Source organism: Lachnoanaerobaculum sp. Marseille-Q4761 (assembly GCF_017565785.1).
Taxonomy (GTDB): domain Bacteria; phylum Bacillota; class Clostridia; order Lachnospirales; family Lachnospiraceae; genus Lachnoanaerobaculum.
In genome coordinates this window covers 1,493,522-1,590,460 of sequence record NZ_JAGEKB010000001.1, presented here as the reverse complement: position 1 = coordinate 1,590,460, position 96,939 = coordinate 1,493,522, and the positions used below count along the sequence as shown (strand labels likewise).

Sequence of the window (96,939 nt, the reverse complement as noted above, 5' to 3'; positions counted from 1 at the left end):
TACCTTCTCTAATTCTTCTGCAAGTTCAAAATCAGGTTTGCATAAGATATTTTCATCATCCTTTATTTTTACAAAGTCAAAATCTTTATCTAAAGGTACTGATATATCCTGCTTTTTCCTGCTTATGGTCTTTCCAAGCAACACCCCTATAAAAAGCATTACTCCTGCTCCTGATACTATTCTCATTTTTTTATTTAATATTTTCATTGCTACCTCCCGGCACTTATATTTTTACTTAAACCCACTGTTTTGATCTTTTTGTCTTTTACTTTTGCTCATTTTGAACAAAAGTCATCTAATGACTGTTAAGAATAGCCTTTGCGATACTTCCCGACTTCATCATCATTACCCCAAGTATCATTCCGTATGCCAGCACCTTTAAAATACTTACATGAATATCCGTAAAGTTTACGGATTTTACAAGTACCGCATAGATCCCGAAAAAGATTAAAATAAACAGTCCTTGAAGTCCAAGTGCAAACAAGCTTTTTATATAGTTTGTTCCTATACTGCTCCATTCCTTATTTCCCATTGTGGCAAAAGGGATAGCGGCTACGGAACAGTAAATATAAATTTCAATCATTCTTCCGTATAAGATTACTGTAATTAAAACAGAAAGTATTGTTAAAGAGATTTTAACAAGTCCTGTCTCAAGTGAAATTCCGATGAGTGTTCCAACACTTTTTTCCTTTAGGGCATCAACCATAGCATCAAAATCTCCCGGTGCAATATTCGCACTGCTTCCCACAACTCCGGCTGCCTTTCCTACCATTTCCTGTGCAACATCAAAGACCGCCATGGAAAACTCAAAAGCATGAGATACAAGCCATACAGCTACCCACATCTTTATGATGTATTTGAAAAACTCAAATGTATCCGTATCATGCATGGAGTTTTTTTGCATTACCACTTGAATTAATTCAATACAACAGATTGCTGTAAGGATTATTACTGCTATGGGTAAAACGACATTCTCATTGATCGATTTTATGAAGGCAAATACCTCCGAGTTCCATGAACTCGGAGTTTTGCCAACCTCCCCGGCAACTGTTCCCACTTTCTCATTAATATCTAAAAGCATTGCCGATAGATTATCCTTAATTACATCAATCATGATATTCTTGAAAAACTCATCTATTTTTCCAAATAAATCCAACATCTTAATTAAGTACATTGGCAAGTAGCGGAATCAGTTTTAGCCCTATTAAAACTATTCCTCCCCCTGCCATAAGCTGCTTTATTCCCTGTGATTTCGCTCCGGGGTTGTCATTTCCATAACCTTCAAGCAGGTTTATGACTCCCCATGCTCCAAGTCCTGCCCCTATTGCTGTTACCAAAATCTTTAATACATCTACCGCTTGTGTAAAAAATGCCATTATTCTTCCTCCTCATTTACTGTCTTATCTGCCTTGTTAAGATGTTTTACAATAAAGTTTCTATAACTTTTATCTTCCTTTTTAACCTCTTTAAAATATCCGAAAACATGGATAAAATCGCCTTTTTCAAAGTCCTTCGTAAGCTCGGCTTTTTCACCGTAAACATTACAATTTATGTATTCTTTCTTTTTCTCTCCTACCTTTCCCATCTTTCTAAAGAGGGTAAAATTAGCAGCTTTAACTTCGCCGTCCTTACCCTTAATAACTTTTATCTCCACTTCATTAATCAGATTTCCGTTGATGTTAAGCATTTCTTTTTGCATATAATTTCTCCGTTTCCTATTTGATTTAATCAAAAAAGACCACAACTTCTTTTTAATTTGTTATAGTTTTGTCTATATTTTTTATATTTAATTTTATTGCTTTCATTCCGACTCCTGCTCATTTTTATCTAAAGTCAGCATCTCTTCTTTTATTCCCGACATAATATACTCCACACAAGGTAGGGCAATCGCATTTCCAAGTGCCTTATATCTTGCACTGTCAATTATAACCTTCCCATCCGCCCCATACTTTGTATAATTGTCAGGTAACCCCATCAATCTTTCACATTCCACCGGTGTCAAATATCTGATACAGCCTTCTTCTTCTTTTCCCTCTACCCAACAAGCAAACATTATAGGGTTTGATGCTAATAAAGTTGGAAAAGGTTCATTTGATTTTCCGAAACTGCTCCTAAAGGCGGTTTCATTTTTTCTTTTTGCTCCTTCCCGCATTTGTCTGTCTTGAAAGGGTCTGATGTTTGGTATCTGCCTCCCTGCCTTATCAAGATTTCTTCGATTGGACTTGGTATCCTTATCTTTGACATTTCCGATCGTTTCAGAATATTTGAGCAAGTCTTTGGGCTTATATAATATTTTGTGGGAACGAAATCCTCCAAAATCGAATACAATAAATATTCTCTTTCTTCTTTGAAGGAGCTTAGGCTCTCCGAAATATTGGGCGTCCAATACTCTCCAACAAAGCTCAAATTCTCTCCCTCGCACCATTCCCGCATTTGCCCATTTAAGTTTAGGCATTGGAACTTGGGTGCTACTGAAAGATTCGAGGATGGCTCTAAAATCCATCCTATCTCCTGATACAAAAGCTCCGCAGACATTTTCCCAAATAACGAAAGTTGGATACTTACCATTTGTTACATACCTCATTTCCTTTATAAATCTTATTGCATGATGAAAAAGAGAAGATTTTTCTCCGGTAAGTCCTGTCAGATCTCCGGCTGTTGAAAAATTCTGACAAGGAGAACCGAAGGTTATTATATCCACCGGTTTTATATCCCTTGCCTTTAATTTTGTTATATCCCCCAGTTGTTCAACCTTAGGAAAATGTCTTTTTGATATGGATATGGCGTTTTTATCAATTTCACTTGACCATATCGTCTTTATTCCCACATTTCTTGCCGCTAAGGGAAATACCCCTATTCCATCAAACAAACTTCCAAGTGTTATTTCTACTACTTACACCACCTCTTTTCTATTCTCACAAAGTCTTTTATAAACTCCATATTTTTATGCCTTTCACTTCTGCTCATTTTGAACTGAAGTCGGAGGGCTTCTTACCTTTGCTTTCACTTAACCATTTCTCCTTTTCTTCAACAAAAAAAGACTAAGATTTGATTTATCTTAATCCTTTACTTTGGCTGCTATATGCTTTATGAAATTCATTCTTCGTTTTTATATATTTAAGCTTTTGATTTAATATGCTTATTCTTATTTTTATCTGCCCTAACCTCTTCCCTGCTTTTTTAATTCTCATTTCTATCTTTTCCCATTCATCCATTTCTTAATATTCCTTCCAAAATCTATCCGTTAATAACTTTTGCTCATTTTGAACTAAAGTTATTCCGAGTTTACCTATCAACCTCCACTACTTTTACCCTCATTTCTTCTTTTAAGTTGACCTTATCTCTTCTTCTTAAATATTTTTCTATATCAAAGACATTTTTCTTGTTGTAGTCTGAAAGCAGCTTATAATTTTTATGCTTTGTAATATCGAATTTATCTGAATAAAAAGGTCTTGCTCCCCTTATCTCCAGTATGCACTTCCCACCGTCCATCACTTTAAGTTCATCCCTGCTCATCAGTTCCTTTCCAAGTTTTTGATAGTTCAGTCCGAAAGATTTTTGATTTGACCTTGTTTCCGATGTGTTATACAGGTCTATGGTTTCTTTTCCTAAGTTCTCGGATAACTCCTTTATCGTCGTTCCTTCTTTTCCGCCTAAAAATAACTCGCTATCACAATTACCTGAAATCGTATCGGCATTATCTTTATATATAGCTTTAAGTTGTGATTTTGCCTGGAGTATAATACTTGCGGATATTTCTCTTGAACGAATGGTTGCAATTAACTTTTCAAACTTTGGAATCTGACCGATGTTACTGAACTCATCCAATAAACACCTTACATGAACGGGAAGTCTGCCGCCATAGACATCATCTGCCTTATCACAAAGTAGATTAAATAGCTGAGTATACATCATTGCCACTACAAAGTTAAATGTGTCATCGGTATCGGATATGATAATAAATAAGGCTGTTTTTTTATCTCCAATGGTATCAAGCCCCATCTCATCATACTCCATAAGGTTTTTAAGCTCCTCAATATCAAATGGAGCAAGCCTTGCACCACAGCTTATAAGAATCGATTTGGCAGTTTTTCCGGCTGCAAGCTTGTATTTACGGTATTGCTTTACCGCAAAGTGATTCGGCTTTTCTTTTTCCAGTGCATCAAAGATATAGTCAACTGCATTTTTAAAGTTTTCATCTTCTTCTCTTACCTCACTGGCATCAATAAAAGCAAGCAGTGTTTCAAAGTTTTGCTCTTCCTCCGGTGCTTCATAATAAAGATATCCAATCAGTGCGGTGTAATAAAGGCGTTCTGCTTTCACCCAAAAATCCTCACTGGATTTTTCTCCTTCGCCTTTCGTATTAGCTATAATGGTTTGTACAAGCTTTAGAATATCTTTCTCACTTCTTAGGTATGCAAATGGATTGTAGTGCATGGATTTTTTGAAATTTATAGTATTTAGCACTTTAATATCATATCCGTTTTTCTCAAGCATATTTCCACACTCTATGAGAACGGTACCCTTAGGATCTGTTACAACATAGGATGAGTGCATTTGCATAAGATTGGGTTTTAGAAAAAATCTGGTCTTTCCGCTTCCTGAGCCTCCCACCACCAGTATATTTTTGTTCCTTGCATATTTAGGGTTTTTAGGTCTACCATTCATGGTAAGTCTTTCCGTATCAGTTAAAAGTATGTTATTTTCAAACTTTTCATCTACATACGGCTCTATATCTTTTGAGTTCCCCCATCGGGCTGAACCATATTCTTTGCCTTGCCTAAACTTCTTGGCATTTTTCCCTTTGGTGTAGACAATTACTTTGATTAGGGCTGCTACTATTATTCCCACCATTATATCTATTAAATGAATACTTGGAATAAAACTTATTTTGCCAATTTCTAAAATCGCCTTAAAAATCTTATCCAAAATATCTCCACCTATATAACTTCTAACATGTGCTGATAGGATGTTTCCCGGATAAAATAAAAAGAGATAAGGTAAGTTTTGAATTACAAACTTTTTCTTATCTCTTATATGAAATATATTTTTTATATCTTTTAGTATCTCTTTTACAATCTTCGTATTGATTCCTCCTTCCTGACTTACTCATCTTTATACCTAATTACAGGAACTTGCTTTGTTTTTTCACCTATCTTTTTCTTTTCTAATGAAAAAATCATATTCCCTGTTCTTTCAAAATATCCCATATCTTTATGATAGCTCATACCGCATTTACAATGTAACAGTCCTATAAACTGTTGTTTCATCTTACGATTACATCTTGGACATAAATTTTTCTTCACTGTAGGCAACTTTCCTTTCTTTATCATTATTTCAATATTATATCACTTTTTTATTAATTCCACCGAATCTTCCACCCTTTTGTTTTCATTATTGCAAATGATCCTACTTTTCATGGGAGAAGATAAACTGAAAAACTTTGTTGTACTTTCTTTTATATATTCCTCTTTTGGCTAAAAGACATATTTCTATAAACTTTGCTCATTAAGTTTCTCCTTGATTTTATCTTTCTTTGGTGCGTTTTTCACCTTTTCTTTAAATTGATTTAGTTTACCCATTACCGATTCTCTTTTCTTATTCTTTCCGGCAAATTTTTCTACTGCTTCTTTAAACGCCTGCTCCATGACCTTTTCATCCTTTGCCTGAAAGAAGATGATATTATTTCCTGTGGTAAGATCTTTTTTTATACTGAATTTTACTCCGTTTTTATTTAGCTCTCTTTTTAAGCCTTTAAAATCAAGGTCATTTAGTTCTAAGGTTTCAACCTTCCCTTTCTTCACCAAATCTTTTACTGTTGTCGGTTTCTTTTCTTCTATAAATTCCTTTAGACTTTTACCTTTCTTGGCTGCCATATTTAACATTTTCTTCATAAGGTCTATTACCATTTTAGCTGTCCTTATGTTTCCTCTTTCTACCATGGCAATAACCTGTCTGCTTACTTCTTCATTGATCAATAGTTTACCTCCTTTCTATCCGTTTATTAAAAGTGTATTTGCTTTTCTTACTTTCTCCTTCATCTTTACAATTCTTTTATTCTCTCCTGAAAAAACAATCGGTACTGCCATCTCAAGTATCCTTGAATAAACCCTTTGTTCTTTCAGATTACTTGGAGCTGTAAGTTTAGTCGCACTAAGATTGGTTGTTAAAATGATTGGTTTATTTGCCCTATATCTGCTGTCAATAACATTAAATATATGCTCTGTAGCAAATGGTGTATCTCTTTCCATTCCAAAATCATCAATTATCAGCAGTCTATATTCATTTAAGTTTGCAATGTACTTATTTTTATTAATTTCAAGGTTCATCATATCATTCAAGATAACGGCAAAGTTGGTCATCTTCACTGAAATTTCCCTTTCAATGAGAGCATTGGCTATTGCTGATGCCAAAAAGGTTTTCCCGGTTCCTACCGGTCCTGTAAACATTAGTCCGATATTTTCTTTTTCCATTTCTTCAAATTTTTCTACATAATTTTGCCCTGTTCTTTTATGCTCCAAACTGCCGTCATCCTTTCTAAATGTCTGCTCTGATAAAAGCCTGTCATCAAAGGCTTCTTCTCTTAGCTCAGCAATTCTGCTCATCCTTTCAAAATCTTTCCACCTATCACTTCCCTTATTCAATTTCTCCTCCCTACAGGTATGGTTTTTAACCATTTTTCTTGAAACTTCCGGTACAATACTTATCTGCTGTTTCGGTGTATTATATAAACCACAATAAATGAGTTCGTCTTTATCACCTATATAATCTCCGATTTCTTCGTTTAAGAGATCTTGCTTAATTCTCTCGGATACTCCGATAAAAGCATTTTCTGCTTTTTCCATGACTTTCTCCGTTTCTTAAAATATTTTCATCTTCAATAATTTGATTTTTTTACTGTTTATTATCTCTACTGTCTTTATACTTTTAAGTTGTATTTAAAAACTCCTGCCATATTTGCCGGTCTTTACTGTAATCCGTTGTACATGATTCTATAGCTGTTTCCGATATTGTCATTCCTAAAATATTAACGGGTGCATTGTAAAGCAGTGAAATAAGATAGGCTCTTAAGTTTTTTATATTTTGTCTGTTTTTCCATAAAACTGATAAAACATACTTTATATGCTCTTTTTTTAGCGATAAAAGCCGTTCCCTTACTGTTTTATAGTTCACACTGCCTTGATTTACTTTTATATCCTTCTTATTTTGAATTGCCTCTGTAATCAGATTTAGGATAAGGTCAATCCTTTCTTTTTCTTCCTCCTCTATCAAGACCGGATATTCTATTTTTTGTTTAATTACTTTCCTTATCAACTCCGCCTCCATATCTTTATCCTGATTACAAAGACTTCCTCTTACCAAGTTTTCTTTTGAGGGGGATATGGGGGAGGTATTATTATAATCAGTATCATTATATTCAGTATTATTAATATTAGTCTTATTACATTGTGATTTTAACAATTCTTGTTTTGTGATTTTCACATTTCCTGAATTGTGATTTTCATAATTCTTGAGTTGTGAATTTAATAATTCCTGATTTATGATTTCTTCTTCACCTGTAAAATCTTCATCTTTTTCAATACCTTCTTCATCAGATAATTGAATAATAAAGTTCTTCACATAGAGTATATTGGGTCTGCCAAGTCCCAGTCTTTTCTTTTCAATAAGTCCTATGCCCTTTTTATCATCCAATTCCTGTAGTATTTTAGTTGCCTTTTGGGTGGCACAACACATGGTTTCTGCAATCTCCTCAATAGTGAATATAATATATACTTTATTTTCTTCATCAATCCAGCCATTTTTCATGGATAAACTCATTCGATCAAGTAAAATTCCATACAGCACTTTAGCATCACTGCTCAGAACCCTAAATGCTTCATCAGTAAATAACAATTTCGGAATACGAAAAAATGAGAAAGCTTCAGCTTCTTTTCCGTAATAGTAGTTAAATTTTACCCCCATGCTCTCTACCTCCTTATATGTTTTAAGCATTAAAATAAGTGTAGCTATTTAAGCTGGTTGTTCCCCGGCAACTACACTTTTATGATGTTAAAAAGAGATAGCCACTTTTTGCTATCTCCAAATGAATGTTTTTATTTATTTTTTTTCTTTGTTAGCCTCTGTCTTGTTTATAGGTTCTTTCACCACATCTTCAATAAGTCTTGATAAATCCATAGCATTTTTCGATGTAATAACAGGTTTTCCCGTTTCTTTCTCAATTTCCTTTCTTGCATTTCCTGCTACACTACCACCTTTTTTTGCCACCTTCTTATTTTCTTCCAAGCCTTTGGGATTAGTCGCTTTCGTAAGCTCTGTTGTTGTCGCTTCTGCAAGCATATTTAAAACGATTTCAAGAGTTGTCATATTGTCTCTTAAGTTTTCTTTTTTAAGTCCTTTAAGATTTTTATATCTTCTTGTTGTCATCCCCGACCAAGCCTTAGTAATCTCATCTGTAAGGATTGCATACTCTATTCCCTTTTGAATTCCTGCATCATCCCATGCATCTGTAAGTTCTTTTCTGACTTGAATAGCTTGCAGTCTTTGATTTATCCATTCCCTTTTATACCCTTTCTTTAAGTAGGTCTCCAAGGCTCTGTCTATTGTAAGTTCCGGATCAATGATTTCATCAATTCGCTCTTTTCCAACTTCTGCAAGCCATAACTTGAACGGTTCTGCTTTAGGTGATGGAATTGACTGGATAATACGGAAAATACCTTGCATATCCGCTACATCCGTTAAACGCATCTTGCCGTCTGCCGCTTTCATTTTCAACTGCTTACAAATTGTAAGCAGTTCGTTTCCCTCTTCTTTCAGTCTCTTTTTTAACACCGCCCAATAAGTGCTTGAGCCTCTTGCACTTTCTTGCTCTGTAAGCACTCCTACGATATCCACAACACTAAAATACCATTCTTCTTTTTCCTCATCCCAAACGGAGCGTATTTGTTTATTTTCATATAGCTTTATTTCATCCATTGACTTAACCCTTTATATTTATAATTTATTTCCTGTCAATATCTTATGTCCTTATTATACTCCTATGTATGATTTTATAAAACCTGTTTATTTTCTCTAAAATACATTGCTAAAGCCCTTTCTACAATTTTCTCCACCTCTTCCTTACTTTCATCCCTAAAGAACTTTTTATAAGCACTTTGAGATAACTTGATATTCTGATATTCCTTAGGCTTTGAGTTTTCCAGGTTCAGTAAATATGTATTGACCATCTCCTTATTAAGAGCTTCCTTCCTATCCATCAGATGAAGTGCTTTAGCATCACTTGGCTTTAAACACAACCCCCATTCTTTACATTCCTTATATAAATAATCTTGCAGCTCTGTAATAAGATAGGATATGTCAACTGCCATCATAAGTCCGATTTCATCATTATCTACGGCTTGTTTCCAATTATCCGTTAAATAATTTAATCTTAAATATCTTGCAATAGATGCCCCGGATAAATTGTATTCCTTACCTATGTTTTTTCTGCTGTCCACCTTATCTTCAGCTCTTTTATTCTTTTTTATGACAATACCGTCATTAAGCCTGTTCAGTTCTTTTTGCAAGTCATTTCTCTTTCCTTGACTTGTTATTTTTTCATATCTAAGTTTCAACACAACAGCTTTTTCTGTCGGCAACAGGTCTGAAAAGGAACGCTGCATTAAATTAGTTTCGATTACATAGGTATAAGCTTGCTCCTGAGTCAAATTTTCTTTTATGATACAAGGAACTGTTTTCAGATTGGCAAGTTTTGCTGCATTTACCCTGTTATGTCCTGAAAGTATTTCATATCCTCCTATTTCTTTTTTTATAACAATAACCGGATTTAATATCCCATTTTCTTTGATACTTTCAACCATATCCTCCAACCTTTTTCCTGTATAAAGGCTAAATGGATGGTCATGATAATTTTCAAGCAGGTTTATTTCTATATTCTGTATATCTTTCTGATCCGAAGTGCCTATATCATCCAGTAAAAAGTCTACGGCATCTGCTATTTCCCTTTTTATAAATTTCTTACTCATGGCAAATCTCCTTCGCAAGGTTGTCATACGCCACATCTACACTGCTGCCTTTTGCATACTTTTTTATACTTTGACCGCTGTATATAGCTTCTCCCACTTTTACTGTTTTGGGAATTTTAGTTTGAAATACCCTTATTCTTCCTTGAAACATTTCTTCTACCTGCTCTGTAAGTGTTTTATACAGATTTGTTCTGTTATCACACATGGTTAACAGAATTCCCCGCACTTTAAGTTTAGAATTAACTCTCTTTTTTATTTTTTGAACTGTTTTTAAAAGTTCATTAATTCCGACAACTGCAAACATTTGAGTATCTGCTGTTATGAGGACACTGTCTGCCGCACAAAGAGCATTTATGGTTAAAATGCCAAGTGCAGGTGAAGTGTCTATAAGGATATAGTCATAATGCTCTCTAACCGGTTCAATGATTTCCGGTAAAATCCTTTCACTACCTGTTTCCGACCTCATTTGTGTTTCTGTGGCTGACAGGTAAACGCTTGAGGGTATAAGGTCTATTTCATCATAAGATATGACATAGTCCTTTACTAAATAGCTTTCTTCTTCCTCCAGTTCAGCCATTAGTAAATGCCCTATGGTTTTTATATTTTCCGGATTTTCTGCCTCAAAGCACCTTGTAAGATTGGCTTGAGGATCAAGGTCTATGACTAATACTTTTTTGCCGAGTTCTTTTAGAGAGTAAGCAAGATTTAATGTTGTAGTTGTCTTGCCGACTCCACCTTTCCGATTGGCAACGGTGATAATTTCTGCCATAAGTACCTCCTTCAATTAATCGTATTTAACTTTTATGGAATAAAAATAGAGATACAGTGTTGAAAGCTCCTATTTATCAAGCTTTTTTCTCTGTATCCCTATTATATCTCAAGCCCATGATGTATGTGATAAACTACTACTATCCATTTGGATACCCCCTTTGATATATTTATTGGTTGGCGAACCTTTTATATTATATCAAATTTGGGGGTTTTTCACATAACGCTAAAGCTATTTCAACCACCCGCATAGCAGGTGGTTTATTTGTTATCTTGCGAGAACAGGGCCTTGCCCTAACAAACAAGCACTCCATATGAAAACTGTTTCATATGGAGTGTAACATAATATTATTGGTTTTTCTATGGATTTATTTGTTTATGTTTGCAAATGTCTCTAAAGCTTTCTTCGCTCATATTCGCTCTTTTTGCCGCATCTGAAACACTTAGAATTCCATCATTTACCAAAGAAATAAGAACATTTATAGTCCCTTCTTTAATCCCCTCTTGTCTACCTTTTTCTATCCCTTTTTCTATCCCTCTTGCCTCTACTCTATCCAGTACTTCACACATAGTCACTTGCTCCTTTCCCTTTAACTCGTTTATTGTCTCTTCAAATCTATAGTCCCTTGTCATTGCCGTCATCAGCAATAACAGTTACTACACGCCTCCCATCAAACAATAATACATTTATAATATCTGCAAATACATCATTATACCTTTCAAGTATCTTTTGTGTGATATCCTTTTCTTTGTTGCCCTTGATACGACCTCCATTTAATATAACTTATATGATTTAGTAGAATTTACTTTAATAAGATATAAAATTTGAAAATAAACATATTCTTAAATCGTCCCCTTATCGGGGGTATCATCTATAAACATAATCTATATCTTTAGTTTAGTTGACAGCTTTTCAGAGTTTCCGTCCCCTTATCGGGGTTATCATCTGTAAACAGAGGATATTCAAAACTCTATAGTTGCTGCTTTTAAGTTTCCGTCCCCTTATCGGGGTTATCATCTGTAAACAGGTTCTTTATCTTTCTCTTGAACTTCTAATTCGTGACCATAGTTTCCGTCCCCTTATCGGGGTTATCATCTGTAAACTGCATACCCGGCAGAGTATTTTATCGCATGCGCTTCCAGTTTCCGTCCCCTTATCGGGGTTATCATCTGTAAACAAAAGAGGATTACACAACAGAGACCACAGCGTTTATGTTTCCGTCCCCTTATCGGGGTTATCATCTGTAAACCAAATATAATGATAAATATAGCAGAGCGTTCTGTTATGTTGTTTCCGTCCCCTTATCGGGGTTATCATCTGTAAACACACACTGCCACACTGCTCCTAAGCACTCTTAGGTACAGTTTCCGTCCCCTTATCGGGGTTATCATCTGTAAACCCTATTGTAGTGTTCCATCAGTATGGTACATCTAAGGTTTCCGTCCCCTTATCGGGGTTATCATCTGTAAACTACAGTCGCTTGGTCGACTATCGGCGTATTTGTCAGGTTTCCGTCCCCTTATCGGGGTTATCATCTGTAAACAAAATAGATGTATACGAAATCGTATTTTAGCCCCATATATGTTTCCGTCCCCTTATCGGGGTTATCATCTGTAAACACTCTTCCTGCTCCAAGCTTTAAAAGTTCAGAAATAACGTTTCCGTCCCCTTATCGGGGTTATCATCTGTAAACCTTACTTAAATCAACTGGAAGTAAACGAAGACTTAGGTTTCCGTCCCCTTATCGGGGTTATCATCTGTAAACGGTAATAACAAATTTAATTCCATGGAAGGAGAAAGTTTCCGTCCCCTTATCGGGGTTATCATCTGTAAACAATTTAAGATACATTGTCGCATATTATTATATGTATCAGTTTCCGTCCCCTTATCGGGGTTATCATCTGTAAACGTATTTTATCAGCATGAACAGAGTGGTATGAGTATATGGTTTCCGTCCCCTTATCGGGGTTATCATCTGTAAACGAAAGAAAGAATTTCTTAGAATATTTCTATATACCAAGTTTCCGTCCCCTTATCGGGGTTATCATCTGTAAACTCTTCATCGGTATTCTCTTTTAACTCCAAGAATAATGGTTTCCGTCCCCTTATCGGGGTTATCATCTGTAAACTTTCAAATTGATATCGTTAATACCCAGTGCTGATAAGTTTCCGTCCCCTTATCGGGGTTATCATCTGTAAACGGATGACGATTACTCTTCATCATCCCAATCTTTCCAGTTTCCGTCCCCTTATCGGGGTTATCATCTGTAAACAATATATTAAACGAAAGGGTATGAAATATGTCAGTTGATATAGTTTCCGTCCCCTTATCGGGGTTATCATCTGTAAACGTACCATTAATGATTTTATCTATATCAACTGACATATGTTTCCGTCCCCTTATCGGGGTTATCATCTGTAAACCATGTATCAATTAAGTGATAAGGATGTTGAGGGACTTAGTTTCCGTCCCCTTATCGGGGTTATCATCTGTAAACCCTACCCCCTCTTAGCCCTTATAATACAAGGCTTTCAAGGTGCTTTAGCGTGCCTAAAATTTAACAATCGTTTTTTGGCTAAATTTTCGTAATATTTGTTACTCGAGGTGCTCTAAACCCTTTATTTACAAGGGCCGTCTCAAAATGATAGATTTTAGAATATAAATACATACAAATTTATAAATATAATAAGTAATATAACTCTAAAATCGCAATCATTTTCAAGACCTTTTTATTCTATCATATAATTATAATTTATCCAAGTACATACAAAACCTGTATGCTGATATATTTTGTTTCTACATGGATATACGATCTCGAATCTCTGCCATCTTTGCATCATTAAGTCTTGATTTGCCATGTATTTTGGTAAAGGCAATATAGCCGCACATTCTGTCTATCATGGTCATTTCTTCTTTGCCACATCTTGGACAGATCTCAGGTCTTTTCGTCCCTGTATTATTCCATTGAAAGCCACAATTATCGCAATAAGCCAGTGCAATATTGATGCCCTCATATAATCCAAGTTCCATTGCATTAGTAACATAAGCCTCCAATGCCTCTATATTATATGGTACATCAACACGCACATATTGAATTTTACCTCCATTGAACAAATCCCAAAATCTTGCTTCATAGTTTTGTTTCTCTATCTGAGTTATATCTTCCGACACATGGCAATGAAATGAATTTGAAAAATAATCTCTATCGCTGACATTTTCCAGCACTCCAAATTTATCTCTAAATGACTTTACCTGTTTACCACATAGGCTCTCTGCAGGTGTGCCATAGACGGAATATTGAATATGGTCTTCTGATTGATACTCTGCAACCTTATTATTGATATACCTTGCAACCTCCAAAGCAAATTTACCATCTTCTATAATTGACTTTCCATTGTACAAATACTGTAATTCGTTCAGTGCTGTAATGCCGTAAGAAGCTGTGGCACTCTTTAATAAAGGCTCTATTTTATCATCTCTATTCAGATATCCGCCATATAATCCTCCTTGCATAAATGCCAGTGGATTTGTATAGGCTTTCTTTTCTGCCAAAAATTTATATGTACTCTTGTGAATCTCTCTTATCTGCTCCAGATAGTAATCAAGTACTTTATAAAAGTCATCATTATCTTCTCTGCTTTTTGATAAAATCATCGGAAGATTCAGTGATACAACACCTATGTTAAATCTACCTATAAATACCGGTGTATCGTAATCATCTGCAGGACTTTCACCTCCCCTTTCAAACCACTTAGTTAAAAAGGCTCTACAACACATAGGACTTATCACTTTTTTATATTTTTTATATACTTCAGAAACAATTCCTTTCTCTCCGGTTAAACTAAGGTACTCAGGGTACATCACTTTACTTGAACATTCTATTGCAGCTTGATACAGATGGTATAATTCCTTCCCTCTTCCATGAAGATTTTTGTCATACAAAAAAACTAATTTAGGAAATAATACAGGCTTTTTGAATCCTTCCTTTCCATGACCTTCTTTTCTAACCTTCAACGCAGCCATTGTTGCCATTTGTGAATACTTATCCCTGCTGATTCCAAAGGATATTGTGATAAACGGATAATCGCCCCTTGGTGAAATCAATGAATTAAACTTTGCCTCTAATAAGAAAAATCCCTTTTCAAATTCTTTTTCCAGCTTATTATTTGCAATACTATCCGCTCTTTCGCTGTCTATTCCCAATTCTATAAGCTCTTTAATATAATGCTCATAACTTTTCTTTGCATATTTTGACAGTATTTCATCTATTTGTGCAACTGTAAATCCACCGTAAATCTGTGCAACGGCATTCATTGATACGCTTGCAATTACATCAAATGCTTCTTGCAAAGTTGCCGGCTCATCATACCACATTTCACCCATCTCAAAGCCACCATCCAGTACCTTTGCCATATCAAATAAACAGCAATTGATGGTATCTCTTCTAAAGCCCATATCATGAATATAGATATATCCGTCTTTTAATGCATCTCTTTGCTCTTTAGTAAGATGATAATTACTATATGTGATTTTTTCTACCGCATCTACTATAAGTGCACGCTTACTTGATACCAGACTGCTATCCATACTGCCATTACTTCTGTCACCATCATATGTTATTTTACTCATCTGAGTACAAATCTGTTCATATATACTCGCATTTATCTCTTTGGTAGCAAAAAGAAATACATCTGCTATTTCCGGATATTCTGACAAAGCAGTCTTTATACAACTATGCCATTCCCTACTTTCAAATCTCTGTCTTCCAAGCTTCTTGCTTAACAAACGCAATTCTTTGTAAAAATCATTATTTATTTTCTCTACTGCCTCTTCATCAATAGGTGCTAATGCCATCGTCGCATCTATTTTTATCAATTCTTTTATCCAAACAGATGAGCTGTCATATTCAAGTTCTTTTCCGTCACGCCTCAGCAATATAAATTTATCTTCCATAATTAGCTCTCTATCCACCATCCTTACATAAGCTTGTATTCTTACTAAATATGTTTTATATACATATATACCACAATAAACTATATTATTATAAATTCATCAAATAAAGTCTCATCCTCTTTACCATAAGTTATCACTTCGCTATCTTCATATAGTTTATATACTCTTATACTGTCTTCCCTTCCTACATATCTGTCAAGCTCCGATACAAGCTTATCATATTGTTTTTTATTAAGGCACGCCTCAAAAGCGGATTTTTGTACTCTTATACCATAAGATGATAATAGCTTAGACAGCTTAACTCTCGGCCTATCCTCTGTTATATCATATATTATAAGCACTCTGTACTTCATTTGTGTGCTTATTTCTTCACTTTTCTTTTCCATACTCATAAGCTAATCACTTTATTTTTAAAGGCTGATATTTTTCAAAGCTTCCATTATCAATACAGCCTGCCAAAGATTTTATCTGCCACCATATCGCACGCCTGAAGCTAACCGGTGAATCCAAATACTCAAGATAATTGATTTCTTTTCTCATTTTATCCTCTATTTTCCTTACACATAATTTTATAGCATTATCAGACAAATATACCGCTCCTGTTTCTTCATCACGGCTGAACTCATCTATACTTATTTCATTCCCCTGAATCAAACTAAGTATAGTGGAATCTATCAGCAATGCTCTCCATTCCTCAAGCATATCACTTACAAGTGCCGGATGGTTTCTCTTTATCTTATGTATAAATCCTATATATGGACTTAAATCCCTGCTTTCAACTTCTGCAAATATTTCATAAAATACTATGGTATACCCGAAGCTTATCATGGAATTAAAAGCATCAAGAGGCGGCTGCCTGCTTCTACCATCAAAGGCAAACTCTTCTCTTATTATTTTAGATAATGCCTTAAAATACTCTCTAGCAGCCATCCCCTCATAACCCAGTACTTCATCCACAGATTTACATTGGGATATTTCATTCTCATATATACTTATCTTGGAGAGTTCTTCTTTAATATCCTTATCGGAATGCTTTTCATATCTTTTTAAGATAATACGCTGATTATGTATCTTAGCTGCCTGTATTTTCTTTGCAAATTCCAGGCAATCACTGTTTGAATCACTAAGATACACCTGTTTTTTTAGCCTCTCGGCATAAAAATGTGATGTGCTTGCCAATCTTCCAAAATACTTTCCCTTTGTAGAGAGAAATGTCACCTTTATACCCTTTTCAAGGCAAAACTTCTTTACAGGAACTGTCATGGAACTATTACCGAAAATCATAATAGACTCAAGTGTCTCCTTAGGAAAACTCTTCTTAGTTCCATCTCTGCATTCTATAATTATTTTACCGGCTGATGTGGTAATCTTTGAGCCTTGTTCTGTGATATAAAGGCATGCCATACTTCCCTCCTAGGATAAATCTATCGGTTCTTCTTCAAATTTTCTTAGACTGCAAGCTCCAAACAGATGTTTTGTATGTTCAAACTTCGTACAGTTTATTACTCTCGGTGATACTTCCATATCTTTATCATGTTTAGCATTGGGAAACATTACACTAAGGATATTTGATGTAAAGTCTACTGCTTTGGTCCTTTCAAAGCTTGAATATATTATAGTTTTACTTTCAAATCCTGCACCACCGCCTAAAAAACAAGTGTATCTGTCTTTACTAATAGGTGCCTTTTTAAATTGTTTTGAAACCTTATTCCAATAATTTTCATAGAAGCTTCCTATAGACTCTATAATATCAGGTTTTGTATAATCACAAAAACTGCTGTCAATAGTAATGCTGAATCTTATGGTTGTATCAGGCTTTATACACTCCCTATAAAGAGGCAGCGCAATTTCTGTTCCATCCGTACTTATATCGACTTTTTGGCATACACATATATCTTCATCGGAGATATATTCACTGTCCGATACCATAAAACCCCTTAATGTATCATTTATTTTATTATCCAATTTATTTTTTCCATCCGAATTCGGAAATAAATCTTTATGGAATATCTTTACATCAATATCTGTCAAAGTGTTTTTGTACGCTTTTTCAAATTCTTTTCTTCTTGGATTCTTCCCAAGCTCCCAGGCTGTTTCGTCAAGCTTTCCCTTTATCCCACAATTTGAATTCTGTATAATATACGCACCTGCCAGTATGGTTCTTAGCATTCCCTTTAGGCTGCTTCCGGGTACATATACCCTTCCATTGCCATCTCTTACAAATCTTACTATACCTCTACCCTTTACATCCCCATCACCTGTACTCTTAGTATCACCAAGGCTAAGCTCTTTGATATTCCAAGTCTTATAGATTTTTTCATCTATATTATTGTCTTTAAAAAACACTGCCAAATCCTTGCTTGTATCAAGCATATATTCTTGATATTGCTTTAGCAAATTTCTTTTTAGAAAATATTCAAACATAAGCTTAGTGTCTATAATTACCACTTTATCTTTTTTAAATAAAGCTTCTTTTTTATTTATGGTTTCACCACTGCCAATAAATACCGGTCCGACAGTTTTTAGCTCTATATTATATTTTTTAAGAAAATCTCCCATCACCTTACCCCCATAAAGAATGGTTTTCCATATCTATATACAGGATGTGTACCGTTATTTTTATCTGACACATCATAAATATCCCCTTCAAAGGCATTCTTATATACCGAACCCGCCTCAATCATATACAGGTCTTTCTTTTTTCTAAATGTATCGGCATATTTTGATGAAGCTATAAACCCGCTTCTTTTCACAACAGTATATGATGCACCTTCAAGGCTTTGTTCCAACTCATCCTCATTTGGCAGGCATAATGATAAAGACATAATATCCTTATAGTTGTCTACATTTTCAAATTTTTTTACTATCTCTTTGACCGGAATATCTACACTTAACTTAAATTTCCCATATCCTGATGATACTTTTCCTCCAATACCTGTATAGGAAATACTCTGCATCAGCTTACTTATCATTTCAAAGTCTTCATCAGCTTCATATCCCACAAAAAAATATAGTCCACTATCCTTTTTATATTTAAAAATCTCTACAGCATATAAATTATTTACTTCATCTTCACTTGCCGTTTCCATAGATACTTTTTCCATCAAAGCAGACTCTCCGAGGTTTTCACCGAATAAATCTGCTTCCGCTTTTATATCAAGCTTCCCATTTATAAAGTCATCAAATCTTGACACCGGTATGTATCTTAGCTTCTTTAAAGCCTTTTTTATTATGGAATCACCATCAGCATCATTGTTTAAACGAATTATAGGCTTTGGCAGATAATAATCACATCCTATATATGGAAATGCATTTGATATTTTCAGCTTGCAATTTTGACAAAGTTCCAGTAATCTGTCCGACTTACCATACTTTAATGCCTCTATAAATAAAGCTGAAAATATTGTATCTGCATTTAGTACATTTTGACCTTTTTCAAGTCCGCCACTGCCAAAATGCACTGCTGTAGTAAAATCCAACTTTAATATTTTATAGTTCATACTACACTTCCTTTAATATACTTTTGCATCTTTCCACGATCTCATCTACTTTTTCATCATCATTTGTTATAAGTACATTTACATCGAGATCCTTTATATCAACTCTACCATAGCCTCTTGAGCCTGCTGCACCAAGATAATCATATTTTAAAAGCTTAAATGCCGTCTTCAAAGTCTTGAAGTCTTCTTCTATCTCACTTTCATCCTCGATATTATAAATTAAGCTTATACGATATTCTATGCCCTTAATAGCTCTTTCTATCTGTCTTGGATTAGCCACTCCGGTAAGTCTTGATATTGTATTTTCAAACTTTACCTCTGTTGCATCTATATCCTCAGAGTCCAGCCTTTTCTTGCTTTCCTCACTCATAAAGATATCAGAGAAATAAATTCTGCCTGTCTTCGGATCTTTCTTGTCTGCATGTCCAAAAAGTCTTCTCACCAATTCAGGATCACTATTATGTTCCTTAGGCAATTCACCATTACTAAGTTGCTTTGATAAAAGAGACCTTAATTTCCCCTTTAAACTGCTGCCGGGTATCATGGGTAAATCATCATCTATATCCTTTACAACAACAGAATCCACTGCACCGATTGCTGCAAACTGTGATCCTCCGCCTATATGCAATCCTGTTAATGACTCAATAATTCCACTAATTTCAAGTTTTCCAAACATATCTATCCCCTCCTATTCATCCTTTCCACCAAGATATTTTCTATATGCTACTAAAGCCTCCATATACAGACAGAATAAAATCAATTTATCTTTATCTGCTTTTATCTTATCTATCTGTTCAATAATCTGTGCTTCTTCTACAAACTTCTTTACAGACGGTTCTCTTCCCGCTTCATAAATAGTATGCATCTTAAAATATTGTATTTTAGCAACCCAATCAGAGCTTAATGTATTACTCTTTAGTCTCTTTGCTTTTGTATACATATCACTTACCATTGCCAACAGCTTTCTGATTTTTGATGTTGTCAGTATCTTGCTTTTCCCGGCTATAAGATTATTTATTACATCTTCTGCCTGCTTTACATAATTTTCATTAGTAAGTTCTATCGGACTCCTCTTTTTTTCTGTATCACTTCTCTCCCTATTATAGCCAAAATTATTATAACTACCCATCTATCTGCCCTCCTCTTTTCTTATCAAATAGCTATAGATATAGATTGCTGTTATTGCCTGTTTAGTATCATTATCATTAAGCATCCAATCATACAGTTTTTCTTTAAAGTTTTGATATATTTCTTTTCCTTCTTCACTTATATTACCCTTTGGTTCCATTCTGGCGAGTGTATATGCCATTCTTGCCAGATTAATCTTCTTATCCCTATTCCTAAAAAGCTCCAAAAGGCTATACAAAAGGCTCTTTCCCTTATCTTCCGACTTAGAAAAGAATTCGCTGATAATAGTAAATTTCTCTCCCATTACATTTTCAATAAATTCATCCCAATGATATGAATTATACTTATCAAACAATGTAATCGCATTCTTACCCTCAAGTTTCTTTGAACAATCCTCAAGTTCACCGGTCTTTTCCGCCATATATGATATAGGATATTTTGGCATATACATTCCAAGGCCTGCTGAAATAGTAAGTGTTCCTTGTGTATATTCCTTTAAGTTATTATATAAATCAATACCAAACTCCAGAATATCTTTCCACGCTCCCACTACAAATACATCATCTCCGCCTGAATATATAACAGCTATTTTTCTATTTTCATCTTCATTACCTTCGCTGTCAAAATACGGTATTTTGTATTCAGCATTTTTCAATATATTATTAATATCATATTTGAAAAACTGGGTAAGCTTTCTTGAGAATGCGGCTGACTTTGACAGAGTCTGCTTTTTACTGTCAAATCCACCTACAAAAGCCTTTCCAAGATTGTCAATATCACCTCTTAATACTCCAAGCCTTTTAATGCCTATACTGTCCTTTACCAGGTCTTCTAAAGTATCGGCATCATGATAGTCTCCGACATATATTGTTTTTATATAGTTATTTCCCTTATATAAGCTATTCTTTGAGTAGGCACGAATCAGAATATTTTTATTTGTCCTAAGGTATTCTTCACCATCTCTCCTGCTTACATTTTCCACACTCAAATATCCGCCTTTATATATAGGCAATATCCCCTTCTTTGCATCATTTACTACAGTAAATATTTCTCTCTTTAATATATTTCCCGACAATTTTGCAAAGCCTTCACAGATACTGCATACACCGTCACTGTTTAGATTGTAAGAGCTGTGGCAAATCCTGCACTCCCTCTCTCCATCAGCCTTTTTTCCCTTATTCAATATTTTTATCTGACTTGCATTATATCTTCTAAGTTTATTTTCAGATACTGCTGCAGAGGCTTCTCTAAAACAATTACTATATGCTCCTTCAGGCTGATTCTCCAAATCATTACAAGAACACTGTGCATATCCGGTTCCCACATATAAATCAATTCCAAATGTATCCTGCATCCAATTCTTTACATCAGCATCAAAATCTTTGATTAAAGTTTTTGTTTTTTCTGTATTTGCCAATATAAAATAAGCATGTCCGCCACCTGCATACAATAGATTCGCTCCGGATAATTCAAGCTTATTCAAAAGTTCATCTATTATATTTTCCATCAGTATTTCCAGATAAAAAGACCTTGCTCTAAGATTCTTTAACACATCTTCCTTACCGTATTGACCATATATGAATGATTGAATACCTGAGAAATCCATACTGTAAAGCAACATACTCTTTTCACTGTAAAATCCCTTAGGATTACTGCATATCTGCTCCTGTTCTTCAAGCTTGCCGTTTTCTGTGAGATATTCAAATATGACACTTCCAATCGCTATACTTTGTTTGATGTGTTCATATACCGATATGTCCGTATTTTCATCCTTTGATACCGGCATATATGATGTAGTCTGTTCCAATAATTCAAGAAAAGAATTTATAAAGTCCATATCCGCACTTGATGCCTCAAGCTTTTTTGACAGTTTTTCCTTTATAGTTTTATAAAATTCTTCGTTCGGTTTAGCTACAATGTCTTTTGGAATATTAACTTTTTCATTTTCATATAGAATACTTGCATCATACTTTTTTGATTCATTATTCTTATTTAGTATGTTGAATATACTATATAGATTCTCTCCCTCTAAAAAAGCAAATTCCAAATCATGAGTATTTCTCCTGTCGAAGTTTGCTGATATCTTATCTGCCAATTTCCTTATATATATGTTAGCAGTATTTATATCTTCACTTTTATTGAAAACTATTTTGTTTGCATAATATAAAAGGCTATCATATATAAATTTGGTTTTTATATCATTATTCAAATGCTATTCCCCCCATTCCTATTCCTGTTTTTATTCCGACACCTGAATATGTTCCGAAAGTAAGGAGCATATTGGCGAGATTTACAAGTTGAACCGGACCTTTAACCACTATCGTTATATCACCTATAAATGCCGGTACTTTTGTGCCATCCAAATGGAATGATGTGCTTCTTAACTTATACATACTTATTTCTACATGCTTTTCAAAAGTTTCAAGTATGTCTTTGCCAAAAACTTCCATCTGAGTAGATGCTTTATCAAATTTCATCATCAAACTCTGAAAAATCAGCCTTACACTTGGAAAAATCGCATATTTCCCATCTTGTTTAAATGATGTGGGAGTTAAGAAAGTTATCTTTAGTCTCCTCTGACCATCTTTTAAATAACACTCTTTCACCAAGTCCTTATAGCTGATATTTTTCTCTGTAACAGAACTCACCTTATATTCTCTATCTTTATGCTTGATATCAATAATCTTCTTGTTTTTAAGTATATCCGCTATCTTCTCCTTGGCTTCCGCATTTAGTGTATTCAATGTCCAAATCAATTTATTGTTATTTAAAGTTATATATTGACTATATGGATGCAAGGTACTGACATGCAATTCCTCCACATATTCAACATCTATATTTTCCATTATAAACCCTTGAAATAGTGAGCCAAGTAAGTCATTCCTACTTTTATCAAATTCTCCTTCAAGCTCTATTCTAAGTGAACTTAACATGAAGTAGTTTCCTCTCTATGCTCACTGATTCTTCTCTTCAACTCTTTATTCATATCATCATATGAATCCCAGTATTCCGGTTTTATCCCAAAGTTTGTATAATTAAATAATTTCTTTATCTTATCCATTATCTGAACCGGAGTAAATCCTGTCCTATTCTTTATATCATTACTATCCAAAGCAACAATATCATGCGCAGCAAGATTTCTTACCTTTTCCTCTACGGTTCTAATGTTAGATGCTATATCAAAAAGGACCTCATCATCTATCAAATTCTTTATTAAGTATAGTAATGCCTCAGAATATATAATTCCAAACCTAAACTCTTCAACTTTATCTTTATCGCTATGTTTGATTTTGTATTCTTTATTTACTATATCCTTAATACTTGTATCTTTACCCTGTATGTTTTTTGCTATTTTTCCAGTATCCCATACCCTTACTTTATATCCGTTGAGTGTACAATATTTGTTTATGTCAAGTTTTCCTCTTCCCTTTAGCACCACTTCAAATAATTCGACCACTATAGGAGTTATTCCTCTGACAAAGTCTATATACTCTTCTCTTTTTACTTTGATGTTCAGCCAAAGCGCATATTCAAAAAGTTTTCTTGCATCCCCCGCCTTAACCGGTGTAATATCAAATCCCTCTTTTTTATATTCATTATCAACCTTTTTCATATTAAGGTTATAGCGATTTACTGCACGTAATAACTCGTCTATATAATTTTTTGTGCTGTTTTTTTCCATATCTCTAGCTACCGATAATGCGGCTCTGTAGTCATATTCATCAATATGTTTTTTTATTATTTCTTCTTTTCTAAGCCTTGATAGGGATGGGCATTTGCTCTCAACACACCTGTTATTGCCTTCCTTTTCCAATTCCATGTTCATTTCCCACATCAGTTCCAACTCAAGAACTTTTCCATGTGTATGCTCATTCATCTTTTTTATAGGCGTACTGACCTGAATAAATTTACAATTATACTCATTCAAATCCTGTAAGATGACCAAGGCGTTTTTCATGGCAGGTGTACCTGAAGAAATATTAATAAAGAAATTATCATCATCATTTAACTCGTTGATAATATTATTTATTTCTTCCTCGAATTTAAATAAAAACGGATCATATTCTTGCACATTATCACGTTCTTTATCTGCAATTATCACAGACTCGATTTCCTTATTCTTTTGTTCTGCAAGTTTATTTATGAAAAACCTATATCTATCATCTTTTTCATGTTTTTCATAAATTTCCTTTGTCATATATAAATAGACTTTATCAATATCATAATGTCTACATATATGTAACATAGATCCATCATAGAAATTATTTTCCGATATCGGATCCGTTCCTCCAAGTGGTGAAAAAAGTATATTCATCTTTGCCCTCCAAATGATTTATAAATATATTCTTTTATGTTAAATATAATGTATTTTTACTGTTTATTCAATATTATATTAAATTATTTTAAACTTTTTATTAAGCTGTTTTCTATTTTATGTACTTATTCTGGTATAAATTCACTTCTATTCTCATATCAGCTTTCAAAGAAGAATTCATATGCTCTATTTGCTATTGCTCTTGTTTCAAGAAAATCTACAGCACCACCTACACCTGCTCCCACAAAAGGTACAGCCTTACCCAGGTTGATTACTCCTTTTGATCCGAACTTTGTTACAAATCTGAATCCTATAAGTTGATTTATTTTTGTAAGAAACTTTCCGGGAATAGTTTTGATAATATTGGTTGCTACCTTTGTTCCTACTTTTATCCCCGCCTGCTTTGCCAGCTGTGTAAGCGGCATACCTACAAGACAAGCCAGCACAAGAGTCTCTGTTTGATCGCTACTTGGCTCATATCCTGCCATATATGCAGCACAGGCAATCATTCTCATTTGCATATAGAGTACAGTGCTTACATTTACAGGCAATGTAAACGGAAGTGTTGCAATACCTCCTATACCTGTAATAATACCACTTGAAGTACATTTTAAAACCTGATTATTCAGCATGGACTTACAGGCTGCTTCCTTGCTTGGAAACTTAGTTATATAATCCTGTGCCATACTAACCACACTTGTATTTCCGATTCCAATACCCCTTATTGCCTGTTTGTACACTGTATCCAACCACTTTACTCCCTGTTCCTGTTTTACAATCTGATTATCCATTTAAATCTCCTTTACTATTCTTCCTATATTATACACATCATAAAGTCCAATAAAAACGGCACCATATTATAAAAGAGGTCACTCCTCCTTTTTCTTGGTTGATACTATCCCCTATAGGATACTTATTATATGGTCCCGGGCATACCTATTTGGTAATTGCCTTTATGACCATCCTGACTGCCGGGTTTATCAGGACCTTTTTCGCTGCCATTATGATAATACTTTCCATAATAAAATCCTCCATATCAAATATAATGCTACATGTTTTACTTTGTGTTGTGCTGCTTTATAGGTTACCTTGACCTTGGTGTCTGTCGCTCCTCAGGCAGTCAGTGTCTTGACTGCTATCTCCAGAAGCATGCTCACCAGAGCCTTTTTTGCAGCTGCAATAACGATTTTTTTCATATTGTAATCCTCCTATATACTCATACATTTTTGTTTCCTTTTGCTCTAAGCTTTTGCCTTAGCTCTTTGCTATGTTTATATTATAGCTCTAATGGTTTTTGTTTGATATTAGTAGTTTTTATCTATGTTGCAACCACTTTTATTTGCCTGTTACAAGCTATACTCTTGTTTTTATTGTAATTTTGCAACTACATTTTATTATCGTTTTAGCTTCCCCCCTTTACTTTTCTTAATTATATAAAGTGGCTTTCGCCACTACAGCTGCTGCTTCTTCGCCGCCTCGGCCTCAGTGACCAGCTTGGCGAGTTCCAAGAGCGCAAGCCCCAAGTGCGCAGCCACTTTTGGCCAGCCCTCCAGCCCGTCCCTCCTTGCCAGTTCGTTCAGTGTCTTCTTGCTTGTTTCCATCACTATATTCTTTTCCATGGTTTTTCTCCTTTTTCTTGGTTGATATTATCCTTTATAGGATACTTATTATATGGTCCCCGGCATACCTATTTGGTAATCGCCTTTATGACCATCCTGACTGCCGGGTTTATCAGGACCTTTTTCGCTGCCATTATGATAATACTTTCCATAATGAAATCCTCCCCTATACTAAAACTATTTGGCTAACCGTTTCACTTTACTTTTCAGTTTTTCTTCAGCTCTTTGTTATGTACCCATTATATCTCTAATAGTTTTTATTTGTAATTAGTAGTATCTTTGTGTCGCGCGACCACTTTTAATGTCTCAACTACAGTCATACAGATGTTTTAGTTTTGAAATTACAACCACATTTTATTGTCAAAGTGAAATTATATTGAAAGATCCGGTAAATCTTAGTTTTATCTTTTATCTGGAATATTTTATAAAATGGTAGACTTGTACTTATAATCATAGGAACATACGAGGAAGATAAAAATCTGTGCTCCAGCAAAAATAGGAGGTATTATCCTCCTATTTTTTTGACTTGGTTTTTATTTGCTTATCTTTATGATTTTATTTTAGATATGATATTAAATTATATGCTGTCCCCTTGTCGGGGTTATCTTATGTAAACTCTAGCCCATAATCCTGGACTATCTGGTTTATCTCTCTGGTTTCCGTCTCCTTGTCGGGGTTATCTTATGTAAACTGTTTATATCACAGTATTTAAGAAAGTTCCCAAAGGATCACGTTTCCGTCCCCTTGTCGAGGTTATCTTATGTAAACGATTCTACTAATTCTTATTATCAAATTCCAATGTATAAGTTTCCGTCCCCTTATCGGGGTTATCTTATGTAAACGCAAGAATGGATCAAGGGTTTTATGCACAGGTAGACCGTTTCCGTCCCCTTATCGGGGTTATCTTATGTAAACACATACCCGACAGCTAAAGAGCTTTATGCTCTTGAAAAGTTTCCGTCCCCTTATCGGAGTTATCTTATGTAAACTATCCATAGTACGAGTCCATAATAAATGAGGTTCTAAATAAATGTTTCCATCCCCTTATCGGGGTTATCTTATGTAAACTGAAGTAGGCGACGAGATGTATAATGGCAGACTTAAAGTTTCCGTCCCCTTATCGGGGTTATCTTATGTAAACGATGGTCACCAAACAACAAGTGCTGGCAAAGGCAGCTTAGTTTCCGTCCCCTTATCGGGGTTATCTTATGTAAACTTCCACTCGGAGACCCGAGATTACTAGCAGTAATAGTTTCCGTCCCCTTATCGGGGTTATCTTATGTAAACATCATTAAGAGTACAGTAAGCCATTTTCTGACCACCACCGTTTCCGTCCCCTTATCGGGGTTATCTTATGTAAACAAGGAGAAATTGACTTACATACATCAAAATTATTAAAGTTTCCGTCCCCTTATCGGGGTTATCTTATGTAAACATGTATTACAGGTAATACCTTATTTTGATTTACCCAATATGGTTTCCGTCCCCTTATCGGGGTTATCTTATGTAAACCTACAGATATAAACACCATGGAGGATTTAAAGAAAGCCTAGTTTCCGTCCCCTTATCGGGGTTATCTTATGTAAACCCTACCCCCTCTCAGCCCTTATAACACAAGGCTTTCAAGTGGCTTTAGCGTGCCTAAAATTTAACAAGCTATTTTTCTTTAAATTTTAGTGACATTTGTTACTACAAGTGCTACAAACCCTTTATTTATAAGGTCCGTCTCAAAATCACTTTTTTTAATAAAAAAATATTCTTAAGTTTAAATATCACACACTAAAATTGCCAAAATATTACATCTTATGTAAATAAGACTTTTTTTATTCTATCACATATTTTACTACAATACTACTGATATGAATATAAAACTAAAAAAGCTACAACACTATTCAGGTGCTGTAACTAAATTTACTTCGTTTTCTTTACCTTATTCCATTGTTGCATTTCTAACTTGTCTGCCCCTTTGCTTTTCTTAATTATATAAAGTGGCTTTCGCCACTACAGCTTCTGCTTCTTCGCCGCCTCGGCCTCAGTGACCAACTTGGCGAGTTCCAGGAACGCAAGCCCCAAGTGCGCAGCCACCTTCGGCCAGCCCTCCAGCCCGTCCCTCCTTGCCAGTTCGTTCAGTGTCTTCTTGCTTGTTTCCATCACTATATTCTTTTCCATAGTTTTTCTCCTTTTTCTTGGTTGATACTATCCCCTATAGGATACTTTATTATATGGTCCCCTGCGTATCTATTTGGTAATCGCCTTTATGACCATCCTGACTGCCAGGTTTATCAGGACCTTTTTCGCTGCCACTATGATAATACTTTCCATAATGAAATCCTCCATATCAAATATAGTTCTACAAGTTTTACTTTGTGTCGTGCTGCTTTATAGGTCTCCTTGACCTTGGTGTCTGTCGCTCCTCAGGCAGTCAGCGTCTTGACTGCTATCTCCAGAAGCATGCTCACCAGAGCCTTTTTTGCAGCTGCAATAACGATTTTTTTCATAGTGTAATCCTCCTATATACTCATACATCTTTGTTTCCTTTTGCTCTAAGCTTTTGTCTTAGCTCTTTGCTATGTTTATATTATAGCTCTAATGAATATTATTAAAATTAGTAATGTATTTCTATACTGCACCCACTTTTATCGGCTTATTATAAGTGATATAATAGTTTAAACTATAGTTTTACAACCACTTTTTATTATTAAGGAGAAAAACATATGGGTGAATCAAGAAAAGTTGATATTTATCTTCCACCGGAAATAATTCAAATGATTTATAATGACATAGAGCTTTTTGAACTGTTTAAACCGGACAAAGGCGATAGTATAATGGTAAATAATAAGAACGCCTTTATGAATCAACTACTCAGCGGTTATTTTGATAACTACAAAAATGAGATAAATGCTTATGCATCAGATATTTCTAATATATTAGGTCAATATAATATAAAGAATGATACTATCCGAGATATAGTTTCCTCTTTTTTTAATGATATAGTATTCTCACAAAAAGAAGATATCTATAAAAGTAAAAAAGAAATTAAAACCTCTAATGAGAAATTTCCATTTAGAACCACTGATAAAAATGGAACTATCGTAATATTAGATGAAATTGAATCAGAACTTCAAAATATTGACACCAGCCTATCAGGATATATATGCAAAATGTTAATATCTTATTTTAAAAAACCTCTATACGAACGTGAGCAGATTATATTTAGTTCAAATTATAAAAACATATTACAATGTTGCCAAAAAAACGGGATAAAATTTCTCTATTCATCAGATAACAAATGGTACACGGTAATACCGTATAAGATCTTCCGTGGTAAAGAACAGATGTTTAACTATATATTCTGTTATGGATTAGATGAAAATCAAAATACAAAAACTTACTCATTTAGGCTAAATCGAATAACCAATTTAAAGGTATCAAATATTCTTATTAATATACCTGAAGATATTGAAAAAAATTTCCTGGCAACACAAAGACTTGGTGCTTCGTATGCTATAAATAGTGATTTGGAAGAAAGCTGTGTTATTCTAAACACTAAAGGTCTATCTTCTTTTAAGCATATTTATTTTGGTAGACCACAAGTAGATAGTAAGGAACAAACTCCGGAGGGTAATTTTAAATATTATTTCAAATGCTCAACCGAACAACTATATAGATACTTTAGAAGGTTTAACCCGGGAGAAGCTATCGTAGAATATCCTATTGAGCTTCGTAACAAGATAATAAGATTCCACCAGAAATCTCTGGAAGTATATCAAGATAGTAAATTATAAAATATCCAAGTGGGACCATCGGAAAACAAATAATTTTAAATTCTACATCATAAAATAGGTTACTATCCTGACAAATCAGAGCGTTTTGGCTTTATGACTTTGTCAGGATGTTTTTTCTTTAATTGATAAACTAAAGTTGAATTTTTATGATCTATTTTAAAAAAGTCATTAAAACAAATTAACTGTAATCATAGTTAAATTATAATATGGCTCTTTGTCAAATGTTGGGATGGGTTGAACAACCCACTTTTTCAAATAAACCTTTTACATTCTATCACATATTTGTGTACTTTACTGATTATATCCCGCTAACACAGAAAAAAGCTACAACACAATTCAAGTGCCGTAACTAAATTTACTTTGTTTTTATTACCCCATTATGTTGTTTAATTTCTAATTCTCTTTCTTTATTTACATTTTTTAATTATATAAAGTGGCTTTCGCCACTACAGCTGCTGCTTCTTCGCTGCATCGGTCTCAATGACCAACTTGGCGAGTTCCAGGAGCGCCAGCCCCAAGTGCACAGCCACCTTTGGCCAGTCCTCCAGCCCGTCCCTCCTTGCCAGTTCGTTCAGGGTCTTCTTGCTTGTTTCCATCACTATATTCTTTTCCATAGTTTTTCTCCTTTTTCTTGGTTGATATTATCCTTTATAGGATACTTATTATATGGTCCCCAGCGTACCTATTTGGTAATCGCCTTTATGACCATCCTGACTGCCATGTTTATCAGGACCTTTTTCGCTGCCGCTATAATGATAACTTCCATAATGAAATCCTCCTATATACTAAAACAATTTGGCTAACCGGTTAACTTTACTTCTCAGTTTTTCTCCGGCTCTTTGTTATGTGCCTATTATATATCTGATAGTTTTTATTTGTAATTAGTAGTATTTTTGTATCACACGACCACTTTTAATGGCTTAACTACAGTTATACAGATGTTTTAGTTTTAGAATTATAACCACATTTTATTGTCAAAGTAAAATTATATGGAAAGATCCGATAAATCTTAGTTTTATATTTTATAGAATAGTAGACTTATAGAGAGAATCATAATAATGTCTGTGGAATAAAAACTGTACCCCGACGAAGGTAGACGATATTATCCTCCTATTTTGTAGACTTGAATTTTTTTATTAGTTTATCGTTATAGTTTTATTTTAGAGATGATATTAAATCATATGAGCTTAATATATTTTCGTTCATTTACAATTGTTGCAATATCATAATAATAAAAATAATATGCCGTCCCCTTATCGAGGGGTGTCAGCTTTCAACAAAGCTGAGCTAGCAAGTGTAAAAGAGATTAGTGTCACAGAAGTTTCCGTCCCCTTATCGGGGTTATCATCTTTCAACTAAGATAGGTGTTCCTGCAAGATATCTTGAGAAGTGTATGTTTCCGTCCCCTTATCGGGGTTATCATCTTTCAACAATGAGTCTTCTCTACACTCCCAGATAGAGAAGACGGAAGGTTTCCGTCCCCTTATCGGGGTTATCATCTTTCAACTATCTGTCATTAATAGTATACTTTCGGTACTTACTAATTTTGTTTCCGTCCCCTTATCGGGGTTATCATCTTTCAACGGTAATGTACTTACTGCTAAGATACAATCAGCACAAGGTTTCCGTCCCCTTATCGGGGTTATCATCTTTCAACACTTCAGTACAAAAGAAGATAATACGAAGGATTCAATCTTTCGTTTCCGTCCCCTTATCGGGGTTATCATCTTTCAACATAAAAAATATTTGTCTGAAAGGAGACATTATATGTTTCCGTCCCCTTATCGGGGTTATCATCTTTCAACGGAATACACAGGATATGCATTAATAAAAGCATTAAAGTTGTTTCCGTCCCCTTATCGGGGTTATCATCTTTCAACGGTGCAGTTGTGCCCTTTATCGAAAAGATAACAGAGTTGTTTCCGTCCCCTTATCGGGGTTATCATCTTTCAACTGAAATTTACTCTCCAATTCTGTGGTACTAGGTGACTACATTCAGTTTCCGTCCCCTTATCGGGGTTATCATCTTTCAACGAGCCAGGTCTTACAATAAGTATGCTTACATATGATAACGTTTCCGTCCCCTTATCGGGGTTATCATCTTTCAACGAAATGAGATTCTTTTATCTATTAAAAGAGGTGAGATTAAGTTTCCGTCCCCTTATCGGGGTTATCATCTTTCAACAAGATAATATAGATAGAGAATAATTAAATATATTCTCGTTTGTTTCCGTCCCCTTATCGGGGTTATCATCTTTCAACCCTACCCCCTTTTAGCCCTTATTTTATAAGGCTTTCAAGGGGCTTTAGCGTGCCTAAAATTTAACAATCGATTTTCCCTTAAAATCTCGTAACATATATTACTTGAAGTGCTTCAAAGCCTTTATTTACAAGGGCCGTCTCAAAATTGTAAATTTTAGAATATATATGCACATTTAAAACTAAATGAATGCATAATTAATCACATAACCAATATTGAGCTTTAAGACTATTTTATTCTACCACATACTTCTCTTTTATCCAAGTCTATAAAATTACCATTTATTTTCTTCCCTTTGCAAATAAAATAAAGTCTTTATACACCTTCAGTATTGTATCTGTGCAAACATTTAGACTTGTGTTCGCATCCACTGCGGTTTGAACATACATATCCCTCAAATTTCTGAGTATAACCATCCTTTTCTTTATTTTATGTTTTTTATATGGTATCTAAAGTAAGTTTCTTGCCTTTACTTTTATAAAAAGTATATCTTTTAGACTCTTTCCACGTGTAAGCCTGATAAAAGCAAGATTCCTTTCACATAAGTCTACAATGTAATCAATTTATATACTTCTTAAAATCTGCAACGCTTAAGTTTGCTCTTGCCGCTGCTTCATCAATACTTAATATTTTATCACTTACCAAAGAAACGAGTATATCTATAGCACCTTCTTTTCTACCTTTTTCAATTCCTTTTTCCATACCTTTTATTATACCCTTTTCTATTCCTTTGGCTTCAATTCTATCCAGTACTTCACACATAGTCACTTGCTCCTTTCCTTTCAAATCACTTATTGTTTGCTCAAATCTGTTATCTCCTGTCATTGCAGACATAAGTGATAACAATTCTTCCACATGACAAATAGCAGTTTTATCAGCAATGTAATCTCTAGTTAACAACCCCCATTTCAAATGGGGGTTTAATTTTAACCCCTCCGGGGTATTTCTCAGGTTCCGCCAAGGGCGGGATTTCGCAGTACCATTTTTATCGGTAGCCTCCTAAAGAAGGCTCTTCTACTTTCTTCCGTCCGCTACCTTATCATTTTCTTCTTGTTCCTTAATATATTTCAAGATTGTTTCTTCATTTACATTTCCTACTGTCGATACATAATATCCTCTTGCCCAAAAATGACGATCGCCCCATTTATTTCTATACTCAGGATGTCTATCAAATAGCATTAATGCACTTTTACCTTTTAAATATGACATGAATTCCGATACACTTATTTTAGGTGGAATTGCTATATACATATGAATATGATCTATACATACTCTTCCATCTATCAACTTTACCTGTTTCATCTCACACAACTTTTTTATTATTTCCACCAAATCTTTTTTTGTTTCTCCATACATGATTTTTCTTCTGTATTTTGGTATAAAAACAATATGGTAAGTGCAATTCCAACGTGTATGTGTTATACTTTGATTATCCACTTGGATACCTCCTATGCTTTGATATGGCCTGCGAAACCAATATCATTATAGCATAGGAGTTTTTAATACTCTAAGTAACGCTTCGGCTTTGCCGGTTCCCCCATCTCAGATGGGGGATTAATAGCTTTTTTCATTTATTCTCATCTGATAAAGATAATCTGCTAATATTCTAAAATCACTTTTAAATAAAGATATCTTCTCTCTTTCTAAATATGCTATCTCGTAAAGATTTATCTTAAAGTCATTCACATATGGCTTTATTCTCTCATCTATATTCAGACATTCAAAAAGTGTTTTAGGGCAATTCCATCTTGTTTCATATCCAAGGTATAGCACCAAAGTAATAACCGGATACTTTATTTCATTCCTATTCTCTCTTCTACTCTGCTTAACATACTCAGATCCATCATATCCAAAAACTCTAAAAGGCATCAGCTTATCCGGTTGTGTTTGATTTTCCATACCGAACAATGCTATATTTATTTTGCTGTTCTGCCAATATTTTGCAACATCTCTATCCTGTGACCTGATTCTATTGTCTATCTTCAGCATACTTGATGTAGGCGTATCCAAAAGGCTCCTTTCATCAACAACTTCTATTCCTTCAAATAAAAGTACATTTAGAATATCTGCAAATACATCATTATATTTTTCTAGCATCTTTTGAGTAATATCTTTTGGCTTCATATCTCCCCCTTATTATAGCAAAAATACTTTTTACAATCTATTATCTATGGAATAAAACATTTGATTCAATTAGAACTAAAAGAATTTTCAGAAAACAAAAATAATATAATATACAAATACTACTATATAAATATCTTTAATACAATGGTTAATATAACAACTTTTTTTATATAATTTGCCTTGTAACATCAATATATCGGTAAATCATCTATATGAAAACTTAAAAAGGCCACCCGCTAAACGCAAGGCGACCTCCTTAACTTTTATCATATATTTACTTTATTCTTCATCTGTTTGAGCATCTGCATCTTTGGCTTCAGCATTCTCTTCGTCTTCTAAAACTTCCTCTGTTTCTTCAGCAGTTTCCATCTCAAAAGCCTTATCTTCAGACTCCAAAGCCTCCTTTGCATCAGCTATAAGCTCTTCCTTGATATCTAAAAGAGCCGGATCGTCCTCGCTTAAGATAATTTCATCTGTATCTTCGACAATCTCATCCGTATTCAAAGTTACGCTTCTGTATCTCTTCATACCTGTACCTGCAGGTATAAGTTTACCGATAAGTACATTTTCCTTAAGTCCGATAAGATGATCCACCTTACCGTTTATAGCAGCTTCAGTAAGTACCTTGGTGGTCTCCTGGAATGATGCCGCTGAAAGGAATGAATCCGTTGCAAGTGATGCCTTTGTGATACCCAGCATTACCTGCTTGCCGTCTGCAGGAGTCTTGCCCTCTGCAACAAGCTTTTCATTCATATCATTGTACTCCAGAACATCCATAGAATTTCCCGGAAGTACATCTGCATCATTGTTCTCTTCTATTCTGACCTTCTTAAGCATCTGACGAACGATAACCTCGATATGCTTATCATTGATCTCAACACCTTGAAGTCTGTATACTCTTTGAACCTCACGAAGCATATAGTCCTGAACGGCACGAACTCCCTTTATCTTTAAGATATCATGAGGATTTACACTACCCTCTGTAAGTTCATCACCTGCCTCAAGCACATCACCGTTTGATACCTTTATCCTTGAACCGTAAGGTATCAGATATGTCTTTGACTCGCCGGTTTCATTGTTCGTAACAATAATCTCACGCTTTTTCTTGGTATCCTTAAGCTCTACAACACCGCCAAACTCTGTGATGATTGCAAGACCTTTCGGCTTTCTTGCCTCGAAAAGCTCCTCGACTCTTGGAAGACCTTGTGTGATATCTCCACCCGCAACACCTCCGGTATGGAATGTACGCATGGTAAGCTGTGTTCCGGGCTCACCGATAGACTGTGCGGCAATGATACCTACCGCTTCACCTACCTGTACCGCCTGTCCTGTAGCCATGTTTGCACCATAGCATTTTGCACATATACCGGTATATGATTTACATGAAAGTATTGTTCTTATCTTTACGCTGTCTCTTCCGAGCTTGTCAAGCACCTTCATTACAGCTGCAGCTCTCTTTGGAGTACACATATGGTTTGCCTTAACCACAACTTCACCTGTATCCGGATCTGTTATAGTCTCCGCAATATATCTTCCTGTGATTCTCTCCTCAAGACTCTCTATAACTTCCTTTCCGTCTGAGAAAGCTTTGATTTCCATATATGGAATCTCTTTGCCCTCACAGCAGTCTGTTTCACGAACTATCAAGTCCTGTGAAACATCTACAAGTCTTCTTGTTAGATATCCTGAATCGGCTGTACGAAGAGCTGTATCTGAAAGTCCCTTTCTCGCACCGTGAGCTGAGATAAAGTACTCCAAAACATCCAGACCTTCTCTAAAGTTTGACTTGATAGGAAGCTCGATAGTATGTCCTGTTGTATCCGCCATAAGACCACGCATACCTGCCAGCTGCTTTATCTGCTTATCCGAACCTCTCGCTCCGGAGTCAGCCATCATAAAGATATTGTTATAGGCATCAAGTCCGTCAAGCAGGTCTTTTGTAAGCTGCTTATCTGTAGTATCCCAGGTCTTTATAACTTCCTTATATCTTTCCTCTTCGGTGATAAATCCACGGGCAAAGTTTTTAGCTATTCTGTCTACTGTAGCCTGAGCATTCTTTATAAGCTCAGGTTTGCTCTCAGGTACTGTCATATCTGAAATGGAAACGGTCATGGATGCAATAGTTGAATACTTATATCCTATAGCCTTTATATCATCCAGCACTTCCGCCGTTCTTGAAAGTCCATGTACATTTATAACCTTCTCTAAGATCTGCTTACACTGCTTTTTCTTTACAAGGAAATCTATCTCAGGTTTTAACTCATTTCCCGGGATACTTCTGTCCACAAATCCGAGGTCCTGAGGTATTATCTCATTGAATAAAAGTCTTCCGACCGTAGATTCAACAGTTTCAGATAATACTTCACCATTCTCAAGTTTTTTGCTTATTCTTACCTTTATCTTTGAATGTAATGTAACAATCTTGTTATCATATGCAAGTATCGCCTCATTTACACTCTTAAAGAACTTTCCTTCTCCCTTTGCTCCCGGTCTTTCCTGTGTAAGATAATAAATTCCGAGTACCATATCCTGTGAAGGTACGGCAACAGGTCCACCGTCTGAAGGTTTTAACAGGTTATTTGGTGAGAGTAAGAGGAATCTGCACTCCGCCTGCGCTTCCACTGAAAGCGGCAAATGCACAGCCATCTGATCACCGTCAAAGTCGGCATTGAATGCTGTACATACAAGCGGGTGAAGCTTGATAGCCTTACCCTCTACAAGCACAGGCTCAAATGCCTGAATACCCAGTCTGTGAAGTGTCGGCGCTCTGTTAAGCATTACGGGATGTTCTTTAATAACTTCCTCTAAGATATCCCACACCTCCGTCTGCATTCTTTCCACCATCTTCTTGGCGGATTTTATATTATGAGCTGTACCCTTTTCTACCAATTCCTTCATTACAAAAGGTTTAAAAAGCTCTATAGCCATCTCCTTTGGCAGACCGCATTGATAGATTTTAAGCTCAGGTCCTACTACGATAACCGATCTTCCCGAATAGTCAACACGCTTTCCAAGCAGGTTTTGACGGAAACGTCCCTGCTTACCCTTTAGCATATCTGAAAGTGACTTTAAGGCTCTGTTTCCCGGACCTGTTACAGGTCTTCCTCTTCTACCGTTATCAATAAGAGCGTCCACAGCCTCCTGTAACATTCTCTTTTCATTTCTGATAATGATATCCGGCGCTCCAAGCTCTAAAAGTCTTGCCAAACGGTTATTTCTGTTTATTATTCTTCTGTAAAGATCATTCAAATCACTGGTAGCAAATCTACCACCGTCAAGCTGTACCATAGGTCTGATATCAGGCGGTATAACAGGTACATTGGTGAGTATCATCCACTCCGGCTTGTTTCCGGAATTTCTGAATGCCTCTACCACATCTAGCCTTTTTATTATCTTTGCTCTCTTTTGTCCTGTAGCATCTACCAATGCCTCTTTTAATTCTACCGACTCTTTTTCAAGGTCGATATTGCTTAATATTTCTAAAATGCTCTCTGCTCCCATTCCGGCTCTAAATGAACCGTAGCCATAGGTTTCGATTGCATCTCTATACTCTCTTTCTGAAAGTACCTGCTTATAGTTGAGGGCTGTTTCGCCTCCGTCCAATACTATATATGATGCAAAGTATAATACTTTCTCCAAGATACGAGGTGCTATATCCATGATAAGTCCCATTCTTGAAGGAATTCCCTTAAAATACCAGATATGAGATACCGGAGCTGCAAGCTTTATATGCCCCATACGCTCTCTACGCACACTGGACTTGGTTACTTCTACGCCACATCTGTCACAAACTGTACCTTTATAGCGTATTTTTTTATATTTTCCACAGTGACATTCCCAGTCCTTGCTAGGTCCGAATATTCTTTCACAGAACAGACCGTCTCTCTCAGGCTTTAATGTCCTATAGTTTATAGTCTCAGGCTTTGTAACCTCACCATGAGACCATTGCAGTATTTTTTCAGGAGAAGCCAAACCAATCTTAATTGCATCAAAAGAAATTGGCTGATAAGCATCATTGTTTTCAGGCATAAAATTTGCTCCCTTCTATATAAAACGATAAATCGACTTCATTGATTTTATAGCAGATACATTCAAGTATCTGCTATAAAAGTATTCACTTTATTTTCAGATTATTCATCAAAACTATCTGTATCATCAAATGAATCTTCGCTATAGGAGGAATCCTCCCCCGAATCTATATCTCCATCATAGTCAGCATCTTCTTGAGGCTCGTCAGGGTATTCGGAAACCGATACAAACTCCCCATCCTTTACTTCCTGCTCACTATATCCGGCTGATTTGAACTCTTCTTTTCCATGATGTCTGCTCTCACCCTCTATAATAGAGTGTATGCTGAGGTCTGAATATTCGGTATTTTCTTTGAGTTCTACTTCTCTTCCGTCTTCGCCAAGTACACTTATATCAAGTCCAAGTGATTGAAGCTCTTTTAAAAGCACCTTAAATGACTCCGGAATACCTGCATCAGGTATATTCTCACCCTTAATAACCGCCTCATAAGTCTTTACACGACCTGTTACATCATCCGATTTCACTGTCAGGATCTCCTGAAGTGTATATGAAGCACCATATGCCTCAAGCGCCCAAACCTCCATCTCTCCGAATCTCTGACCGCCAAACTGTGCTTTACCGCCAAGAGGCTGCTGAGTAACGAGTGAGTACGGACCTGTTGATCTTGCATGTATCTTATCATCTACCATGTGGTGAAGTTTCAAATAATGCATGTGACCTATGGTAACGGGACTGTCAAAGTATTCTCCGGTTCTACCGTCACGAAGTCTTACTTTACCGTCTCTTGAAAGCGGAACACCTTCCCAAAGCTTTCTGTTTTCCGGATGTGAACCCAGGTATTCTATAACTCCGGGATCAAGCACATCTTTATATTTGTCCTCGAAATCGCTCCATTCACTATTTACATAGTCATTTGCAACCTCGAGCATATCCATAATATCATTCTCGTTTGCACCGTCAAATACAGGAGTAGCCACATTAAATCCAAGTGCCTTTGCTGCAAGTGAAAGGTGAATCTCAAGTACCTGTCCGATATTCATACGGGAAGGCACACCCAATGGGTTAAGCACGATATCAAGCGGTCTTCCGTTTGGAAGGAAAGGCATATCCTCTACCGGCAATACTCTGGAAACAACACCCTTGTTACCATGACGGCCCGCCATCTTATCACCGACTGAAATCTTTCTCTTTTGTGCTATATAAATTCTTACATTCTGTGTAACACCGGGAGCCAATTCATCTCCCGCTTCTCTTGTAAATACCTTGGCATCCACTACCACACCGTAAGCACCATGAGGCACCTTAAGCGAAGTATCTCTTACCTCTCTTGCCTTTTCTCCAAAGATTGCACGAAGAAGTCTCTCTTCCGCTGTAAGCTCGGTCTCTCCCTTTGGAGTAACCTTTCCTACAAGTATATCACCGGCTCTTACCTCCGCACCGATTCTTATAATACCTCTCTCATCCAGGTCTTTAAGTGCATCATCGCCCACTCCCGGAACATCTCTTGTGATTTCTTCCGGTCCAAGCTTAGTTTCTCTTGCGGCACATTCGTACTCCTCGATATGGATAGAGGTATATACATCATATTCTACAAGTCTTTCACTAAGAAGTACGGCATCCTCGTAGTTGTATCCCTCCCATGTCATAAATCCGATAAGCGGATTCTTACCGAGAGCTATTTCCCCATTGTATGTAGAGGCACCGTCTGCAATAACCTCACCGGCATTTACATGATTGCCCTTAAATACTATAGGCTTTTGATTATATGAGTTTGACTGGTTACTTCTGGCAAATTTGATAAGCTTGTAAGTATCCAGTACCGCATCATCATCTCTTTTAATAATTATTTTATCTGATGAACACTCCATTACAGTTCCCGAGTTTTTTGCCACCACGCATACACCTGAATCTACCGCAGCCTTTGTCTCCATACCTGTACCTACAACCGGTGCATCGGTAATCATAAGCGGTACAGCCTGTCTTTGCATGTTTGAACCCATAAGCGCACGGTTCGCATCATCATTCTCAAGGAAAGGAATCATACTTGTAGCCACAGAGAATACCATTCTCGGAGATACGTCCATCAAATCTATATTTTTCTTTTTAAACTCGGAAGTCTCATCACGGTAACGTCCCGAAACATTATTGTTTACAAAATGTCCTTCGACATCAAGCGGTTCATTAGCCTGTGCTACCGTAAAATTATCCTCTTCATCAGCGGTAAGATATACTACTTCCTCTGTAACTCTTGGATTTTCAGGATCTTGTGACTTATCTACCACACGATAAGGTGCCTCTACAAATCCATACTCATTTACTCTTGCAAAGCTTGCAAGTGAGTTTATAAGTCCGATATTCGGTCCTTCAGGAGTCTCTATAGGGCACATTCTTCCATAGTGAGTATAGTGAACATCTCGAACCTCAAATCCGGCTCTCTCTCTTGAAAGACCGCCCGGTCCCAAAGCTGAGAGTCTTCTCTTATGTGTAAGTTCTGAAAGAGGATTGTTTTGATCCATAAACTGGCTCAGCTGTGAACTTCCAAAGAATTCCTTAACTGCCGCTGTTACTGGTTTTATATTTATAAGGGATTGAGGTGTAATTGAATCGATATCCTGAGTAGTCATTCTCTCTCTTACAACTCTTTCCATTCTTGTAAGACCAATACGATACTGATTCTGTAACAGCTCTCCCACCGCTCTTATTCTTCTGTTTCCTAAGTGGTCGATATCATCTCTGTTTCCGATATGCTCTTCTATATGCATATTGTAGTTTACCGTGGCAAAGATATCTTCCTTGGTGATATGCTTCGGAATAAGCTCATTGATATTTTTTTCAATAGCCTTTATAAGCTCTTCACCCTCATTTTCCTCCATAAGCTGCTGAAGCTTCGGGTAGTACACCTGCTCCGTAACACCTATGGACTTCGGATCTGTGAGCTCAGGCACATAGCTTTCAATATCCACCATCATATTTGAAAGGACTTTTACTTCACGCTCCACTCCCTTTATCCATACTGCCGGAATTGCGGCATTTTGAATAGTAGTGGCAATCTGCGCATCAACTACTGTATCAGCCTGCGCCAATACCTCGCCTGTATTCTCATCCACTACATCTCTCGCAAGAGTATGTCCCTTTATTCTGTTTTTGAAATGGAGTTTCTTATTGAATTTGTATCTTCCTACCTTTGCCAGGTCATATCTTCTGGCATCAAAGAACATAGCCCTCAGTAAGCTCTCGGCACTGTCTACCGACAGAGGCTCACCCGGTCTTATCTTCTTATATAATTCAAGCAAACCGTCCTGATAATTTTCAGATGGATCCTTGGCAAAACTCGCCATTATCTTTGGCTCTTCGCCAAACATATCTATGATTTGAGTATTTGTTCCAAGACCGAAAGCACGCAAAAGCACTGTGATAGGAACTTTTCTGGTTCTATCCACTCTTGCATAAAAGATATCATTAGAATCTGTTTCATATTCAAGCCATGCACCTCTGTTAGGTATGACCTGAGACATAAATAACTCTTTACCTATTTTGTCATGATCTATTGTATAGTAAATACCCGGGGAACGAACCAACTGGCTGACTATAACTCTCTCCGCACCGTTTATTACGAATGAGCCGGTATCTGTCATCAGTGGTAAATCTCCTAAAAAGATTTCGTGCTCGTTTATTTCGTCCTTATCCTTGTTTACAAGTCTTATTTTCACCTTTAACGGAGCTGCGTATGTTGTATCTCTATCCTTACACTCTTCTATGGAATATTTAACTTCATCTCTTGCCAACTTGAAATTGACAAAATCGAGGCTAAAATGTCCTGCAAAATCTTCTATCGGAAATATATCTCTAAAAACTTCTTTTAAACCTGCATCTAGAAACCATTGATAAGAATCTTTTTGAATCTCTATCAAATTAGGCATTTCTAGAACTTCTTTTTGTGTTTGGAAGCTCATTCTCATGTTCTTCCCAGAAGTTACCGGATGCATCTTGCTTCTATCCATTGACGTTTCACCCCTGTATAATTTTATTGTATGAATTTGGATTTTTCTATGTTATAATCAGAATAATCCATTCATTTAGTTTAGCCTTTTGGCAAGTTACATTAGACATTTTCACATCTAAACAGCTATAAAAGGGCACAAAATCCCCTATAATAGTGCAACTTTCATCTTACAAAAACAAAGTCAATATGTCAATCCCAAACATTTGTTCACTTTCTTTGTAAAACTTCTATCGCTTTATTTGTCTCTTCCGTATCTATTCACCCGAAAATTCAGTATCTATATTTACATGTATATTGTACTCCGGGAATTTTTCTTTCAATATTCTATTCACATTTTCTATAACAGTTTCCGAAGTTATATCAAAGTCCCTTGTGATATCGCAGTAAATGGTCTTATCCTTTTCATCAATCACTATTCCGTGATAATTAATAATATGCCTTTCATTCTCCTTATAGTTTTTCAACAAGGACTTTATTTTTATATATCTCTCATCATCTACATCCACAGAATAAAATCCGAATACCAAAAACACATTATATTTATTATAAATCTTTGTCTGTGCCTCATGTAATATGGGATACATTTCTCCGATGCTTCTGTCATCCTCTATCTCCACATTTATAGAACCTGTGTAAAAGTCGGGACCGTAGTCATTTAGTATTAGATCAAAGCAGTTTATAACTCCCTCGGTATTTCTTACTATATCCTTTATTCCTCTTACCATTTCTCCATCGACTCTCTCACCCAGGAGCTTTTTTATCGTATCTGATAATACTTCATAGGCGGTCTTTAGTATAAATACGGAAATAATCACACCTGCAATACCGTCAACAGAAATTTTTGCAAACATATATAATATGCTAGAAATCAATGTTACCACAGATACCACCGCATCATTTTTGGCATCCGCACCTGATGCTATAAGCGCTGTTGAATTAAGCTTTTTGCCGCTGTTTTCTGTGAATGTACCAAGCAGGATTTTAGCCGCAATTGTTGCTATTATTATTATTACCGTTGTAATATCGGTATTTATATCTTCTTTGTTAAATACAGCCTTTACAGAACTTATAAGAGACTGAAATCCCGTAAGAAATACTATGCCACCGATCAAAAGACTTGTAAGATACTCCGTTCTTCCATGTCCGAAAGGATGTTGTTTATCCGGAGCTTTTGCGGCAAGCTTCGTTCCCACTATAGTTATCAGTGATGATGATGAATCCGTTATATTATTCAAGGCATCACTTATAAGGGCAATAGATCCTGAAAGCAGTCCAAGCACCGCCTTTAATACTCCCAGTAAGAGATTTGCCACAATTCCTATAATGGAAACCCCTATTATCTTTTTCCTTCTTTCATTTGCATCCATTTTAAAATTGGATGAATTTATATTTTCGCCCATTTTTATAATACCTCATTTCTGATTTCATATTTGAGAGCCCACAGTATAGACAATTCGCCACCACAGTCATGAAAAGCATTATACATCAAAAAAAGATTGTGCGCAATTTTAAAATTGCATACAATCTCTTTTCTTAATATGTTTTAGACTATCCTATGTTCCGTCTAAACATAATCCACAACATCAATATATTTCATCAAGAATTCTTTTTCAGACTCCACATTCTTTGACAATCTCTGTGCTGCAACTATTGACAGCCATCTTTGTACATACTGTCTTGCAGTATCTGACTTTTGGCAGTAGATATCCATATACATATCAGCCAGTTCTTTGTCTTCAAGTGCAAAGAGAAGATAGGTATTTGCAGCATCTCCGGCAGCATTTCCCTGAGTAACATGAGACCAGTCTATTATGGATATCTCTCCATCCTCTCCTATAAGCACATTGCTGGGATTAAAATCTCCATGGCAGATTTTTGTATGCTTTTTCATTCCGTCAAGTCTGGTGAGAAGCTCGTATCTGATAGTTGCATTAAGCTCCTTTAACTCATTTATCTGTCTACCAAACTTCAGATTCATTCTGTTAAGAAGAGGTGATGATTTGGAATGTATATCAAGCTGTATATCAACAAACATATCCATATACTTTCTTATATTTTCCTTGTCGGACTCCATAATCTCTTTTAAAGTTTTGCCGTTTTTCTTTAACATTATGATAGCCCATCCGCCATCCATCTCTTCCACGGCAAGCACCTTTGGAACATTCAGACCTGTTTCCTCTATCCTTGCCTGATTAAGTGCCTCATTAAATACATCAGACTTTGGATGTTCCTTACTAAATGCCTTTATTATGCAATCATTGCTTTCATATACCTTCTTATGTTTTCTCTCTAAAATAAGCTTTTTATTTGTCAAATCCATAATTTATTAGATGTATGATACATCCGTCTCCTTTCTAAATTAAAATCCCCTGTACTTCAAAAGCAGTATATTATCTGCCGTAATAAGCATCCAAATACAGCTCTTTAATCTCACTTATCAGCGGATATCTCGGATTTGCCGGAGTACATTGGTCATTAAATGCCTGCTCGCTCATCTCATCCAATGTATCCAGGAAATACTTCTCTTCCACTCCATAGAGAGCTATAGTCTCTTTTACTCCGATCAATCTCTTTAAATCTTCTATTTTATTTATAAAGTTTTCAAATATCTCATCATCATTTTTTCCTGTTACACCACAGTATCTTGCCGCCTCGATATATCTTGCCTTTGCTTTCGGATAGTCATACTGTGGGAATGTTCCCATCTTTGTAGGTACATCTACAGCATTATATCTCATTACTCTTGTAAGTATAATCGCATTTGCAAGACCATGTGCTATATGATGGAATGCACCAAGCTTATGTGCCATTGAGTGGTTTATACCAAGGAAGGCATTTGCAAAAGCCATACCTGCAAGGCATGAAGCATCCGCCATCTTCTCTCTTGCAATAGGATCCGCACTTCCGTTCTCATATGCTGAAGGAAGATAATCAAACACAAGCTTCATTGCTCTTAGAGCAAGTCCGTCTGTATAATCTGTAGCCATTATTGATACATAGGCTTCAAGTGCATGTGTAAGTACATCAATTCCTGAAGCTGCTGTAAGTCCCTTTGGCTGATCCATCATATTGTCTACATCCACTATTGCCATATTCGGCAGGATCTCATAGTCTGCTATAGGCCATTTTATTCCTGTATCCGCATCTGTAATAATTGCAAAAGGTGTGACCTCACTACCTGTACCTGATGATGTAGGTACCGCTACAAAGTATGCCTTTTGTCCCATCTTAGGGAAGGTATATACTCTCTTTCTGATGTCCATAAAGTCCATCGCCATATCTTCAAAGTTTACCTCAGGATGCTCATACATTACCCACATTATCTTTGCGGCATCCATAGCTGAACCGCCGCCCAAAGCAATGATAACATCAGGCTCAAATGATGTCATTGCCTTTACACCCTCTCTTGCACATTGGAGTGTAGGATCCGGTGTTACATCATAGAAGCAGGCATGTCTTATTCCCATCTCATCAAGCTTATTTGTGATAACCTCTGTATAGCCGTTCTTGTAAAGGAATGTATCTGTTACAATAAATGCCCTCTTCTTATGCATTATATTTCCAAGCTCATCAAGTGCTACCGGCAGACAGCCTCTCTTAAAGTAAACCTTTTCAGGAGTTCTAAGCCACAACATGTTCTCTCTCCTTTGTGCTACAGTTTTTATATTTATCAAATGCTTTACGCCTACATTCTCAGAAACCGAGTTACCGCCCCATGAACCGCAGCCAAGGGTAAGTGAAGGTGCAAGCTTAAAGTTATATAAATCACCGATACCTCCATGAGCTGCCGGAGTATTTACAAGGATTCTACATGTCTTCATTGCTTTTTCATGTATAGCAAGCTTTTCTTTTTGATTGACATCTATATAGATAGCCGATGTATGTCCGTAACCTCCATCCGCTACAAGTCTTTCCGCCTTGGCTATTGCCTCATCAAAGGTCTTTGCCTTATACATTGCAAGTACCGGAGAGAGCTTCTCATGGGCGAATTCCTCACTTATATCAACCGATTCCACCTCACCGATAAGTATTTTGGTACTTTCAGGTACTTTAACACCTGCCATCTCGGCAATCTTAAATGCTGACTGACCTACTATCTTTGCATTTAAAGAACCGCCCACGATAATGGTCTTTCTTACCTTATCTATCTCATCTTTCTTTAGGAAATAACATCCTCTGTATGCAAATTCTTTTTTTACTTCATTATATATGCTGTCCATTACGGTAACCGACTGCTCGGAAGCACATATCATACCGTTATCAAAAGTCTTTGAGTGGATTATTGAATTTACAGCCATCTTGATATCAGCGGTATCATCAATAATTACCGGAGTATTACCGGCACCTACACCTATTGCAGGCTTTCCTGATGAATAAGCCGATTTAACCATTCCCGGTCCGCCTGTCGCAAGTATTATATCAGCCTCATGCATTACCTCATTTGTAAGTTCAAGTGAAGGTACATCTATCCATCCTATTATTCCCTTTGGAGCACCTGCTTCCACTGCCTTTTCCAAAAGCATTTTTGCAGTATAGTTTGTACAATCCTTTGCTCTTGGGTGTGGGCTTATTATAATGGCATTTCTGGTTTTAAGTGCCAGAAGTATTTTAAATATAGCTGTGGATGTCGGATTGGTTGTTGGGATAACCGCAGCTATAACACCTATAGGCTCTGCAATTTTCTTTATTCCGAATATCTTGTCCTCTTCAATCACTCCACAGGTCTTGGTATCCTTATAAGCATTATAAATATACTCAGCCGCATAATGATTTTTGATAACCTTATCCTCTAAAACTCCCATTCCGGTCTCTTCCACCGCCATCTTTGCAAGTGAGAATCTTGCTTTATTGGCTGCCATAGATACCTCATAAAATATTTTATCTACCTGCTCCTGGCTGTAGCTCGCAAATTCTCTCTGCGCCTCTCTCAGCTCTTTCATCTTGATAGTTAAATTGTCGATATTATCCACAATAAAATTCTTATCTGCCATATTTCCTCCGACATCATAAAACAAATATTTTGTTATTTTTTTAACACATTTGTATAATACAATATTGTTATTTTTTTGTCAATACTATATTTAAACTTTGCCTCTCTTCTTATATATACTTTTATATTTCGTATTACTAAGAGATAATAAAAATGTTTAATTCAAAAGAAGCTGTCTGATATTCCTGACAACTTCTTTTTCCATAACTTTATTTTATTGTTATAAAATTTTCGTATACTTTACATTCCATTAATAAAAATTAGCAAAACCTAACTATATGCTAAAAAAATTAGCCTTTTTATTAGGATGAATTCATGCATATTCTACTACCTTATTATATTTTCCTATAGGTACTACCATAGGCTTATTTGAAGTAGGATCAGCTATAACTTTACATTCCAAACCGTATACATCCTTTATCAGCTTTTCAGTTATTACTTTTTCAGGATCACCTTCGGCATAGAGATTGCCTGACTTCAAGGCGAATATATGGTCTGCATAACGTACTGAAAGATTTATATCATGAAGAACCATAACTATCGTTGTCTTTTTACTCCTGTTAAGCTCTCCCAACAAATCAAGTATATCAACCTGATAAGATATATCAAGGAAAGTTGTCGGTTCATCCAGGAAAAGTATATCTGTTTGTTGTGCTAAGGCAAGAGCTATCCAAACTCTTTGTCTTTGTCCACCCGAAAGTTCATCTACCGCCCTATCTCGAAGTTCGATTATACCCATAGTTTCCATCGCTTCATCTATTGCCTTAAAATCATTGGTATCCATACCCTTAAACCACTTACGGTATGGGAAACGTCCGCGACTTATAAGATCATAAACTGTAATACCTTCAGGTACAAGCGGAGACTGCGGCATTAGACCTATTATCTTTGATACTTCTTTGGAATCATACTCTGAAACAGGTTTATTGTCCAAGTAAATATTCCCCGACATTACTTTATTCAGTCTGCAAAATGTTTTAAGAAGAGTTGATTTACCACATCCGTTTGATCCTATAATTACAGATATCTTCCCTTCCGGTATAGTCAGATCAAGCTCTTTTATAATTGCATTTCCATCGTAGCCTGCAACCAAATTTCTGGCTTCCAATATATGTTTTCCCATTAATTAATACCCCTTCTATTCATTCTTATCAGCAAATAAAGCATATATGGTGCTCCTAAAAGTCCTGTAACCACACCCACAGGATAATGCACCGGAAATGCATGAAATGCTACCAGATCAGCTCCTAAAGTAAGTACCGTTCCAACAAGACCGGCGGGTATTAGACTTGACTTTCCCTTTCCTGCAAGACTTGAGGCTATAGGACCTGAAAGAAACGCTACTGACGCTATAGGTCCCGTAACTGAAGTTGCAAAGGAGATAAGAATGACTGCAACCACTATCATAATAGAATAAATAATCCTTGTATTTATTCCCAAAGTTATAGCAAAATCATCTCCAAGCGGTATAATTTCCATATGTCTTGTAAAAGATATCAGAACGAAAGTCAATACTACCACGACTACAATAAGAGCAGGTACATCTTCCATCTGAACTCCATTCAAGCTTCCACTTAACCACTGCATAGTGGAGCCCACATCATATTCTGCCGCTTTTGCCAACAGATAGGAAGTAATCGCCCTTAAAAGTGCTGACACAGCTATACCTACAAGTATCATTCTTCCATATGTAAAATGCCCTTTTATAATTGACAATCTATATATCGCCATTGCCGTAACAATACCGAAAACCATAGCGACTAATGAAACTACACCTCCTCTGATATTCAAAACTAAAATTAAAAATACAGCTGCTGTGCTTGTACCGGCTGATATACCTATTACATCAGGTGAAGCCAAAGGATTATGTAAAAGATTTTGGAAAACATAACCTGCTATACCGAATGCAAAGCCTGAAAACACCGCTCCAATCATTCTCGGTAATCTAACATTATTAACTGCATATGACACACCGTCTATATTTTCTCCCAGTAAAACTCTTATAATATCTTTTACAGGATAGTATACACTTCCAAAACAAAGTTCACAGGCAATAAGTATCAGTGACATTATAAATAAAGCCAGTACAACTACTTTCCATCTGAGAGCCCTCTTCTTAAATCCATAGTTTAAATCTGTCATAGACTTTTTACCCTGCCCTTCCTGATTGCAAATATAAAAACAGGTGCTCCGAATACAGCCGTAATAATTCCAACCTCTGTTTCTCCGGGGGAGCCTATAATTCTTCCAATCACATCAGATAGTAGTAGCAGGATACCTGAACCCAAAAAAGATAGAGGTAATATTTTCCCCATTTCACTTCCATATATAAGCCTTACCAAATGAGGAATTATAAGACCTACGAATCCTATAGGTCCTGCAAGTGCCGTAGTTGCTCCGCATAACAACACAGATGCCAAAGCGCCGACAGACCTTGTAATAACTACATTTGTTCCCAAAGCCGTAGCGGCTTCATCACCTAATGCAAGATTATTCAAATACCCTGAAATAAACATTGATATTATAAAACCCATTATCAAAAACGGGCTGATAAGTGAAATATTATCCCAAGTGGCACTTCCTATACTTCCAACCTGCCAAAATCTGAAGGCTTGAAGTACTCTGTTATCCGGTAACATTATGGTACTTACAAGAGAACCCAAAACAATACTCACAGCCGCTCCTGAAAGTGCCAGTTTTAAAGGTGTAGCCCCATCCTTTCCAATACTTGCAACCGAATACACAAAAAATGCCGTAATTCCTGCCCCGATTATGGCTAGCCAGATATACTGATATGCTGCGGTAATATTAAGAAATGCTATACCTGCAACTACAAAAAGTGATGCTCCGGTATTTACACCAAGAATACTCGGATCTGCTATAGGATTTCTGGTTATACTTTGCATAAGTGCACCTGATATACCAAGAGCCCCGCCTGCCAATATCCCAAATACAGTTCTCGGAACTCTTTGCAGTATAATAGTTGCTTCAATGCTGTCTGAATCCTTACCTAAAAGAACCTCTATGACCTTTGGAAAGGCTATTTGCTTTGCTCCGAACGATATGGAAAAAATTGCAATTATAAGAAGTAAAATCATACATAAGGCTGTTGAAAACACAAAGTTTTTCTTTCTCATTTAGATCATCCCTTTACTTTACCACTGCATTGATAGCATCCAGATAATTTACAAGCTCCGCTTTTATTGACAGCACTGACGGATTGCAAGCTGCCGAAAGGTCTCCGCTATTGTCAAGTACTACTACTCTGCCTTCTTTAACAGCAGGTATTTTTGAAAAAATGGCATCATTTTTTATTGCATCCAGTGTTTTATCATCTCCATAGGTGATAATAATATCAAGATCACTTAATGTTTCAACTGCAAGTTCCGATGAAATCTGCACATAAAATGAATCTTTATCATTTGCCTGTGCCTCCACCTTCTCAGGGAAAGCAAATCCCATATCCACAAGGTAGCCTGCTCTTGGATCTATAGTCCTGTAAACCGAAAATTTACTAAGATCTGCCGCATCTATATAGCATAAAGCCGCACTCTTCCCTGAAAGATTCGGGTACTTTGCCACATTATCCTTGATAAATTTTTCAGTTTCTTCAACCAGCTTTTTTCCCTCATCTTTCATTCCGACAGCCTCTGATGCCTCCAGCAACTGCTCTCTCCATGTTGTTTTCCATGCAATATCCTTAAATGGAATAGTAGGTGCAATCTCTGATAAACGCTCGTACTCTTTTTCATCCATTCCCGAATAGGGCGCAACTATAATATCAGGCGCCGCTCCTGCAATAGCCTCATAGTCATATCCGTCAAGATCATTAAATACATTTGGATTATCCACACCCAATTCTTTAAATTTTGCCTCTGTCCATGGAAGAAGGCCTTTAGCTGTAACCGGGCCCCAATTCATCTTAGATGTGCCTACAGGTACAAGTCCCAGTGCCAAAATAGAATCTGCATTATTCCAATTTAGCGTAACTATTTTCTCCGGCTTTTCTTTTATATTTGTTTCGCCATAGGCATGCTTCATTGTTACAGGAAATCCGGTATTGTCTTTAGCCTCTGAAGATTCTCCTGTCGAAATGCTGTTTGTAACATCTTCACTACTATTTAAACTTTCGGTAATCCCTTTTTTATCACCACAGCCTGTAATAACAGAAAATGCAATTATTGTTGAAAACATCATACTTATAAAATACTTATTTTTCATAAAGTCCCTTTCATTGTTTCTATAAATTATTGGTAATATCGACTGTAATATATCACTTTTTTTATAAAATAATCAATATTACTAATATATAAATTCTCGTTAGTAAAACCTAACTTTTGGTTAATTTTACTTTCATTTATTATTTATTTTATATTATTTACAATTCCCTGCAAATTACTATGATATAATTATAAAATCTGACATCATAAAGTCTTAAAGATGTATATTTGATATCATACATCGAAATATTTACACGCTGAAATTAAATATAATTCACCTGTGTTTTATTACAAGATATAATAATTGTTATAAAAAGGGAGCCGACATCTTGCCGACTCCTTATAATTTTGGAAAATACATATATTATTTTTATCTCTGCACCCTGCCCGAGCCGTCACCGCATGCAAGACCTTCTACATCTTCTCTTGTTACAAGGTTAAAGTCTCCCGGTATTGTATGCTTAAGTGCCGAAGCGGCTACCGCAAACTCAAGTGCAGACTTAAAATCCTTCTTATCGCAAAGACCGCAGATAAGTCCTGCTGCAAATGAATCACCGCCTCCGACTCTGTCCACAATTGGGGTTACATGGTATTTCTTTGAGTGATAAAACTCTCTTGTAGCTCCGTCCATGATGCAGGCTGACCAGTTATTGTTTGAAGCCGAGAAGCTCTCACGAAGCGAACTGATTACATATTTAAATTTAAACTGATCACACATCTGATTGAAGATATCCACATAGCCGTTAAGCTCAAGTTCTCCTGCTGTAACATCTGTGTTACCCGGCTTAAATCCGAGAACCTTCTCGGCATCCTCTTCATTACCGATGCATACATCTACATACTGCATAAGATTTGTCATTATTCTTTTTGCCTTCTCTGATGACCAAAGTTTTTTTCTGAAATTAAGGTCTACGGATACTGTAACTCCTGCATTCTTGGCAGCCTTAAGTGCTACCTCTGTAAGCTCGGCTGCAGAATCTGAAACCGCCGGAGTAATGCCTGTAAAATGGAACCAGTCCGCATCCTTAAAGATTGCATCAAAATCAAACTCATCTGCCTTAGCTGTGGAGATAGAAGAATGTGCTCTGTCATATACCACATTTGAAGCTCTCATTGCCGAACCTGTTTCAAGGAAGTAAATGCCTACTCTCTCACCGCTTCTTGAAATATGCTTTGTTCCTACATTGTACTTGCGAAGCGTTGCAATAGCCGCATCACCTATAGGATTCTTTGGTAATGCACTTACAAATTCCGCATCATGTCCATAGTTTGCAAGTGAAACTGCAACATTTGCCTCACCACCGCCATAGTTGATATCAAACTCATCCGCCTGAATAAACTTCTCATTATTTGGAGTTGATAATCTAAGCATTATCTCTCCCATTGTAACTATCTTTGCCATACTTTCTCCAATACTATTTTCTTGCTGCCGCTACCGCTTCTACAAACTCCCTTGCCTTTTCCGTGACTGCCGCAAAATCTCCTGTTTTTGCTCCCTTTGTGAGTGATGAGCCTGTACCTACCGCACATGCTCCGGCCTTTAACCATTTATCCACATTGTCAACATCTACACCACCGCTTGGCATAAAATCCCCCTGTGGAAGAGGTCCTTTAAATGAGCTGATTGCTCCCGGTCCAACTACATTTCCGGGGAATACTTTTATAATATCACATCCTGATTCGAGTGCTGTGATAGCCTCTGTAGGTGACATTACACCCGGAAGCATAGGTATTCTATATCTGTTGCAAAGCTTAATAGTATCCACATTAAGCCCCGGGCTTACCACATAGTTTGCACCTGCAAGAATAACCGCTCTGGCTGTCTCGGGATCAAGCACCGTGCCTGCACCGATAACCACTTTTTCATTGCTTCTGTACTTTTCCGACATAAACTGTATAAACTCTACAGGATTTCCCTCATCCATGGTCATGGTAATCTCGATAAAGTTTATTCCACCTGCAATGATGGCATCTATTACCTTCTCGCCCTGCTCCTTATTTTTTGCACGAACAACAGCAACCAGACAATCTTCTTTCATTCTTGTAATGACCTGTTCTTTTCTCATTTTAACCTCCAAAATAATAAAAACATATACAATCAGCGATGTAATTTTTAGATTATATTCGTATATGCGAATCACTATTCATATTTGCGATATCTTGATTTTAATTAACTTTTTTACCAATGTCAAGGCATAAAGCCTAAAGATTTTGATATTTCCAAGCCCCTATTTTTTAAGATCTCACCAAGCGCCATATAATCCTCATCCTTCCTATAAAGGCTTGATGCTGATATCGCCCCGATACATTCTTTTTTTTCATCAAATATCGGCACTCCCACACATTCCATATGTTCCTCAAGTTCCCTCTCATCCAGCGCAAAACCTCGCACTCTTACCAATTCGATATTTTTAATTAACTCTTCTCTATCTGTGATGGTAAATCTTGTCGCCTGTTCCAATTCTATACCGGAAAGTATATCCTTTATTCCCTCATCGCTCATAGAGCTGAGGATTGCCTTGCCTAAAGATGTATTATATATCGGATTTTTGGTGCCTATGGTAGCTGTTGTTATTATAGGATTTTCCGGCTCAAACTTTGATATATATACAATTTTGCCGCCCTCAAGCACTCCAAAAAAACAGGTTTTTTGTAATTCCTTTGAAAGTTCCTTTAATGCCGGAGCTATAATCTCTGAAATATTCCTGTTATTCATATAGCTCATACCTATTCTGTAGGCATTTAATCCTATTTTATAGCTTCTTTTTACTCCGGTATTTACCTCAAGCATTCCCAAATGTACCAGTGTGACCAGGATATCATAGCAACTGGTTCGGGGTATTGATAATCTCTCACATATTTCATCCATTTCCATCCCCTCATTTGACTTTGCTATAATTTGCAATATCTGTACACTTCTTTCTGTTGTACGATTTATTTTCATTAAAGCTTACTCCCTGTTTAAAAATCTTATATAATAAATTAAACGGGAGTACAATAAAGCTTGTTTTCTTTAAAGAGTTACCCCCTGTTTAAAAATTGCAAAATCATGGAATCCCGCTATTTCAGACTTCACTTTCTTACCGCTTGCCACCTCAAGCACCAAATCAAAAAGTTCGTTTGCAAGCTCACTCCTTGTCTTATCCTCAACCATTCTTCCTGCATTAAAATCTATCCAATTGCCCTTTGCTTTTGCAAGCCTTGAATTTGTAGATATTTTTAATGTCGGTACAGGTGATGCAAAAGGTGTTCCTCTTCCTGTGGTAAACAGTATTATATGTGCACCGCTCATAGCCAGTGCCGTAGCTGCAACCAAATCGTTTCCGGGTGATGAGAGCAGATTAAGTCCTTTTAGTTTTACTCTATCTCCATAATCAAGCACATCTACCACTTTAGCACTTCCCGACTTCTGTGTACAGCCCAGAGATTTATCCTCAAGTGTAGATATACCGCCTGCCTTATTTCCCGGTGAAGGATTTTCATATATTGTCTGATTATGATTTTTAAAATACATCTTAAAATCATTTATTAAAGCAACCGTCTTTTCAAAAGTCTCTCTATCCTTGCATCTTTCCATCAAAAGAGTCTCAGCACCGAACATCTCCGGCACCTCTGTAAGTATCGTGCTTCCTCCCTTTGAAATAAGAATATCCGAAAACTCACCCACTACCGGATTTGCCGTAATACCTGAAAGCCCGTCAGAGCCACCACATTTCATTCCTATGATAAGCTCACTCGCATCAATCTCTTCCCTGCTCTCATCCGCAATATTTTCTATCAGCTCCTCTATTAAAGAAATCCCTTTTTCTATCTCATCATCCACTTCCTGTGATATTAAAAACTTAACCCTTTTTTCATCCGTATCACCCAGATAATCCTTTAACACGGGGATATTTGAGTTCTCACATCCAAGCCCCAGCACCAGCACTCCTCCGGCGTTTGGATGATTTATCATATCCGCAAGTATCTTTCTGGTGTTTTCCTGGTCATCTCCCATCTGAGAACAGCCGTATGGATGTACAAATGCTATTACATCCTCCACACTTCCTCTAAGAAGTGCCTTTGCCCTTCTTTCAATAGCCTGTGCGACATTATTTACACAGCCTACTGTAGGAATAATCCATATTTCATTTCTGACTCCTACCTTACCGTTTTTTCTCTTAAAGCCAAGGAAGGTTTTATGCTCCGTTTCTTTGATTTCCTTTACTTTCGGCATATATTTATACTCCAGTAAATCTCCAAGAGCTGTCTTTATATTATGAGTATGTATCCAATTCCCTGCCTTTATATCCTCCTTTGCAATGCCGATTCTGTTTCCATATTTAATAATATCCTCACCTGCTTTTATATCTTTTAATGCCACCTTATGTCCGGCAGGAATTTCACTGTTTGTAAATGTCACATCACTTCCAAATACGATTTTTTCTCCCTTTGGCAATATATTTAATGCCACACATACATTGTCCAAATCATTTATTTTTATATAATCCATTTCCTCAAAAGATACCCTGATACATTGTTAAATTTTGCAGTAATAAAAGCTCAACGCAATCTGCAATATCAGTTTAGGTATGGCAAATGTCCCAAGACTTTTATCATTGATATTGTAAATAAAACATCCACTTTTAATTTAACAAAGTTTTGGCATCATCCTCCTTGCCAAATTTTAATAATCAGCTTATAATAAATGTAAGCGTTTACAATCGCATTATACATGGCTGTTTTATAACTTGTCAAGATGGATAAAGATTGTAAATATGCATATTTTTATAAAGGATTTATGGCTGCTTATTTTAAATAATCCTCCAGCGGTAATCTTATCTCAGGTATGTCAAATACCAAGGCTTTTATCACTTGGTAAAAAATGTCATACATTATGATATGGATACAGAGGTCTTGTTGTTAGGAAAATAAGCATATAAAGTTTTAATTACCATAAACCTTCACGGAGAATTATGAATATATATGATATTGCAAACAGAGCAAATGTCTCTATTGCTACAGTATCCAGAGTAATCAATAACAGCCCAAAGGTCAGTGAAAAAACCAGAAAAAGAGTTCATGATATTATGGATGAGCTGGGGTTTACTCCAAATGTATTTGCAAGGGGGCTGGGACTTAATACTATGAAGACCATAGGAATACTATGTTCTGATCCTTCAGATATCTATGTTGCAAGAGCATTATCCTATTTTGAGAAAATGCTTAGAGAAAACGGATATGACTCTTTATTATGCTGTAGCGGATATGACACGGAAAATTTAAAAAAGTATATAAATATACTTTTTTCCAAAAGTGTGGATGCCATTATTATGATCGGTTCAAAGTATATATCATCAAGAGATAATAAAAATCTGATAAAAAACAGTGCCAAATCATTGCCGATATTTTTGATAAACGGATTTTTGAAAGCAGACAATGTATATTGTTCTTATTATGATGATTTTAATGCTACAAAAAAAATTGTAGATATGTTATATAATAATTGCAAAAGGAAATTGCTCTTCCTCTATAATTCCACATCTCAGTCCGCCAAAAGAAAGCTTGACGGATTTTTAAAGGGATGTAAGAATCTGAAAGAGCCCACTGATAAATTTGATACTCTTTTATGCGAGGAAAATAATATTGAAAGTATTATCTCTTTACTGGGAGATTTTTTTGAAAAGAAATTTTTCCCTGAAGGTATAGTCGCTTCTGATGATTTTTTGGCAATGATTGTTTTAAAATTTGCAAAACAAAATAATATTGAAATTCCCGGAGAGCTTTCAGTGATAGGATATGATAATTCAATATTTTCAAAGCTGTCATATCCTGAGCTTACCACTATAGACTCGGGGCTTTTTTCTCTATGTAAGCATAGTGTAAATACTCTTTTAAAAGTATTTGATGGAGATTCGCCTGAAAATATCTGTTTATTAAAGCCTGATATTATTGAAAGGGATACTTTTCGGTCAAAGACTTGATAACTTGTGATTCAAAAAGTGATAAGCTTTACTACAGCATGTAACTACTTGTTTTGTAGCTGTCTATAATTTTAATTTAAAAGTCAACCGCATGTGGCGGTCTGATTTCAGGGTTTATAAACCGGACTTTTATTGTTTGTAATGTACCAAAAACCGGTACATACAAGTTTGCTTTATACAGCCATTTGGCTAAGGAGGTTGAAATGAAGAATTTTATGGATCAGGATTTTTTACTTGATACCGAAACAGCAAAGCATCTTTACCATGATTATGCAAAAAAGATGCCTATAGTTGACTATCACTGTCATATAAATCCGCAAGAGATATATGAAGATAAAAAATTTGAAAATATAACTCAAGTCTGGCTTGGCGGAGACCATTATAAATGGCGTCAGATCAGATCTAACGGTGTGGATGAAAAACTTATAACAGGAGATTCTACCGATAGAGAAAAATTTGATGCCTGGGCGGCTACACTGCCAAAGCTTATAGGAAATCCGCTTTATCATTGGTCACATCTTGAGCTTCAAAGATATTTCGGCTTTAAAGGTCATTTAAGTCCTGACAGTGCTGATGAAGTTTGGAATCTTACCAAGGAGAAACTTGCTACAGATGAATTAAGTGTAAGAAATATTATCAGAAACTCAAATGTTGAAGTTATTTGTACTACAGATGATCCTATAGATTCTCTTGGATGGCATATAAAGCTTAGAGAGATCAAGGACTTGGGCTTTAGGGTTCTCCCTGCCTGGAGACCTGATAAGGCTACAAATATTGAAAAGCCTGATTTTACAGAATATATATCAAAGCTCTCCGAGGTAAGCGGTGTAGCTGTTAAAGACTTTGACACTCTAAAGAAGGCATTATTAAAAAGACTTGAGTTTTTTAATGAAAACGGATGCTCGGTATCAGACCATGGTGTTGACTTTGTATATTATTATCCGGCTGATGATGCTACAGTTAATACTGTTTTAAAGAAAAGACTTGCAGGAGAAGATATAAGCCTTACAGAGCAATATCAGTATAAGACCGCACTCCTACTTGCTCTTGGCAGGGAATACCACAGATTAAACTGGGTAATGCAGCTCCATTTTGGCTGTAAGAGAAATAATAACACTGCAATGTTTAATAAGCTTGGTCCTGATACAGGATTTGATGCTATCAGCGGCTATGCTCCTGCCAATCAGCTTGCCGACTTCCTTGATGCTTTGAATATAAGTAGTGAGCTCCCAAAGACCATACTTTATTCTTTAAATCCGAACGATGATGCCGCAATCGGTACAATTATCGGATGCTTCCAGGATTTTAGTATAGCCGGAAAGGTTCAGCAGGGTTCTGCCTGGTGGTTTAACGACCATTATGAAGGTATGAGAGCACAGATGAAGTCTTTAGCCACTCTTGGATGCCTTGGCAATTTTAACGGTATGCTTACAGACTCACGCTCCTTCCTTTCATATACCAGACATGAGTATTTTAGAAGAATACTTTGTGGACTTATAGGGGAATGGGTTGAAAGCGGACAGTATCCTAATGATGAAAAGGCTTTAAAAGAGCTTATTGAAAATATCTCCTACAATAATGTAATGAGGTATTTCGGTTTTTAACTGTTAAGAATATAAAAAATTTTATTTATTATAGCTTTTCCTTTTAAAATTTGAGTAATAAAAAACAGTAAAAATCTCTGATATATTCCGGACTTTTTGGTATATATCAGAGATTTATTTTTTCATTATACTTTATTGCTCTTATAATGTTTAAACTAACTGCGGTTATTTATGTATTCTTTCCTTAATCTATCACCTATACCGCTGCTTTGAACCTGATGAATAAGTTTTGCATGTGGAAAAGGTATGGCTCTAATCTCTTTATCATACTCTATAATTTCTCCCTTTTCATTAAATAGCGGACGCCCGTCTATTTTTCCTGATCTTACAAATTCCAGCCAATCTTTTTGTATTAAAACAGTTGCTCTTTTGTTTTCATCAGTTATATCTATATTCATTTTGTCTATAGTTCCAAAGAAAAAAGCGAGTTCCGCACCATGGTATGAGCCACGAAGTCCGTTATATAAATTTGGTATATAGTTCATCCTGTATCCGTATACCGACGATTTCTTTCCGATCGTTTCCATAAGAAATAATGCACTCGAATGAAATACAAGAAGTTCCATAATTTGAATCTGCAAATCTACAATGTCCTCCGCTTCCACTTTAAGTTCAGTTTCAAGATTTTTCGCAAACTCTCCATATCTTTTCAACAGATTTTCCTTTAAATCTTTCTTTTTCTTCGTGATTCCAAGAGCTTTATAGTACATCGGTAATTCTATCATAGAAAACTCATCTTTATTTGAGCCTATCAATACAGGCATACAAGGAAACTCGCACTGTTCAAGCAATTTCATTGGATGTTCTGTAAAAAACTTTCCGTCAACAATGTCATTTTGCCCACCTTTCAGCTTTATCATTTCCTTAATTGAAAGTTTTTTCAAATCTTCAAGTCCGCTCAAATGATTTTTTGACAGCAGATTTTTGTACGCTTTTTTTGCATAATCAAGTTCTGACAGCATAGGAACATTACCGGCACACAAAATCAATTTATGAAATAATTTATTACTTACAGGATTCAAGTAATGGTAAAGAGCTGCAACAGCACCGCCACAATGTCCCATAAGTGTGATATTGGTATTATCTCCGCCAAATAAACCTATATTATCATAAATCCAACTTAAGGCTGTTTGCTGGTCAAGATATGCAAGAGAAGCCCTTGTTTCTTCACTGTCAAAAACAGGCATATATCCGAAATTCCCTACCCTATAGGTAATTGTAACTGCCACAACCTCTTTTTCACCGATATGTTCCATTGTGTATATGGGAACGGTTCCTGAACCTTCTCCTCCACCATGTAAAAAAACAATCACCGGTTTCTTTTTGTCAAAATCATCAGTTGCCCATATATTCACTACAAATGCACTTTCACTCTGAATATCTTTTGTCGGTTGAAACTCAGGTCGTAACATATGATGTTTCATAAAAACATTTAAAAATAGAGGGTATTTTCTCTGTGGAAAGCATAATGTTTCTTCTCTGTTAATAACTTTTTCTGATGAGTATTCATCTTGGCCAATAATTTTTGCGTACTCAAATCGTTCCCCTCGTGCATAAGGTACGCTCGGTATAGCATATACCGCTCTACTATCTTCAGTCTTCCCCACTACCCTTGCATATACTTTCCCAATATCTGTCTGCAATATCTCCATTTATATCTCTACAATCCTCTTAGAGACACCCTCTACAATAACAGCCTGTGAATTATTGATAGGGCATATATCCAAGTCGTTAAATTGTTCTAAAATTTTTTCGGTTACCTTTTTAAACGGAGCTGTAAGATAATGCGGTAAAACATAGAAATTTATTAAACTCAGTCCGCCATCATCTGTAAGTGAATAATCACTCGGCTTTTCATCCATCATTTCAATATATTTAATATCCGGGGCACATACTATCGCACCCGCAGATTCTCCGATAAATAACTTTCCCTTATTCAACTCTTCTTTCAGCAGTTTATCCACTCCTTTTTTCCTAAGTTGCTCTAAAAGGAAAAATGAATTTCCTCCTGTAAAGTAAATAATATCAGCATTATTAAATGCCTCTTCTATATTTTCATACTCTTCTTTTGAAATATCCATCTCTGTGAGTACTGCTCCAATTTTTTTAAAAAGCTTTCTTGCAGAGCCTACATACCCCTTATATTCTTCATATATTGAAGCTGTAGGTATAAATAATACCTTCTTCATATTGATTTCTTCTTTTATCAAACTTCCAACGCTTGAAAAATGTGAACATAAGAACAACCTCATAAATTTACCTCCTGTTTTATAAATTTATAGTCAAATAAGATAGATTTTCCCTTAGTCAAAATTTTTAAAAATGACATCTTTCAAATCGGATCACACCTAACTTATCCATGCTCTGTGATACAAAAAAAGCCTGACCACTGTCAGACTTTAAAAATAGCGACGGGGAGATTCGAACTCTCGACACTACGGGTATGAACCGTATGCTCTAGCCAACTGAGCTACATCGCCATATATAATCATGCTTTGCATGAAAAATGGGACCTACAGGGCTCGAACCTGTGACCCTCTGCTTGTAAGGCAGATGCTCTCCCAGCTGAGCTAAGATCCCGTTGCGTTCAACGCTATGTAAGTATATAAAATAATGTCTTTATTGTCAAGTACTATTTAAAATTTTTCCAAAAAATCATACAAAACTTGTTGCAGTTCAAGCACTACATCTCTTGAGACTTTTAATTTTACAATCCTTGTAGCTTTTAACTCTTTAGTAAAAACAATACAGGATTACGCAGCCTGTGACTTATTTGAGTGCAGTTCGCTGCTCCCCAAGCAAGCAAATAATTTTTTGCAGACTGCGTAAAATCCTGCGAAGTTTTAAGAAGGAGTTGTTATTAGGATTGTAAAGCAAAAGTTCTAAAGGTGATACCTGAAAAAACTCTAATTAAAATCTTTACTTTTAAGTGCTTATTTTATAATTTCCAGTTTGCGGCACGTTCTCTTGCCTTTATAAATGCAGAATAAATTCCCTCCTGATTTATCAATTCATCATGCTTTCCTTCTTGAACCAGTCTACCGTCATCAATCACCAAAATCTGATCTGCTTTTCTTACGGTCGAAAGCCTATGTGCTATTGAAATCACCGTATGCCCTTTGGATAATTCTTCAATTGCAGCCAAGATCTCATATTCATTTTCAGGATCAACGGAGCTGGTAGCCTCATCTAAAAGAATAATCGGCGCATTTTTAAGTAATGCTCTGGCAATGGAAATTCTTTGCTTTTCTCCACCGGAGAGAGAACTGCCTCCTTCACCTACCATAGTGTTATAGCCATCCGGAAGTTCCATAATAAAATTATGGCAATGCGCTCTTTTGGCGGCTTCCACCACTTCTTCATGGCTTGCCTTGGGATTTGCAAAGCGAATATTGTTCTCTATAGTATCACGGAAAAGATATACCTGCTGGAAAACAAGTGAAAGATTTTTAAGTAAAGTTTCAACTTTATAATCCCGTATATCATTATTTCCCAGTTTTATTTTACCGCTTTCAACATCATAAAAACGAGATATCAAATTGATAATTGTAGTTTTTCCGGAGCCTGACGGCCCTACAATAGCTGTCTTTGAACCTTGCGCAATAGTAAATGAAAGATCCTTTAATACAGGATTTCTTTTGTCATAACCAAAGCTTACTTTATCAAAGACAATATCCTGATTTTCCATAACTTCCAAATTTCCGTCACTTATCTCAGGGATATCTAAGACATCATCCAAATACTTCATATTTGCAGGATTTTTAACCATCAAAATGGACGCATTTTCAAGTTGCTTTAATCCTCCGAAAATCATAAAACCGGCTGCTGAAACAGTGAGTGCCTGTGGTAATAAAACCTCACCCTTTGTATAAAGATAACAGGAATACAGTGTAACAAGCAAACTTGAAAGATTGATAACCGTAGAAAAAATTCTGCTGTAAATAACAAACACAACTTCAAAATGCAATTGCGAAAGTCTAAGTTCCTCAGAAGCATTTTTTAATTTAGCATGTATTTCTTCCACAACGCCCTCATCTGCAAGAGGGAAGCTTCTAAGTACTGAAATTCCGCTGATACTGTCAACAAGGGCATCTCCCAATTTGGTAATAGCGGCATGTTCACGCACAATCTCTTTTTTTGCTTGATTTACCATCAGAAATACAAAAAGCCAAATAATAATCAAGCAAACTACTGTTAGTATCCCGATTTTAGTATTTACACCAAACATTCCGATTAATAGGAAAAATGATATTGAAATACCCGAAAAAGTAAAGTCTATGCTCATTGTAGAGTAGTTTTCAAGACTCTTCATAACATTGGTAAATGCCGCCATAATTCTTGACAAACTTTGTTCCGCAAAATATCCCATAGGGGCTTTTTTAAGCTTTTCTCCAACCGCAAGTCTGTAATCCTTAAAAATACCGAAGAAAACTCCGTCGCTAAGCCCGCTTTTTGCCCATCCTGTCAAAAAATAGAAAAGAAAGGAAGCAAAAAGCACTCCAAAAATCGCAAGAATATGCTTACCGTTAGTTTCATTCATCCATCCGAATGCCAGAAAGAGGGCAAAAAATCCGAATAACATTGAAGCATTTTGTAAAAAAACAAGTAATATTCCCACTTTTAGGCGATTTTTATATCTGCCTGCCAGTTTGAACGATAATTTTATAAACTCCATACCTACTCCTCTCCCAGATATTGTTTCCAAAGACTTGCATATAGCGGTTCTTTCATCAACTCTTCATGTTTACCTTTGGCTATAATTTTACCCTTATCAATCAGAATAATTTGATGTGCCTGCTTGATTGTATTTAATCTATGAACAACTATCACAAGATTTTTACCCTTTACGAGATTAGATATTGCTTCTTGGATAAGCGCTTCGTTTTCCGGATCTGCGTAGGCAGTTGCCTCATCCAAAATAATTGTTGATGCCGGTTTTAGAATCGCTCTGGCAAGAGTTATCCTCTGCCTTTCACCTCCCGACATTGCACCTCCTGCTTCACCCGCTTTAGTATTATACCCATCCGGCAGCTTACTTATAAACTCATGGCAATGTGCAGCTTTTGCCGCCGAAATAATTTCATCTTCGGTAGCATCGGGCTTTCCGATACGAATATTATCCCTGATACTCACATCAAATAAGAAATTATCTTGTGAAACGAAAGAAATCTCCTCATCAAGCTGCTTGAAAGAAATATTCTTTGTATCCACACCGCCTATAGAAATTCTACCTGATGACTGATCCCAAAATCCCGCCAAAAGTTTTGCTATTGTGGATTTGCCACCACCTGAGGGGCCGACAATTGCAGTCACCTCTCCCGGTTTTGTTTTAAAAGAAATACTATGTAATACCTCTGTTCCGTCATGATAAGAAAAACTTATATTATCAAATTCTATTCCCTTACTATTGTCTATAACAGCTTTGTTTTTTTCATCAGGTCGCTTTTGTACAGGCATATCAAGCAATTCCTGTATTGATACCCATGTATTTGAAGCCATTTGGAAAAGTTCAAAACTCATTATCATTCCAAAAGCCTGTGGAAGAATGGCAATCGGCAAAATAAGAGCCAAAAGCAAAGTTTCAATACTTATTTGATTTCTGCCGTAAAGATAAAAAGCTAAAGGCATACTCGCTATCTGCGGAGTCATCATTGCCGCAGTCATTAGCGCTTTGCCAAACCAGCTTTGCTTCCACCATTTCATTGTTGAGAAATGATAAAATTTTACTGCATCTGCAAATTTACCATATGATGCCTTATCCTGTGCAAAAGCTTTAATTACCGGAATTCCGCGAACATATTCCGCACTTCTGTCGGCAACATTGGCATAACTTGATAACCACACAGCCATCCTGCTGCGATATTTATACATCATCGTAATCATACCTATAAGAGCAATAGGTACAGGCACGAATATTGATAAACCTATACGCCAATCCATGAAAAATAAAATAATCACACAAAGTATTGGATGTAACATTCTGCTTGGCAACTCCGGCATAAGATGCGCCACCCAGTCTTCCATATCCGCAACCCTATCCATTATAATAACCTTGATTTTACCTACAGGATTATCCACCAAATATCCCATAGGAATTACCTTTAGCTTCTCAAATAAAGTTTGCCTCAACTTTGCGAGTATATAAAATGATGTTTTATGTGAGATAGTTGTGCTGAATCCTGTGAAAATAAAGTAAAGAAACAATGAACCTATTGCCAAAAAAGCATATTTCATTAATGTATCAAAGCCGACCACATTGCCTCCGGCATTTTTTATCAGCCACCCGGCAGCGAAAGCACTGAAAAAATAAGTGGAAAAACTAAAGAGTTCTCCGATGCAGGCAAAAATAACGGAAAGCTGCATCCTGCCCTTATACTCCGGTGCTATAGCCATAAGCGCCTTGTTTAGACCGCCCATGCTGATTTTGGGTTGTTTTTCACTTTTCTCAACATCACTTTCAATGCGCTGCATTATTTCATCAGGAACATCAAGGTTTAGACTCTCCACCTCTTTTATTAAATCTTCATTTTGCTTAATCTTCTTGCTGTCTAAGTCAGAATCATGCACTTCATCATCATATCTTTTTTGTTTCATTAATTTATCCCTTCCGGTTAGTGTATACTAACTCTTGATTAGAAATCTATTTTATTATATATTCACAGTCACCTTTCTTTGTACCATCAAACTCCTCACAAATATACTCAATGCACAAAAGTTTCCAAAACTATTCGTATTTATTGTAACTCTATTTTTAGTTAGCGTCAACTAACTCTTTGTAACAAACTTCATTCTCTAACTCTTTTATAACATTTTTTTCTATTACAAATCTTATATCTTTACATAGCAAAAGGCAGGCTATACCTTCTGTTATAACCCGCCTTTATATTAAAAATATTCCAATAAAAATCAATTAAACCCATACAGCTTATTTGCAAGCTTATATCCCGCTACAGCAATTCCTCTGCCCACTTTGCCCGGCAGATTCATAGTCTGACCGAGAACACCATATCGTATTCTCTTATAAAGTCTTGGATGACGGTCCTTTAGATAATCCCATAATTCCTTTTTCTTTTGCATATTTTCTTCACTCTTTGAGCGTATTGCAAGTATGGAGGAAATAACCATCATTATCTCAAGATAGCTTATCAGATATTTTCTCAGTTTTTTATTTGCCACATCATAAGGATCAAAAGAATTAAGCATAATCTTGGTCACCCTTATCTGCTGGTCGATTCTTCCAATCATTATCTGCTCGTTTACCGACTGATCCTCTCTTCCGATATAATATCTGTAAAGGTTTACATCCATATAATAAATATCCTTTACAGCCTTTAGTGGCTGATACACAAAGATATTATCAACATAGAATGTATGCTTTGGCAAATCCAGTCCGTTTTCTATCAGCAGTTCTCTTTTATATATTACAGAATGCATCAATATATACTGACCTGTATGGAAAGGCTTTATATCATCCCATTCAAACTTTTTATTTACAGGAAGATTTCTCTTATATGTCATCACTTTTTTCTTCTTTACTCCAACTTTGTCATAGACAAAGTTGCAAAGCAGCATATCTATATTTTCCTTATTTCTGATAAACTCTTTTAATTTGTTTAAAACCTCTAAAAATGACTTTTCATCCAAATAGTCATCGGAATCCACCACCTTGAAAAACTCACCTGTAGCGGCTCTTAATCCAAACATTACAGCGTCACCATGACCACCGTTTTCTTTATGTATTGCCTTACAGACAGTAGGATATTTTTTTTCATACTCATCCGCTATCTCTGCCGTATTATCCTTATTAGAACCGTCATTTACTATCAATATCTCAACATCTTCCTTACCCACAAGCAGGGAATCGATACATTTTCTCATATATGCCGCAGAATTAAAGCATGGCACCGCTATACTCAAAATCTTCATTATTCAACCTTTCTTTTTATAAAATATACTATACCTATTATTGCAAATATCAAAGTGACAAGCACCATTATACCGACTGTCAAAGCACTGTCATCATTTTCCACCAGACTGCTCAAACCTAATACAGATGTATTTGCGCTTATATGTATGAAAATAGGTATTAAAATATTTTTGGTTTTATTATAGGTATATGCCAAACATACTCCAAGCATGGTTGCATAAATACCTTGTATTATATTGCCATGGTATATACCGAAAACTACAGAGGATATCAACATGGCGGCGGTCAAATTATACTGAAATTTGATTCTGTTAAAAATCAGACCTCTAAATATAATCTCCTCAACTATGGGTATTATAATTCCTGCACATATTATTGTAATAACTATAGGTGTGCTTTTAATAGCCTCACTTATTTCCTGAAATGTATTGTCGATACCTGAAATACCGGTCAAACCTATCAATATATTAAGTATAATTGCAATTCCGGTGCCTCCTATAATCGCCATTACAAAATCCGTTGCATTGCTACTCTTCTTTTTTTCAATTCTCCCCTTTTGACCGTCCAGGTAAAAAAACAAAATAAGAAAAACAGATGCAAAAACCGCACCGGCTGCAGTAATCGGTAAAACATTTCTACTAATAAATGACTCCACAGCACCCAATGACGCTACAGCACCCGGATATCTACCAAGAATTATTACAAAAAAGCTTACTATTATTGCCAATAAAAATTGTATGGCTGTATAAATAATCAATGGATAAGCACTTATCCATAATGTATAAAAAAATTTCTTCATGTAAACAGTATATCCTATATCAATAAATAAGCCAATAAAAATTGTATTAAAATTAATTTGTCAGTTTTATAAAATAAAAGGGATGGATTAATAACCCACCCCGATATCTAAAATAAAACTTATAAAGATTTATCATCTATTCACTTCTAAGCGCATCTATAGGATTCAGACTTGCCGCTCTCATTGCCGGCATATATCCGAATATAAGACCTATTGCTACAGATACACTGAATGAAATCATTACGGCATTAAAGTTTGCCGGCGCCTCAATATTCATAAAACTTCCTATCGTAGGGCTTGCAATACAGCCCAGTACAATCCCAAGTAAACCTCCTATTGTACTTGTAACCAATGCCTCTATAACAAATTGCTGGAGTATAACACTCTTTCTGGCACCAAGTGCCTTTCTTATACCTATCTCTCTTGTTCTTTCAGTTACCGATACAAGCATGATATTCATTACACCAACACCTGCAACAATAAGTGAAATACCTGCAATTGCTCCTATTATTGTACTCATAATAGCCAGCTGTGTATTGATTTCCCCAAGCATCTGACTCATGGATTCAACAAAATATGTCTCCTTTTGAGTATAAATTGTCTTTAGAAAATCCTTTAAAATATTTACAGCCTCTTTACTTATTTCAGTATTTACAGTGGCAAAAACATAGTAATCCGGTACAGAAGTTCCATTTAACTGACCTGCTGTAGAATATGGCATAAAGGCGAAATCATCACTGCCTCTGGCTGATAATTGATCCTTATTCTGCCTTTGAACAACACCGACCACTGTAAATGCCGAACCGTTTATCTTTACAGTTTCTCCTATTGCCGCCTTTGGCGAACCGAAAAGCTTACTTGCCACATAGTAACCTATTACAACCACCTTTTGTCTGGATACCATATCCGCATAAGATAAAAATCTGCCTTTTTCCAATTTATAATTCTTTAGTTTACCATAGTACTCACTTACACCTGTAACTGTGGTGGTGGTAGTTTTTTCACTTCCCACCTTTATAGTTCCGCTAACGCTGACCTGCGGAGTCATTTCCGAAAATACATCCCTATGCTCATTGAAAAAATCATACATCTGATCTACGGATGCCTGTCTTGAAGGCATATTTACCAAATTCACAGTGATAGTATTTGCTCCCATATCCATAAAGGATTTAATCATATTATTCATATATCCCATCATTACACTGACAAGTATAACAACTGCCGATACACCGATAATAAGTCCCAGCATTGTAAGGAACGATCTCATTTTATTTGCAATAATACTTTTTATTGCCAGTTTAAACGATTGCAGCATACTCCTCACTACTTCCATCAAAATTTATTTTGCCATCAGCTATTCTGATAACTCTCTTCGCCTCCAGCGCAATGGCATTATCATGGGTAATCATAATAACGGTATTTCCCTCTTCATGAATCTTTTTAAAAAAGTCCAATACCTGTCGGCTGGTCTTTGAATCCAGCGCTCCGGTAGGCTCATCCGCCAAAATCAGTGACGGATTTGCGGCAAGAGCCCTTGCAATACTTACTCTTTGCTGCTGTCCACCTGAGAGCTGGTTTGGCATCTGCTTTGCCTTTTCACTAAGACCTACCTTTTCCAAAGCTTCCATTGCTCTTTTTTCTCTTTCCCTGCTTGAAACATGGGCATATAAAAGAGGTAATTCCACATTTTCCAAAATATTCATTCTGGGCAAAAGATTATATTGCTGGAACACAAAACCGATCATTTCATTTCTGATATCTGCCAACTGGTTATCGCTTAATTTTCCAACATCTTTTCCACCCAGAAAATATTTACCCGAAGTGGGTACATCCAATGCACCGATGATATTCATAAGAGTTGATTTTCCGGAACCTGATTTGCCTACAATAGCCACCAGCTCCCCTTTGTAAATATCCAGAGTGACACCGTCATTGGCATATACCGTCTCATCACCCATCTTATACTCTTTTCGAATATCTATCATTTGGATAAGTTTTTCCATTATTCTCCTCCGGCTCCGGCATCACCTGAATCTGCGCCGCCTGCATCCGAACCTGCACCGCCTGCACCCGCACCGCCTTGTGCCGGCTCTCCGCCCGCACTGTTCATTCCGTCCATTCCGGCTGCCGCATCCATGCTCGCACTTTCATCCACATAGACCTCATCACCCTCGTTAAGTCCTGAGGTGATTTGTACAAAGTCGGCATTTATAACACCTGTGGTTACGGTAACCTCTCTAAATCCTGCAGGAATCAATCCGTCACCGCCGCCTGCACTCTCACCTGCATCAGCCTTTTGCTCTGTTGCTGTAGTATCTTTTACATATACCTTATTACCTCTCATAAGAGCTCCGGACGGTATAGTCAATGCATCCTTTGCAGACTCCAGTGTAATATATCCGTCCACATTCATTCCCGGTAATAAATTATATGTTTCATCCAAAGTAATGGTAACAGGATATGTGGATACACCGTTTTGGCTTGTACTCTCAAGACTGACATTGGTAACCGTACCCGAATAATCCTGATCCGGGAATGCATCCGATTTGATCCTTACCTTTTGACCGCTTTGAACCTTTGTAATATCCTTCTCATCCACACTCATTTTAAATGTATATGAACTCATATCATAGATTACAGCCATGGTGGTAGCCTTATTACTTCCGCTTGAACCTACCTTATCTCCCACCTTATAGTTTTTGGAAATAACCTTTCCTGCAATAGGAGATTTTATTGTGTATTCATCGTAGGTTTTCTTGGCTGTATCCACACCTTTTTTTGCCGCATCCACATTTCCCTGCGCTGTGTCAACAGCATCTCTGTAGGTCTTTAAAAGCTTATCGGCTGATTCTGATGTCATCTTAAAAATAGGTGTTCCTACTTCTATAAAATCACCCACATTCACCAAAACCTTTTCTATCTCCACACCTTCCGCCAAATCAGCACTCATATCAACATTTGTTGAAGCCTCAAAGGTACCGTCACCTGTAGAGGTCATCTCGCCTACTGTCGCATTGGCAGTGGTCTTATCTGTAAGTCCTCCGGGATTAGTTACCTCAAATGTGACATTTCTTACCAGTCTTCCACCGTCCAAGGTCTGATCCATACTTGATACCGATAAAACTCTACCCTCTATTTGCTCACCGGTTTCAGTCAAGGTCAAAGTACCTGTCATACCTGCTGTAATATTCTGAGCTTCCGGGCTTAAAAAAGGAATTCTTATATTCATCACATTGTCATTATATATTGTAGCAAGCTTTGTACCGCCGCTTATTTTATCTCCTGACTGAATACTTAATTCCTTAATATATCCTCTTCTTGTAGAACGATAAAGATTTCCTGAAAACTCCGACTTTGCCTTTTCATAATCCTTAGTTGCCGAAGCATATCCGGTATTTGCCTTACTCAAGGAATTATTTGAAGAATTTATATCTGATTCAATACTTGATTTATCTATCTGATAAAGTACCTGATCCTTACTTACAGTATCTCCGATATTAAAATCCGCAGCTATAATATCTCCGGATATAAGTGCGGTAATATTGTAAGTATCCTTAGGTGTAATAGTACCTGAAGAGGATATCTCAGAAGAGATATCCTGTTTTGTAACTATTGCTGTAGGTACATATGTATTTAAATCCGTATTTGCAGATTGCCTTGATTTAATAAAGAAAAACCCGCCTATTCCAAGGGCAATAATTGCAGGTATAATAATAAATTTCTTCTTCATTTTCTCCTCACTAATCTGCAATATAGTCAACTACTGTATAGCTTGCAGATCCATCTTCAGAATTATTGATATCTACGACAAGTGTAACATCATCATTTACATTTATACTTCCGTAGATAGAGAATGCAAATTGCATATCACTGCTTGTAATCTTATATGTCTCTCCGTTTACAACAACCGATGTAGGTGTAAGAGTGGATGTTGACTCATAGTATATGCTTTCTACAGTTCCGTGAACAGCCTTTTTTCCACTTGTGGCATCCGTATTTTCATCATATCCCCAAATAGTCTTTGCCGCAACGGAATAATAAATTACAAGTCCTACCTCTGATGAGAGCATCAGACTCTTAAAATAATCCGCACCTACGCTTCTTCCGTCAACAAAGAGATTTGCATCCTTATAATCAAAAGGTATTGCCTGTGCCAGCTGATTTACGGATTTTACTACCTTTGGTCCCTTTAGTGAATTATCAGCAAGCTTTAGAGGATTTACCTCCTTATCACTGTTTAGCTCACCGCCAAATACACTTGCCACATATGCTCCGCCATCCTTCATATTGGTTTTCAGCATATTGTAGAAAAGATTTATACAATCTCTGACTGTAAGATTGGATGCGGCTGTAAGTGATGAAAGATTTTCGTTCAACTCAAGGAAGGCATATTTTGCCATTCTCTTATTATTTGCATCTCCGGCAAAATCGCTTGCCTGATATCCGAGCAATGTCAGTACACCTCTTATAGCATCATTTAATGTAACATTCTCATTCGGCTTAAAATTACCGCCCAGATATCCTGTCATATATCCCTGCTCCACTGCAATTCTTATAGCAGCGGCATTTTCATTATCCTTTGGAACATCGTTAAATACGGCAACATTACTGGTTTTTGTAAGCACCGAGCGATATGATGAAGCCTGTACCAACATCTTTGCAAACTCACCTCTGGTAACAAACTTATCTATATTTCCTCCTACAAATGTTATACCTGTAAGACCGATTACCTTTTTTCTTAAATCAAAATTTGAACTCTGTGCAAAAGCCGTACCTGCACCGACACTCTCAAAAGCTAATATAGAAGCCAATCCCAATGCTCCTATTCTCATTATTTTACTTCTCATATAACCTCCGTTATCTGCGTATTAAAGCATTTAGTACTATATCGCCATTATATCTCCATACGGGAATAATAACGAAATATTTCTATTTTTTGTTATTTATCAAACCTATTGTGTCAGCTTAATAATACACATAATACGCCATTTGTTTTTTAATGTCAATTAACGCTATATGAATTATCTTTGTATATTATTTACGGATTATTTAATATGTGAAGGATGGGTATTCAAAGATTTTCCATAAATAATTTATTTAAAAAGGTGTGATTAAGTGAATTTAAATTTTCAACTAATCACACCTTATAATTCACTATTTTTCAATCAATAAGCTCTTTCCTGTCATTGACTCAGGCTTTTTAAGTCCCATAAGTTCAATCAATGTAGGTACTATATCACATAGTCTTCCACCCTCTGCAAGAGTATACTTAGGATCTGCATTAACCAGAATAAAAGGTACAGGGTTTGTAGTATGTGCTGTATGCGGCTCACCTGTCACCTCATCCACCATAGTCTCACAGTTTCCATGGTCTGCACAGATAAACATTACACCGTTTACTTCCTTTATAGCCTCCACAGTCTTTCCTATGCACTCATCCACAGTCTCCACAGCCTTGATAGCTGCATTCTCTACAGCAGTATGACCTACCATATCGGGATTTGCAAAATTGATAATAACAACATCATACTTTCCGCTCTTTATAGCTCCCACAAGTTTGTCACAAACCTCATAAGCACTCATCTGTGGCTTTAAATCATAGGTAGCCACATCCTTTGGAGAATTTACAAGTATTCTGTCTTCTCCCTCATTCGGTTCTTCCTTACCTCCGTTAAAGAAGAAAGTAACATGTGCATATTTCTCAGTCTCCGCAATTCTTACCTGCTTCATACCATGTGCAGCTATAAACTCACCGAATGTATCCTTTATCTCTTCCTTTTCGAAAGCCACAAGCTTATTTCCCATGCTCTCATCATAGTCTGTAAAGCATACAAATGTGGTATCAAGTCTTTTTCCTCTCTCAAAACCGTCAAAATCATCCACACAGAATACTCTGGTCATCTCTCTGGCTCTGTCCGGTCTGAAATTAAAGAATATAACAGAGTCCTTATCCTTTATAGTCTTTGCCCCATTATGGTCTACCGAGAAAGGCACCACGAACTCATCATTCTTACCCTCATCATATGACTCCTGTATCCCCTCTGTAGCACTCTTTTTTAAATTTCCACCCTTAGTCATTATAGAATATGCAGCTTCCACTCTATCCCATCTGTTATCTCTGTCCATTGCATAAAAACGTCCCATAACGGATGCTACCTGACCTACGCCTATCTTAGCCATCTGCTCTTCAAGTTCTGCCACAAACTCCTTGCCTGATGTAGGGGGTGTATCTCTACCGTCCAAAAAGGCATGCACATAAACTTCCTTTATTCCGTTTCTCTTTGCAAGCTCTAAAAGTCCGTAGATATGAGTATTGTGACTATGAACACCCCCGCTTGAAACAAGTCCCATCATATGTATGGCGCTGTTATTTTTCTTTGCATTTTCTACAGCTGCAAGAAGAGCCTTATTCTCAAAGAAATCTCCATCCTCTATAGCCTTTGATATTCTGGTAAGCTCCTGATAGATAATTCTTCCGGCACCCATATTCATATGTCCTACTTCCGAATTACCCATCTGTCCGTCAGGCAGACCTACAAAAAGTCCGCTTGCCTGACCTTCTACAAAAGGATACTCCTTCATTAATTTACAAAGGTTGGGTGTATTAGCTTCAAACACAGCATTATGCTCATGCTCTTTTCTAAGTCCCAAGCCATCCATTATACATAATACTACCGGTCTCTTTTCCATATATACCTCTTTTTCTACCAAATGAGATTCTCTCACTTTGGAATAAATGCTATCAATCAACGGCTTCATTTTATAAAAGTCGCATCATATTTTCAAATTTGCTTTGATTTTACATTAATTCCAAAACATTATCAAGATAAAAAAATAACAAAGCTCCTAAAAAAACAATATCTGTGCTATTAGTTTAAGCTTTTCTCAAACTACAGCACAGATTTAATTAACGCCCTATTCTACCTAAACAATAGAATATAAAAAATGCCAATATATCGATACAAACAATAGTAGCGCCTACAGGGGAGCCTCCAACTATAGAAATAAAAAGTCCAAGGCTTGTGCATACTACCGAAAATATGGCTGATGAAACAGTTACTGAAAGAAAACTTTTAAACACACACATGGATGCCAGTGCAGGGAATACCACAAGTGCCGATATAAGTAAAGATCCTACCAGATTCATCGCCAAAACCACAATTATTGCTATTATTATTGCTATTAAAAGATTGTATTTCTTTGTATTTATACCTGTAGCCACGGCAAAATTCTCATCAAATGTTACCGCAAATATTTTATTATAGAAAAGTATAAATGTTGCTATTACAAATATTGAAAGTACAACACAAAGAATAACTTTTTCCTTAGTCAAAGTAAGTATTGAAGTGGAGCCGAATAATGTAGTACATACATCACCTGCCAGATTGGTTCCGCTTGAAAACACATTCATTACAAGGTAACCGAAAGCCATGGCACCTACAGACATCATGGTTATCGATGCATCGCCCTTTATTTTACTGTTTGCTCCGCCTTTTAAAAGCAGTATTGCAGCAATTATCGTTACCGGCAATACAAGCACCATATTGTCGGTAAGATTAAATACCGTAGATACGGCTACCGCACCGAATGCCACATGAGAAAGCCCGTCTCCGATAAAGGAAAATCTCTTCAATACAAGGATAACACCAAGGAGAGAAGAACAAAGAGCTATAAGCACACCTACAATTATTGCATATCTGACAAAGGGATAACTTAAATATACACTTATATCTTTCATGCTATCCCCCTGCTCTTTTTATATTCAAGAGTGGTTCCATAAAATATATTTTGACCTATATACAACACCTTTGTAGCATAATCAAGTGCCACTTCTATATCATGGGAAATCATAACAATGGTCATATTTGATTTATTCAACTCATTTATAATTTCATACATTTTACGGCTCGCCTCCGGATCAAGACCTGTAACCGGCTCATCCAGTATCATAAGCCTTTGCCCTGCCATCAATGCTCTTGCCAAGAGTACTCTTTGCTGCTGACCGCCTGAGAGTTCACTGAAACTTCTGGTCATCAAATCCAAAAGCCCCAGTTTTTCTATCTTTTCTTTAGCGGTCTGCTTTTCCTCTCTTTTATAAAATGGTCTAATTCCCACCTTGGATTGACAGCCCGACAGTACAATCTCAAAAACTGATGCAGGAAAATCCTTTAATAATTGCTGTTGCTGTGATAAATATCCTATCTCGGTAGGCAACAGATTTTCATTGTATATAACCTCTCCTGAAATCGGTTTTATAAGTTTTAAAAGCGTCTTTATAAGTGTAGACTTTCCCACACCGTTTTCCCCCAGTACACATAGATAATCTCCATTTTGTATTTCAAAATTTAAATTATCTACAATGGCCTTTCCGTCATATCCAAGTGATAATTTTTCACATTTTATCATAAAAACTCCGGTCTATAATGCTTCCTTTAATACTTCAAGATTCTTCCTCATAATATCTATGTAGTTTGCATTGTCACTGCTCTTTGTTGACTGCATGGAATCAAGCATCAAAACTGTAGCATTCTTATCTTTGGTATTATCAACTATAGTTTTTGCCAAATCACCCTTTGAACCGTCAATTATAAATATCTTTGACATATTAAGCTCATCCATTTTATTTGCTAAAAATTTTACGGTTTCAAAGGAAGCCTCACTGCCTGCGTCACAACCTAAAAATGCAGCATAGTAATTTATTCCATATTCATTTACAAGATATCTGAATGGGAATCTGTCCCCGACTAATATAGTCTTGTTTTCGATGCTTGATAGAGTATCCTTATACTCCTTATCAAGTTCATCAAGCTTTGCAATATAATCATTTGCATTCTTCTCATAGCTTGCTTTGTTGTCGGCATCTATCTCAGATAATTGATGCTCAATAGCAGCTACTACAGTCTTAGCATTCTTGATTGAAAGCCATACATGCTCATCTATAGCTTCCTCACCGTCATGCTCATGGGCATGCTCTTCATGTGCATGTTCTTCACCCTCGTGTGCATGTTCTTCGCCTTCGTGTGCATGCTCGTGCTCTTCCTCCTGCATACCCTCTACAAGTTCCTCCGCTAATGCAGCTTCACCTATACTGTCTACCATACTGATATATTTTAAATTAGGATTTTCTTTGATAATATCCTCAGCCCATTCATCAGACTCACCGCCTACATATACAAACAGGTCGCTGTCCGTGATTTTTGCAATGTCCTCTGCAGACGCCTGATAACTATGTAAATCCACTCCCTTATCTATCAGGAATGTAATCTCTACATTCTTATTATCACCTACCACCTGCTTTACCCAGTCATAGGCAGGAAAAATAGTAGTAACAACGCTTATCTTCTTAGTTTCTGCGCTGCTGCTTTCAACTGCGGTACTGCTGCTCTCAGCCTCACTGACGCTGCCACCGCTTTCCTTTTTTGCACAACCTAAAACCATCATCATTACCATAAGGATACCAAGTCCTATTCCAATATACTTCTTCATAGTCTCCCTCTATTCTCTACATTCATTGCAAGTTCCATAAAAAACTGTTCTGGCATGATCTATATCAAAGCCGTGTTCATCTCTCAGATGCTCTCCAATCAAAGACAATTCACTGCATTTAAGATGGATAAGCTTCCCACATTTTTCACATTTACAGTGGAAACATACCTGATGAGTATCTTCACTCTCAACATATTCAAAACAGGCACTGTCTCCCGTTTCCAACATATATTTATGTACAATACCATCACTTACCATTCTTTCCAAATGCCTGTAAATAGTAGCTTTCCCGATATTCTTGCCCTGCTCTTTGAAAAAGAGAATAATATCATTCACAGTAACATGCTTATTCTCATTATTTTTCAGGAAATCTTCTATTTCAAACAACTGTCTGGTTTTGTATTGAGCTTTCTTCAAACCACACCTCCAATTTGATCACCGAGTTTTAACTCAATTTGAAACTCGCTATCATATTACAACTTTTTTTTTCATTTTTCAAGCAAATTTGATAACCGGTTTTATTTTTGTGCAATTTTTAGATTTACTCAAATATTATGCCGTTTGATTTTGTCATCACTTGGCAAAATCCGGAGCATATAAACACTGCTGATTAAACACTTGGCTTAATATTTTTATACAAAAAAACACATCAACAAACTAAAAATGTCTGTTGATGTGCCTTTTATACTTAAAAATTTTAGAAATCTACTTCTGTGTCATAGTAACAACATTTCAAAAGCTTTTCCATCTCCTCAACACTTGGCTGTCTTGGGTTTGAACCTGTACATGCATCAGCAATAGCATTCACCGCTATATCATGAAGTCTCTCTAAGAATACTTCCTCAGGTACAAAACCGTTCTCTGTAGGATATGAATCCGCACCATAATTCTTTATACAATGTGGAATATTAAGAGCATCATTCATACCTCTAAGATATTTGATAAGCTCCCCTACCTTCTCTTCCTCGGTATTTCCCGAAAGACCGAGTACATCTGCTATCTTTGCATATCTTCTTGCAGCTTCCTTATCCTTTGCATTAAATGCGATAACCTTTGGAAGATACATTGCATTTGCAGCACCGTGAATAATATGAGCGCCGTAATCTCCGAATACCGCACCTGTCTTATGTGCCATAGAATGTACTATTCCGAGTAAAGCATTTGAGAATGCCATACCTGCAAGACATTGTGCATTATGCATTGCATCTCTTGCCTCATTATCATCATTGTAAGACTTTACAAGATTCTTTTGAATCATTTCGATAGAATGAAGAGCTAAAGGATCTGTAAAATCACAATTTGCTGTAGATACATATGCTTCAACCGCATGTGTCATAGCATCCATACCTGTATGTGCCACCAGTTTCTTCGGCATTGTCTGTGCAAGTGCAGGATCTACAATTGCCACATCAGGTGTAATCTCAAAATCCGCTATAGGATATTTGATACCCTTTTCATAGTCTGTGATAATAGAAAATGCCGTTACCTCTGTAGCTGTTCCTGATGTAGAGGAAATAGCACAGAACTTAGCTTTCTTTCTTAGAGTAGGAATACCGAATACTTTACACATATCCTCAAAAGTGCAATCAGGATATTCATACTTAATCCACATAGCCTTAGCCGCATCAATAGGTGAACCACCACCGATAGCCACTATCCAGTCAGGACCGAACTCAATCATTTCTTTAGCACCACGCATTACGGTATCTACTGAAGGATCAGGCTCAATTCCCTCAAACAGTCTTACTTCCATACCTGCTTCTTCCAAATAAGCGATGGTTCTGTCTAAGAATCCGAACTTCTTCATGGATCCGCCACCTACACAGACAAAAGCCTTCTTGCCTGTGAAACTCTTCAAAGCCTCAAGTGAATCTTTTCCATGATAAATGTCTCTTGGTAATGTAAATCTCATACACAGCCTCCTTTTTTGAGCGTTAGCTCTTAAATAATAAGAACTTAAGTGTTACTAAAACTTCATACCTATATAGTATAACCTTACATTGATATTGTCAACATTTTAACGATATTTTCTTAATAATTAATAATTTTCTTTTCTGATGCTTTTCATAAACTCTTATTCAAAATGTATTTATTCTCTTCTTATAAATTTAAAGTCACTTATATCTATTGAAAACATAAGCTTCACCAACCACAGGAAGAAGAACAGCACTCCTATAGGAATAAGACATGAGGTAACAATCAATACCGCAATAGCCTCTATAAAAGAACTGAGAGTATTCTCAAACTTCTTTAGTAATTCATTTATATTCCCTGTAATATTATTTACAATCTTTTCCAAAGCATTACCGCTCTTATTTTCCTCCTTGGCACTTTCTGTCACAGTCTGAGTGTTTTCCTTTGCACTGTCGAGGGTGCTTTGTATGGACGAGGCATAATTACTTTCTATCATCCTTGCAATATTTACACTGATTGGAATGGTAAATGATATAACTAAAGCAAATAAAAAGAGTTTGGTTGCTATCTTTGCAAATATTTTCTCATTTGAAGCAATAAATACTATAAAAAGCAGGCAAGCTACAGGAATAATATATTTAAAAGCAATAAATCCTGTTACGGTAAGTAAAAATTTCTCCAGATAAATAGCACAAAGCACAATCAAAAAATATTTGCTCATATCTGCAAGTTCCTGTGCAATAGGAGTTCCCACATCCCCCGGCAAAAGAGTAATAGCTGATGAGGATGCCACTGCCGCCGCCGCCAGCTCCATTACCTTACTTCTGCTCTTATCAAGCGCAATTATTGTATTTTCATGAAAATCCACACTTCCAAGCTTATCCGCTATCAAAAAGAATGATACAATTCCTATAGCAACACAAAACAGCGATACAAGCACCTTTATTATCAATACCTTCTTAATTGATGACATTTTTCTCCTCCAAATACTTTAAAAATCCGTCTATTCCTCTGTTTATATCATTATACGCAGTATCAAACCTGTCGGTATACCACGGATCCGATACCGAATCATCACTGCCGGCAAAGCTTAAAAGCTTGAATATCTTCTCTCCGTCACCGAACAGCTTTTTCATATTTCTGATATTGGCATCATCCATGCCGATAAGATAGTCATATTCCTCATAGTCAGACTTTACAATCTGCCTTGCCTTCTTACCTGAGCAGGCTATTCCGTGTTTCTTTAGCTCATCCTTTGCAGACGGGTACACCGGATTTCCCACTCCGTTCCATATCTCCTCCGAGCTTGTAGCTGCCGAGGCTATCTCAAACAAATCCTCAAGCCCAAGCTTTTTCACTTTGTCTTTCATTATAAATTCTGCCATAGGTGAACGACAAATATTGCCATGGCAGATAAAGAGTACTTTAATCATATTATTTCCTTATTTTACCGGAGATTAGACATCTTAATGTCTTCTCTCTGTTAACCTTTCTTTTTTACTCATATTGGTAGTGCATCTTATATTTTTCTCAACTCATTTTTAATAATTCTTTCAATTGCAACTCTTAATAAGTTTCTTTTAACTATATATTAAAAGATTTAATTCATTTTATTTTCATAGTCTTGCAACTCATGAAAAATATTATCCACATAAACAGTATCCTTTTCAATACGATAAAGCATAAAATATCGATGATACAAAAAATTTATTCTTCTATATCCCAATTCTCTTAGCATTGGATTATCACAAAGTTTTAGGCTTCCGGCAACATTTGACAAACTTACCTTTGTTGCTTCAAAATCATTTAATAAATTCCCGGCAGCCTGCTCGCTTCTCTTTTCAAACAAAAGATATGAGATAAAACTATCAAGATCATTCTCTGCATTCTGCATCAAAACAATCTTATAATCCATACTTTGACCTCATATCTGAAATCACGTCATCTGCATCTCTAAACTTTTCCTGTTCTCTGGATTTTTTAAGTTTTGCAAGTAGCTCTTTCTCAGTCATAGGTGCATATGGATTTGATACTGCCTGTCTTTTTATCTCAAAAGGAAATCCATTGGTTGCAATCGCCTGTGTTAAAAAAATTCTGATTGCTGTTGTTGTATCTGTGCCTAAATCCTTAAACAAAGCATCTGACTTCCTCTTTAGTTCATCTTCTACTCTTATCTGAATTGTACTTGTCATCTTTCACACCTCACTTCCATCTATTTAGACTATTATAGTGTTAATACATTACTATTTCAATACATTTGCGTTGATTTTGCAAAATACAAGTTACAAGTGAAATTTCACCTACCCAAAACATATATTAATAATATAATAAGTTTTCAAACACTGTTATCTATACCTCGTAGATATCCGGTACCTACATAAACTCTTCTTTCGACAACTACTGAGCAGTATTCCTATCCGGTAACCCCTCTAAACTCCTCTTCCAGCATATCCCAGTCTGTATTCCTGTCATCCTCCATTGTTTCCAAAGTCGACTTATAATATTCCAACTTCTTTTCAATATATTTATTAATCACCTCAACTCTTTGCCCTTTTTGTGCTTCGGACATTCTTATCTTCTTTGCAAGCAGTTCCTTTACTTCCGGTTTAATTTCATCCTCAAGAACTGTATTAACTAATTCATCAAAGAGCACCGGGGGCGGACATTTCTTTTCATCTATCCATTTACAGGCAAGAATAGGTCGCAGTACATAAAAATACTTTTTGTAATTTATCATATCCTCACATAGATACTCATGATAATTCTTATTCGCCGTTCCATAATAATGATACAGTGCCGACTTACAGGAAAAGTACTTGGACGCCGTTCTCTCGTAGAGCTTTTTCCATTCGTCTGTTGTATAGTACACAATCGGAGAATTGCTCCACTCAAATAATGTGGCATTCGATTTATAAAAATGTTTCAATGCCTTTTTTAGATCCCATCCATTTATATCAAGCACTTCATTTAATTCCCAATCTATAAAATCCTTGTTCTCGCGGAGGGATAAATAAAAGTTTTTATTGCGTACATATATAAATCGTACATCATAGTCACTATCCGGTGAAGCAAATCCCCAGGCTCTGCTTCCCGACTCAACCGCATGTAAAACTTTTATATTTTCTTTTTCTTCTATTTCTCTTATTTTCATTACAATCAGTTCTTCTATTTTTCCATCAAAATCTTCATATCTCATCATGAATCACCCTTTCATTTATTGTCATTACCAATTCCTGAACACTTTTAATATCAGGCTCATCCGGCAAATCCGTATTCTCAGCTGCATAATGCAAACGCTTTTCATACTCTCTAAGCATATCATAAAAACTGTCCGAAAAAGTACCCTGCTTGTTTTGATGCTTACCTAAACGAATATCCATCAATAGGCAATGCTCTTTTTTTCTATATGTATTGATTTCCCCCTTTTCCAGTATATCAAGAGCCATCATAAAGAGCCTTATAAGATGCATTGCATGTTTATTTAAGTGAAGATCATCTTTCTTTTTATTTCTCTTTCCGATCTTTTCATAGTCTTTTACAACATTAGACATGGTATTCCACATACTCGCATAATCTCTCAACGGATAATGATTTAACTTTGCATTGACAAATATTTCTGTTTCAAGCTCAGGATTGACTGCTTTATCAATAAAAATTTTCAAACTTCCGTTTTCAAAATTATTATAACTTGAGTTAAAGCTATGTATTGTATTCTTCACGGAATTAAAAATATGCTGTTCTTTCTCACTCTGTGGAAAAGTATCCCTTGCAAGTGCATTCTGCAATCTACGTAGTTGTGCATCCGCATAACCTCCAAATGACTGTATTGCCCTTTTTGATAAAAAAATTCTTTTGTTATCAAGTACCATCTGTCCGATATCATTAAGATACAGATAGTTCTCAGGTGCAAGCCCCAATAACTCTATTGTGTTCGGATTGCAACTTAGAAGTAAATTTATCATTTTATTAAATGCATAAATAACGGTATCAGTATTATCGTCAACATACTGTTCAAACTGTGTAAGTCCGATAAGATCTGATTTTTGATTAAGTGTAATCCCTCTTATATCTATATCACTGCCATCTATATTGGTTCCATATGCATAACTTCCTGCAAGTCCAAGCAGTATTACATGCTTTCCAAGATGTTCATTTTTATTTATAAAATCATATTCCGGTTTATTTAGAATATTTTTATAGTCAGTCACTATGCTCCTCCTCTAATAATATCTATTTTATATACTACTATTTTCTAAGTTCAAATTTTCATATACATTATTTATCAATAATTGTACACATCTATACACCGGTATTTTTCAATCTTTGCTGCATAAAGCTTTTCCCTCTAAACCAAAATATAAATCTTGTAATTTGGTATTATCGGGTACATATAATTGATGCCTTGGATTGCCTTTCACTGTAAGCTTGCCACGGCATACCCACTTCCTATCAGGGGCAATAGCTAGAATTTCCTTTAAGCAATCTTTCAAATATTTTCTTTTCTCTATGGCGTTCCCCCAAGAAGCCAAGGTTAAAGCATTAGGGTATATATTAAAAACACTTCTTATAGCTTCATAGTTTTTTTTATTCAAATCATCATCAGCTTTTTCATGCATATCATTAGGATTTGTCGCCCTTTGTGGGTAAAGATTTAGCATTATCCAACCGTCACAATTATTTTCCGATGCAATTTTTCTTATTTTTAAGATAGTTGGATCATCTTCTTTATCATTGGCTGTACTTGGATTTATTCCAAAGCATATAATAGGATTGGCTCCGGACTGCCCCAAAATAAATCGTGCTTTATCATCACCCACATACAAAACTTTGCCATTAGCCTTTCCTTTTATAAAGCTTTCAAATGAGTCTTTTTTAGTTCCATTTTTATTATCATTCATTCTATGCTATTCTCCTATCTGTTTTTATTATACTTTAACCCTATTCCCACTACCTTCTAAAGAGATCTCTAAGCTTTAACTTATCAAATGCCAACATCGCCCGGGCTGACCGGTACAAATCATCTTCCTCAATAATTTTTCTTTTGCTCAGCTCATTTAACAGCTTTTCATAGCCTATATATGCCCTTGGTACTTTTGCTATTCTTTTTTCTGCTGTATATATCACACATGGGTAAGCCAATGCCTCATTTATAATCTTTGCAGTAGTTATATCAAACCAAAAATATTCTTTTCTTTTTAGAGGAAACCTTGTTATTTCTATTTTCTCATTGTCAATTTTTATCTTGGTAAGCAACGCATATAATCCCGATACTAATCCGACAGTCAAAAAAAATAATAGCAATATCCACCTTGCCATCTTGTCCGTCTCCGGATTATCTGACGGTAAAGCTTTGCCTAGCGCCCAAAAATATGTAATCCCTAAAACTATAGGCATAAAACTGAAAAACAAATATACTAAACCCGGTCTTATTACTATTACATCATGCTTTGATTTCATTTTACCTCCCACCACCGGATTCTCACCGGTTTCATATATATTTTTTCTTTACCACTTACTTTAATATTTATTTTAAAGCATTGTAAGCTGTAAATCAAAGGCATTTGTTATTTTGCCAATGCTAAAATAACAAATACAACCATAATTTTTCATTCGGCATAAAAAATGGATTTAAAATCTACCCACTCCAATACTTGACAAAGAACCAAAAAAGCTGCCCCCAAACAGACTAAATATCTATTTGGTGACAGCACCTTTACTCATTATATATAAATCACTTACCAAGTCTTGCCCTTCCCAAGGCATCAGTGGCGATGATAGCCGCATACAGTTCATCAGGTGTTACATCACCTGCAAGGTTATGTATAGTTTCACCCTTTACACAGGCATTTTTAGATATTATACGGATTTCTTCATCTGTAAAATCTCCCAGTTCAGAAAGTGTTATAGGAAGCCCTACTTCAAGACAGAAATTCTGTATATCCTCAAATTCAGCCTTATCAGCACACTCCAGTGTAAGCTGTATCAAAGTACCGAATGCTACACAATTGCCATGATATGCCTCATGTCCACCTAATGAAGTAACTCCGTTGTAAAATGAATGTGGCGCCGCACAGTTTACATTATCCGCACCTACACCTGAAAGATAAACCGTTGCCTCGATAATGGCATCCAAAGCCGGAGTCACTACATTGTTCTCACAGGCGGTTATAGCGGCTTTTCCATATTTTCTCAATGTATCATAACATGTCTTTGCAATAGACATACCTGCCCTTGTAATTCCACCGCTTTCCAGACTTGGCGACTCTGTACGAAGTGAAGCCCTACCCTCAAAGTAAGTACCCAGAGCATCACCCATACCTGCAATCAAAAACTTTACAGGTGCCTTGGCTATAACACTGCTGTCAACTAAGACTGCATCCGGATTTTGCGGATAGAAAAGATATTTATTAAAACTTCCGTCATCATTGTATATAACGGAAAGTCCCGTACAAGGTGCATCTGTGGCTGCAACTGTAGGTATTATAACAATCCTCTTGCCCATATAATATGCTGTCGCCTTGGCTGCATCTACTGCCGAACCTCCGCCTACCGCAACAACTACATCAATCTTATCCGTTTCTACAATATCCTGCATTTTCTTTATTTCACTGATACTTGATATTCCACCAAAAACTTCATATCTGCGATAGTCTTCTTTTCCCTCAAAGCTCTTTTCAAGATCCTCATGGCAACTGTTGTAGCCACTTTTAGAACACACAAACAGCCATCTTTTACCCATATACTCCATTTCTTTATGAAATTGAAGTAGAGCTCCTTTTCCCTGTACATACTTTAGTGGTGCACGCATCATCCTTAAACGTTCCATAACAAACCTCCATTACTTGATTAAGCCTTGAAATAATGTCAAAACTTTAACATTTACTGCTATAGAACATTTTAACACATAGAATTTATTTTTCAAATAATTTTAATAATAAAAAGCAGCCGATTCTTAGATCAACTGCCTGAATTATATCGTATATAATATTAAAATAGTATTTCACAATTTGTATCTGCTAAAGCGATTTTACACTTTCTTCAAATTCCTGCTCTGTATCAACAAACCTATATGGTTCATACTCTCCATAAGCTGACGGTCTACTTATAGTAACCAATTGTATATTATCAGCGCCCATTTCTTTTATTATCTTTTTTTTGAAATCAACTAAATGTTTCCCATGAGAAGTCTGTAGCGCTATACTACCTATACCGTCAGCCTTCTTTGCAACAAGATAGCACATATTCTAAAGCCTCCCTAAACTCACTTTCTGTTCTGATTTTACCATTTTCATATTCTTTTCTCAATGTAAAACCTATATTGTTATCGTAATTTTTCTTATATGTATATTTATGTAACCAATTATTTATTTGGCGATCATAAAACGTATTATATTGAATCTCTATCGGATAATGATAATTACTTTCCTGAAAATATATATGTACTCCCCGATATCCATCATCATTTGCCTTACCTTTTGACATATCCGCAATTCTAATACCATCAAATTTGCCTATACTTAACAATGGTTTATAATCATCACATAAAGTACGAAATCCCAACAAATCATCAAATACCTTTCTCGCCTGATGATCCGGGAAATATCTATCATACTTTCGCATTGCGGATTGAATACTTTTAATCCTATAATCTGTAGCAATATTATAAAGCAAATCACATGAATCATACCATGCGTTTACATTATATATTTCATCCATTAATATCTTCTTGTCAAAATAATGCAGATTCTTTTTTAGATTTATTCCTAATTCAGATTTATACGATAATCTACTCAATAGTTCCGGTGATAGACCATCTTTTTTCAAAATTTGATTAATCATCTAATTACTATCCTCTTATTAATATACTATAATACTTATATTGATTTTTATATAAAGTACTCTATCGTCTTTTCCGGTGTCTTTTCAGTCCTTTTATTGTAGAGTATTACCGCCTCCCTGTTTTCAAACTTTCCAAGAGCATATAATAAATCCTGCTCCCTGTTGAAATATCCAAAAGGCACTATACGATTATATTTTAGCGGCTGATTAAGTACCAGCTTTACATCCCCCTCAGGAAGAAAGTGGGTATAGATATCATCACCGAACTCCTCCTCATAATATGGATCAAACATATATATTTTTTTCTCATCCACACCTGTCAGCAGAGCATAATGTGCTACATCATAAAAAAGTCTTACCACCACGACGCCATTTCTTTTCAAGGCATCATTGATACGACTGCTATTACCTATAAAAACCTGTTCACCTGTAATATATTCACTTTTAACATCCAGCTGCCTTATCTGTCTGAAACGATTCAGCCAATTACTTAAAAACATCATTGCCATGGGGGATGTACCGCTCTTGCCCGGATGCCCCTCATTACTATAGCAATCCAGTGTATAGAGCATAATATTTCTAATAACTTCCGGCGGAATCTCCTCCCTTTCAAATAGAAAGCTCAGTGCATTAAGCATTGAAGTAGGACCGCAGTCATATTCGGATAATTGATAATGTAATGGATTTTTCATTGTACACCTTTCTTGCTATATCAAAGTCTTAGCAAACCTTTATTATAATACTGTCAAAACTTATACAAATTCATTTATAAATATTCCTCTGACCTTATTTATAGCATCCAAAGATTTTTTAGCACTACTTATATCGGAAAAATTTATAAACCTGCATTTTGCCTCACTTACATATCCAAAAATCCATGAAGTAAAATCCGCTATATCAAACTCTACAAAGCTCTTATCCCCCATATCCGATATTCCCGTAATCTTTGATGAAAACTTATCCATTTCTATTCTGAAATAAGAATCTTGTGAATCTATAATATTGTCATTGATTTTTATAATAATATCTATCTCCTCATTTGAGGTGAAATTTGATAAAAGCTCCACTATATCAGTGATTCTTATCATGATATTATCCTTGCCATACTCCCTTTTTGAAATATCCGATGAAACTATCCTCTCCTTAAGTTCCTGCTTTTTAATACCCCAAAATGACTCTACTGCCACTATGCCTTTTTTATCACTATATATATTTATAAATCCGTTTTCAGAAGCTATCTCCTTTAACTCTCTTATAAAATAAGGCAAATCCCTGTATGTGTATACATCATTATCCTTTGAAACTTCCTTATTTATAAAATCAAGTATCTTACCTGCAAGCTCTTCATCAGCTTTTATGCCACTAATCACCTGCTTTTTATAGCCTGATAAATCTGCATTATACTCATTTTTACCTGCGACAAAGGAAAAATCAAATGGCAGATAATAGTCCTTATTTGCAGGAATCAGATATGTAAAAGGAATATTTGTACTATTCATATCCATAAGAGCTTTATTTAAAAGCCTCCTCATAAATCCCTGCCTTTTAAATTCCTTACCTGTTGCCACAGCCACTATATAATCCAATTTATACTTTTTATTAAAAAGCGATATTGTATAAGGATTAAGCATAATCATTGATTTGACATTTTCATCTTCTATATCTGCCAAAATCCTGTTATCCTTCAACTTTTCCTCATAATAATAATTTACAAAACTGTCCGAGTCTTCAAAAAAAGCCTCTTTATACAGAGGCTTAGTAAATATTTTTTCTTTTGGTTCCAAATATTTTATCATAGTATTACCTTTTTTGCTCTACATAGTACTTCAAAGCATAACCCACCGGATAATAACTCTGCTTCGCATGGCGAAGTCCTTCAAGTCCAAGATCGTCTTCACGATTAACCAGACTTACATCAGGGAACTCATGCATTAAAAACTCCTTATTAATAGCCTGATACAGACCGTTTATCTCAGGATTTGCCTTTTCAATATGTATTACAGCCATATCTTCAAGTGCATTATAACTTCCTATAGAAAATGCCTCCATCTTACCGTCGATATATATTGCTCCCATCTTTATGTTCAATCTGGTACAATTTCTTAAAATATCGTGGATTCCTTCCACCTCAGGGTCAAGATGCTTTTCCACCTCAGCTCCCTTTGTTTCTCTCCACTTATCAAGAAATACAAATACATCATCTCTATCTGTAGGATTACATCCCAAAACTCTGTATTCATATCTGTCACCGAAGTTTTTTATAAAATTATTGTAATGATTTTTTTTCTTATGAAGCTTCTTTCCGGACAGACTCCTAAGCTTTTCGCCCTCATAAAGATAATCCTTTGCATCTTCATCCAACCTTACAATAAACTTATCCTCAGGCAAATTCAATACCTTTATTCCTTCCTCATCTGCCAAACGTATCTTTAAAGGTAAGTCCAATACTTCATTAAAATACCCTACTATCAGATCGAAACAATACTCAAGATCCTCTTCCTTACAAAGAGGCATAGCGGAAAAAGGTCTATCCTCATCCCCCATAAGCCAAAGAAGCCCGACCTCTTCATCTCCTCTCATTGCAATAGCTGCTCTTACATTGTAATAATCTTTCCATATAAAACTCTCAAGCCCGACACTGTCACAGGTTCTGTTATGCCTGAGTCCGTAGAATTTACTATATACCGGCATATCCGCCGCTTCCAATTGTTTAAAATTTAATTTTTTATAGTCCATATTTTAATTATATTTATTTTTCTTCTTTTGTCAAATAAAAGTATTTTATAGCAGGCTATAGCATGCCTGTATCAAAGCCTTCAATATTTATTATATTTATTTAACTCCAATATAATGCTTTTGCCATTATACTATATTATGATAAAATAGTTATAAGATTTAAAACCTCTACTAAGCAAAGCTTTATATAAGGAGTATATATGAATGAATTAGAAAATCTGCGTGAGAAAATTGATAATATAGACAAAGAAATGATTGCCCTCTTTGAAAAAAGAATGGATGTAGTATGTGATATTGCAAAGTATAAGCAAAAAAACAATCTCCCCATATTAAATCAAGGCAGGGAAGATATCGTTATATCCAAGGTAAAATCAATCATAAAAAACAATGACTATACCGACAGTGCCGCCGCCTTTATCAAAGAGAGCATGGAAATCAGCAAAAATTTACAACAAAAAATAATTCATCAAGAAAAAAATCTATAAAAAATTCAGGCTTTTATTTATACTTCCCCTGTTGCAGTATAAAATAAAAGCCTGTATCTTTAATCTTCCTTTGCCCATCCAAAGGCGTATTTTACCGCCTTTTTCCACATTTTGATTTTTTCATTTCTCACATCATCACAAATATTCGGCATAAATATCTTTTCAATGCTTCTGCTACCTCTTATATCATCTATACTGTTCCAAAATCCAACAGCAAGCCCTGCCAGATAAGCAACTCCAAGTGCGGTCGTTTCCACGCATTCCGGACGCTGCACACGCACATTACAAAAATCCGCCTGTGTCTGCATCAAAAAATTATTTGTGCTTGCACCACCATCCACATTTAACACACTTACTACTATTCCCGAATCCCTTTCCATCACATCCAGTACATCTCTTACCTGATAAGCCATTGATTCCAGCGTAGCTCTTATTATATGATATTTATTAACTCCTCTGCTAATCCCTACTATAGTTCCTCTGGCATATTGATCCCAGTAAGGTGCTCCAAGTCCTGTAAATGCCGGAACAACATAACAGCCATTGGTATCTTCCACCTTTGTTGCCATATATTCAGAGTCCGCGGACGAATCAATCAAACGCATCTCATCCCTAAGCCATTGTATTGATGCACCTGCTACAAATACAGAACCCTCCAGCGCATAGTTTATCTTTCCGCCAAGTCCCCATGCAATGGTAGTCACCAGTCCGTTATCTGATTTTACAGGACTTTCCCCTGTATTCATCAGCAGAAAACAACCTGTACCGTAAGTACTTTTTGCCTCTCCCCTCTCAAAACAGTTTTGTCCAAAAAGTGCCGCCTGCTGATCACCTGCCACTCCTGCAATCGGAATACTGTGCCCAAAAAATGATGAATCGGAATATCCATATACGCAGGAAGATTCCTTTACCTGAGGCAACATTGACATAGGTATACCCAGCAAATTCAATATCTCTTCATCCCATTCCAGTGTATGTATATTAAAAAGCATAGTTCTTGAAGCGTTCGAATAATCAGTTACATGCACTTTTCCATTTGTAAGTTTCCAAATAAGCCAGGTATCTACCGTACCAAAGAGCAGCTTTCCCTCTTTTGCCTTTTCTCTAGCCCCTTCCACATTGTCAAGAATCCATTTGATCTTGGTTCCCGAAAAGTAAGCATCCGGCATCAGACCTGTCTTTTCACGAATCATATCCGTATATCCACTATTCTTTAACTCATTACAATAATCTGCAGTCCTTCTGCACTGCCACACTATTGCCCTATATACAGGAATACCGGTTTCCTTATCCCAAACTATGGTTGTCTCCCTCTGATTTGTAATACCGATAGCCGCTATATCAGAAGCAGATATTCCCGGTTTTGCCATTGCTTCCACCGCCACACTCAGCTGAGTGGACCATATAGTGTCCGCATCATGCTCCACCCATCCCGGCTTTGGATAATGCTGTGTGAACTCCTTTTGTGCCAACCCGCATATCTCACCGCTATGATTAAAAATTATACATCTACTGCTTGTAGTGCCCGCATCAAAAGCCATAATATACTCTGCCATAATTTTATTCCTTCTTGTTATCTTTTTTATATTTAATCTTTCTTATGTAATGGTTCTCTTCCACTAAAATCATTTACAATATAATCTGCCAAATCTCAGGTGAATACATCATAGAGCTGATACCTATCTCATCGGGATCCTCATCATCCTTGGCAACAACCTGAAGGTACATAAAATCTATATTACCACCATCTGTCTTTACAACATAATAAGTTTCAATCCTTTTTATTCCCTTTTCTTTATCTTCTGTGACTACCGGAAAATTTCTGTCATACTTGACACTCTTTGACTTTCCCTTATACCTCTTTAGTAGTAATGCAATCTTAAAGTCCATATCTTCTATGCTCTCTCTTGCATTCTTTGAAAACAGTGCCTTCAGTGCATCAGCATTTTGATCATCCATTGCAGCAATCACCTTGTCTTTGTATTCTTTCTCCTCAGGTGGTTGATTATCATTTTGGGTAACCTCACTCTTAAAGTCACTTACTATATTTTTAGCAATTAAACCGGCAGATAACACAAGTACAGATATTATCATAATACATAAGGCTTTTTTCATATTTTAGCTACTCCTTGCTTTTTATCCGATTTGAAAGATTATAGTCGTTATCATATATATATTTCTTTGATTCAATGATTTCCCTTAGTAATCTAACCAATTCTTCATATCCTGTATCCATCAAAATCTTTAAATATCAACAAATGTATTTAAAACTATCTCCACTTCTTCCACTCCAATACTCGTCAATATCTGTTATAATATTTACTAAATCCTCCCTACTTTTATTTAATCTATACTTAAATAGATCATAATTATTCTCTGCATTTACCATGCCTGCAATATTTGATTTAATTTCCATATTCTTATCTCCTATTCTTAGTGTCCAAACGCATAGATATCATATCCGTCCTTTTCTTTATCCACATCATCCTTAATAAACTCCCCTTCTCCAATTGCAAATATAGCTATTCCTACATTATTTTCATGAAAGTCATCCACAGGTATAATCACCATGGCAATTTCTAAGCTTGATCTATGTAATTCTCCCTCCTTAGGATCTGCAAACTCTATAGTAGTATTAGCATATACCTCTTTATAGATTTTACCCATATCAGCTCTCGACTGATAATTGTTATTCCAATTTAGTTTATACCTTATTATAGAAGATGGCCATGGCCATCTCTCATTTTCTCTAATAATTTCATCTATCTTTTCATCAAAATTATCTATCTTACTCCTTGCATGCTCAGGAAATAAACTCGCTAAAAGTTCTCTATCATTAGTATTCAATGCTTCTACTATTTTTTCTATATACTTATTTACAACTACAGCTTCACTATATATATAATCATCTATTTTATCAGAATCGTGTATATACCTTGCAATATCAACTACTGAGGTACATCCTGTAAGCAAACATACTATTAAACAAAATATAATAATTTTAATTCTCATTAATTCCTATTACCACCTTCCCATTTCATTACGGCATTGCGATGCACAAAATCAAGACACCAATTATCATTTATCTTATCTACATTATGATCATCAAATTCTGCCGTATGTACAAACTGTTTCCACATAATCCTTGCATCATCAAAGTCAACCATTCCTACCATTATTGCCGATATTTCCCGCATCAAAAAGTCATAATATATTCAGCCATACTTGCGCCTTCTACATTAATCTTCTCTTGTTAACGGTTCTTTCCCACTCAAATCTAAGGTAATACATTTAAAGTCAAAACCGTACTCTAAACCTATAACTTCATAACATTTATATTCCATATTAAATATTTCAACTAATCTTTCACCGAAATTTTCTTCATTAATAGGATTGTTTTCATCATATCCCACCTCATTTGCAAACTCACCAAAATATCCGCCTTTTGAAAAATTTGTATTAAAATTCCTTATAGCATCCTTTGTATAATTTACATCTACAGGCCTATGGCGAGTCAATATTTTATATGTTGGGTAAACAGCATAAGCTGTTCCCTCAATTAAATGCATATCCGTATCATATACAACTGTATATGTGGCACAAAGTTCGAAAATATCAGAAGTCGATTCTAAACGATAAAGCCTTCTAATAAATGTCAGTGTCGACAAATATTTCAGTGAAATATGATCTGTTACATCACGATCGTCCAGGCTTCCAATCATTACACCATATATACGCATATTTAAATTCTTATACCTGCCATATACATTTACATTTCCAAACTTTATAAATGCTTTATACATTGTATAATACAATGAAATATCTCTACTATCACCCTTAACTGCCCTTATAATATATTTCTTATTATCTCCGCTATGTGATTTTGCCATTATAAGATTATTATCAAATTGTCCTATACTTGAAAATATTTGAAACAGCTGTATCATATTGTGGTAGTACCTTATATCTGTATCTCTACGGTCTTCATCCACTATTTTATCTATACCCTCCATATAATCAACCGTATATTTGCTTAAAATTTCAAACGCTTTAATAATCTCTTCTACTTTTTCATTTTTTCTATACAGCTTATCTCCGATATCAATATATCTTTTATAACCAAGTACTCCAAAATCTCTGTCAAAACAATAGTCTAACGCAGTATTCAATAATTCTGTGCCTTTATCTAAATCTTTTGTCAGGATTCCTGCTACTATAAGATATTCCATTCTTGTTTTCTTATCATCACCTAAATCATGCTCAAGAATATTTTCTACGACTTGCTTTTCACCTTGTTCATCATTTATCTTTTCAAGTTCCCTAAGCCTTGACTCACACTCGGCATCATCCTTTGAATAATAACTTGCTACCGCCCAAATATCCCTTATATCACACTCTTTTGGAAGTTCGGATAAGTTTCCAAGCTCGTCTATATTGTGGTATATATTTCCATCCCAATTGTATCTTGCACCTTTCCATATTATTTGGTTTGCTATCACATTATAATTGGAAATAAATACCTCATACATACCGGTCAGCACATTAACTACACATACAATCAGTATAAACCTAAGCAACCAATATATCCGCTTTTTATACTCTAATTTCATCTATGTCTCTCCTAACCGTAAAACCCGGTTTATAAACACTATCGCTCTCGGAAATTCCCTTTTAATCTTTCTTATGCAACGGTTCTCTTCCGGTAAAATCATTTACAATACTATCTATACCAATATTATATCCTATATACAAAAATCTATAAATTTTCTCTTCCATATTGCAAAGTTCATCTATCTTCTCGCCGAAATTTTCCAATGTCAGTTTATTATTCTCATCATAGCCGACATCATTTGCAAACTCTTCCAAATAACCACCTTTTGAAAAATTTGTATTGAAATTTTTTATAGCTTCTATTGTATCTACATAGTGACTGTCAGGAGATGCAACTACATTGTATATATCAAAGTAACTATACACCGGAAGTACAGGATAAAATCCGTAGCTTAAGCCCTCAAGCGTATGTATATCCGAATCATATACAATCACATAGGTACCACAAAGTCTAAAAATTTCAGATACAATTTTTAGACTGACTAACTTATCATTTACCATATCAGTTGCAGGACTTTTTAATGATATATAATTTGTAATATCAAAATCATCCAAATCTCTAATTGATACACTCTTTATTATCATATTCAGATTCTTATATCTTCCGTATATACTGATATGTCCAAGATCTATAAATGATCTGTATTTTTTGTAGGATAATACAATATCATAATTTTCTTTTATAGATGTCCTAACAATATATTTCTTATTATCCATCCCGGGATATGATTTTGCCGCTAGAAGATTATCGTCAAAATATAATAAACTTGAGAATGTCTGGAATAGTTGTATCATACGATGATAGTATACCGTTTCAGTTGCACTTTCATCCCCATCTTCTGATTTGGGCATCACAATTGCACGATCAATTGTATATTTGCTTAAAGTTTCAAATGCTTCTATGATTCTTTCAATCTTCCCGTTCTTTTTATAGAGCTTATTTCCGATATTAATATACCTTTTATATCCCATGAATCCATAGTCACGTTCATAGCAATGTTCAAGAACATTATCAAGCAGTTCCGTGTCGTTACCAAGACTTCTTATTAGGCAACCGTCCACTATCAGGTACTCCATCATAGTTTTTTTATCATCTCCTACATCTTTAGACATGATATCATCTACGATAGCCTTTACTCCCCCTTCATCATATATATTCTTAAGTTCCTTCAGTCTTGTGTCACACTCACTGTCATTCTTTGCATAATAACTTGCCACCGCCCAAATATCTTTTACATCACAATCTGTCGGTATATCCACCAAATATTTAATCTCATCTATACTGTGATATCCGGTCTCGCCCTTATTATATCTCTCGCCTTTCCATATGATTTGGTTTGCATTTGCATTTTTGATTGAAGTACAAAACTCATAGAATCCGGTCAGCACATTGATTACACATATAATAAGTATAAACCTCAGCAACCAATATATACGCTTTTTATACTCTAATTTCATATATGCCTCTCCTAACCGTAAAACTAGTCTATAAACACTATTGCTCTCGGACATTCGTTCTTCACGCTCTTATCTGCGTTAAGATGATATAACTGTACCCTTCTAAGCTTATTAAAATCCCTTACTTTATTTAGATTATCAAGGACATGTTCCTCATCATACATACCGATATCTTCCTCATTATCACCCATATATGTCAAGATAATTGTCTCAACATTCTTGAAATATTCAAGGTCACTTACATCCTTAACATGGTAGTCCTTAAAATTGATTGATAAGAAGTTCATCTTCTTTAAATCCTTTTTCCAAATGATACCCTTGATAGGCTTCTCTCTTTTATGTGCCAGAGACATACGGTTTTTCCCCATAGTATCTCTTACCGCTCTAAGAAACTCTGCA

General features: G+C 36.0%; 83 protein-coding genes, 2 tRNA genes, 5 pseudogenes and 3 CRISPR repeat arrays (1 of these 93 running past the window's edge). Of the genes and pseudogenes, 4 read left to right on the top strand and 86 right to left on the bottom strand.

Features of this window, described 5'->3' with window-relative positions:
- The 28 genes and pseudogenes from J4O15_RS07300 to J4O15_RS07165 form a co-directional block, all read right to left on the bottom strand.
- On the bottom strand, nt 1–207 hold a 207-nt coding region (locus J4O15_RS07300), incomplete at its 3' end, for a hypothetical protein (protein ID WP_208100240.1).
- An 88-nt stretch (nt 208–295) separates the two neighbouring features.
- A complete protein-coding gene (locus J4O15_RS07295) occupies nt 296–1,159 on the bottom strand; it encodes a VirB6/TrbL-like conjugal transfer protein, CD1112 family (protein WP_208100283.1) in 864 nt (287 codons plus the stop codon).
- Nucleotide 1,160: 1 nt separating this feature from the next.
- Nucleotides 1,161–1,376: a Maff2 family mobile element protein gene (locus tag J4O15_RS07290; RefSeq protein ID WP_208100239.1), complete on the bottom strand. Its 216-nt coding sequence runs from the start codon at nt 1,374–1,376 to the stop codon at nt 1,161–1,163.
- Nucleotides 1,376–1,699 carry a single-stranded DNA-binding protein gene (locus J4O15_RS07285; protein ID WP_208100238.1) on the bottom strand — a complete coding sequence of 108 codons (324 nt, stop codon included), beginning with the start codon at nt 1,697–1,699 and terminating at the stop codon, nt 1,376–1,378. The genes J4O15_RS07290 and J4O15_RS07285 overlap by 1 nt, the downstream gene beginning before the upstream one ends.
- 102 nt (nt 1,700–1,801) lie before the next feature.
- Nucleotides 1,802–2,869 carry a DNA cytosine methyltransferase gene (locus J4O15_RS07280; protein ID WP_208100237.1) on the bottom strand — a complete coding sequence of 356 codons (1,068 nt, stop codon included), beginning with the start codon at nt 2,867–2,869 and terminating at the stop codon, nt 1,802–1,804.
- Nucleotides 2,870–3,053: 184 nt separating this feature from the next.
- Nucleotides 3,054–3,215 (bottom strand): hypothetical protein, encoded by a 162-nt coding sequence (locus J4O15_RS07275; protein ID WP_208100236.1) that lies wholly within the window; start codon nt 3,213–3,215, stop codon nt 3,054–3,056.
- 70 nt (nt 3,216–3,285) lie between these two features.
- A pseudogene (locus J4O15_RS07270) lies at nt 3,286–4,815 on the bottom strand (VirD4-like conjugal transfer protein, CD1115 family); the annotation flags it as partial.
- A 290-nt stretch (nt 4,816–5,105) separates the two neighbouring features.
- The gene (locus tag J4O15_RS07265) at nt 5,106–5,333 is read right to left on the bottom strand and encodes a hypothetical protein (RefSeq protein ID WP_009221204.1); all 228 of its coding nucleotides are present in this window, start codon (nt 5,331–5,333) and stop codon (nt 5,106–5,108) included.
- A 159-nt stretch (nt 5,334–5,492) separates the two neighbouring features.
- A complete protein-coding gene (locus J4O15_RS07260) occupies nt 5,493–5,978 on the bottom strand; it encodes a PcfB family protein (RefSeq protein WP_208100235.1) in 486 nt (161 codons plus the stop codon).
- A 15-nt stretch (nt 5,979–5,993) separates the two neighbouring features.
- A complete protein-coding gene (locus J4O15_RS07255; RefSeq protein ID WP_208100234.1) occupies nt 5,994–6,845 on the bottom strand; it encodes an ATP-binding protein in 852 nt (283 codons plus the stop codon).
- 82 nt (nt 6,846–6,927) lie between these two features.
- Nucleotides 6,928–7,962, bottom strand: a complete 1,035-nt coding sequence (locus J4O15_RS07250; protein ID WP_208100233.1) for a replication initiator protein A — start codon at nt 7,960–7,962, stop codon at nt 6,928–6,930.
- Nucleotides 7,963–8,097: 135 nt separating this feature from the next.
- Complete coding sequence (locus J4O15_RS07245) at nt 8,098–8,973, bottom strand: BRO family protein (RefSeq protein WP_208100232.1); 876 nt, start codon at nt 8,971–8,973, stop codon at nt 8,098–8,100.
- Between the two features lie 74 nt (nt 8,974–9,047).
- Nucleotides 9,048–10,022, bottom strand: a complete 975-nt coding sequence (locus J4O15_RS07240) for a ParB N-terminal domain-containing protein (protein WP_208100231.1) — start codon at nt 10,020–10,022, stop codon at nt 9,048–9,050.
- Nucleotides 10,015–10,791, bottom strand: a complete 777-nt coding sequence (locus tag J4O15_RS07235; protein ID WP_208100230.1) for a ParA family protein — start codon at nt 10,789–10,791, stop codon at nt 10,015–10,017. Before J4O15_RS07235 ends, J4O15_RS07240 begins: the two co-directional genes overlap by 8 nt.
- Before the next feature lie 359 nt (nt 10,792–11,150).
- Nucleotides 11,151–11,444, bottom strand: a pseudogene (locus J4O15_RS07230) (Rpn family recombination-promoting nuclease/putative transposase); the annotation flags it as partial.
- Nucleotides 11,445–11,634: 190 nt separating this feature from the next.
- Nucleotides 11,635–13,289: a CRISPR direct-repeat array (repeat unit 36 nt; unit sequence GTTTCCGTCCCCTTATCGGGGTTATCATCTGTAAAC).
- Between the two features lie 299 nt (nt 13,290–13,588).
- A complete protein-coding gene (gene nrdD / locus J4O15_RS07225; RefSeq protein WP_208100229.1) occupies nt 13,589–15,745 on the bottom strand; it encodes an anaerobic ribonucleoside-triphosphate reductase in 2,157 nt (718 codons plus the stop codon).
- Nucleotides 15,746–15,825: 80 nt separating this feature from the next.
- Entirely contained in the window at nt 15,826–16,137 is a 312-nt protein-coding gene (gene cas2 / locus J4O15_RS07220; RefSeq protein ID WP_208100228.1) for a CRISPR-associated endonuclease Cas2, read from the bottom strand.
- A gap of 7 nt (nt 16,138–16,144) precedes the next feature.
- Complete coding sequence (cas1, locus tag J4O15_RS07215) at nt 16,145–17,149, bottom strand: CRISPR-associated endonuclease Cas1 (RefSeq protein WP_208100227.1); 1,005 nt, start codon at nt 17,147–17,149, stop codon at nt 16,145–16,147.
- 9 nt (nt 17,150–17,158) lie between these two features.
- Complete coding sequence (csm5, locus tag J4O15_RS07210) at nt 17,159–18,304, bottom strand: type III-A CRISPR-associated RAMP protein Csm5 (protein WP_208100226.1); 1,146 nt, start codon at nt 18,302–18,304, stop codon at nt 17,159–17,161.
- Nucleotides 18,304–19,245, bottom strand: coding sequence for a type III-A CRISPR-associated RAMP protein Csm4 (csm4, locus tag J4O15_RS07205; protein ID WP_208100225.1), 942 nt, complete (start codon nt 19,243–19,245; stop codon nt 18,304–18,306). Before csm4 ends, csm5 begins: the two co-directional genes overlap by 1 nt.
- Nucleotide 19,246: 1 nt before the next feature.
- On the bottom strand, nt 19,247–19,921 hold the full coding sequence (gene csm3, locus J4O15_RS07200) for a type III-A CRISPR-associated RAMP protein Csm3 (protein WP_208100224.1): 675 nt from the start codon (nt 19,919–19,921) through the stop codon (nt 19,247–19,249).
- Nucleotides 19,922–19,933: 12 nt separating this feature from the next.
- Nucleotides 19,934–20,374 (bottom strand): type III-A CRISPR-associated protein Csm2, encoded by a 441-nt coding sequence (csm2, locus tag J4O15_RS07195; protein ID WP_208100223.1) that lies wholly within the window; start codon nt 20,372–20,374, stop codon nt 19,934–19,936.
- Complete coding sequence (gene cas10, locus J4O15_RS07190; RefSeq protein WP_208100222.1) at nt 20,375–22,582, bottom strand: type III-A CRISPR-associated protein Cas10/Csm1; 2,208 nt, start codon at nt 22,580–22,582, stop codon at nt 20,375–20,377.
- Nucleotides 22,575–23,306 carry a CRISPR-associated endoribonuclease Cas6 gene (gene cas6, locus J4O15_RS07185; protein ID WP_009220641.1) on the bottom strand — a complete coding sequence of 244 codons (732 nt, stop codon included), beginning with the start codon at nt 23,304–23,306 and terminating at the stop codon, nt 22,575–22,577. Before cas6 ends, cas10 begins: the two co-directional genes overlap by 8 nt.
- On the bottom strand, nt 23,300–24,688 hold the full coding sequence (csm6, locus tag J4O15_RS07180; RefSeq protein ID WP_208100221.1) for a type III-A CRISPR-associated CARF protein Csm6: 1,389 nt from the start codon (nt 24,686–24,688) through the stop codon (nt 23,300–23,302). Before csm6 ends, cas6 begins: the two co-directional genes overlap by 7 nt.
- Nucleotides 24,689–24,846: 158 nt before the next feature.
- Nucleotides 24,847–25,479, bottom strand: coding sequence for an EcsC family protein (locus tag J4O15_RS07175; RefSeq protein WP_208100220.1), 633 nt, complete (start codon nt 25,477–25,479; stop codon nt 24,847–24,849).
- A 660-nt stretch (nt 25,480–26,139) separates the two neighbouring features.
- Nucleotides 26,140–26,307 carry a hypothetical protein gene (locus J4O15_RS07170; protein WP_009220645.1) on the bottom strand — a complete coding sequence of 56 codons (168 nt, stop codon included), beginning with the start codon at nt 26,305–26,307 and terminating at the stop codon, nt 26,140–26,142.
- Between the two features lie 580 nt (nt 26,308–26,887).
- Nucleotides 26,888–27,895: a CRISPR direct-repeat array (repeat unit 36 nt; unit sequence GTTTCCGTCCCCTTATCGGGGTTATCTTATGTAAAC).
- 413 nt (nt 27,896–28,308) lie between these two features.
- Nucleotides 28,309–28,476: a hypothetical protein gene (locus tag J4O15_RS07165; protein WP_208100219.1), complete on the bottom strand. Its 168-nt coding sequence runs from the start codon at nt 28,474–28,476 to the stop codon at nt 28,309–28,311.
- A 545-nt stretch (nt 28,477–29,021) separates the two neighbouring features.
- Here J4O15_RS07165 and J4O15_RS07160 point away from each other — a divergent pair.
- A complete protein-coding gene (locus tag J4O15_RS07160; protein WP_208100218.1) occupies nt 29,022–30,092 on the top strand; it encodes a WYL domain-containing protein in 1,071 nt (356 codons plus the stop codon).
- Between the two features lie 446 nt (nt 30,093–30,538).
- On the opposite strand, the gene J4O15_RS07155 is transcribed toward J4O15_RS07160, so the two are convergent.
- The 18 genes and pseudogenes from J4O15_RS07155 to J4O15_RS07075 all read right to left on the bottom strand — a co-directional run bounded on the left by J4O15_RS07155 (nt 30,539) and on the right by J4O15_RS07075 (nt 56,210).
- The gene (locus J4O15_RS07155) at nt 30,539–30,706 is read right to left on the bottom strand and encodes a hypothetical protein (protein WP_208100217.1); all 168 of its coding nucleotides are present in this window, start codon (nt 30,704–30,706) and stop codon (nt 30,539–30,541) included.
- A gap of 706 nt (nt 30,707–31,412) precedes the next feature.
- Nucleotides 31,413–32,354: a CRISPR direct-repeat array (repeat unit 36 nt; unit sequence GTTTCCGTCCCCTTATCGGGGTTATCATCTTTCAAC).
- A gap of 451 nt (nt 32,355–32,805) precedes the next feature.
- Nucleotides 32,806–32,915: pseudogene (locus J4O15_RS16535) on the bottom strand (transposase); the annotation flags it as partial.
- Nucleotides 32,911–33,243, bottom strand: a pseudogene (locus tag J4O15_RS07150) (Rpn family recombination-promoting nuclease/putative transposase); the annotation flags it as partial. The pseudogenes J4O15_RS07150 and J4O15_RS16535, both read right to left, overlap by 5 nt.
- 123 nt (nt 33,244–33,366) lie before the next feature.
- Nucleotides 33,367–33,795 carry an IS200/IS605 family transposase gene (gene tnpA / locus J4O15_RS07145; RefSeq protein ID WP_156791601.1) on the bottom strand — a complete coding sequence of 143 codons (429 nt, stop codon included), beginning with the start codon at nt 33,793–33,795 and terminating at the stop codon, nt 33,367–33,369.
- A 126-nt stretch (nt 33,796–33,921) separates the two neighbouring features.
- A pseudogene (locus J4O15_RS07140) lies at nt 33,922–34,476 on the bottom strand (Rpn family recombination-promoting nuclease/putative transposase); the annotation flags it as partial.
- A 279-nt stretch (nt 34,477–34,755) separates the two neighbouring features.
- Entirely contained in the window at nt 34,756–38,505 is a 3,750-nt protein-coding gene (gene rpoC, locus J4O15_RS07135) for a DNA-directed RNA polymerase subunit beta' (protein WP_208100216.1), read from the bottom strand.
- 101 nt (nt 38,506–38,606) lie between these two features.
- On the bottom strand, nt 38,607–42,506 hold the full coding sequence (gene rpoB / locus J4O15_RS07130) for a DNA-directed RNA polymerase subunit beta (protein WP_208100215.1): 3,900 nt from the start codon (nt 42,504–42,506) through the stop codon (nt 38,607–38,609).
- A 256-nt stretch (nt 42,507–42,762) separates the two neighbouring features.
- Nucleotides 42,763–43,908 carry a cation diffusion facilitator family transporter gene (locus J4O15_RS07125; protein WP_208100214.1) on the bottom strand — a complete coding sequence of 382 codons (1,146 nt, stop codon included), beginning with the start codon at nt 43,906–43,908 and terminating at the stop codon, nt 42,763–42,765.
- 164 nt (nt 43,909–44,072) lie between these two features.
- Entirely contained in the window at nt 44,073–44,828 is a 756-nt protein-coding gene (locus J4O15_RS07120) for an aminoglycoside phosphotransferase family protein (protein ID WP_208100213.1), read from the bottom strand.
- 70 nt (nt 44,829–44,898) lie between these two features.
- A complete protein-coding gene (gene adhE, locus J4O15_RS07115) occupies nt 44,899–47,499 on the bottom strand; it encodes a bifunctional acetaldehyde-CoA/alcohol dehydrogenase (RefSeq protein ID WP_208100212.1) in 2,601 nt (866 codons plus the stop codon).
- A gap of 312 nt (nt 47,500–47,811) precedes the next feature.
- Nucleotides 47,812–48,621: an ABC transporter ATP-binding protein gene (locus J4O15_RS07110; RefSeq protein WP_208100211.1), complete on the bottom strand. Its 810-nt coding sequence runs from the start codon at nt 48,619–48,621 to the stop codon at nt 47,812–47,814.
- Entirely contained in the window at nt 48,621–49,640 is a 1,020-nt protein-coding gene (locus J4O15_RS07105) for a FecCD family ABC transporter permease (RefSeq protein ID WP_208100210.1), read from the bottom strand. The genes J4O15_RS07110 and J4O15_RS07105 overlap by 1 nt, the downstream gene beginning before the upstream one ends.
- Nucleotides 49,637–50,635 (bottom strand): FecCD family ABC transporter permease, encoded by a 999-nt coding sequence (locus J4O15_RS07100; RefSeq protein WP_208100209.1) that lies wholly within the window; start codon nt 50,633–50,635, stop codon nt 49,637–49,639. Before J4O15_RS07100 ends, J4O15_RS07105 begins: the two co-directional genes overlap by 4 nt.
- A gap of 13 nt (nt 50,636–50,648) precedes the next feature.
- Nucleotides 50,649–51,719, bottom strand: coding sequence for an iron-siderophore ABC transporter substrate-binding protein (locus J4O15_RS07095; RefSeq protein ID WP_208100208.1), 1,071 nt, complete (start codon nt 51,717–51,719; stop codon nt 50,649–50,651).
- A gap of 369 nt (nt 51,720–52,088) precedes the next feature.
- Entirely contained in the window at nt 52,089–53,120 is a 1,032-nt protein-coding gene (locus J4O15_RS07090) for a sugar kinase (protein ID WP_208100207.1), read from the bottom strand.
- A 13-nt stretch (nt 53,121–53,133) separates the two neighbouring features.
- Complete coding sequence (locus J4O15_RS07085; RefSeq protein ID WP_208100206.1) at nt 53,134–53,784, bottom strand: bifunctional 2-keto-4-hydroxyglutarate aldolase/2-keto-3-deoxy-6-phosphogluconate aldolase; 651 nt, start codon at nt 53,782–53,784, stop codon at nt 53,134–53,136.
- A 122-nt stretch (nt 53,785–53,906) separates the two neighbouring features.
- The gene (locus tag J4O15_RS07080) at nt 53,907–54,662 is read right to left on the bottom strand and encodes an IclR family transcriptional regulator (protein WP_208100205.1); all 756 of its coding nucleotides are present in this window, start codon (nt 54,660–54,662) and stop codon (nt 53,907–53,909) included.
- Nucleotides 54,663–54,731: 69 nt separating this feature from the next.
- Complete coding sequence (locus J4O15_RS07075) at nt 54,732–56,210, bottom strand: UxaA family hydrolase (protein WP_208100204.1); 1,479 nt, start codon at nt 56,208–56,210, stop codon at nt 54,732–54,734.
- Nucleotides 56,211–56,673: 463 nt separating this feature from the next.
- Here J4O15_RS07075 and J4O15_RS07070 point away from each other — a divergent pair, with 463 nt between their 5' ends.
- On the top strand, nt 56,674–57,681 hold the full coding sequence (locus J4O15_RS07070; protein WP_208100203.1) for a LacI family DNA-binding transcriptional regulator: 1,008 nt from the start codon (nt 56,674–56,676) through the stop codon (nt 57,679–57,681).
- A gap of 203 nt (nt 57,682–57,884) precedes the next feature.
- Entirely contained in the window at nt 57,885–59,285 is a 1,401-nt protein-coding gene (gene uxaC / locus J4O15_RS07065; RefSeq protein ID WP_208100202.1) for a glucuronate isomerase, read from the top strand.
- Nucleotides 59,286–59,440: 155 nt separating this feature from the next.
- On the opposite strand, the gene J4O15_RS07060 is transcribed toward uxaC, so the two are convergent.
- The 32 genes from J4O15_RS07060 to J4O15_RS06905 form a co-directional block, all read right to left on the bottom strand.
- The gene (locus J4O15_RS07060; RefSeq protein WP_208100201.1) at nt 59,441–60,937 is read right to left on the bottom strand and encodes a carboxylesterase family protein; all 1,497 of its coding nucleotides are present in this window, start codon (nt 60,935–60,937) and stop codon (nt 59,441–59,443) included.
- Entirely contained in the window at nt 60,938–61,537 is a 600-nt protein-coding gene (locus tag J4O15_RS07055) for a Type 1 glutamine amidotransferase-like domain-containing protein (RefSeq protein ID WP_208100200.1), read from the bottom strand. It abuts the gene before it with no gap.
- A gap of 154 nt (nt 61,538–61,691) precedes the next feature.
- Nucleotides 61,692–61,765, bottom strand: a tRNA-Met gene (locus J4O15_RS07050).
- A gap of 27 nt (nt 61,766–61,792) precedes the next feature.
- Nucleotides 61,793–61,865: transfer RNA gene (locus J4O15_RS07045), tRNA-Val, on the bottom strand.
- Nucleotides 61,866–62,223: 358 nt separating this feature from the next.
- A complete protein-coding gene (locus tag J4O15_RS07040) occupies nt 62,224–63,960 on the bottom strand; it encodes an ABC transporter ATP-binding protein (protein WP_208100199.1) in 1,737 nt (578 codons plus the stop codon).
- A gap of 2 nt (nt 63,961–63,962) precedes the next feature.
- Nucleotides 63,963–65,879, bottom strand: coding sequence for an ABC transporter ATP-binding protein (locus tag J4O15_RS07035; protein WP_208100198.1), 1,917 nt, complete (start codon nt 65,877–65,879; stop codon nt 63,963–63,965).
- 312 nt (nt 65,880–66,191) lie between these two features.
- Nucleotides 66,192–67,211, bottom strand: coding sequence for a glycosyltransferase family 2 protein (locus tag J4O15_RS07030; RefSeq protein ID WP_208100197.1), 1,020 nt, complete (start codon nt 67,209–67,211; stop codon nt 66,192–66,194).
- Complete coding sequence (locus tag J4O15_RS07025) at nt 67,211–68,011, bottom strand: CPBP family intramembrane glutamic endopeptidase (protein ID WP_208100196.1); 801 nt, start codon at nt 68,009–68,011, stop codon at nt 67,211–67,213. The genes J4O15_RS07030 and J4O15_RS07025 overlap by 1 nt, the downstream gene beginning before the upstream one ends.
- A 136-nt stretch (nt 68,012–68,147) precedes the next feature.
- Nucleotides 68,148–69,326 carry an ABC transporter permease gene (locus J4O15_RS07020; protein WP_009220672.1) on the bottom strand — a complete coding sequence of 393 codons (1,179 nt, stop codon included), beginning with the start codon at nt 69,324–69,326 and terminating at the stop codon, nt 68,148–68,150.
- Nucleotides 69,310–70,014: an ABC transporter ATP-binding protein gene (locus J4O15_RS07015; RefSeq protein WP_009220673.1), complete on the bottom strand. Its 705-nt coding sequence runs from the start codon at nt 70,012–70,014 to the stop codon at nt 69,310–69,312. The genes J4O15_RS07020 and J4O15_RS07015 overlap by 17 nt, the downstream gene beginning before the upstream one ends.
- Complete coding sequence (locus J4O15_RS07010; RefSeq protein ID WP_009220674.1) at nt 70,014–71,741, bottom strand: efflux RND transporter periplasmic adaptor subunit; 1,728 nt, start codon at nt 71,739–71,741, stop codon at nt 70,014–70,016. Before J4O15_RS07010 ends, J4O15_RS07015 begins: the two co-directional genes overlap by 1 nt.
- Before the next feature lie 10 nt (nt 71,742–71,751).
- A complete protein-coding gene (locus tag J4O15_RS07005) occupies nt 71,752–72,858 on the bottom strand; it encodes an S-layer homology domain-containing protein (RefSeq protein WP_208100195.1) in 1,107 nt (368 codons plus the stop codon).
- A 307-nt stretch (nt 72,859–73,165) separates the two neighbouring features.
- Complete coding sequence (gpmI, locus tag J4O15_RS07000; protein ID WP_208100194.1) at nt 73,166–74,701, bottom strand: 2,3-bisphosphoglycerate-independent phosphoglycerate mutase; 1,536 nt, start codon at nt 74,699–74,701, stop codon at nt 73,166–73,168.
- 217 nt (nt 74,702–74,918) lie between these two features.
- Nucleotides 74,919–75,749, bottom strand: coding sequence for a metal ABC transporter permease (locus J4O15_RS06995; protein WP_009220677.1), 831 nt, complete (start codon nt 75,747–75,749; stop codon nt 74,919–74,921).
- A complete protein-coding gene (locus J4O15_RS06990) occupies nt 75,746–76,417 on the bottom strand; it encodes a metal ABC transporter ATP-binding protein (RefSeq protein WP_208100193.1) in 672 nt (223 codons plus the stop codon). Before J4O15_RS06990 ends, J4O15_RS06995 begins: the two co-directional genes overlap by 4 nt.
- Nucleotides 76,418–76,429: 12 nt before the next feature.
- On the bottom strand, nt 76,430–77,497 hold the full coding sequence (locus J4O15_RS06985; protein ID WP_208100192.1) for a metal ABC transporter substrate-binding protein: 1,068 nt from the start codon (nt 77,495–77,497) through the stop codon (nt 76,430–76,432).
- Nucleotides 77,498–77,506: 9 nt separating this feature from the next.
- A complete protein-coding gene (locus J4O15_RS06980; protein WP_009220680.1) occupies nt 77,507–77,914 on the bottom strand; it encodes a Fur family transcriptional regulator in 408 nt (135 codons plus the stop codon).
- Nucleotides 77,915–78,194: 280 nt separating this feature from the next.
- A complete protein-coding gene (locus tag J4O15_RS06975) occupies nt 78,195–79,409 on the bottom strand; it encodes an iron-containing alcohol dehydrogenase (protein WP_208100191.1) in 1,215 nt (404 codons plus the stop codon).
- A gap of 177 nt (nt 79,410–79,586) precedes the next feature.
- On the bottom strand, nt 79,587–80,384 hold the full coding sequence (locus J4O15_RS06970; RefSeq protein WP_208100190.1) for a beta-carotene 15,15'-monooxygenase: 798 nt from the start codon (nt 80,382–80,384) through the stop codon (nt 79,587–79,589).
- Entirely contained in the window at nt 80,371–80,844 is a 474-nt protein-coding gene (locus tag J4O15_RS06965) for a low molecular weight protein-tyrosine-phosphatase (protein WP_208100189.1), read from the bottom strand. Before J4O15_RS06965 ends, J4O15_RS06970 begins: the two co-directional genes overlap by 14 nt.
- Before the next feature lie 167 nt (nt 80,845–81,011).
- Nucleotides 81,012–81,326, bottom strand: a complete 315-nt coding sequence (locus J4O15_RS06960) for a type II toxin-antitoxin system RelE/ParE family toxin (RefSeq protein WP_208100188.1) — start codon at nt 81,324–81,326, stop codon at nt 81,012–81,014.
- Entirely contained in the window at nt 81,316–81,603 is a 288-nt protein-coding gene (locus tag J4O15_RS06955) for a type II toxin-antitoxin system RelB/DinJ family antitoxin (RefSeq protein WP_208100187.1), read from the bottom strand. The genes J4O15_RS06960 and J4O15_RS06955 overlap by 11 nt, the downstream gene beginning before the upstream one ends.
- Nucleotides 81,604–81,824: 221 nt before the next feature.
- Nucleotides 81,825–82,607 (bottom strand): nucleotidyltransferase domain-containing protein, encoded by a 783-nt coding sequence (locus tag J4O15_RS06950; protein ID WP_208100186.1) that lies wholly within the window; start codon nt 82,605–82,607, stop codon nt 81,825–81,827.
- Entirely contained in the window at nt 82,597–83,619 is a 1,023-nt protein-coding gene (locus tag J4O15_RS06945) for a nucleotidyltransferase domain-containing protein (protein ID WP_208100185.1), read from the bottom strand. The genes J4O15_RS06950 and J4O15_RS06945 overlap by 11 nt, the downstream gene beginning before the upstream one ends.
- A 108-nt stretch (nt 83,620–83,727) precedes the next feature.
- Complete coding sequence (locus J4O15_RS06940; RefSeq protein ID WP_208100184.1) at nt 83,728–84,309, bottom strand: DUF1643 domain-containing protein; 582 nt, start codon at nt 84,307–84,309, stop codon at nt 83,728–83,730.
- Nucleotides 84,310–84,358: 49 nt separating this feature from the next.
- A complete protein-coding gene (locus J4O15_RS06935) occupies nt 84,359–84,868 on the bottom strand; it encodes a hypothetical protein (protein ID WP_208100183.1) in 510 nt (169 codons plus the stop codon).
- A gap of 274 nt (nt 84,869–85,142) precedes the next feature.
- Nucleotides 85,143–86,237, bottom strand: a complete 1,095-nt coding sequence (locus J4O15_RS06930) for a glycerol dehydrogenase (RefSeq protein WP_208100182.1) — start codon at nt 86,235–86,237, stop codon at nt 85,143–85,145.
- A 190-nt stretch (nt 86,238–86,427) separates the two neighbouring features.
- Entirely contained in the window at nt 86,428–86,652 is a 225-nt protein-coding gene (locus tag J4O15_RS06925) for a DUF6718 family protein (protein WP_009220693.1), read from the bottom strand.
- Entirely contained in the window at nt 86,624–87,250 is a 627-nt protein-coding gene (locus J4O15_RS06920) for a hypothetical protein (RefSeq protein ID WP_208100181.1), read from the bottom strand. Before J4O15_RS06920 ends, J4O15_RS06925 begins: the two co-directional genes overlap by 29 nt.
- A 47-nt stretch (nt 87,251–87,297) precedes the next feature.
- Nucleotides 87,298–87,942, bottom strand: coding sequence for a peptidase C39 (locus tag J4O15_RS06915; RefSeq protein ID WP_208100180.1), 645 nt, complete (start codon nt 87,940–87,942; stop codon nt 87,298–87,300).
- 60 nt (nt 87,943–88,002) lie between these two features.
- On the bottom strand, nt 88,003–89,046 hold the full coding sequence (locus J4O15_RS06910) for a GNAT family N-acetyltransferase (RefSeq protein WP_208100179.1): 1,044 nt from the start codon (nt 89,044–89,046) through the stop codon (nt 88,003–88,005).
- A gap of 4 nt (nt 89,047–89,050) precedes the next feature.
- On the bottom strand, nt 89,051–89,986 hold the full coding sequence (locus J4O15_RS06905; RefSeq protein ID WP_208100178.1) for a DUF2156 domain-containing protein: 936 nt from the start codon (nt 89,984–89,986) through the stop codon (nt 89,051–89,053).
- A 200-nt stretch (nt 89,987–90,186) separates the two neighbouring features.
- On the opposite strand from J4O15_RS06905, the gene J4O15_RS06900 reads away from it, so the two are divergent.
- A complete protein-coding gene (locus tag J4O15_RS06900; protein WP_208100177.1) occupies nt 90,187–90,471 on the top strand; it encodes a chorismate mutase in 285 nt (94 codons plus the stop codon).
- A 59-nt stretch (nt 90,472–90,530) separates the two neighbouring features.
- Here J4O15_RS06900 and glpK read toward each other — a convergent pair whose 3' ends face one another.
- From glpK to J4O15_RS06860, 8 genes are all read right to left on the bottom strand, one after another.
- On the bottom strand, nt 90,531–92,027 hold the full coding sequence (gene glpK, locus J4O15_RS06895) for a glycerol kinase GlpK (RefSeq protein ID WP_208100176.1): 1,497 nt from the start codon (nt 92,025–92,027) through the stop codon (nt 90,531–90,533).
- Between the two features lie 73 nt (nt 92,028–92,100).
- Entirely contained in the window at nt 92,101–92,586 is a 486-nt protein-coding gene (locus J4O15_RS06890) for a DUF5104 domain-containing protein (protein ID WP_243761977.1), read from the bottom strand.
- 136 nt (nt 92,587–92,722) lie between these two features.
- Nucleotides 92,723–92,887 (bottom strand): hypothetical protein, encoded by a 165-nt coding sequence (locus tag J4O15_RS15915; protein WP_243761976.1) that lies wholly within the window; start codon nt 92,885–92,887, stop codon nt 92,723–92,725.
- Between the two features lie 17 nt (nt 92,888–92,904).
- Nucleotides 92,905–93,483: a DUF5104 domain-containing protein gene (locus J4O15_RS06880; protein ID WP_208100175.1), complete on the bottom strand. Its 579-nt coding sequence runs from the start codon at nt 93,481–93,483 to the stop codon at nt 92,905–92,907.
- Nucleotides 93,483–93,668, bottom strand: a complete 186-nt coding sequence (locus tag J4O15_RS06875) for a hypothetical protein (RefSeq protein ID WP_208100174.1) — start codon at nt 93,666–93,668, stop codon at nt 93,483–93,485. The genes J4O15_RS06880 and J4O15_RS06875 overlap by 1 nt, the downstream gene beginning before the upstream one ends.
- 42 nt (nt 93,669–93,710) lie before the next feature.
- The gene (locus tag J4O15_RS06870) at nt 93,711–95,081 is read right to left on the bottom strand and encodes a hypothetical protein (protein WP_208100173.1); all 1,371 of its coding nucleotides are present in this window, start codon (nt 95,079–95,081) and stop codon (nt 93,711–93,713) included.
- 61 nt (nt 95,082–95,142) lie between these two features.
- The gene (locus tag J4O15_RS06865; protein WP_208100172.1) at nt 95,143–96,540 is read right to left on the bottom strand and encodes a hypothetical protein; all 1,398 of its coding nucleotides are present in this window, start codon (nt 96,538–96,540) and stop codon (nt 95,143–95,145) included.
- Between the two features lie 23 nt (nt 96,541–96,563).
- Nucleotides 96,564–96,939: the 3' portion of a hypothetical protein gene (locus J4O15_RS06860; protein ID WP_208100171.1), read on the bottom strand. The gene runs 83 nt beyond the window's last position; only the last 376 of its 459 coding nucleotides appear in the window; its start codon lies beyond the right edge, outside the window; the stop codon is at nt 96,564–96,566.

Coding starts and splice junctions, on each gene's coding strand:
- J4O15_RS06935 (WP_208100183.1), bottom strand. CDS start 84,868: ATGAAATCAAAGCATGATGTAATAGTAATAAGACCGGGTTTAGTATAT.
- cas6 (WP_009220641.1), bottom strand. CDS start 23,306: ATGTTAAGTTCACTTAGAATAGAGCTTGAAGGAGAATTTGATAAAAGT.
- J4O15_RS06910 (WP_208100179.1), bottom strand. CDS start 89,046: ATGATAAAATATTTGGAACCAAAAGAAAAAATATTTACTAAGCCTCTG.
- J4O15_RS06865 (WP_208100172.1), bottom strand. CDS start 96,540: ATGAAATTAGAGTATAAAAAGCGTATATATTGGTTGCTGAGGTTTATA.
- J4O15_RS07165 (WP_208100219.1), bottom strand. CDS start 28,476: ATGGAAAAGAATATAGTGATGGAAACAAGCAAGAAGACACTGAACGAA.
- J4O15_RS07170 (WP_009220645.1), bottom strand. CDS start 26,307: ATGGAAAAGAATATAGTGATGGAAACAAGCAAGAAGACACTGAACGAA.
- rpoB (WP_208100215.1), bottom strand. CDS start 42,506: ATGGATAGAAGCAAGATGCATCCGGTAACTTCTGGGAAGAACATGAGA.
- rpoC (WP_208100216.1), bottom strand. CDS start 38,505: ATGCCTGAAAACAATGATGCTTATCAGCCAATTTCTTTTGATGCAATT.
- J4O15_RS07060 (WP_208100201.1), bottom strand. CDS start 60,937: ATGGAGATATTGCAGACAGATATTGGGAAAGTATATGCAAGGGTAGTG.
- J4O15_RS06970 (WP_208100190.1), bottom strand. CDS start 80,384: ATGTCATCAATTAAGAAGGTATTGATAATAAAGGTGCTTGTATCGCTG.
- glpK (WP_208100176.1), bottom strand. CDS start 92,027: ATGGCAGAGTATATTATGGCTTTTGATGCGGGCACTACAAGCAGTAGA.
- J4O15_RS07025 (WP_208100196.1), bottom strand. CDS start 68,011: ATGAAGAAATTTTTTTATACATTATGGATAAGTGCTTATCCATTGATT.
- J4O15_RS07030 (WP_208100197.1), bottom strand. CDS start 67,211: ATGAAGATTTTGAGTATAGCGGTGCCATGCTTTAATTCTGCGGCATAT.
- J4O15_RS06890 (WP_243761977.1), bottom strand. CDS start 92,586: ATGAAAAAAGCCTTATGTATTATGATAATATCTGTACTTGTGTTATCT.
- J4O15_RS07240 (WP_208100231.1), bottom strand. CDS start 10,022: ATGAGTAAGAAATTTATAAAAAGGGAAATAGCAGATGCCGTAGACTTT.
- J4O15_RS15915 (WP_243761976.1), bottom strand. CDS start 92,887: ATGGAAATTAAATCAAATATTGCAGGCATGGTAAATGCAGAGAATAAT.
- J4O15_RS07275 (WP_208100236.1), bottom strand. CDS start 3,215: ATGGATGAATGGGAAAAGATAGAAATGAGAATTAAAAAAGCAGGGAAG.
- cas2 (WP_208100228.1), bottom strand. CDS start 16,137: ATGAGTATGGAAAAGAAAAGTGAAGAAATAAGCACACAAATGAAGTAC.
- J4O15_RS07110 (WP_208100211.1), bottom strand. CDS start 48,621: ATGGGAAAACATATATTGGAAGCCAGAAATTTGGTTGCAGGCTACGAT.
- J4O15_RS06880 (WP_208100175.1), bottom strand. CDS start 93,483: ATGAGAATTAAAATTATTATATTTTGTTTAATAGTATGTTTGCTTACA.
- J4O15_RS07120 (WP_208100213.1), bottom strand. CDS start 44,828: ATGGATTTGACAAATAAAAAGCTTATTTTAGAGAGAAAACATAAGAAG.
- J4O15_RS07285 (WP_208100238.1), bottom strand. CDS start 1,699: ATGCAAAAAGAAATGCTTAACATCAACGGAAATCTGATTAATGAAGTG.
- J4O15_RS07020 (WP_009220672.1), bottom strand. CDS start 69,326: ATGCTGCAATCGTTTAAACTGGCAATAAAAAGTATTATTGCAAATAAA.
- J4O15_RS06930 (WP_208100182.1), bottom strand. CDS start 86,237: ATGGAACGTTTAAGGATGATGCGTGCACCACTAAAGTATGTACAGGGA.
- J4O15_RS07085 (WP_208100206.1), bottom strand. CDS start 53,784: ATGAGAAAAGAACAGGTCATTACAAGAATGAAAGAAGATTGTCTGGTT.
- J4O15_RS07070 (WP_208100203.1), top strand. CDS start 56,674: ATGAATATATATGATATTGCAAACAGAGCAAATGTCTCTATTGCTACA.
- J4O15_RS07080 (WP_208100205.1), bottom strand. CDS start 54,662: ATGAAAATAAATCGTACAACAGAAAGAAGTGTACAGATATTGCAAATT.
- J4O15_RS06985 (WP_208100192.1), bottom strand. CDS start 77,497: ATGAAGAAGTATATTGGAATAGGACTTGGTATCCTTATGGTAATGATG.
- J4O15_RS06995 (WP_009220677.1), bottom strand. CDS start 75,749: ATGAAAGATATAAGTGTATATTTAAGTTATCCCTTTGTCAGATATGCA.
- J4O15_RS07100 (WP_208100209.1), bottom strand. CDS start 50,635: ATGAGAAAGAAAAACTTTGTGTTTTCAACAGCCTTATGTATGATTTTA.
- uxaC (WP_208100202.1), top strand. CDS start 57,885: ATGAAGAATTTTATGGATCAGGATTTTTTACTTGATACCGAAACAGCA.
- cas1 (WP_208100227.1), bottom strand. CDS start 17,149: ATGGCATGCCTTTATATCACAGAACAAGGCTCAAAGATTACCACATCA.
- J4O15_RS06925 (WP_009220693.1), bottom strand. CDS start 86,652: ATGTGCTATCTTGTTGCAAAGAAGGCTGACGGTATAGGTAGTATAGCG.
- J4O15_RS07075 (WP_208100204.1), bottom strand. CDS start 56,210: ATGGATTATATAAAAATAAATGATTTGGACAATGTATGTGTGGCATTA.
- J4O15_RS07055 (WP_208100200.1), bottom strand. CDS start 61,537: ATGAGGTTGTTCTTATGTTCACATTTTTCAAGCGTTGGAAGTTTGATA.
- J4O15_RS07160 (WP_208100218.1), top strand. CDS start 29,022: ATGGGTGAATCAAGAAAAGTTGATATTTATCTTCCACCGGAAATAATT.
- J4O15_RS07175 (WP_208100220.1), bottom strand. CDS start 25,479: ATGGATAATCAGATTGTAAAACAGGAACAGGGAGTAAAGTGGTTGGAT.
- J4O15_RS06905 (WP_208100178.1), bottom strand. CDS start 89,986: ATGGACTATAAAAAATTAAATTTTAAACAATTGGAAGCGGCGGATATG.
- J4O15_RS07005 (WP_208100195.1), bottom strand. CDS start 72,858: ATGAGAAGTAAAATAATGAGAATAGGAGCATTGGGATTGGCTTCTATA.
- csm2 (WP_208100223.1), bottom strand. CDS start 20,374: ATGGGTAGTTATAATAATTTTGGCTATAATAGGGAGAGAAGTGATACA.
- J4O15_RS06940 (WP_208100184.1), bottom strand. CDS start 84,309: ATGAATGATAATAAAAATGGAACTAAAAAAGACTCATTTGAAAGCTTT.
- J4O15_RS07125 (WP_208100214.1), bottom strand. CDS start 43,908: ATGGGCGAAAATATAAATTCATCCAATTTTAAAATGGATGCAAATGAA.
- csm5 (WP_208100226.1), bottom strand. CDS start 18,304: ATGGGAGATTTTCTTAAAAAATATAATATAGAGCTAAAAACTGTCGGA.
- csm4 (WP_208100225.1), bottom strand. CDS start 19,245: ATGAACTATAAAATATTAAAGTTGGATTTTACTACAGCAGTGCATTTT.
- J4O15_RS07245 (WP_208100232.1), bottom strand. CDS start 8,973: ATGGATGAAATAAAGCTATATGAAAATAAACAAATACGCTCCGTTTGG.
- J4O15_RS06990 (WP_208100193.1), bottom strand. CDS start 76,417: ATGATAAAATGTGAAAAATTATCACTTGGATATGACGGAAAGGCCATT.
- J4O15_RS07095 (WP_208100208.1), bottom strand. CDS start 51,719: ATGAAAAATAAGTATTTTATAAGTATGATGTTTTCAACAATAATTGCA.
- J4O15_RS07295 (WP_208100283.1), bottom strand. CDS start 1,159: ATGTTGGATTTATTTGGAAAAATAGATGAGTTTTTCAAGAATATCATG.
- J4O15_RS06875 (WP_208100174.1), bottom strand. CDS start 93,668: ATGCGGGAAATATCGGCAATAATGGTAGGAATGGTTGACTTTGATGAT.
- J4O15_RS07015 (WP_009220673.1), bottom strand. CDS start 70,014: ATGGAAAAACTTATCCAAATGATAGATATTCGAAAAGAGTATAAGATG.
- J4O15_RS06920 (WP_208100181.1), bottom strand. CDS start 87,250: ATGATTAATCAAATTTTGAAAAAAGATGGTCTATCACCGGAACTATTG.
- adhE (WP_208100212.1), bottom strand. CDS start 47,499: ATGGCAGATAAGAATTTTATTGTGGATAATATCGACAATTTAACTATC.
- J4O15_RS07235 (WP_208100230.1), bottom strand. CDS start 10,791: ATGGCAGAAATTATCACCGTTGCCAATCGGAAAGGTGGAGTCGGCAAG.
- J4O15_RS06965 (WP_208100189.1), bottom strand. CDS start 80,844: ATGATTAAAGTACTCTTTATCTGCCATGGCAATATTTGTCGTTCACCT.
- nrdD (WP_208100229.1), bottom strand. CDS start 15,745: ATGGAAGATAAATTTATATTGCTGAGGCGTGACGGAAAAGAACTTGAA.
- J4O15_RS06950 (WP_208100186.1), bottom strand. CDS start 82,607: ATGAGATATGAAGATTTTGATGGAAAAATAGAAGAACTGATTGTAATG.
- J4O15_RS07010 (WP_009220674.1), bottom strand. CDS start 71,741: ATGAAGAAGAAATTTATTATTATACCTGCAATTATTGCCCTTGGAATA.
- csm6 (WP_208100221.1), bottom strand. CDS start 24,688: ATGAATATACTTTTTTCACCACTTGGAGGAACGGATCCGATATCGGAA.
- J4O15_RS07255 (WP_208100234.1), bottom strand. CDS start 6,845: ATGGAAAAAGCAGAAAATGCTTTTATCGGAGTATCCGAGAGAATTAAG.
- J4O15_RS06975 (WP_208100191.1), bottom strand. CDS start 79,409: ATGAGATTTACATTACCAAGAGACATTTATCATGGAAAAGATTCACTT.
- J4O15_RS07155 (WP_208100217.1), bottom strand. CDS start 30,706: ATGGAAAAGAATATAGTGATGGAAACAAGCAAGAAGACCCTGAACGAA.
- J4O15_RS07105 (WP_208100210.1), bottom strand. CDS start 49,640: ATGACAGATTTAAACTATGGATTTAAGAAGAGGGCTCTCAGATGGAAA.
- J4O15_RS07035 (WP_208100198.1), bottom strand. CDS start 65,879: ATGAAACAAAAAAGATATGATGATGAAGTGCATGATTCTGACTTAGAC.
- J4O15_RS06955 (WP_208100187.1), bottom strand. CDS start 81,603: ATGACAAGTACAATTCAGATAAGAGTAGAAGATGAACTAAAGAGGAAG.
- gpmI (WP_208100194.1), bottom strand. CDS start 74,701: ATGGAAAAGAGACCGGTAGTATTATGTATAATGGATGGCTTGGGACTT.
- J4O15_RS06900 (WP_208100177.1), top strand. CDS start 90,187: ATGAATGAATTAGAAAATCTGCGTGAGAAAATTGATAATATAGACAAA.
- J4O15_RS06960 (WP_208100188.1), bottom strand. CDS start 81,326: ATGGATTATAAGATTGTTTTGATGCAGAATGCAGAGAATGATCTTGAT.
- csm3 (WP_208100224.1), bottom strand. CDS start 19,921: ATGTTTGGAAAACTTGAAATTAGTGGAATTATTGAGTCATTAACAGGA.
- J4O15_RS07090 (WP_208100207.1), bottom strand. CDS start 53,120: ATGGCAAAGATAGTTACAATGGGAGAGATAATGCTTAGATTATCAACT.
- J4O15_RS07250 (WP_208100233.1), bottom strand. CDS start 7,962: ATGGGGGTAAAATTTAACTACTATTACGGAAAAGAAGCTGAAGCTTTC.
- J4O15_RS07290 (WP_208100239.1), bottom strand. CDS start 1,376: ATGGCATTTTTTACACAAGCGGTAGATGTATTAAAGATTTTGGTAACA.
- J4O15_RS07265 (WP_009221204.1), bottom strand. CDS start 5,333: ATGATAAAGAAAGGAAAGTTGCCTACAGTGAAGAAAAATTTATGTCCA.
- J4O15_RS06870 (WP_208100173.1), bottom strand. CDS start 95,081: ATGAAATTAGAGTATAAAAAGCGGATATATTGGTTGCTTAGGTTTATA.
- J4O15_RS07040 (WP_208100199.1), bottom strand. CDS start 63,960: ATGGAGTTTATAAAATTATCGTTCAAACTGGCAGGCAGATATAAAAAT.
- J4O15_RS06915 (WP_208100180.1), bottom strand. CDS start 87,942: ATGAAAAATCCATTACATTATCAATTATCCGAATATGACTGCGGTCCT.